General features: G+C 65.9%; 109 protein-coding genes and 3 pseudogenes (2 of these 112 running past the window's edge). 48 read left to right on the plus strand and 64 right to left on the minus strand.

What is annotated here, in order from left to right:
• Positions 1-42 carry the final stretch of an ABC transporter permease gene (locus ACSQ89_RS32090; protein ID WP_436295881.1) on the plus strand. Its footprint begins 2,349 nt before the window's first position, so 42 of the gene's 2,391 nt are visible here — the last part of the coding sequence; its start codon lies off the left edge, out of view; it ends in the stop codon at positions 40-42.
• A 7-nt stretch (positions 43-49) separates the two neighbouring features.
• Positions 50-1,264 carry an efflux RND transporter periplasmic adaptor subunit gene (locus tag ACSQ89_RS32095; protein WP_436295880.1) on the plus strand — a complete coding sequence of 405 codons (1,215 nt, stop codon included), beginning with the start codon at positions 50-52 and terminating at the stop codon, positions 1,262-1,264.
• A gap of 176 nt (positions 1,265-1,440) precedes the next feature.
• Here the strand turns inward: ACSQ89_RS32095 and ACSQ89_RS32100 are convergent, their stop codons facing one another.
• The 6 genes from ACSQ89_RS32100 to ACSQ89_RS32125 all read right to left on the minus strand — a co-directional run bounded on the left by ACSQ89_RS32100 (position 1,441) and on the right by ACSQ89_RS32125 (position 7,799).
• Positions 1,441-2,274, minus strand: coding sequence for a universal stress protein (locus ACSQ89_RS32100; protein WP_436295879.1), 834 nt, complete (start codon positions 2,272-2,274; stop codon positions 1,441-1,443).
• Between the two features lie 211 nt (positions 2,275-2,485).
• Complete coding sequence (locus ACSQ89_RS32105) at positions 2,486-3,475, minus strand: zinc-dependent alcohol dehydrogenase family protein (protein ID WP_436296829.1); 990 nt, start codon at positions 3,473-3,475, stop codon at positions 2,486-2,488.
• Between the two features lie 5 nt (positions 3,476-3,480).
• Positions 3,481-4,512, minus strand: a complete 1,032-nt coding sequence (gene adhP, locus ACSQ89_RS32110; RefSeq protein ID WP_436296830.1) for an alcohol dehydrogenase AdhP — start codon at positions 4,510-4,512, stop codon at positions 3,481-3,483.
• 55 nt (positions 4,513-4,567) lie between these two features.
• Positions 4,568-5,344 carry an acetoacetyl-CoA reductase gene (phbB, locus tag ACSQ89_RS32115; RefSeq protein WP_436296831.1) on the minus strand — a complete coding sequence of 259 codons (777 nt, stop codon included), beginning with the start codon at positions 5,342-5,344 and terminating at the stop codon, positions 4,568-4,570.
• Positions 5,290-5,943, minus strand: a complete 654-nt coding sequence (locus ACSQ89_RS32120) for a BON domain-containing protein (protein WP_436295875.1) — start codon at positions 5,941-5,943, stop codon at positions 5,290-5,292. Before ACSQ89_RS32120 ends, phbB begins: the two co-directional genes overlap by 55 nt.
• 134 nt (positions 5,944-6,077) lie before the next feature.
• A complete protein-coding gene (locus ACSQ89_RS32125; protein WP_436295874.1) occupies positions 6,078-7,799 on the minus strand; it encodes a PHA/PHB synthase family protein in 1,722 nt (573 codons plus the stop codon).
• A gap of 131 nt (positions 7,800-7,930) precedes the next feature.
• Here ACSQ89_RS32125 and ACSQ89_RS32130 point away from each other — a divergent pair, with 131 nt between their 5' ends.
• From ACSQ89_RS32130 to ACSQ89_RS32140, 3 genes are all read left to right on the plus strand, one after another.
• Complete coding sequence (locus ACSQ89_RS32130) at positions 7,931-8,788, plus strand: universal stress protein (protein WP_436296832.1); 858 nt, start codon at positions 7,931-7,933, stop codon at positions 8,786-8,788.
• A 234-nt stretch (positions 8,789-9,022) separates the two neighbouring features.
• A complete protein-coding gene (locus tag ACSQ89_RS32135; protein ID WP_436296833.1) occupies positions 9,023-10,807 on the plus strand; it encodes a PQQ-dependent methanol/ethanol family dehydrogenase in 1,785 nt (594 codons plus the stop codon).
• A gap of 1 nt (position 10,808) precedes the next feature.
• Positions 10,809-11,129, plus strand: coding sequence for a high-potential iron-sulfur protein (locus ACSQ89_RS32140; protein WP_436296834.1), 321 nt, complete (start codon positions 10,809-10,811; stop codon positions 11,127-11,129).
• Positions 11,130-12,188: 1,059 nt separating this feature from the next.
• Here the strand turns inward: ACSQ89_RS32140 and ACSQ89_RS32145 are convergent.
• The 10 genes from ACSQ89_RS32145 to ACSQ89_RS32190 form a co-directional block, all read right to left on the minus strand.
• Positions 12,189-13,175, minus strand: a complete 987-nt coding sequence (locus tag ACSQ89_RS32145; RefSeq protein WP_436294585.1) for a tripartite tricarboxylate transporter substrate binding protein — start codon at positions 13,173-13,175, stop codon at positions 12,189-12,191.
• The gene (locus ACSQ89_RS32150) at positions 13,172-14,014 is read right to left on the minus strand and encodes an ABC transporter permease (RefSeq protein ID WP_436294586.1); all 843 of its coding nucleotides are present in this window, start codon (positions 14,012-14,014) and stop codon (positions 13,172-13,174) included. The genes ACSQ89_RS32145 and ACSQ89_RS32150 overlap by 4 nt, the downstream gene beginning before the upstream one ends.
• Entirely contained in the window at positions 14,007-14,984 is a 978-nt protein-coding gene (locus ACSQ89_RS32155) for a PQQ-dependent catabolism-associated beta-propeller protein (RefSeq protein ID WP_436294587.1), read from the minus strand. Before ACSQ89_RS32155 ends, ACSQ89_RS32150 begins: the two co-directional genes overlap by 8 nt.
• A 20-nt stretch (positions 14,985-15,004) precedes the next feature.
• Positions 15,005-15,718, minus strand: a complete 714-nt coding sequence (locus tag ACSQ89_RS32160; protein ID WP_436296835.1) for an ATP-binding cassette domain-containing protein — start codon at positions 15,716-15,718, stop codon at positions 15,005-15,007.
• On the minus strand, positions 15,712-16,914 hold the full coding sequence (gene pqqE, locus ACSQ89_RS32165) for a pyrroloquinoline quinone biosynthesis protein PqqE (protein WP_436294589.1): 1,203 nt from the start codon (positions 16,912-16,914) through the stop codon (positions 15,712-15,714). The genes ACSQ89_RS32160 and pqqE overlap by 7 nt, the downstream gene beginning before the upstream one ends.
• Before the next feature lie 8 nt (positions 16,915-16,922).
• Positions 16,923-17,177, minus strand: coding sequence for a pyrroloquinoline quinone biosynthesis peptide chaperone PqqD (gene pqqD, locus ACSQ89_RS32170; RefSeq protein WP_436294590.1), 255 nt, complete (start codon positions 17,175-17,177; stop codon positions 16,923-16,925).
• Positions 17,174-17,938, minus strand: a complete 765-nt coding sequence (gene pqqC / locus ACSQ89_RS32175; protein ID WP_436294680.1) for a pyrroloquinoline-quinone synthase PqqC — start codon at positions 17,936-17,938, stop codon at positions 17,174-17,176. The genes pqqD and pqqC overlap by 4 nt, the downstream gene beginning before the upstream one ends.
• A gap of 8 nt (positions 17,939-17,946) precedes the next feature.
• Positions 17,947-18,879, minus strand: a complete 933-nt coding sequence (gene pqqB, locus ACSQ89_RS32180; RefSeq protein WP_436294591.1) for a pyrroloquinoline quinone biosynthesis protein PqqB — start codon at positions 18,877-18,879, stop codon at positions 17,947-17,949.
• A 68-nt stretch (positions 18,880-18,947) separates the two neighbouring features.
• Positions 18,948-19,022 carry a pyrroloquinoline quinone precursor peptide PqqA gene (gene pqqA, locus ACSQ89_RS32185; protein ID WP_139191749.1) on the minus strand — a complete coding sequence of 25 codons (75 nt, stop codon included), beginning with the start codon at positions 19,020-19,022 and terminating at the stop codon, positions 18,948-18,950.
• 245 nt (positions 19,023-19,267) lie between these two features.
• Positions 19,268-21,385, minus strand: coding sequence for a sigma-54-dependent Fis family transcriptional regulator (locus ACSQ89_RS32190; RefSeq protein ID WP_436294592.1), 2,118 nt, complete (start codon positions 21,383-21,385; stop codon positions 19,268-19,270).
• A gap of 359 nt (positions 21,386-21,744) precedes the next feature.
• On the opposite strand from ACSQ89_RS32190, the gene pedF reads away from it, so the two are divergent.
• Positions 21,745-22,206, plus strand: a complete 462-nt coding sequence (gene pedF / locus ACSQ89_RS32195; protein ID WP_436294681.1) for a cytochrome c-550 PedF — start codon at positions 21,745-21,747, stop codon at positions 22,204-22,206.
• A gap of 13 nt (positions 22,207-22,219) precedes the next feature.
• Positions 22,220-23,071, plus strand: coding sequence for a substrate-binding periplasmic protein (locus ACSQ89_RS32200; RefSeq protein ID WP_436294593.1), 852 nt, complete (start codon positions 22,220-22,222; stop codon positions 23,069-23,071).
• A 52-nt stretch (positions 23,072-23,123) separates the two neighbouring features.
• Here ACSQ89_RS32200 and ACSQ89_RS32205 read toward each other — a convergent pair whose 3' ends face one another.
• Entirely contained in the window at positions 23,124-23,504 is a 381-nt protein-coding gene (locus ACSQ89_RS32205; protein ID WP_436294594.1) for a DUF779 domain-containing protein, read from the minus strand.
• 2 nt (positions 23,505-23,506) lie between these two features.
• A complete protein-coding gene (gene adh / locus ACSQ89_RS32210) occupies positions 23,507-25,027 on the minus strand; it encodes an aldehyde dehydrogenase (RefSeq protein ID WP_093110180.1) in 1,521 nt (506 codons plus the stop codon).
• 420 nt (positions 25,028-25,447) lie between these two features.
• On the opposite strand from adh, the gene ACSQ89_RS32215 reads away from it, so the two are divergent.
• Complete coding sequence (locus ACSQ89_RS32215) at positions 25,448-26,611, plus strand: Acg family FMN-binding oxidoreductase (RefSeq protein WP_436294595.1); 1,164 nt, start codon at positions 25,448-25,450, stop codon at positions 26,609-26,611.
• 105 nt (positions 26,612-26,716) lie between these two features.
• Here ACSQ89_RS32215 and ACSQ89_RS32220 read toward each other — a convergent pair whose 3' ends face one another.
• Positions 26,717-27,277: a hypothetical protein gene (locus ACSQ89_RS32220; protein ID WP_093110178.1), complete on the minus strand. Its 561-nt coding sequence runs from the start codon at positions 27,275-27,277 to the stop codon at positions 26,717-26,719.
• Between the two features lie 167 nt (positions 27,278-27,444).
• On the opposite strand from ACSQ89_RS32220, the gene ACSQ89_RS32225 reads away from it, so the two are divergent.
• Entirely contained in the window at positions 27,445-27,693 is a 249-nt protein-coding gene (locus ACSQ89_RS32225) for a DUF6429 family protein (protein WP_093110177.1), read from the plus strand.
• Between the two features lie 552 nt (positions 27,694-28,245).
• A pseudogene (locus ACSQ89_RS32230) lies at positions 28,246-28,551 on the plus strand (NIPSNAP family protein).
• Positions 28,552-28,606: 55 nt separating this feature from the next.
• Here ACSQ89_RS32230 and ACSQ89_RS32235 read toward each other — a convergent pair.
• The 8 genes from ACSQ89_RS32235 to ACSQ89_RS32270 form a co-directional block, all read right to left on the minus strand.
• Positions 28,607-29,326, minus strand: a complete 720-nt coding sequence (locus ACSQ89_RS32235) for a TetR family transcriptional regulator C-terminal domain-containing protein (RefSeq protein WP_436296836.1) — start codon at positions 29,324-29,326, stop codon at positions 28,607-28,609.
• Positions 29,327-29,444: 118 nt separating this feature from the next.
• Complete coding sequence (locus ACSQ89_RS32240) at positions 29,445-31,625, minus strand: exonuclease domain-containing protein (protein WP_436294597.1); 2,181 nt, start codon at positions 31,623-31,625, stop codon at positions 29,445-29,447.
• Entirely contained in the window at positions 31,622-31,996 is a 375-nt protein-coding gene (locus ACSQ89_RS32245) for a response regulator transcription factor (protein ID WP_093110175.1), read from the minus strand. Before ACSQ89_RS32245 ends, ACSQ89_RS32240 begins: the two co-directional genes overlap by 4 nt.
• Positions 31,997-31,998: 2 nt before the next feature.
• Entirely contained in the window at positions 31,999-34,773 is a 2,775-nt protein-coding gene (locus ACSQ89_RS32250; RefSeq protein ID WP_436294598.1) for an ATP-binding protein, read from the minus strand.
• Position 34,774: 1 nt separating this feature from the next.
• Positions 34,775-34,963, minus strand: a complete 189-nt coding sequence (locus ACSQ89_RS32255; RefSeq protein ID WP_244504009.1) for a hypothetical protein — start codon at positions 34,961-34,963, stop codon at positions 34,775-34,777.
• Between the two features lie 27 nt (positions 34,964-34,990).
• Positions 34,991-36,421, minus strand: coding sequence for a putative nucleotidyltransferase substrate binding domain-containing protein (locus ACSQ89_RS32260; RefSeq protein WP_436294599.1), 1,431 nt, complete (start codon positions 36,419-36,421; stop codon positions 34,991-34,993).
• Positions 36,422-36,490: 69 nt separating this feature from the next.
• The gene (locus tag ACSQ89_RS32265; RefSeq protein ID WP_436294600.1) at positions 36,491-38,218 is read right to left on the minus strand and encodes a cation acetate symporter; all 1,728 of its coding nucleotides are present in this window, start codon (positions 38,216-38,218) and stop codon (positions 36,491-36,493) included.
• Positions 38,215-38,523, minus strand: coding sequence for a DUF485 domain-containing protein (locus ACSQ89_RS32270; protein ID WP_093110171.1), 309 nt, complete (start codon positions 38,521-38,523; stop codon positions 38,215-38,217). Before ACSQ89_RS32270 ends, ACSQ89_RS32265 begins: the two co-directional genes overlap by 4 nt.
• 137 nt (positions 38,524-38,660) lie before the next feature.
• Here ACSQ89_RS32270 and acs point away from each other — a divergent pair, with 137 nt between their 5' ends.
• Genes acs through ACSQ89_RS32285 form a run of 3 tightly spaced genes read left to right on the plus strand, consistent with a single transcriptional unit; the run spans position 38,661 to position 41,497 of the window.
• On the plus strand, positions 38,661-40,637 hold the full coding sequence (gene acs, locus ACSQ89_RS32275) for an acetate--CoA ligase (protein ID WP_436294601.1): 1,977 nt from the start codon (positions 38,661-38,663) through the stop codon (positions 40,635-40,637).
• A 10-nt stretch (positions 40,638-40,647) separates the two neighbouring features.
• Positions 40,648-41,019 carry a c-type cytochrome gene (locus ACSQ89_RS32280; protein ID WP_436294602.1) on the plus strand — a complete coding sequence of 124 codons (372 nt, stop codon included), beginning with the start codon at positions 40,648-40,650 and terminating at the stop codon, positions 41,017-41,019.
• 28 nt (positions 41,020-41,047) lie between these two features.
• Positions 41,048-41,497, plus strand: coding sequence for an NAD(P)H-dependent oxidoreductase (locus ACSQ89_RS32285; protein ID WP_436294603.1), 450 nt, complete (start codon positions 41,048-41,050; stop codon positions 41,495-41,497).
• A gap of 140 nt (positions 41,498-41,637) precedes the next feature.
• Here the strand turns inward: ACSQ89_RS32285 and ACSQ89_RS32290 are convergent, their stop codons facing one another.
• The 5 genes from ACSQ89_RS32290 to ACSQ89_RS32310 form a co-directional block, all read right to left on the minus strand.
• Positions 41,638-42,951, minus strand: a complete 1,314-nt coding sequence (locus ACSQ89_RS32290; RefSeq protein WP_436296837.1) for a trypsin-like peptidase domain-containing protein — start codon at positions 42,949-42,951, stop codon at positions 41,638-41,640.
• A 162-nt stretch (positions 42,952-43,113) separates the two neighbouring features.
• Positions 43,114-43,569: a universal stress protein gene (locus tag ACSQ89_RS32295; RefSeq protein ID WP_436294605.1), complete on the minus strand. Its 456-nt coding sequence runs from the start codon at positions 43,567-43,569 to the stop codon at positions 43,114-43,116.
• Between the two features lie 108 nt (positions 43,570-43,677).
• Entirely contained in the window at positions 43,678-44,070 is a 393-nt protein-coding gene (locus tag ACSQ89_RS32300; protein ID WP_436294606.1) for a DUF302 domain-containing protein, read from the minus strand.
• Positions 44,046-44,660, minus strand: coding sequence for a flavodoxin family protein (locus tag ACSQ89_RS32305; protein WP_436294607.1), 615 nt, complete (start codon positions 44,658-44,660; stop codon positions 44,046-44,048). The genes ACSQ89_RS32300 and ACSQ89_RS32305 overlap by 25 nt, the downstream gene beginning before the upstream one ends.
• A 113-nt stretch (positions 44,661-44,773) precedes the next feature.
• Positions 44,774-45,379, minus strand: a complete 606-nt coding sequence (locus tag ACSQ89_RS32310) for a hypothetical protein (RefSeq protein ID WP_436294608.1) — start codon at positions 45,377-45,379, stop codon at positions 44,774-44,776.
• On the opposite strand from ACSQ89_RS32310, the gene ACSQ89_RS32315 reads away from it, so the two are divergent.
• Both ACSQ89_RS32315 and ACSQ89_RS32320 read left to right on the plus strand, forming a co-directional pair.
• Complete coding sequence (locus tag ACSQ89_RS32315; protein ID WP_436294609.1) at positions 45,369-46,211, plus strand: universal stress protein; 843 nt, start codon at positions 45,369-45,371, stop codon at positions 46,209-46,211. The two genes, ACSQ89_RS32310 and ACSQ89_RS32315, sit on opposite strands and share 11 nt — an antisense overlap.
• Before the next feature lie 108 nt (positions 46,212-46,319).
• Complete coding sequence (locus ACSQ89_RS32320; protein WP_436294610.1) at positions 46,320-46,820, plus strand: universal stress protein; 501 nt, start codon at positions 46,320-46,322, stop codon at positions 46,818-46,820.
• A 566-nt stretch (positions 46,821-47,386) separates the two neighbouring features.
• Here ACSQ89_RS32320 and ACSQ89_RS32325 read toward each other — a convergent pair.
• Positions 47,387-48,337 (minus strand): LysE family translocator, encoded by a 951-nt coding sequence (locus ACSQ89_RS32325; protein ID WP_436294611.1) that lies wholly within the window; start codon positions 48,335-48,337, stop codon positions 47,387-47,389.
• Between the two features lie 126 nt (positions 48,338-48,463).
• Here ACSQ89_RS32325 and ACSQ89_RS32330 point away from each other — a divergent pair, with 126 nt between their 5' ends.
• Positions 48,464-48,871, plus strand: coding sequence for a hypothetical protein (locus ACSQ89_RS32330; RefSeq protein WP_436294612.1), 408 nt, complete (start codon positions 48,464-48,466; stop codon positions 48,869-48,871).
• A 40-nt stretch (positions 48,872-48,911) separates the two neighbouring features.
• On the plus strand, positions 48,912-50,486 hold the full coding sequence (locus ACSQ89_RS32335) for an AAA family ATPase (protein ID WP_436294613.1): 1,575 nt from the start codon (positions 48,912-48,914) through the stop codon (positions 50,484-50,486).
• A gap of 87 nt (positions 50,487-50,573) precedes the next feature.
• Here the strand turns inward: ACSQ89_RS32335 and ACSQ89_RS32340 are convergent, their stop codons facing one another.
• Together ACSQ89_RS32340 and ACSQ89_RS32345 are read right to left on the minus strand one after the other, a co-directional pair.
• The gene (locus ACSQ89_RS32340) at positions 50,574-50,783 is read right to left on the minus strand and encodes a hypothetical protein (RefSeq protein ID WP_436294614.1); all 210 of its coding nucleotides are present in this window, start codon (positions 50,781-50,783) and stop codon (positions 50,574-50,576) included.
• 345 nt (positions 50,784-51,128) lie between these two features.
• The gene (locus ACSQ89_RS32345) at positions 51,129-52,022 is read right to left on the minus strand and encodes a LysR substrate-binding domain-containing protein (protein ID WP_436294615.1); all 894 of its coding nucleotides are present in this window, start codon (positions 52,020-52,022) and stop codon (positions 51,129-51,131) included.
• A gap of 143 nt (positions 52,023-52,165) precedes the next feature.
• Between ACSQ89_RS32345 and ACSQ89_RS32350 the strand changes: the two genes are divergently transcribed.
• Positions 52,166-53,662 (plus strand): amidase, encoded by a 1,497-nt coding sequence (locus ACSQ89_RS32350; RefSeq protein ID WP_436296838.1) that lies wholly within the window; start codon positions 52,166-52,168, stop codon positions 53,660-53,662.
• 218 nt (positions 53,663-53,880) lie between these two features.
• Here ACSQ89_RS32350 and ACSQ89_RS32355 read toward each other — a convergent pair whose 3' ends face one another.
• The gene (locus ACSQ89_RS32355) at positions 53,881-54,402 is read right to left on the minus strand and encodes a universal stress protein (RefSeq protein ID WP_436296839.1); all 522 of its coding nucleotides are present in this window, start codon (positions 54,400-54,402) and stop codon (positions 53,881-53,883) included.
• Between the two features lie 136 nt (positions 54,403-54,538).
• Here ACSQ89_RS32355 and ACSQ89_RS32360 point away from each other — a divergent pair, with 136 nt between their 5' ends.
• On the plus strand, positions 54,539-54,961 hold the full coding sequence (locus ACSQ89_RS32360; RefSeq protein ID WP_093110377.1) for a universal stress protein: 423 nt from the start codon (positions 54,539-54,541) through the stop codon (positions 54,959-54,961).
• 1 nt (position 54,962) lies between these two features.
• Positions 54,963-56,357 (plus strand): trypsin-like peptidase domain-containing protein, encoded by a 1,395-nt coding sequence (locus ACSQ89_RS32365; RefSeq protein WP_436294618.1) that lies wholly within the window; start codon positions 54,963-54,965, stop codon positions 56,355-56,357.
• On the opposite strand, the gene ACSQ89_RS32370 is transcribed toward ACSQ89_RS32365, so the two are convergent.
• A complete protein-coding gene (locus tag ACSQ89_RS32370; protein WP_436297266.1) occupies positions 56,347-56,826 on the minus strand; it encodes an NUDIX domain-containing protein in 480 nt (159 codons plus the stop codon). The two genes, ACSQ89_RS32365 and ACSQ89_RS32370, sit on opposite strands and share 11 nt — an antisense overlap.
• A gap of 98 nt (positions 56,827-56,924) precedes the next feature.
• Between ACSQ89_RS32370 and ACSQ89_RS32375 the strand changes: the two genes are divergently transcribed.
• The gene (locus ACSQ89_RS32375; protein ID WP_436294619.1) at positions 56,925-57,509 is read left to right on the plus strand and encodes a hemerythrin domain-containing protein; all 585 of its coding nucleotides are present in this window, start codon (positions 56,925-56,927) and stop codon (positions 57,507-57,509) included.
• Between the two features lie 240 nt (positions 57,510-57,749).
• On the opposite strand, the gene ACSQ89_RS32380 is transcribed toward ACSQ89_RS32375, so the two are convergent.
• Positions 57,750-58,526 (minus strand): YoaK family protein, encoded by a 777-nt coding sequence (locus ACSQ89_RS32380; RefSeq protein ID WP_436296840.1) that lies wholly within the window; start codon positions 58,524-58,526, stop codon positions 57,750-57,752.
• Positions 58,527-58,633: 107 nt separating this feature from the next.
• On the opposite strand from ACSQ89_RS32380, the gene ACSQ89_RS32385 reads away from it, so the two are divergent.
• The 6 genes from ACSQ89_RS32385 (at position 58,634) to ACSQ89_RS32410 (ending at position 64,195) form a co-directional block, all read left to right on the plus strand.
• Positions 58,634-59,752: an IS110 family transposase gene (locus ACSQ89_RS32385; protein ID WP_436296809.1), complete on the plus strand. Its 1,119-nt coding sequence runs from the start codon at positions 58,634-58,636 to the stop codon at positions 59,750-59,752.
• Positions 59,753-60,221: 469 nt separating this feature from the next.
• A complete protein-coding gene (locus ACSQ89_RS32390; protein WP_436294621.1) occupies positions 60,222-60,653 on the plus strand; it encodes a hypothetical protein in 432 nt (143 codons plus the stop codon).
• A 25-nt stretch (positions 60,654-60,678) separates the two neighbouring features.
• Complete coding sequence (locus tag ACSQ89_RS32395) at positions 60,679-60,930, plus strand: DUF2933 domain-containing protein (RefSeq protein ID WP_436296841.1); 252 nt, start codon at positions 60,679-60,681, stop codon at positions 60,928-60,930.
• On the plus strand, positions 60,911-61,564 hold the full coding sequence (locus tag ACSQ89_RS32400) for a methyltransferase family protein (protein WP_436294623.1): 654 nt from the start codon (positions 60,911-60,913) through the stop codon (positions 61,562-61,564). Before ACSQ89_RS32395 ends, ACSQ89_RS32400 begins: the two co-directional genes overlap by 20 nt.
• Entirely contained in the window at positions 61,542-61,859 is a 318-nt protein-coding gene (locus ACSQ89_RS32405) for a hypothetical protein (RefSeq protein WP_436294624.1), read from the plus strand. Before ACSQ89_RS32400 ends, ACSQ89_RS32405 begins: the two co-directional genes overlap by 23 nt.
• Positions 61,860-62,053: 194 nt before the next feature.
• Positions 62,054-64,195, plus strand: coding sequence for a copper-transporting P-type ATPase (locus ACSQ89_RS32410; RefSeq protein WP_436294683.1), 2,142 nt, complete (start codon positions 62,054-62,056; stop codon positions 64,193-64,195).
• 58 nt (positions 64,196-64,253) lie between these two features.
• On the opposite strand, the gene ACSQ89_RS32415 is transcribed toward ACSQ89_RS32410, so the two are convergent.
• Genes ACSQ89_RS32415 through ACSQ89_RS32430 form a run of 4 tightly spaced genes read right to left on the minus strand, consistent with a single transcriptional unit; the run spans position 64,254 to position 66,137 of the window.
• Positions 64,254-64,925: a DUF599 domain-containing protein gene (locus ACSQ89_RS32415; protein WP_436294625.1), complete on the minus strand. Its 672-nt coding sequence runs from the start codon at positions 64,923-64,925 to the stop codon at positions 64,254-64,256.
• A 9-nt stretch (positions 64,926-64,934) separates the two neighbouring features.
• Positions 64,935-65,372, minus strand: coding sequence for a DUF6691 family protein (locus ACSQ89_RS32420; RefSeq protein ID WP_436294626.1), 438 nt, complete (start codon positions 65,370-65,372; stop codon positions 64,935-64,937).
• 10 nt (positions 65,373-65,382) lie between these two features.
• Positions 65,383-65,817: a YeeE/YedE family protein gene (locus tag ACSQ89_RS32425; RefSeq protein WP_436294627.1), complete on the minus strand. Its 435-nt coding sequence runs from the start codon at positions 65,815-65,817 to the stop codon at positions 65,383-65,385.
• Positions 65,817-66,137 carry a metalloregulator ArsR/SmtB family transcription factor gene (locus ACSQ89_RS32430; protein ID WP_436294628.1) on the minus strand — a complete coding sequence of 107 codons (321 nt, stop codon included), beginning with the start codon at positions 66,135-66,137 and terminating at the stop codon, positions 65,817-65,819. Before ACSQ89_RS32430 ends, ACSQ89_RS32425 begins: the two co-directional genes overlap by 1 nt.
• 92 nt (positions 66,138-66,229) lie before the next feature.
• Here ACSQ89_RS32430 and ACSQ89_RS32435 point away from each other — a divergent pair, with 92 nt between their 5' ends.
• The 5 genes from ACSQ89_RS32435 (at position 66,230) to ACSQ89_RS32455 (ending at position 70,513) form a co-directional block, all read left to right on the plus strand.
• Positions 66,230-67,108 carry an MBL fold metallo-hydrolase gene (locus ACSQ89_RS32435; protein ID WP_436294629.1) on the plus strand — a complete coding sequence of 293 codons (879 nt, stop codon included), beginning with the start codon at positions 66,230-66,232 and terminating at the stop codon, positions 67,106-67,108.
• Positions 67,109-67,505: 397 nt separating this feature from the next.
• Positions 67,506-68,159, plus strand: coding sequence for an ArsR/SmtB family transcription factor (locus ACSQ89_RS32440; protein ID WP_436294630.1), 654 nt, complete (start codon positions 67,506-67,508; stop codon positions 68,157-68,159).
• 4 nt (positions 68,160-68,163) lie between these two features.
• The gene (locus tag ACSQ89_RS32445) at positions 68,164-68,514 is read left to right on the plus strand and encodes a DsrE/DsrF/TusD sulfur relay family protein (RefSeq protein ID WP_436294631.1); all 351 of its coding nucleotides are present in this window, start codon (positions 68,164-68,166) and stop codon (positions 68,512-68,514) included.
• Positions 68,515-68,530: 16 nt separating this feature from the next.
• Positions 68,531-69,268: an MBL fold metallo-hydrolase gene (locus tag ACSQ89_RS32450; protein ID WP_436294632.1), complete on the plus strand. Its 738-nt coding sequence runs from the start codon at positions 68,531-68,533 to the stop codon at positions 69,266-69,268.
• A 6-nt stretch (positions 69,269-69,274) separates the two neighbouring features.
• A complete protein-coding gene (locus ACSQ89_RS32455; RefSeq protein ID WP_436294633.1) occupies positions 69,275-70,513 on the plus strand; it encodes an MFS transporter in 1,239 nt (412 codons plus the stop codon).
• Between the two features lie 38 nt (positions 70,514-70,551).
• Here ACSQ89_RS32455 and ACSQ89_RS32460 read toward each other — a convergent pair whose 3' ends face one another.
• Positions 70,552-71,673 (minus strand): helix-turn-helix domain-containing protein, encoded by a 1,122-nt coding sequence (locus ACSQ89_RS32460; protein ID WP_436294634.1) that lies wholly within the window; start codon positions 71,671-71,673, stop codon positions 70,552-70,554.
• A 154-nt stretch (positions 71,674-71,827) separates the two neighbouring features.
• Here ACSQ89_RS32460 and ACSQ89_RS32465 point away from each other — a divergent pair, with 154 nt between their 5' ends.
• Both ACSQ89_RS32465 and ACSQ89_RS32470 read left to right on the plus strand, forming a co-directional pair.
• Entirely contained in the window at positions 71,828-72,643 is an 816-nt protein-coding gene (locus ACSQ89_RS32465; RefSeq protein ID WP_436296842.1) for a sterol desaturase family protein, read from the plus strand.
• Between the two features lie 485 nt (positions 72,644-73,128).
• Positions 73,129-73,671, plus strand: coding sequence for a hemerythrin domain-containing protein (locus ACSQ89_RS32470; RefSeq protein ID WP_436294636.1), 543 nt, complete (start codon positions 73,129-73,131; stop codon positions 73,669-73,671).
• Positions 73,672-74,009: 338 nt separating this feature from the next.
• Here the strand turns inward: ACSQ89_RS32470 and ACSQ89_RS32475 are convergent, their stop codons facing one another.
• Together ACSQ89_RS32475 and ACSQ89_RS32480 are read right to left on the minus strand one after the other, a co-directional pair.
• Positions 74,010-74,222 (minus strand): hypothetical protein, encoded by a 213-nt coding sequence (locus ACSQ89_RS32475; protein ID WP_436294637.1) that lies wholly within the window; start codon positions 74,220-74,222, stop codon positions 74,010-74,012.
• A gap of 183 nt (positions 74,223-74,405) precedes the next feature.
• Entirely contained in the window at positions 74,406-74,618 is a 213-nt protein-coding gene (locus ACSQ89_RS32480) for a hypothetical protein (protein ID WP_436296843.1), read from the minus strand.
• A 153-nt stretch (positions 74,619-74,771) separates the two neighbouring features.
• On the opposite strand from ACSQ89_RS32480, the pseudogene ACSQ89_RS32485 reads away from it, so the two are divergent.
• The 4 genes and pseudogenes from ACSQ89_RS32485 to ACSQ89_RS32500 all read left to right on the plus strand — a co-directional run.
• Positions 74,772-74,958: pseudogene (locus ACSQ89_RS32485) on the plus strand (hypothetical protein); the annotation flags it as partial.
• A gap of 457 nt (positions 74,959-75,415) precedes the next feature.
• Positions 75,416-76,630: an NO-inducible flavohemoprotein gene (gene hmpA / locus ACSQ89_RS32490; protein ID WP_436294638.1), complete on the plus strand. Its 1,215-nt coding sequence runs from the start codon at positions 75,416-75,418 to the stop codon at positions 76,628-76,630.
• Positions 76,631-77,138: 508 nt separating this feature from the next.
• Positions 77,139-78,023: a YitT family protein gene (locus ACSQ89_RS32495; RefSeq protein ID WP_436294639.1), complete on the plus strand. Its 885-nt coding sequence runs from the start codon at positions 77,139-77,141 to the stop codon at positions 78,021-78,023.
• 30 nt (positions 78,024-78,053) lie between these two features.
• Complete coding sequence (locus ACSQ89_RS32500) at positions 78,054-78,530, plus strand: bacteriohemerythrin (RefSeq protein WP_093110368.1); 477 nt, start codon at positions 78,054-78,056, stop codon at positions 78,528-78,530.
• A gap of 3 nt (positions 78,531-78,533) precedes the next feature.
• Here ACSQ89_RS32500 and ubiM read toward each other — a convergent pair whose 3' ends face one another.
• The 5 genes and pseudogenes from ubiM to ACSQ89_RS32525 form a co-directional block, all read right to left on the minus strand.
• The gene (gene ubiM / locus ACSQ89_RS32505; RefSeq protein WP_436294640.1) at positions 78,534-79,583 is read right to left on the minus strand and encodes a 5-demethoxyubiquinol-8 5-hydroxylase UbiM; all 1,050 of its coding nucleotides are present in this window, start codon (positions 79,581-79,583) and stop codon (positions 78,534-78,536) included.
• Positions 79,584-79,680: 97 nt separating this feature from the next.
• Positions 79,681-79,752, minus strand: a pseudogene (locus tag ACSQ89_RS32510) (hypothetical protein); the annotation flags it as partial.
• Between the two features lie 168 nt (positions 79,753-79,920).
• Positions 79,921-80,277 carry a TraR/DksA family transcriptional regulator gene (locus ACSQ89_RS32515; RefSeq protein WP_436294641.1) on the minus strand — a complete coding sequence of 119 codons (357 nt, stop codon included), beginning with the start codon at positions 80,275-80,277 and terminating at the stop codon, positions 79,921-79,923.
• A gap of 180 nt (positions 80,278-80,457) precedes the next feature.
• On the minus strand, positions 80,458-81,207 hold the full coding sequence (locus tag ACSQ89_RS32520) for a hypothetical protein (protein ID WP_436294642.1): 750 nt from the start codon (positions 81,205-81,207) through the stop codon (positions 80,458-80,460).
• Positions 81,208-81,364: 157 nt separating this feature from the next.
• Entirely contained in the window at positions 81,365-81,532 is a 168-nt protein-coding gene (locus ACSQ89_RS32525) for a hypothetical protein (protein WP_436294643.1), read from the minus strand.
• Positions 81,533-81,815: 283 nt separating this feature from the next.
• Here ACSQ89_RS32525 and ACSQ89_RS32530 point away from each other — a divergent pair, with 283 nt between their 5' ends.
• The 3 genes from ACSQ89_RS32530 to ACSQ89_RS32540 all read left to right on the plus strand — a co-directional run bounded on the left by ACSQ89_RS32530 (position 81,816) and on the right by ACSQ89_RS32540 (position 84,468).
• Positions 81,816-82,181, plus strand: coding sequence for a hypothetical protein (locus ACSQ89_RS32530; protein WP_436294644.1), 366 nt, complete (start codon positions 81,816-81,818; stop codon positions 82,179-82,181).
• Between the two features lie 101 nt (positions 82,182-82,282).
• A complete protein-coding gene (locus tag ACSQ89_RS32535; RefSeq protein WP_436294645.1) occupies positions 82,283-82,594 on the plus strand; it encodes a hypothetical protein in 312 nt (103 codons plus the stop codon).
• A 284-nt stretch (positions 82,595-82,878) separates the two neighbouring features.
• The gene (locus ACSQ89_RS32540) at positions 82,879-84,468 is read left to right on the plus strand and encodes a sialidase family protein (RefSeq protein ID WP_436294646.1); all 1,590 of its coding nucleotides are present in this window, start codon (positions 82,879-82,881) and stop codon (positions 84,466-84,468) included.
• Between the two features lie 863 nt (positions 84,469-85,331).
• On the opposite strand, the gene ACSQ89_RS32545 is transcribed toward ACSQ89_RS32540, so the two are convergent.
• From ACSQ89_RS32545 to ACSQ89_RS32610, 14 genes are all read right to left on the minus strand, one after another.
• Positions 85,332-86,531 carry an NnrS family protein gene (locus tag ACSQ89_RS32545; RefSeq protein WP_436294647.1) on the minus strand — a complete coding sequence of 400 codons (1,200 nt, stop codon included), beginning with the start codon at positions 86,529-86,531 and terminating at the stop codon, positions 85,332-85,334.
• Positions 86,531-87,595, minus strand: coding sequence for a hypothetical protein (locus ACSQ89_RS32550; protein ID WP_436296844.1), 1,065 nt, complete (start codon positions 87,593-87,595; stop codon positions 86,531-86,533). Before ACSQ89_RS32550 ends, ACSQ89_RS32545 begins: the two co-directional genes overlap by 1 nt.
• 86 nt (positions 87,596-87,681) lie before the next feature.
• Complete coding sequence (locus tag ACSQ89_RS32555; protein WP_244504032.1) at positions 87,682-87,975, minus strand: metal-sulfur cluster assembly factor; 294 nt, start codon at positions 87,973-87,975, stop codon at positions 87,682-87,684.
• 80 nt (positions 87,976-88,055) lie between these two features.
• The gene (locus tag ACSQ89_RS32560; RefSeq protein ID WP_093110357.1) at positions 88,056-88,523 is read right to left on the minus strand and encodes an RrF2 family transcriptional regulator; all 468 of its coding nucleotides are present in this window, start codon (positions 88,521-88,523) and stop codon (positions 88,056-88,058) included.
• A 22-nt stretch (positions 88,524-88,545) separates the two neighbouring features.
• Positions 88,546-90,858 (minus strand): nitric-oxide reductase large subunit, encoded by a 2,313-nt coding sequence (locus tag ACSQ89_RS32565; RefSeq protein WP_436294649.1) that lies wholly within the window; start codon positions 90,856-90,858, stop codon positions 88,546-88,548.
• Positions 90,859-90,894: 36 nt separating this feature from the next.
• A complete protein-coding gene (locus tag ACSQ89_RS32570; protein ID WP_093110355.1) occupies positions 90,895-91,188 on the minus strand; it encodes a DUF2249 domain-containing protein in 294 nt (97 codons plus the stop codon).
• A gap of 91 nt (positions 91,189-91,279) precedes the next feature.
• Complete coding sequence (locus tag ACSQ89_RS32575; protein WP_436294650.1) at positions 91,280-91,477, minus strand: putative zinc-binding protein; 198 nt, start codon at positions 91,475-91,477, stop codon at positions 91,280-91,282.
• Between the two features lie 18 nt (positions 91,478-91,495).
• A complete protein-coding gene (trhA, locus tag ACSQ89_RS32580; protein WP_436294651.1) occupies positions 91,496-92,113 on the minus strand; it encodes a PAQR family membrane homeostasis protein TrhA in 618 nt (205 codons plus the stop codon).
• A gap of 12 nt (positions 92,114-92,125) precedes the next feature.
• On the minus strand, positions 92,126-93,025 hold the full coding sequence (locus tag ACSQ89_RS32585; RefSeq protein ID WP_436296845.1) for an acyltransferase: 900 nt from the start codon (positions 93,023-93,025) through the stop codon (positions 92,126-92,128).
• 167 nt (positions 93,026-93,192) lie between these two features.
• Complete coding sequence (locus tag ACSQ89_RS32590) at positions 93,193-93,744, minus strand: hemerythrin domain-containing protein (RefSeq protein WP_436296846.1); 552 nt, start codon at positions 93,742-93,744, stop codon at positions 93,193-93,195.
• Positions 93,741-94,367 carry a nitroreductase family protein gene (locus tag ACSQ89_RS32595; RefSeq protein ID WP_436296847.1) on the minus strand — a complete coding sequence of 209 codons (627 nt, stop codon included), beginning with the start codon at positions 94,365-94,367 and terminating at the stop codon, positions 93,741-93,743. The genes ACSQ89_RS32590 and ACSQ89_RS32595 overlap by 4 nt, the downstream gene beginning before the upstream one ends.
• A 126-nt stretch (positions 94,368-94,493) precedes the next feature.
• Entirely contained in the window at positions 94,494-96,899 is a 2,406-nt protein-coding gene (locus ACSQ89_RS32600) for an adenosylcobalamin-dependent ribonucleoside-diphosphate reductase (RefSeq protein WP_436296848.1), read from the minus strand.
• A gap of 297 nt (positions 96,900-97,196) precedes the next feature.
• Positions 97,197-98,615, minus strand: coding sequence for an oxygen-independent coproporphyrinogen III oxidase (gene hemN, locus ACSQ89_RS32605; RefSeq protein WP_436294684.1), 1,419 nt, complete (start codon positions 98,613-98,615; stop codon positions 97,197-97,199).
• A 455-nt stretch (positions 98,616-99,070) separates the two neighbouring features.
• Positions 99,071-99,514 (minus strand): universal stress protein, encoded by a 444-nt coding sequence (locus ACSQ89_RS32610; RefSeq protein WP_436294656.1) that lies wholly within the window; start codon positions 99,512-99,514, stop codon positions 99,071-99,073.
• A 447-nt stretch (positions 99,515-99,961) separates the two neighbouring features.
• On the opposite strand from ACSQ89_RS32610, the gene ACSQ89_RS32615 reads away from it, so the two are divergent.
• The 7 genes from ACSQ89_RS32615 to narJ form a co-directional block, all read left to right on the plus strand.
• Positions 99,962-101,875 carry a type IV pili methyl-accepting chemotaxis transducer N-terminal domain-containing protein gene (locus ACSQ89_RS32615; RefSeq protein WP_436294657.1) on the plus strand — a complete coding sequence of 638 codons (1,914 nt, stop codon included), beginning with the start codon at positions 99,962-99,964 and terminating at the stop codon, positions 101,873-101,875.
• A 6-nt stretch (positions 101,876-101,881) separates the two neighbouring features.
• Positions 101,882-102,556, plus strand: a complete 675-nt coding sequence (locus tag ACSQ89_RS32620) for a response regulator (protein WP_436294658.1) — start codon at positions 101,882-101,884, stop codon at positions 102,554-102,556.
• 164 nt (positions 102,557-102,720) lie between these two features.
• A complete protein-coding gene (locus tag ACSQ89_RS32625; protein ID WP_436294659.1) occupies positions 102,721-104,010 on the plus strand; it encodes an MFS transporter in 1,290 nt (429 codons plus the stop codon).
• A complete protein-coding gene (locus ACSQ89_RS32630) occupies positions 104,007-105,659 on the plus strand; it encodes an MFS transporter (RefSeq protein WP_436294660.1) in 1,653 nt (550 codons plus the stop codon). The genes ACSQ89_RS32625 and ACSQ89_RS32630 overlap by 4 nt, the downstream gene beginning before the upstream one ends.
• 25 nt (positions 105,660-105,684) lie before the next feature.
• Positions 105,685-109,503 carry a nitrate reductase subunit alpha gene (locus tag ACSQ89_RS32635; protein ID WP_436296849.1) on the plus strand — a complete coding sequence of 1,273 codons (3,819 nt, stop codon included), beginning with the start codon at positions 105,685-105,687 and terminating at the stop codon, positions 109,501-109,503.
• The gene (gene narH / locus ACSQ89_RS32640; protein ID WP_436294662.1) at positions 109,500-111,032 is read left to right on the plus strand and encodes a nitrate reductase subunit beta; all 1,533 of its coding nucleotides are present in this window, start codon (positions 109,500-109,502) and stop codon (positions 111,030-111,032) included. The genes ACSQ89_RS32635 and narH overlap by 4 nt, the downstream gene beginning before the upstream one ends.
• A gap of 2 nt (positions 111,033-111,034) precedes the next feature.
• A protein-coding gene (gene narJ / locus ACSQ89_RS32645; RefSeq protein WP_436294663.1) for a nitrate reductase molybdenum cofactor assembly chaperone crosses the window boundary here: on the plus strand, positions 111,035-111,271 show its beginning. The gene runs 459 nt beyond the window's last position; the window shows 237 of its 696 coding nt (coding positions 1-237); its start codon is at positions 111,035-111,037; the stop codon falls past the right edge of the window.

Raw genomic sequence — 111,271 nt, forward strand, 5'->3', positions numbered from 1 at the left:
GATCGGCTCGACATAGTGTCGGCGCTGAAGACCAGGGAATGAGCAAGACATGTATCGCAAGACGCAACTGATCTCCGCAGCGGCTGGCCTGGCGCTGGTGGCGCTGCTCGCTTGGGCCTTCATTCCACGGCCTTTGGCTGTCGAGGTGGCGCGGGCGACGAGCGGGCCCTACGAACAAGCCATCGCCGAAGACGGCAAGACACGGCTGCGCGATCGCTACGTCGTCACGGCGCCGCTGGCCGGTCGACTGGCGCGCATCACGCTGCGCGAAGGCGACGCGATTGAGGCCGGCGCGATCGTGGCGACACTGACGCCCGTGTTCTCGCCGCTGCTGGACGAGCGCACTCAGCGCGAGCAGGCATCACGGGCCGAGGCTGCGCAAGCCGCGGTGCGGCGTTCCGGAGCCGCCCTGGAGCGGACCCGAGTGGCGCTCGAGCAGGCGCGTGTCGAACTTCGACGCAACGAACAGTTGGCGCGGCAAAACTTCATCTCGCCTGCCAAGCTCGACGCCGATAGGTTGGCCCTGCAGGCCGCGCAAAAGGATGTCGACACCGCGTTCGAGGCCCGCCATATTGCCGAACACGAGGCGGAGGTCGCCCGCGCCGCCTTGCTGGCCGTTCGTACCCCGGCAGGGGCTGCGACTGGCTTTCTCGTGCGCGCACCCGTGGCCGGGCGTGTGCTGCGCGTGGCGCAAGGCAGCGAAGCCACGGTGGCATTGGGCGCGCCGTTGCTGGAGATCGGCGATACCGCACAGCTCGAGATCGTGGCCGAGTTGCTGACCACGGATGCGCTGCAGGCGATGCCTGGCGCGCTGGTGCGTATCGAGCGCTGGGGTGGCCTCGACACCTTGGAGGGCCGCGTGCGGCTCGTCGAGCCGGCTGCCTTCACCAAGGTATCCGCGCTCGGTGTCGAGGAGCAGCGCGTCAACGTCCTGATCGAACTCACGAGCCCGGCGGCTTCATGGCAAGCGCTGGGTGACGGCTACCGCGTCGGCGTGCGCATCGTCACCCAAGCCCAGGCGTCGGCACTGCGCGTGCCGGTGAGTGCAGTGTTCCCGCATGCCGACGGCGGCGTGGCGGTGTTTGTACTCGAACGCGGGCGTGCACGGCTGACGCCGGTGGAGTTGGGCGGGCGAAACGGCAGCCAGGCCTGGGTACGCAGCGGCATCGCGGAAGGCGCGGAGGTGGTCGTCTATCCTGCGGCGGCGCTGCGCGATGGTGCTCGGGCGAGGGCACGCAACGTGCCGGCGACGGCAGCGTCGTGACTCCAAACACCCTTCGAGTGGCAGGTCGGCGTCGAGAGCACCCAAGGCATCCGTGTGAAGTCGCGGTTCGACAGCGAGCGCGAGCCGCGGACCTCGTGGTCGGCTCCGAGGTTCAGTCCAGGAGCCGCTCCAGTTTCCGGCTTGCGCTCCATCAAGATTTGACGCGGCAGGTTTCGTCAGTGCGCCATCAACACCGGTACGGTCATCGTCTCCAGCACCGTACGGGACACGCCACCAAGCACGAATTCGCGCGCGCGGGTGTGCCCATAGCAGCCCATCACGATCATCTCGGCGCCAACGTCCGCCGCGAGGGACAGCAATCTGTCGCCCGCATCACCGGCGGCCAGCGCGCTGTGTTCGCGCATCGACTCCACACCGTGCACGCGAAGGTAGCGTGCGAGCCGTGGCAGCGCCTGCCGCGTGTCACCGCTGGCATCGGCGGCGCAGACCGCATGCACACGCTTCGCCTGCTGCAGGAAGGGCAAGGCTGCGGTGAGCGCATGGGCGGATTCGCGCGTAGGCTTCCACGCAATCAGCACGGTTTGCGGCGTGGCGCTCGCTTCGCCCGCATAGGGCACGATGAGCGCCGGCCTGCCGCTGTCGATGAGCACCGACTCGATGAAGTCGCCGGGTACATCGTGGCCGGTTGCATCCGTCGGAGCGCGTTGGCCCAGCACCAGCAGGTCGCAGAGCAACGCGCGCTGCACGAAGCTCTCGATCACGGGCTCGCCGTTCAATGCTTGCCAGTTGATGGCGGGCGCACCGGCGTCGCGGGTCCGCTCGAACAGCGCCATGGCATGGGCGAGATGATCCGGATTGATCTCGGCTGGCATCGGCATCGAAGGCACGCCGCCAGCCAGCGGAAGCTGCGGCAGGTGGCGCGGCGCAACTGCGAAGAGCGCGTTCAGCTCGGCCCGATGGGCGCCGGCGAGTTGGTGCGCAACGCGTAGCCGGACCTCGGCGCGCGCCGTGCCGTCAAGATGCACGAGGATGGATCGCAGAGCGTTCATGGCATTTCACCTGTTCAATTTCGATTGCCTGTGACATTGACTTCACCGCTTCCTTGACCGCTGCTGAGCGATCCGTTTGATTTCAGCTTAGGCCTTGTTTGAGAACGTCCTGTGATTCCACCGAACGGATGGGCAACGATGAGTGAACGACTGGTGTCGGCCGTGTAACGCTCATCGCCTGCAGCATGCATCGTCAGAGGTCTGTCCGCGCTCAGGGCAACAACACCGCGGCGCCCTGAAGTCGGCCGGCGCGCAGGTCGGCGAGCGCTTCGTTGGCCTGTGCCAGGCCATAGGTCGTAATGTGGATCTGCGGCGGGTGCGCTTGCACCTGATCCAGGAATTCGCGGGCGTCGAGGCGCGTGAGATTGGCCACGGAGACGAGCTGCCGTTCTTCCCAGAGCAATCGGTAGGCAAAGGCGGGAATGTCGCTCATGTGGATGCAAGCGCAGACGACGCGGCCGCCTTTGCGCACCGCGCTCAGCGCGATCGGCACGAGCTCGCCCGCCGGCGCAAAGATGATCGCGGCGTCCAGCGGGACGGCGGGCGTTTCGTCCGAACCCCCGGCCCAGGTGGCTCCCAACGAGCGCGCAAAGGCCTGGCCCGTGGCATCACCCGGCCGGGTGAAGGCATGGACCTGCCGGCCCTGGCCGACGGCGACCTGCGTGATCAGGTGCGCGGCCGCGCCGAACCCGTAGAGGCCCAAGCGCCGTGCGCCTTCACCGGCCGCTTTCAGGCTGCGCCAGCCGATGAGGCCGGCGCACATGAGAGGTGCGATCCGGGCCGGCTCCTGCGTCAACATGTCGAGCGGCAGGCAGAAATCGGCCTCGGCGATCACATGGCTCGCAAAGCCGCCGTCACGGTGGTAGCCCGTGAAGCGCGGCGCATCGCACAGGTTTTCGCTGCCGCTGGCGCAGAAAGCGCAGTGGCCGCAGCTGTGGCCCAGCCAGGGCACGCCGACGCGGTCGCCGATGCGGTGCGCGTGGACGCCCGCACCGAGCGCTTCCACCTCGCCGACGATTTCATGGCCTGGCACGATCGGCATCACCGGCAGTGGCAGGTCGCCATCGACCACGTGCAGGTCGGTGCGGCAGACCGCGCAGGCCAGCACGCGCAGGCGAATCTCGCCGGCGGCCGGCTCCGGCAGCGGGCGCTGTTCCATCCGCAGCGGCTGGCCCGCAGCGCAGAGCGCCATCGCCTGCATCGCAGCTAGACCTCGTCCGTCAAGCGCATGACGACTCGGCCCTCGATCTGGCCTTGGCGCATGCGATCGAACACGTGGTTGATATTGTCAAGCCGGTCTTCGCTGCACACCGTGCGCACCTTGCCTTCGCCGGCAAACTCCAGCGCCTCCTGGAGGTCCTTGCGGGTGCCGACGATCGAACCGCGCACGGTCTTGGCATTGAGCACCATGTCGAAGATCGGCAGCGCGAAATCGCCCGGCGGCAGGCCCACCATCGACATGGTGCCGCGCTTGTGCAGCATGCCCAGCGCCTGGGCGAAGGCGCTGCGCGAGACGGCGGTCACCAGCACGCCGTGCGCGCCGCGCAGGGCTTTCTGCATCTCCTGCGCGGGATCCTGTTTCGCAGCATTGATCAGCATGTCGGCCCCGACCTCCTTGGCCAGTTGCAGCTTCTCGTCGTCGATGTCGACGGCGGCGACGTGGAAGCCCATCGCCTTGGCGTACTGCACCGCCAGGTGACCCAGGCCGCCGACACCGGAGATTGCCACCCAGTCGCCCGGTTTGCAATCCAGGACCTTGAGTCCCTTGTAGACCGTGACGCCCGCGCAGAGCACGGGCGCGATCTCGGTGAAGCCGACATTCGCCGGCAGGTGGCCCACGTAGCCCGGGTCGGCGAGCACGTATTCCGCGTAGCCGCCGTTGACGGTGTAGCCGGTCATCTGCTGGTGGTCGCACAGCGTCTCCCAGCCGGTGATGCAGTGTTCGCAATGGCCGCAGGCGGTATGCAGCCACGGCACGCCCACGCGGTCGCCTTCCTTGACGTGCTTCACGCCCGCGCCGACGGCCGCGACGTGGCCCACGCCCTCGTGGCCGGGGATGAAGGGCAGGGCGGGCTTGACCGGCCAGTCGCCTTCGGCTGCATGCAGGTCGGTATGGCAGACGCCGGAGGCGGCCACCTTGACCAGCACCTGCCCCGGGGGCACCTCGGGCACGGGCACTTCTTCGATCTTCAGGGGTTGTCCGAACGCGTGGACAACCGCGGCTTTCATCGTTCGCATGGCAAGCTCCAGGAGCAGAAAAAGGGGGATGTTTGTTTGGTCGCTATGCGGCCGCTCAGGGCATGTACTTGCCGCCGTTGATCGACAGCGTGATGCCGCTGATGAAACCGGCTTCGTCGGCGGCTAGAAAGACGACGCCGCGCGCGATCTCCGCCGGTGTCGCCAGCCGCCCCATCGGGACAGCCTTCAGGATCTGCGCCAGCGCGTCGGGCGGCACGGCACCGACCATGGCGGTGTCGGTGTAACCCGGCGCGACGACATTGGCCGTGATGTTGCGGGACGCGCCCTCGAGCGCGAGCGACTTCGTGAAGCCGACGAGGCCCGCCTTGGTCGCGGCATAGTTGGTCTGCCCCGCCTGGCCCGACAGCCCGTTGACCGAGCTCATGTTGACGATGCGGCCGAAGCGGCGTTCCCGCATGCCCTCGATCACCGCCCGGCACATGTTGAAGCACCCGCCAAGATTCACGTCGAGCACCTCGCGCCACTGCTCGAACGTCATCTTGTGCAGCATCGCGTCGCGCGTGATGCCGGCATTGTTGATCAGCACCTCGATCGGTCCCAGGGCGGCCTCCACGCGGGCCACGCCCGCCTTGCAAGCCGCCGGATCGGCCACATTCCACGCGAATGCGGGAATGCCGGTTCGTGCGGTGAACGCCTCCGCCGCCTGCGTGTTGGCGCCGTAGTTCGAGGCGACGCGGTAGCCTGCGGCCAGCAGAGCTTCGGCCGCGGCGGCTCCGATGCCAGCGGTTCCGCCGGTGACCAGTGCGACGCGCATCCTCAGGCTTCGACGAGCAGGTTGTTGATCACGTTGGCGACGCCCGGCGCCGACCATGCGGCTCCCTGGGCGGCCTTGCGTTCGGCCCAAGAGTGGACCTTGCCGCTGAGCGTGACGTGGGCACCGTTGACCTCGATCTTGATCTGCTCGGCCTCGCGATCGGCCTGGCGCTCCAAAGCTTCGCGGATCTTCTTTTCGACGTCGGCCGGCGTGAACTTCGGCTTCACGACGACCCGGTTCGTGACGCCGGTGACGCCCAGCAGGCTGCGCACGGCACCTTCCGCGGCCCTGCGCTGGTATTCCCACTCGACCTCACCATTGAGCGTGACCCAGCCGTTTTCCACCATCGGATGGATCTTGTCGTCGGGCACGAGCACGTTCCACTCGATGGCGCGCTCCACCGCCATGGCGATGTCGGCGTCGGTGCGCTCGTAGTCGGACGCGAGTTTGACCGGCATTTCGATCGCCAGCGCCTTCACGCCCTTGACGCGCTGCGCAGCGCGCTCGATGGCGTACTTCTCGGCGTGGCTGGAGGGATGGCCTGTCAATGTGACCACGCCGTCCTTGACGATCACGCCGACGTTGGTGGCGGTGATCGCCGGGTCCCAGCTCAGTTCGGCGACGATATCGCTTCTGAGTTGTGCATCGGATCTCATAAGATTCCTTTCGTTGGTGGATGGAGGGCAGCCGTGTGGCGCTCTGGATTCAGGCTCGCAATGCCTGTGACATCACTTTAGGAAGCGCATGGAGGTTGAGCGTTGCGCTGGATCAAGGGATCAGCACGGCGCGGTCAACGCGCCATGACATAGGTGCCCGGTGCATCGCAAATGGGGGCGTAGCCGAGCTGCGCATGGCCCATGCGCGGCGGCTTGCGCCGCGGTCCGGAGCGATCCGCCAGCCATACTTGCAACGCCGGCCACCAGGAGCCTTCGATCTGCTCGGCGCGAGCCGTGTACCCATCCGGCGGCACATAGGGTGCATTCCTGGCGCGGTGGAGGATCCGATAGTGGCGGTGCGCGTGGCCGGGCTCGCTCAGGATGCCGGCGTTGTGGCCGCCGTCCGTGAGGACGAAGCTGATCTCGGTATCGCACAGCAGGTTCAGCTTGTAGACGGAGCGCCATGGCGCGACATGGTCGGTTCGTGTGCCGACGGCGAAGATCGGTACCTCGATGTCGCCCAGCGAGACCGGATGTCCGTTCACCAGGTACTGGCCACGCGCGAGCGCATTCTCGAGGAACAGGCTGCGCAGGTAGTCGGCGTGCATCCGGTAGGGCATGCGCGTGCCGTCGGCGTTCCAGGCCATGAGATCGGTCATCGGCGCTCGCTCGCCGAGGAGGTAGTTCTGCACCATGGGCGACCAGATGAGGTCGACGGCGCGCAGCAAGTGGAAGGCGCCGGCCATCTGGCTCGAATCCAGATAGCCCTGGCGCGCCATCAGGTCTTCCATGAAGCTGAGCTGGCTCTCGTCGATGAAAAGGCCGAGTTCTCCCGGCTCGGTGAAGTCAGTCTGCGCCGCCAGCAACGTCACGGTGGCCAGGCGATCGTCTTGATCGCGCGCCATGGCCGCCGCGCCGATGGCCAGCAGCGTGCCGCCCAGGCAGTAGCCCACCGCATGCACGCGCTGGCGGGGCACGATGGCGTTGATGGCATCGAGGCCCGCCATCAGGCCCTGCGCCAGGTAGTCATTGATGCCGAGGTCCTGATCTTTCGCATCCGGGTTCTTCCACGAGATCACGAATACGGTGTGGCCCTGGTCGACCAGGTAGCGGATCAGCGAGTTGTGCGGCGACAGGTCGAGGATGTAGTACTTCATGATCCACGCGCTCATGATCAGCACCGGCCCGGCATGGACCGTGGCCGTCGTGGGCGCGTACTGGATCAGTTCCATCAGGCGGTTGCGCAAGACGACCTTGCCGGGGGTGATCGCGACGTCGCGCCCCGGCACGAAGTGCTCGGCCCCCTTTGGCGGGAGGCGCTGGAGGCTCCGCTGCAGATCTTCTGCCCAGTTGCGGGCGCCCTGCATCAGGTTCAGCCCGCCTGTCGCAGCGGTTCTTTGCAGCACCAGCGGATGGGTGGCGGGCCAGTTTGCCGGCGAGCAGATCTCGTGCAACTGCCGCGCCGCGAAGGCGACGACCTGTTCGTGGTGACGCTCGACGCCGGGTACGCCTTCGGTCAGCTGCCGCAGCCACTGGCCGCCTGCGTGGAACGCCTGCCGGTACAGGTTGAAAGGCCATGCACCCCACGAAGGATCTGCGAGGCGGCGGTCGTCCTCGTGCGAATCCGGCGTCGGTGGTCCATGGGCGGGCATGGGTTGGAAGGCCTGGGTCGCGGCCGCAACCGCCTGCGTCAGCGGGCGGATCATGAGCACTTGCGCGCTGCGCGCCGGCTGCGCCGCGAGGTGGATGGCCCAGTCCGACCAGGCCAGCATCAGCGCTGCGGGCGAAAGTCCCTTCGTCAGTTGGGCCAGTCCGGCGTGCAGCGTCCGGTCCAGCGCGTCGACTCTGTCGTCCATCTGAATCCTTGAAGTGATTACCGATCGCGTCGAAGTCTGGGTGCGAGAACGAGTGCGGCGTTTGATCGATGTCAAGGTGCCGCAACATCGATCAATCGAAGATGGTCGCATTTCGTTGGAACGGAAGATCCATGAATATCGGAACCATCCTCGTCCACCTGGACCACACGGAGCGGTGTGCCGCGCGCGTCGAGCTCGCCGCGCGCTTGGGCCGCGCGCACGGCAGCCATCTGGTCGGGCTCGTGCCGACGGGCCTTCTCGATGGCACCGCGCCGATGGATGCGGATCCGATGCGCAGCACCGAATTCATCGCGGCTGCCGCTGACGGCCTGCGCCTGCGTGCGGAGGCGACCGCCCATGTCTTCAGGGACCTGGTGCGTGGGCCAGGGTCGTTGTCGTACGACGTGCGGCTGGTCGACGGCGAGCCCGTGAATGCGATTGTCCATCACGGTCACGCCAGCGATCTGCTCATCGTGGGGCAGGTCGACTACGCCAAGGTAGACCACGACAAGACCGCAGACATGGTGGCGCGTGATCTGCCCGAGCAGGTCGTCTTGCACTCGGGGCGGCCCGTGCTCATCGTTCCTTGCGCCGGTCATTTTCCGGAGGTGGGCAAGAACGTCCTGGTCGCCTGGGACGGCACGCGGGAGGCGGCCATGGCATTGCGCGACGCGCTACCGCTGTTCGCCGAATCGGCGCGGGTCACGCTGGTGTCGTTGCGCAAGGAAGGTGATGCGGAAACGGCCGCCAAGCGCTGCATTTCAGAGACCATCGCCTGGCTTTGGCGGCACGGCGTTGAGGCAAAGGCCGAGCAGTACATGACCACCATCGGCTTCGCGGACACCTTGCTCTCGTGCGCGGTGAGCATGGGCGTGGATCTGATGGTGATGGGCGCCTATGGGCACACCCGCCTGCGGGAACTCGTGCTCGGTGGTGTCACCCGCGAGATCCTTGCACGCATGAACGTGCCGGTCCTGATGGCGCATTGAAGCCAGCGGGGCTGGGGCCGCTGGTGTGCCGTGATGCCACGGTCACGGGCGCCCCGACTGCTCAAGCATGTAGCAATGCCGCGGGAAAACCCGCAGCTCGCCGACCCCATCCGGCACATCGGCAGGCTCACCGAGCCGTTTGCGACATGGCATGGACATTGCCCTCGATCAACGTGGAGGACGCGGCCAACAGGCCGTGTTCGACCCGCGATCAACCCTTGAGGAGACCACCCCATGCAACTGAAACTCTTGACCGTTCTCGTGTCCGCCGCTCTGGCTGCCACGGCGTCCCACGCCGTCGTGACAGACAAGATGATCGATAACGAAGCCACCGCCACCGGCAATGTCCTGACCTGGGGCTTGAACACCCAGGGCCAGCGCTATTCACCGCTCAAGCAGGTGAATGTCGCCACTGTCGGCAAGCTCGCGCCGGTGTGGGCGTTCTCCTTCGGCGGCGAGAAGCAGCGCGGGCAGGAGTCCCAGCCGGTCCTGCACAACGGCAAGATGTTCGTCACCGCGTCGTACTCTCGCCTTTTCGCGCTCGATGCAACCACCGGCCAGAAGCTGTGGAAGTACGAGCACCGGTTGCCCGAAGGCATCATGCCCTGCTGCGATGTCGTCAACCGCGGTGCCGCGCTGTACGGCAACCTGGTGATCTTCGCCACGCTCGACGCGCAACTCGTGGCGCTCGACCAGGACACGGGCAACGTGGTCTGGAAGGAAAAGATCGACGACTACAAGGCCGGCTATTCGGCTACCGCCGCGCCGATCATCGCCAACGGCTTGATCCTCACCGGCGTGTCCGGCGGCGAGTTCGGCGTGGTCGGCCGCGTCGAGGCCCGCAACGCCAAGACCGGACAGCTGGTCTGGACGCGCCCCACCGTCGAGGGTCACATGGGCTACATCTACGACTCCGATGGCAACGCCAAGGAGAACGGCATCTCCGGCACCACCAACCAGAGCTGGCCGGGCGACCTGTGGAAGACCGGTGGCGCAGCCACCTGGCTTGGCGGCACCTACGACAGCAAGACCGGCCTCGCCTATTTCGGCACCGGCAACCCCGCGCCGTGGAACAGCCACCTGCGCCAGGGCGACAACCTGTTCTCCTGCGCCACCGTGGCCATCGACGTGAAGACCGGCCAGATCAAGTGGCACTACCAGGCCACGCCCAACGACAGCTGGGACTTCGACGGCGTGAACGAGTTCGTGACCTTCGACCTGGACGGAAAGCGCGTCGGCGGCAAGGCGGATCGCAACGGCTTCTTCTACGTGAACGACGCGACCACCGGCAAGCTGATCAACGCATTTCCGTTCGTCAGGAAGATCACCTGGGCGAGCAGCATCGACTTGAAGACCGGCCGTCCCAACTTCATCGCCGACAACCGGCCCGGCGACCCGACCGCGAGCGCGGAAGGCAAGAAGGGCAGCCCGGTCTTCGCCGCGCCGGGCTTTCTCGGCGGCAAGAACCAGATGCCGATGGCATACAGCCCCGACACGAAGATGTTCTACGTGCCCGCCAACGAATGGGGCATGGACATCTGGAACGAACCCGTTGCCTACAAGAAGGGCGCAGCCTACCTTGGCGCCGGCTTCACGATCAAGCCGCTCAACGACGACTACATCGGCGCGCTGCGCGCGGTCGATCCGAAGACCGGCAGGATCGTGTGGGAAGTGAAGAACGGCGCGCCGCTGTGGGGCGGTGTGCTGACCACCGGCGGCAACCTCGTGTTCTGGGGCACGCCCGAAGGCTATCTGAAGGCGGCCGATGCCAAGACCGGCAAGGTGGTGTGGCAGTTCCAGACCGGCTCCGGCGTGGTAGCGCCGCCGGTCACCTGGCAGCAGGGCGGCGAGCAGTACGTGAGCGTGGTCTCCGGCTGGGGCGGCGCCGTGCCCCTGTGGGGCGGTGAGGTGGCCAAGAAGGTGAACCTGCTCGAACAGGGCGGGATGGTATGGGTGTTCAAGATTCCCAAGACCACCAGTGCTGCGATCGCGGCGAAGACCAACGTTGTCGGAGACTGAGATGAAAGACACGACGCGGCGCATCTTCATCACTCGAACCCTTGCAAGCGGCTGCGCCATGCTTGCATCCTCAGCCGTCACGCAAGCCGCACCGGCGCGCGTCGACGAGGCCGACGAGACGGCCCAGGCCCTCGGCTACAAGCACGACACCGCCAAGGTGGACAAGAAGCGCTTTCCCAAGCACAGCGCCACGCAGCGTTGCACGAACTGCTCCTTCTTCCAGGGCAGTACCTCCGACGAATGGGGCGGCTGCGCGATGTTCGGGCGCAAGCAGATCGCAGGCCCGGGCTGGTGCAGCGCGTGGGCGCCCAAGCCCGGCTGAAACTTGCCGCGCATTCCTGTTTCTCGTTCGGACCGCAATGAGCACCCGTCGGCGTGCGGGCATCGAAGCGGTCCCTTCGATTGGCTGGCTAATCGTAGAACTTGCCGCCGTACAGAATGCCAACTGCAGATTCGCATACAGGATCTGGTGAGGGCGACCTTTGGTGACCACGCGTGACAGCCGCACCAGCTGTCGCGCACCACCGCATGCCTCCATCACAACCGCAGTGGAGGCCCGGTTGGCAAACCAGGCACGGCCCGTGCATGCGGTGCCAGGTTGACTCGACCCGCTGATGGGCCCCATATGAACGCACCGATTGGACCGACATTGTCCGCGCGACCTTCGAGGACCACGGCGTTGATGGAGGAAGCGCCGATGGCCGCGCCGGCGTCGCTGCACGCACAGCTGCTGGGCGGAACAGTGGGTCAATCTTGCGCGCCGGCGAGACCGGGGAGCGAACGCCTGTGGGCGGCGGCGCAGTCGGCGTTCGCGCCACTGGCCAGACTCTTCCGTGGCTTCCAGGATCGATGCCACCGCCCTAAGGACGGAGGTGGCATTCGCGCAGGCGGGTACGAACAAACTCGCTTCGGTGCCCATCGATGAACTCAAGCAGGTCTACCTGGCGTGTGACCGCACGGCATCGCGCCAGCTGCTGGACATGGCATCGGCGGCGTATTGCTCGTCCGTCGCCGAAGCGTTTGCAAAGGCGCGCGTTCGACGACAACTTCGATCGGCTACTGGCACGGTGGCGCGCCGAGAAACAAGGCGCAGCGTCTGCGCAGCCCGCTACAGCACCAATAGCGCGCGAAGGTCGTTGACGCTGATAAGCGTCAGGCACGGTAGGGCCCCAAGCAGGCAAGGGCCAGCGGCTGCAGCAGACGTCGCCCAGGCGCTGAGCCATTGGGCCAGCGCAGAACGCGGCAATGCGACGCCAGCCCGCGCGAATCTGCCGGAGGATTGGCCACCCGCGAAGCTGCGCATTCAGTTCGCCGAGGATCACCGGCGGCGGAAGTGCAGCGGCTCGCGACGGTCGCCAGCACCAGGGGCCCTCGCCGCGCATCAGCCCTGGCCGGACCTCAGCCCCAGCTGTTCGACGATGCGCTGCTGCACCGCGAAGGATTCGCGCATGCTGCGGCCATAGTCCGCGCTGCCCAGGTAGGCGATCTCTTGGTCGTACCGGGCCAGCTCTGCAATGTGCCGGGGGTCGAACAATGCCGTCCTGAACGCATCGTGCAGCGTGCGCAGCACGGAGGCCGGCAGGCCGCGCGGACCGGCCAGGCCATAGGGCGACATCGCGACGATGCCGTGACCCAGCTCGTCCAGGGTCGGCACGTCCGGCCAGCGCCGGGTGCGCGCCGCGCCGAAGGTCGCCAGTAAACGCAGCCGGCCCGAGTCAACATAGGGAGCGAAACCGTTGGAGTTGACGCCCGCCATCACCTGGTCCGAGGCCACCGCCACCATCTGCTCGGCGGTTCCCTTGTAGGGAACATGGATGTAGCTCAGACCGTGTCGCGCGAACAAGCCGTCCAGCACGACATGCGGTGTCGTGCCGATGCCGTTGGTGGCGATGCTCAGTTCGCCGGGGTGCGCGGCGGCATGGCCCAGCAGGTCGTCGACGCTGCGCAAGGCGCTCGCCGCAGGCACGACCAGTCCGAAGGTCACGCCGCTGATCTGCAGGATGGGCGTGGTGTCGCGGATAGGATCCCAGGCGACCTTCTGCGTGTGCGGCGCGCGGAACACCGGCTGCGGCATCTGCGCCAGGGTGTAGCCATCCGGCGGCGCCTGCTGCAGCACCGGCATCGCCAGCGTGCCGCCGGCGCCGCCGCGGTTTTCGATCAGGATCCTCTGACCCAGCTGTCGGCCGGCCAAGTCGGCCAGCAGGCGCAGCGTGATGTCGGTGGCACCGCCCGCCGGCCATGGCACCCACAGCGAGATGGGGCGCTGCGGAAACGAGGTATCGCCGCCGGGCTGGGCATAAACCCAGGGCGCGGCGCTCGCTGCCGCTGTGGCCGCTGCACAGAACAGGACGCGACGTCGCGAGATCATGCCGCCCCCCGCTGCGCCAGGGTGCCGAAGCCGCGCTGCGGCTCGTAGCCCCGGCACGCCAGCGTGAAGCACAGCAGCAACGTGGCCAGGACGATCAGCGGCGCGATCCCGGGATCCTTGCCATAGAGCGCGAAGCGGATCCACTCGACGGCGTGCGTGAAGGGATTGAATTGCGCGACGCGCCACACCCACGTCGCGCCCGACTCTTCCAGCTTCCACAGCGGGTACAGCGCAGTCGACAGGAAGTACATCGGGAAGATGACGAAGTTCATCGCGCCGGCGAAGTTCTCGAGCTGCTGCACGTACACCGACAGCAGCAGCCCCAGCGACGCAAGCATCAGCGCGGCGGCGAGCGTGGCACCGAACGCGTGCAGCAGCGATAGCGTCTCCATCGGCAGCGTCGTGCCCAGCAAGGCTGCCACAGCCACGAAGGCCAGCACCTGCACCAGGCTCAGCAGCGCGGCCGCGACCAGCTTGCACAGCAGCAGCCACCAGCGGGGCAGGGGCGCCGTGAGCAACAGTCGCATCAGGCCCATCTCGCGGTCGTAGACCATCGCCAGCGACGACTGCATGCCATTGAACAGCAGCACCATGCCGACAAGCCCCGGAGCGATATACAGGTCGTAGGGAATGTAGGTGTCGTACGGCTCGACGATGGCGACTCCGAACACGTTGCGAAAGCCGGCTGCAAACACCGCCAGCCACAGCACCGGGCGCACCAGCGCCGAGACGAGCCGCGCCCTCTGCCGCGCGAACCTGATCAGCTCGCGCAGCACGATGGCGCGCATGGCTTGCAGCGCATGCGCGGCGCAAGCGCGTGCCGCGCGCGACTCAGTCATCGACGACCACCGTGTGCGGCACGCGGCCGACGGGCAGCGTCTTCAGCGCCTTGGCGCTGGCGGTGTCGACCACCGTCATGTCGTCCGACAGGCCATTGACCACGAACAGGCGCGAGCCGTCGCGGTTCAGTCCGAGACCCCAGGCACGCTTGCCGACAAGCACCAGCTGGTTCGTCTTGCGTGAGGCCACGTCGACGAAGGCCACGTGGTTGGCGCGGCCGAGCCCCACGTACATCGTCCTGCCGTCGCGCGACAGCGTGAGCCCGACCGGCGTGATGTCGTCGGCGCGCATGCCTTTCACCTCGAAGGAGATGGTAGCCACCACCGCCAGGTCGCGGACCGAGATGACGCTGACACTGCTGCCGAGCTCGTTGCTGACCCACAGCTCGCTGCCGTCGGCCGAGAACGCGAAGCGCCGCGGGCGCTTGCCCACCGCGATGTTCTTGACGATCTTCAGAGTGGCGGTGTCGAGCACGTGGACCAGGTTCGCGACTTCCGAGCTCACGTAGACGCGCTTGCCGTCGGCGGCGACCTTCACGCCCTCGGGCTCCTTGCCGAGCGGCACGCTCTTGACCTGCTTCTTCGCGACGAGGTCGAAGACGTTGAGCGCGCCGCCATCCTCGGCCGACACATAGGCGGTGCGGCCGTCGGGCGACAGGTCGAAGACCTCGGGGTCGTCGCCGAGCGGCACGCTGCCGACCAAGCGGCGGCTCGCCAGGTCGATGATGTCGGCGCGGCCGGAATCGCTGCATGCGACCATCAGCTGCGTGTCGGCGCGAAGCCGCTGCATGTGGCGCGGGCGCTTGCAGGTCGGGATGGTGCCCACCACGGCGAGCATCTTCAGGTCGACCATCGTGATCGCATGGTCCTTCTCGCTGGAGATGTAGGCAAGCCCGCTGTCCTTGGCATGGACGGTGGGGGCGCTCAGCGTGGCCGCCAGCAGCATCGGGAGCAGGAAGAGGGGTTTCATGGGCTTCATGCGCTGGCGGCTCAGCGGGTGGCATTGAGGAAGGCTGCCTCGAGCGTCGGCCCGCCGAGAGCCGCGGTGACTGCGGCAGGTGTTCCCTCGGCCAGCAACTCGCCACGGTGCAGCACCAGCACGCGGTCGGCGCCTTCGGCCTCGGACACCAAGTGGGTGGCCCACAGGACCGTCACGCCGCGCTCGCGCGCCTCCTGGTGCAGGCCGCCGATGAGGTCGTGGCGGGACTTCGGATCGAGCCCGACGGTGGCCTCGTCCATCAACAGGAGTTCCGGCCGGTGCAGCAGCGCGCGCACCAGTTCGACCTTGCGCCGGCTGCCGCCCGAGAGTTCTCGCACGCGCCGGCCCAGGTCGGCCACGAGGCCGAAGCGCGCCGCTTCGAAGGCGATGCGCTCGGCGGCCGCTGCGCGCGGCAGGCCCTGCAGGTCGGCGTGGAACTGCAGGTTGCGCGCGACGCTCAGGTCGAGGTCGAGTGACTGCTGCTGGAACACCACGCCGATGTGCGCCAGCGCGCGTCGCGCGTCGCTGCGCATCGACAGGCCTGCCACTTCCACATCGCCCGCATCGGCCGCGAACAGGCCTGTGAGCACCTGGAACAGCGTCGACTTGCCGGCCCCGTTGGGCCCGAGCAGGACGGCGAAGCTGCCGCGTGCGATCGAGATGCTGAGCGCGTTGAGCGCCACCCGCGCGCCGTAGCGCTGGGTGAGCTGGTGGACTTTCAGCATGGCCCGGCCTGCGAAGCTGAGAGCGCGCGCGAATTCTCGTCGCTGCGGTAGATCAGCCCGGCCTGCTTCGCCGCGCCCGGAACGAAGCGCAAGGGCTGCACCGGCATGCCGCATTGCCCGGCGTGCGCGCGTTCGGTGTCCGCATCGGCGAGCATGGCGTCGATGCGCCCGCGGTGTTCGCTCTTCGGGCACACCGGGTCGGTGGCCGCGGCATCGCCCGTCACCAGGAAAGCCTGGCAGCGGCAGCCTCCGAAGTCGTGGTCCTTTTCGTCGCAGTCGCCGCAGGTGCTGCTCATCCACGCCTGGCCGCGGTAGCGGTTGAACGCGTCGCTCTCGTACCAGGCCTCGCGCACCGAGGCATGGCGCAGGTCGGGGAACGCGATGCCGGGCAGCATGCGCGCGCTGTGGCATGGCAGTGCGCTGCCGTCGGGCGCCACCACCATGAACAGCGAGCCCCAGCCGGCCATGCAGGGCTTGGGCTTGGCGTCGGCATAGTCGGGCGAGACCCACAGCACCTTCATGCGGCCGTCGAGGCGCTCGCGGTGCACCATGACGACCGCCTCGGCGTCGCGCAGCTCGTCGACGGTTGGCATCAGGGCCGCGCGGTTCTGCCAGGCCCAGCCGTAGTACTGGGTGTTGGCGAGTTCGAGGTAGTCGGCGCCCATGCGCTCGGCCATGTCGATGATTCGGCCCACATGCGGCAGGTTGAAACGGTGCATCACACAGTTCAGCACCATCGGGTATCCCTGCGCCTTGATGATCGCGGCGACCTTCGACTTCAGATCGAAGGTGCGGGTCGAGCTGATGAAGTCGTTGAGTTCGCGCGTCGAATCCTGGAACGAGAGCTGGATGTGGTCGAGCCCGGCCGACTTCAGTGCCTTCGCGCGTGCCTCGGTGAGGCCGACGCCCGAGGTGATGAGGTTGGTATAGAAGCCGAGCTGGCGCGCATGTGCGACCAGCGCTTCGAGGTCGTCGCGCAGCAGGGGCTCGCCGCCCGAGAAGCCGAGCTGCACGGCGCCGAGCGCACGCGCCTCGCCGAGCACGCGCTTCCAGGTCGCGGTGTCCATCTCGCTGTCATGCCGGGCGTAGTCGACCGGGTTGGAACAGAACACGCAATGCAGCGGGCAGCGGTAGGTCAGCTCCGCCAGCAGCCACATGGGAGGCCGGATCGTCATGCTGTTGGCGGCGGCTTGCATCGTCTCCCCTATTGCAGCCATCCGCGCTGCCTGGCCTGGCTGAGAAACGTGCAGACGTCGCCGGCGAGCCCGGGCTGTCCGAACGCGAGTTCGAGCTCCGCCACGATCTGGTCCACCGAGCGGCAACCGTCGCAGCGCCGCAGGATCTCGGCGGCTGGCGTGTTGAGCCTGACCATGCCTTCCGGATAGAGCAGCACCCAGCTGTCCTGCGCCGGCTCGAACTGCAGCCGGAACATTGTTGCCACGTTGGGCCTGGCGTTCATGGCTGCGACTCCAGCGACAGGTCGTCGGGGTAGGCGCGCTCGATGGCATCGAGCATCGACCACAGGATGTCCAGCTTGAACTGCAGGATGGCAATCGCGCGCTCCTGGCGCGCACGCGTGCTGCACCAGCGCCGCGCCACTTCGAGCCCGTGCTCGACATCGCGCGTGGCGAGCGGGATGCGATGGCGAAAGTAGGCGAGGCCGTCCGCTTCGATCCATGGGTACAGCGTCGGCCAGCCCGCCAGCCGGTCGGCGTGGATCCTCGGCGCGAACATCTCGGTCAACGACGAGATCGCCGCCTCTTCCCATGGCCTGCTGCGCGCGAAGTTCACATAGGCGTCGACGGCGAAGCGCACACCTGCCTGCACATGGCGATGCGACCAGAGGTCCTCGCGGCGCAGGCCGACGGCCTCGCCGAGCCGGCTCCAGGCCTCGATGCCGCCCGCATTGCTGCCGGCGAAGTCGCCGCGGCCGTCGTGGTCGAGGATGCGTTCGATCCAGCGTCGGCGCTCCGCACGGTCGGCGCAGTTGGCCAGCACCGCCGCATCCTTCTGCGGAATGTTGACCTGGTAGTAGAAGCGATTCGCCACCCATCCCCGAATCTGGAACGGCTGCAGCTCGCCCCGGTTCAGGCGCTGGTTGAACGGGTGGTGGATGTGATAGTCCTTCTCGCAGTCGCGAAGCCTGGCCTCGAAGGCCGAAGCGCTCCACGGTTCGTGCGCGTCGCCCTGATCGGCCGCCGGTGGGGCGCTCTGGAACAGTTCGGTATTCACAGCGTGATCTCCATTCCGTCGTAGGACACCTCGATGCCGTGCGTCTCCAGCACGCGGCGCTGCGGGCTGCCTTCGTCGAGGATCGGGTTGCTGTTGTTGATGTGGATGAGCACCTTGCGTCGTGCGGGCGTGGCCCGCATCACGTCGACCATGCCGGTGCGCACGGCGCTGGCGCTCTGCGGCAGGTGGCCCATCTCGGTGGCGGTCTTGCCGCTCAGGCCGGCACGCTGCATTTCGTCTTCTTCCCAGAAGGTGCCGTCGACCAGAAGGCAGTCGGCGTTGCTCATCCAGCGCAGCTCCTGGTTGCCCACCTCGGCGAGGCCCGGCGAGTAGAACAGGCGCTTGCCATCGCGCAGGTCTTCGATCAGCAGTGCGATGTTGTCGCCCACCATCTGCTCGCGACGGTGCGGCGAATACGGCGGCGCCTTGCCCGGGATGGCCAGCGCAGTGAAGCGCAGCGAGGCGAAGCCCTCGATCTCGAACTCGGCGCTCACCTGGTCGCCCGCCACCGGCAGCATGTGCCAGCGCGTGCCGCAATAGTGCTGGAGCACGTTCAACAGCGGCAGGCCGGTGGTGAGGTCTTCGAACACGCAGGGCGTGGCATAGAGGTCGATGCAAGGGCCTTCGCGCAGACCCAGCAGACCGGTGACGTGGTCGATCTGGGCGTCCATCAGCACCACCGCCTTGATCGGCGTGTCGCGCAGCCCCTGCCGCGGGTGGAGCTGCGGATGGCTGCGAATCTGCTGGCCGATGTCGGGTGACGCGTTGAGCAGTACCCACGACTCGCCGTCGGCCGACACGGCGATTGAGCTCTGCGTTCGCGCACGCGCGCTCAGCTCGCCTTGCCGCTGGCCGGCGCACAAGCGGCAGTTGCAGTTCCATTGCGGGAAGCCGCCGCCGGCGCCCGAGCCGAGCACGAGAATTTTCATGGGAGGGTGTCTGGTGTGACCGGCGGCGGCGCATCGCATGCGATGCGCCGCCGCCTGAGTCGAGCGGGTCAGCGGTTCGAGATGTACATCGTGATTTCGAAACCGAAGCGCATGTCTTCGAATGCGGGTTGCGACCATTGCATGAGAGTCTCCTTGGGGTTGCCATCCAAAGTCCGGGCAGGATTGCCGTGAGGACACACGCCGTGCCGCAAGACGCATGCCTGTGGCACGCTGGCCCAAAAAACTGGTGCTTGCCCCTAGGCGCAGGCGTGCGCGGCCGGCTCTGCGCGACATCGAAGGGCAAGCAAGGGGAATGCTGTGTTGCGACTGCTCCATCCGGGGACAGTGGCGCGCAGCGATGGCACAGGGATTTCCCGTGCCCGGGTGTTCAGCCGCCCTTGCCCCAGCGCAGCTTGCGGTAGATGGTGTTGCGGCTGATGCCCAGTCGCTTCGACGCAATGGAGATGTTGCCGTTCGCCGCCGCAAGGGCCGCGCGAATCATCTCGATCTCGGCTTCTCCGAGCGTGAGTGACGACGTGCCGTCGTAGGCGGTCTCGGCCGGCGGGGCGACGACGGTCGGCTCGGCGGGTCGGTCCACGGACGCCGGCGCGGGCATGTCAAGCGGCATGCTCGCCGCCGGGGCTGTGATGGCCGGGGCGGCTGCGGGAATGGACGAGCGAACCCGCTGCACGTCCTCGAGGAAGTCGTCCGACAGATGATGCTCGGTGATCTGCGGCGCGCCGGCCGCCATCACGGCGGCCGTGCGCAGCACGTTCGCGAGCTGACGGATGTTGCCGGGCCATGCGTAGCGGCTGAACAGCGCCGACACGTGCGAGCTGATCTCCGGCGTGCCATGTGGGCACTCGGTCAGCAGGATGCGGCGTGCCACGACGCCGAGATCGCTGCGCTCGCGCAGCGCCGGCAGGCGCACGACCAGCCCGTTCAAGCGGTAGTACAGGTCTTCGCGGAACGTGCCGGCCTCGATCATCTCGCGCAAGTTGCGGTGGGTCGCCCCGATCACGGCGATGTCCACCGGAATCGACTTCTGGCTGCCCAGCGGCATCACGCAGCGCTCCTGGAGAACGCGCAGCAGCCGCGCCTGCAGGGCGAGCGGCATGTCGCCGATCTCATCGAGGAACAGTGTGCCGCCGTTGGCTTGCACGATGCGCCCGCATGCGCCCTTGCGGCGCGCGCCGGTGAACGCGCCGTCTTCATAGCCGAACAGCTCGGCCTCGATCAGGGACTCGGGAATGGAGGCGCAGTTCACGGCCACGAAGGCCTGCCTGGAACGGTTCGAGTCCTGGTGCACCGCGCGCGCGAGCAACTCCTTGCCGGTGCCGGTTTCCCCGAGGATCAGGAGCGGGATGTCGCGGTTCAGGACGCGCTGCACCTTCTGCACCATCGCCTCGATCTGCATATCGCCGGTCTTCAGGTAGTGCAGGCCCGAGAAAGCGCTCGGTGGCGCGGCCGCGGCGTTGGCCGGATGGGGCGGCGGGTTCGCGTCGACCGGCACGGCTTCGCGGGCCGTGACGGCCTGCGATGCCGGTTCGTCGCCGCCCAGGCCGGCCATCATCGAGCGCGGCGTGCCATTGAAGCGGGCCTTGACATAGAACTGCCGGCCGTTCGAAAGGCTCAGGCACATCGGCGTCGACAGCGGTGCCCGGAGATGGTCGAACATGGCCGGGACGGTGGTGCCGAACAGGCTGGTCAGGCTCTGCATTCGCAGCGCCGCGCTGCTCATGTCGAGCTGGTCCAGCGCGCTGCGATTTGCGCCGAGGATCTTGCCATCGGCGCCGACGACGATGATGCCTTCGAGCAAGGTGCCGATGAATTCGACGCGGCTGTGCAGGTGCAGCCGAAGCCGGTTGCCGAAGTCGTCCGACAACCACTGGTTCTCGATCATGCGCGCCGACATGCGCACCAGCCCCATGGTGTGCTGGTGATATGAACGCTGGTCGCCGGTGACGTCGAGCACGCCGAGCATGTTGCCGCGCGGATCGAAGATCGGGGCCGCTGAACAGGTGAGGAAGCTGTTCGCATGGATGAAGTGCTCGCCGCCGTGAACGACCGTGGGCGACTCCTCGAACAGCGCCGTGCCGATGGCGTTGGTGCCTTTCGAATGCTCGGCCCAGCTGACGCCCGGCGACAGTGCCACTTTGCCGGCGCGTTCGAGAAACTTGTCGTCCCCGACCGAGTGCAGGATCGTTCCCTGGGCATCGGCCAGCACGATCATGCTCTCGGTGTTGACGATCTGCTCGAACAGCATCTCCATCACCGGCGCCGCGTGCGTGAACAGGCGCTGGTTGCGCTCTCGCGCCACGCTGAGGTCGCTGCGCATCAGGGGTTCGAAGTCGGGGCGCTCGATGCGGGTCAACCCTAGTGCGGCGCAGCGCTGATGCGACTGCTCGATCAGCTCCGTGCGCGCGGCCTGCCGCACGAAGGGCAATGCCGACGGAGTCGTCCAGGTCTTGGCGTTCGTGACCAAGGCACGATGAGTTGCGGACATCCTTGTGTCTCCTCTGCGCCTGCCGAGGCAGGTTGTCTCCGTCGAATCACCGCGCGCCGGGCCGTTATCACCAGCTGCGTGGCACTGCTGCGTTTTGGCACAGCTCTCCGGGTCTGTTGCAAAGCAGGCCGGCCAAAGTGGCAAGGATGCCGCAGTGCCGCACGTGCGGCTTGATCTGGAGCAACTGGGCGATCGATCACAGGCAATTTGTGTTCCCGCCTGCAACACCGGCGCGTGGCACGGCGTTTGCAGACCGAGCTCATCTTTCAACACGACCATGACGGAGACCTGACATGAAGCGAAACGGAAATCTGCCGGCCGCACCCACCCCACCCAGCCGCCGGCGCGGGCGCATGGCCATGCGCCACGGCGCCTGGCTGCTGGCCATCGCCGCCTGCGCCGCAAGCCCCGCCGTATGGGCGCACGGCGACGTGACGCCGCAGGCGGTCGACACTTCGGCGCTTCCGAAGCTCGGCCAGGAATGGCGTCCCGAGAACCCGTTCCGGGCCAACGACGCCGCCGTCAAGATCGGCACGTCGGCCTACAACCAGAACTGCGCCCGCTGCCATGGGCTGGAAGCGATCTCCGGCGGCATCGCGCCCGACCTGCGCAAGATCGACAACGAATGCGCAGCGCTCAAGGACAGCGCCAAGAAGGCCGCCTGCGTGAAGGAGATCGACGAGTTCTATCTCACGACCGTTCGCCAGGGACGTTCCCGCAACGGCGCGGTGTACATGCCGCCGTTCGAAGGGGTCATGAACCAGGAAGCCATCTGGGCGATCAAGGCCTACCTCGAAACGCGCCGTGACAAGCCGTTCTAGGCGGGGAGGGTCCATGACACCCAAGACACCGAGCCGTCGCGATTGCCTGCGCTGGCTGGGCGCGTCCGGCGCCGCAGCCCTGGCATGTGCGCCGCTGCACCTGCGGGCGACGCCACTGGAGCGCGTGCGCGAGCGCGGCACGCTGACGGTCGGCCTCTACCACGACATGCCGCCGTTCCACGTCGGCGGCCAGGGCATCGACGTGGAGCTGGCGCGCGCCCTGGCCGAATCGCTGGGCGTCAGGCTCTCGCTGCTGCCGTTCCATGCCGACGAGAACATGAACGACGACTTGCGCAACATGGTGTGGCGCGGCCACTACCTCGGCTACGGCCCAGCCGACGTGTTGCTGCACGTGCCGGTCGACCGGCCGCTGATGGAAGGCAACCCGCAGGTCAGCATCTTCGCGCCGTACTACCGCGATCGGGTCGTGATGGCACGCCAGCTCGAGCGCGTGCCGCGGCTCGAGACGCTGTCCCAGTTGGGCGCCGACAAGGTGGCGGTGCCTGGCCAGTCGCTCGCGGGCTGGTTGCTGATCGGCGCCGATGGCGGCGCCTACCGCAACCAGTTGATCACGCAATGGAAGGACGGCGCAGAGACGGCGCACGCGCTGTTGCGCGGCGAGGTGGCGGTGGCCGCAGGACTGGCGTCGGAGATGGAGTCGGTGCTGCGCGGCGACCCGCGCTTCGCCATCGCGCCGATGCCTTCGCCGCGGGCGCCGCGCGACGGATGGGCCGTCGGCATGGCCGTCAAGCGTGATGCCACCGAGCTGGCGCAGGCGCTGCAGCGCACGGTGAACGAAATCGCGGCCAGCGGCCGGCTGCGTCAGATCTTCCAGCACGGCAACCTCGCGTGGCAAGCCGCATGACGCGCGAAAAACCCGGCAGGTTGCTGCCGGGTTCGCGTGAGCCGCGCCGCGGCTAGAGCCTTCCGCGCGCTTCGAGCACCTTCCATTCCGCGTCGTCGTACAGGCGCGAACGCGTGAGAAAGCGCAGGCCGGTCGGCCGCTCGAGCGAGAACATGCCGCCGTTGCCCGCCACCGCATCGATGATGAGATGCGTATGCTCCCAATACGCGAACTGGGCCCGGCTCGTGTAGAACGGCGTGCCCGCGATCTCGCCCAGGCAGACGTCCGAATCGCCCGTGACGAACTCGCCGGCGGCGAAGCACATCGGTGCGCTGCCGTCGCAGCAGCCGCCGGACTGGTGGAACATCAGCGGGCCGTGCACGGCGCGCAGGCGCTCGATGAGCGCCTGCGCGGCCGGCGTGGCGGACACGCGGCTGACGCCGTCTTCGGGCATCTTCAGAAGAATCCCAGCTTGTTCTGGCTGTAGCTCACCAGCAGGTTCTTGGTCTGCTGATAGTGGTCCAGCATCATCTTGTGGTTCTCGCGGCCGATGCCCGACTGCTTGTAGCCGCCGAAGGCCGCATGGGCCGGATAGGCGTGATAGCAATTGGTCCACACGCGTCCCGCCTGGATGCCGCGGCCCATGCGGAAGGCACGCGCGCCATCGCGGGTCCACACGCCGGCGCCCAGTCCGTAGAGCGTGTCGTTGGCGATCTCCAGCGCCTCTTCTTCCGTCTTGAAGGTCGTCACCGACAGCACCGGGCCGAAGATTTCTTCCTGGAAGATGCGCATCTTGTTGTGGCCCTTGAAGACCGTGGGCTTGACGTAGTAGCCAGCGCCGAGTTCACCGACCTGCGTATTGCGTTCGCCACCGATCAGGCATTGCGCGCCTTCCTGCTTGCCCAGATCGATGTACGACAGGATCTTCTCCATCTGCTCCTGCGAGGCCTGCGCGCCGATCATGGTGGACGGGTCCAGCGGATGGCCCTGCTTGATGGCCTCGACCCGCTTGATCGCGCGCTCGATGAAGCGCTCGTAGATCGACTCCTGCACCAGCGCCCGGCTCGGGCAGGTGCAGACCTCGCCCTGGTTCAGCGCGAACATCGCGAAGCCCTCGAGCGCCTTGTCGAAGAAGGCGTCGTCCGCCGCCATGACGTCCTCGAAGAAGATGTTGGGCGACTTGCCCCCCAGCTCCAGGGTCACGGGGATGATGTTCTGGCTCGCGTACTGCATGATCAGCCGGCCGGTGGTGGTTTCGCCCGTGAAGGCGATCTTCGCGATGCGCTTGCTCGACGCCAGCGGCTTGCCCGCCTCCAGCCCGAAGCCGTTGACCACGTTGAGCACGCCGGGCGGCAGCAGGTCGCCGATCAGCTCCATCAGCACCAGGATCGAGGCGGGCGTCTGTTCGGCCGGCTTGAGCACCACGCAGTTGCCTGCGGCCAGCGCGGGGGCCAGCTTCCACACCGCCATGAGGATCGGGAAGTTCCACGGAATGATCTGCCCGACCACGCCCAGCGGCTCATGGAAGTGGTAGGCATAGGTGTCGTGATCGATCTCGCTGATGCCGCCTTCCTGCGCGCGGATGCAGCTGGCGAAATAGCGGAAGTGGTCGATGGCCAGCGGCATGTCGGCCGCCATCGTCTCGCGCAGCGGCTTGCCGTTGTCGATCGTCTCGGCCACGGCAAGCGTCTTCAGGTTCTGCTCCATGCGATCGGCGATCTTGAGCAGGACGTTGGCCCGTTCGGTGGGCGACGTGCAGCCCCAGGCCGCCTTCGCCTTGTGCGCAGCATCGAGCGCGGCTTCGATGTCCTTCGCGTTCGAGCGCGGGATGCTGGTGAAGGCCTGGCCGGTGATCGGTGTCAGGTTGTCGAAGTACTGGCCGTCGATCGGTGCAACCCACTCGCCGCCGATGTAGTTGCCGTATTGCTTCTTGTACGGGTTCGCAATGTCGAGGTGGGTCATTTCTGCCATGTCCATGAGTCGTCTCCTGTCGGGTGGTTGAAAAAACGGATGGCGGGACGCGACGCGGCCCGCGGAGCGACTCAGTGCAAAGCGCGGGCCACGCCGCGGCGGCGTCATCGCGGACGACGCAAGCCGTTGTCAGGCATGGAGTTTTTCCGCCAGCCTCGCGCGGCGCGTCGTCGTTGCTCCAGCGGGCGGCTGTGCCGTAGAGGAGCAACTGCTGCAAAACGGATCACGTTGCACGTGCAGCCGCGCAGTACCGACTTGGCGCACGCCAGCGGCCTTCAGCTCCGAGCTCCTCCACCCGGCGCCGAGGTGCCCTACCTTGAGCTTGCTCAAGCGCGCCGCGCGGTGCGCTTGCCACCTGCGTACTTGGACATCAAGATTCGCAGCATCCCATGCACAGTCACCCGGCAGGTGGCCTCAGGAGTCGCAATGGATCGTCGCAAGTTCATTCGGGTTGCGGGAGGCGGCTTCGTCTTCGCTGCGGCGACGGCGGCACTCGCCGGCTGCAGCCAGCAGATGCCCGCTGCGGCCATCGAGCCGTGGCAAGGGCCGGGGCCGGAGGCCGACCCGCGCCGCTGGATCCTCGGCTACGCGATCCTGGCGCCGCACTCGCACAACCTGCAGTCCTGGCTGGTGGATCTGCGCACACCGGACGAGATCGTGCTGCGCTGCGACCTTGGCCGGCTGCTGCCCGAGACCGACCCGTTCTCGCGCCAGATCATGATGAGCCACGGCACCTTCCTGGAGCTGCTCGACATCGCGGCGCGCGAGCGCGGGCTGCGTGCCGACATCACCCTGTTTCCCGAGGGTGCGTTCGGCCCGGAGAAGCTCGATCAGCGACCGGTGGCGCGCGTCCGCCTGATGCCCGATGCGGCCACGCGCAAGGACCCGCTGTTCGCGCAGATCCTCGCGCGCCGCACCAACCGCAGCGTGTACGACCTGCAGCGGCCGGTGCCCGCCGAGGCCTGGAAGGCGATGGCCGAAGCAGTGGGGCCGCACCCCTTGCATTTCGGCTTCGTCGGCGCGGACCGGGCCGACGCGCTGGAACAGCATCGCGCCATCGCGGCCGAGGCCTGGCGCATCGAGCTGAGCACGCCGCGCACGATCCTGGAGTCGTACAAGGTGCTGCGCGTCGGCGCCGCCGAGATCGAGAAGCACCGTGACGGCTTGTCGATGCTGGACCCGACGGTGGTGCTGCTCGAGCGCATCGGCCTGTTCGATCGCAGCAAGGCGCCGGCGTCCGATGCCTTCGCCACCACCAGCCAGATCAAGGACTTCGGCAAGAAGCTCGCGTCCACGCCCGGCTTCCTCTGGATGTTGACCGAGAGCAACGACCGGGTGACCCAGGTCAACGCGGGGCGCGCCTACGCGCGGGTGCAGCTCGCCGCGACCGGGCAGGGCCTGGCGATGCAGCCGCTGCAGCAGGCCCTGCAGGAGTATCCCGAGCAGGCCGGACCCCACGCCGACATTCGGCGCCTGCTGGCCGTGCCGCTACCCGAGCGGACCGTGCAGATGTGGGCGCGTGTGGGTTATGCGCCGCCGGTCGGTCCTGCGCCGCGCCGTGGCCTGGCAGCGCAGCTGATTCGCGCGTGAGGGCTTGTTATCGACGACAACCATCATGCGGGACATGAGAGGTGAGACCGACGCTCTAAGTCGCCAGCCTCGTCGCCTCGGCAGAATTCGGCCAGACGCCGACCTTCAACGTCGTCGTGAGATGTTGTCGTATTCGGCCAGCAGGTCGCTCATGGCCTCGCCGACTCCGTAGCCGATGTTCTGACTGATGCGACACACAGCATCCAGTCGTTCCATGAACAAGGGCCGCTGCGCATCCGGCAGTCTCGCAATGGTCTGCAACGCCTGCTCGAACATTCGCACCAGCGCACTGAAGTAGCCCTCGTCCTGCAGGCCGACTTCGACGCTGAAGCCTGACGCGCGCTCGCAGTAGAAGACCATCAGCTCTGCCAGACCCGCCGGTTGGCCAATGGCCTTCTTGAAATTCGCGATGGGCTTCTTGGCCTCGGCGACGGACGCGTTCTGGTTCCGGAACATGTCGGGCCAGAGCCAACGGTTGATGGTGGTCTTGTACGGCTCCAGGACATCTTCGCCCAGCCCGAAACGGGCGTGAAGGAACACTTGATTGTCCTTGTTGGCCGTGTACAGGTCATGCACCAAGCCGACCAGGCCGTCGTGGTCGAAGTGGGTCAGTCTGGCCTTGACGTCACTCCAGGACGCGGCTTCCTTACTCTTGCTTGCTTTCATCTCTGTGCGGTTTCCGGAATTGAAGGCAGGCCATATTGGATGGGCTAAGGCCGAATGACCAAAGTACTATCGTAAAGTCGAACTGCAGTCGTGCAGTGGGCGCAGCCAATCAGAGGTTGGGCCCTTTCACAGGGTCACCGTCGTGCTGAACGTTGAGGGGCGAGCACATGAAATACGACATGGTCAAGGTCGAAGAGGCGCTTCTGGCGTTGCTTGGCGTCTTCGAGTTCGAGAACGGACGCGTGTGGAAGCGGTATGACTTTGCAGTCATGGACGGTCTACACGACAAGGGGCTCATCACGGAGCCCCACGGCAGGCAAGAGTCGGTCTACCTGACTGACGAGGGCCTGCGCCGCGCCAAGGAGCTCGCGGCCAAACACTTCGGGACCAGCGGGGCGGCGCTGGAGCAGCCATAGCTGCGGCAGAATCCGGCCCAACCACGGACGTTCGGACCCTCTACCCCAATCAAGCCAAATGAAGTCCGGGCGCGTCGCCAAGTCCTACACGGCGATCCCATCGATGACGGCGCGAGACCATGAAGCACGGCGGCTATGCTCGAATGCCAACGATAGAAGGACCACGCCATGAAGAAGCTAGTCGCTGCACTTCTCGCAACAGCCATGCTCGGGGGCTGCGTTGTCTACCCCGACGGTCCGGGATATCCCGGTGGCGGATACGGGAAGCAATGCCCGCCGGGACAGGCAAAAAAGGGCAACTGCTAATCCCGGCTTCGCCCTCGGCCCGGCTCGGCACGAATGGCCAAGGGCAATTGCCCTTCGCGACATCGCCAGAGTCCGGCCGACCGCCCGTATTCCTTGGTAGCCTCTGGCCCTTCTGGCCGGGCGCACGGTAGGACGGCCCTCGGCCAGGAGCAGCCGCTCGCGGTCGGCTAAAGTTTGCCCGCAAGCAGACAGAACGGACTGGCCTGGCCAGCCCTCATGTCAAACGTTAAGCATCTCGGAACTACCATGGTCACCTGCTACCTGCGCTATGTCATCGATCCGTTCAAGCTCAAGGAGTTCGAGCACTAAGGAAAGATCTGGATTCCTCTCGTCGAAAGGTTTGGAGGGCAGCACCATGGCTACTTCTTGCCATCGGAAGGCGCGAACAACATTGCGCTGGCCATGTTCACGTTCCCAAGTCTTGCGGCGTACGAGGAATATCGCGCGTTGTCTGCCACAGACCCAGAGTGCCAAGCTGCGTTCAAGTATGCGCAGGACACTCGCTGCATCCTCAGCTATGAACGCAGCTTTTTCAGGCCTGTACTCAAATGAACGCCTACGGCTTGCAGGCCGCCCGCACGCGGCGTGCCAGCCGCGCGAATGGTGACTAACGCACGCCAGCGGCCTTCAGCAAGAACTGCGTCACCTGCTCGACCAGATAGCGCCGGTCCTCCTCGTCGCGCTGCGGCACGCTCCTGAAGTGCGCCACCTGCGCCGCGTGGTCGGCGTAGAACTGGGTCACGGCGCAGAGGTGGAACAGGAACAGCATCGGGTCGGCCTGGTCCATAAAGCCCCGGTTGATCCAGTCCTGGATCATCAGCGTGGCTCGGTGGATGCACTGCCTGCTTGTGTCCGTCATCGTCTTGAGCACCGGCGCGCCGCGCATCACCTCGGCGGCGAGAATCCGCGAGCGCAGCGGGTGCTCGAAGGAGAACAGCATCTTGCGACGGATGAGTCCGGTCAGCATCTCGCGCGGTCCGAAGTCCTCGCCGCTGAAGATGAAGACGCCGATCATGTCGTTGACGATGTCCTTGAGTACCTGGCGGTAGAGGGCTTCCTTGCTCTCGATGTAGTAGTACAGCTGCGCTTTGGACAGCCCGGCCTTGTCGGCGATCGCCTGGGTCGTCGCGCCGGCCAGGCCCTCGCTCGCGAACTCCTCGATGGCCGCCTGGTAGATGGCGTCCAGCACCTGCGCGTGCTTGCGCGAACGCCCGGGCCGGCTCGGCCCCGGGGCCGTCGCGATCTCTGACGGCGCATCGTGACACTCAGCCGCTGGCCTGGTGTTTCTCACGGCGCTGAGGAATACGACATCCTTGGTTTGGCGCATCGGGGTCTCCGGGTGGTAGCGGCGACAACGGTTTTATCGCCGCGGCGGCGGTCATGAGTTGCGCTGCGTCAAACAGGCTTCGCGCCGTGCGCTGGAACCGGGTCCCGCATGTCCAGCCTCAGTACTTCAAACGCGCGTACCAGGTGCGCTGCGCCGCCTCGCGCGCCTGGCCCAGCGTGTGGACTCCCTTGTCCGCCAGCAAAGGGATCAGGCGAAGGAACACCTCCGCCGTCAGGATCGCATCGCCCAGGGCGGTGTGGCGGCCCAGCACCGCGATGCCGAAGCGCTCGGCAATGGCTTCCAGCTCGTGCGACGCCTGGTGCGGGCTTGCCACCGCGGACAACAGCAGCGTGTCGAGCACCGGCTGATCGAAACGCACGCCGGTAGATGCTTCCTTCAGCTGCAGGAAGCGCATGTCGAACGCGGCGTTGTGTGCCACCAGGACGGTGTCGTTGGCGAAGGCGTGGAAGATCGGCAGGATCTCGGCGATGCCCGGCTGGCCGGCGACCATCGCCGGCGTGATGCCGTGTATGGGAATGCCGGCGGCCGGGATACTTCGACCGGGGTCGATGAGCTGCTCGAAGCTCTCCTGCCGCAGCAGCTTGCCGTTGACGATGCGCGCCGCGCCGATCTGGATGATCTCGTCGCCCTGCGACGGATCGAGCCCGGTGGTCTCGGTGTCGAACACCGTGTAGGCCAGGTCCACCAGGCGACGCTCGTCGAGCTCGCGCGCCTGAATGCCGGGCTGGAACAGGTCGAAGTCGTAGTACTCGGGGCGGCTTTCGCTGCGCAGCACCGCGGCTGCCTCCAGTTGTTCCTGGGGTGGAGCGAGCGGGAGCAGGAAGCGAAAGAAAGTCGTTTGCAACGCGCGCTCGCGCTGAAACCAGAACTCGCCACCATGGCGCTCGACCACGTCGCGAACCGACAGCGGGCTGGCCCGATCGCCCACCGTCATCGGGCTCGACTCCCAGCTCGTCACCGTTTCGGTGCTGATGGCCGTGCCGGCCCAGACCAGGTCGAGATGGGCGCGTTCGCCCGCGCGGCGCAGTCGCAATTGAACGCGCTTGACCGCGAACTCGTCCACCAGCCGGGTCGCCAGCGAGGCCAGTGCCTGGAGCAAGGCGTAGCTGTCGACCCTGAGCCACAGGCCAGCGTCGACTTCCGGCGCGGAGGCGCGCGCGCCCGAGCGCGCCTCGATCAGGCGCAGGGCGGCCTGTACCAGGTCGGCGCCGAGCATGTCCTCGAGCGGCCAGCGCGTCTTCAGGCCCTGGCTGGCGCTCGCTGCGAGCGACTGGAGGCGCGCCGTCATGGCGCGAACTTCGTCGTGCACGACGCGCAGGAAGCGCTCGCGCGTCGGCGCGTCCAGGTCGGGCAGCTCGAGCATGTCCACTGCCGCCTGCAGGCTGCCCAATGACGAGCGGCTGCCTTCGGTCAGTCCGTGCAGCAGGCGGTCCTGCTCGGCATCCTCCTCGAACTCGCGGGTGATGTTCTGCAGCATCAGAACGAAGCCCGACAGCTGCGCGGCATCTCCGGGCACGGCCGAGGGATCGCGCACCGGCGCCAGCTGCACCCGCAGCAGTTGACCGGCCTGCGAACTGGTGACGAACTGCGCCGAGGGCTGGGGTGCTCCGCGCAACAGCCGCCGTTGGACGCTTTCGAGCGCGTGGGCGATGAGCTCGCGGTCGAACAGGGCGTAGATCGAGCGGCCCAGTCCGATCAACTCCGCCCCGTCGGCCAATGCCGGCACAGACGACAGCGCGCGAGACTGCAGCCGCGCCCGATTGTTGTAGAGCAGGATGCGGCCGTCCAGGTTGCACACGACCACGCTCTGCGTGAGCTCCGACATCAGCGCAGCCAGGCGGCTGCGTTCCTGCTCGATGCCGCGCGCGGCCTCCTGCACCCGGGCGTCGATGTCGGCGCGCAGGCCGTCGCACTGGCGCGCGAGCTCATCGACGACGCCGGCCAGCGCCCGGGCACCCGCTCCGCATGCCGCCTCCGCGGGGGGCGCGCTGCGGTGGGGCGCGCCGCCGGCCGCCGTGGCCTGCGCGGCTTCAGCCAGCCGGGCCGGCTCGGTCACCCAGATCGCATGGGCGCGACGCGCCAGCGCACCCAGCGCGATCGCCAACACCGCCCAGCCCAGCACCAGCAGGGGCACGCGCGGCGCGATCATCTCGCCCAGCACGGCGCGCTCGTCTGGCGCAAGCGTGGCAGCGAAGATGGCGCCGAGCCCCAAGCCGAGGAGCGCCAGGAGAGCTCCCGGCGCGAGCGCCACGGCGAATTGGTGGGCATCGATCTTCATGCGGAGCTGCTGAGCAACTGCCGCACGCGCGCGGCAAGCTCCCGGGTGGAGAAGGGCTTGGTCATGTAGGCATCGGCTCCCAGGGCCATGCCCTTCGCGACGTCGGTCTCCCGGCCCTTGGCGGTGAGCAGGAGGATCTTCGTGGCGGCGATCTCCTCGTCGGCACGCACGGCCTGCAGGACCTCGAGGCCGGACTTGAAAGGCATCATGACGTCCAGCAGCACCAGGTCAGGCTGTAGGCTGCGGATCAGTTCGAGCGCCTGCTGGCCGTCGCGCGCGATGCTCACCGCGTGCCCTTCGCGCTTCATGAGGAATTCGAGCGAAATCACGATGTTGGGCTCATCGTCTGCAATCAGCACCTTGTAGGCCATGGTCATGTCTCCAGTTCTTGCGTCTCGGGGTGCAGCGGCAGTTCGAAGCCGAAGCATGCGCCGTGACCCGGCCTGGAGTCGAGCCACATCCGGCCGCCGAAGTGTTCGACGATGCGACGGCTGATGGGCAGGCCCAGGCCGGTACCCTGCGGACGATGCGCGGCATCGCCACCCTGGCGAAACTTATCGAACACCAGCTCCTTCTGCTCCGGCGGCACACCGGGGCCGTTGTCCTGCACAGTGATGGTGACGCGATCGACATCGCAGTGCAGGCTGACCTCGACCCGGCCCTGCCCCTGCGGCACGAACTTGGCCGCGTTCGACAGCAGATTGATCAGCACCTGCGTGAGGCGGTCGGGGTCGACCTGCAGCGGCGGCACCGCATCGGGGAGCCTCAGCGCCACGACCGCGCCACGCTCACGGAACAGCTCCTGCGTAGTCTGAACGGCTTGCTGAACCAGCGCGCGCAGGTCGACCTCGGTGCTGCGCCATTCGGCGACGCCCGATTCGATCTTCGCCATGTCCAGCACCTGGTTGACCAGGCGCGTCAGGCGCTCGGTCTCGGTCACCACCAGGCCGAGAAAATGCTGGCGCTGTCCGGTGTCCATCGCCGGGTCGTCAAGCATCAGTTCGGCCAGCGCGCGGATCGAGGTCAGCGGCGTGCGCAGCTCGTGCGTCACCGAGGACATGAAGTCGTCCTTCAGCCGATCGAGACTCTTGAGCTGTTCGTTGGCCTTGCTGAGATCTGCGGTGGCGCGCTCCAGGGAGAGCGATTTCTCCTCCAGCGCCTGCGAATGGGCGCGCAGCGCCGCCGTCTCGCGCGAGGCTTCGTCCAGGATGCGCATGACGTCATCCAGCTCCAGCGCTTCTTCTTCGACGACCGAGGCCACCACCAGCCGGGCCGAGGCGCTGCCGATGGCGCCCGCGAGCTGCGTTTCGATGAACTGCACCAGCCGCGCGTCGGCGGCGAGCTGCTCCGGCCCGGCGAGGCCGTTGCGTCGTGCGTAGTCGTTCAGCAGCCGGTCGGCAGCCGCGGCGCCCAGGAATCGCGTGGCCAGTTGGCGCAGATCGGCCAGCCTGGCGCGGCCGCGCCAGAACACCGGCCCAGCCTCGGCGGCCCCGCGTTCCGTACGCTGGAAGACGTCGACGAACATCAAGGCCTGGCTCGCTTCGCGTGCGGAAGGGCGGCTCAGCAGCGACACGCCGAAGTACAAGGCGGTGTTGACCAGCAGGCTCCAGAACAGCGCATGGGTCAGGTTGTCCAGGCCCGAGAGGCCCAGCAGCTGCTCGGGCCGCAGCCAGGCGATGCCGAACGGCCCTTGGTCGATGTATCCGGCGGGGATCCAACCCGACTTGGCGATCGACGGCAGCATCAGCGTCCAGGCCCACAGCACGAAGCCGGCGCCAAGGCCGGCGAGCGCGCCGTGCCGCGTGCCGCCCTTCCAGTACATGCCCGCCAGCATCGGCGGCGCGAATTGGGCGACGGCGGCGAAACTGATGAGCCCGATGCTGACCAGCGCATAGTCCTCGCCGGCGACGCGGTAGTAGAGATAGCCCAGCAGCAGGATCGCCACGATCACCGTCCGGCGGATGCCCAGCAGCACGCCGCTCAGGTCGCGCGCTGTGCGCAGGCCGGCGCGCAGCAGCAGCGGCATCACGAGGTCGTTGCAGACCATGGTCGAGACCGCGATGGCCTCGACGATGACCATGCCCGTGGCGGCCGAGAGGCCGCCGATGAATGCCGCCAGCGCCAGCCCCGGCTGGCCGTCGGCCAGCGGCAGCGAAAGCACAAAGGCCTCGGGATTCTGCCGGCCGACACCGAAGTACAGCAGGCCGCCCAGTGCGATTGGCAGCACGAAGAGATTGATCAGCAGCAGGTACAGCGGAAACGCCCAGGTGGCGCGCCGCAGATGGCGCTCATCGACGTTTTCGACCACCATCATCTGGAACTGCCGTGGCAGGAAGATCACCGAGAGCATGGCAAGCAGCGTCAGCGCGAACCACTGGCCGCCCGCAAAGCCGGTGGCCGCTGTGGCGCCACCGGTGTTCCCAAGGCTCAGCAGGCGGCCCAGTTCGGGCCGCGCCGCGGCGCGGCCGAACAGGTCGGCCGGTCCGTCGAACAGGTGCCAGGTGACGAAAACGCCGACGGCCAGGAAGGCCAGCAGCTTCACCACCGACTCGACGGCGATCGCCGCCACCATGCCCTCGTGCCGCTCGGTGGTATCGAGGTGGCGCGTGCCGAAGGCGATCGTGAAGCCGGCCAGCGCCAGCGCGATGTACAGCGTGCTGTCGCGCCACCAGGCCAAGGGTTGCTGCAGCGCAGCGCCGGGCGCGGCGGTGAGCAGCGCATAGCCGCTGGCGATGGCCTTGAGCTGCAGCGCCACGTAGGGCAGGATGCCCACCACCGCGATCAGTGTGACCAGCATGGCCAGCAGCGTGCTCTTGCCGTGGCGGCTGGCGATGAAATCGGCGATGGAGGTGATGCGGTAGCTGCGCGCGATGCGGATCATCTTGCGCAGCACCATCCAGGCCATCAGCATCGCGAGCGTCGGGCCGAGGTAGATCGGCAGGAACCACAGGCCCGACGACGCGGACCGGCCCACGCTACCGAAGTAGGTCCAGGCCGTGCAGTACACGCCCAGCGACAGCGTGTAGACCCACGCGTTGCCGATCAGCGAACGGCCTTCGCGTGCGCGCTTGTCGCCCACGTGCGCCACCAGGAACAGCAACGCCAGGTAGGCGAAGGAGGCGATGATGACCGTGGAAGCGGGCAGCATGTCAGTGCTCCCCCGGTGCCTCGGCCACCCACGCCGCCAGCGCGATGAGGATGCCCCAGCCGCCGAAGAGCGCGAGCGGCATCAGCGGCAGCCCCCAGAGCATGACCGGGCGGTCCCACAGCGTGAGCAGCGGCACGTTCAGCAGCAGCCAGCCCAGTGCGAAGAGGCCGAGCAGGCGTTGCGATCTCAAGCCTTGGAACATGGTGGCTCGCCTGAACTACAAGGCGTCGAGGTGGAAGCGTTGCCGCAGCACGCCGCGAAAGCGGCGCACGATGCCCAGCGCATCACGCAGGGCATCACGTTCCAGCGCACCCAGCTCGGACAGCCGAACATCATTGCCTGGCACTTGTCCGGCCTGCTTCTGACGCAGCTGATGCGTCAGCCTGAGCGCCATCAAGTAGTGCAGCGCGTCCAGCACGTCGCGCGCCAGGCCGGATTCGATCTGCTGTTGCTCGACCAGCAAGCGCAGCCGCGCGGCCGTGCCGTTGACGCGCAGGCGCCGCTGCAGCGCCAGCGCCCGCACGCCGTGCACGATCGGGAAGGTGCCGAGCTTTTTCAGATCCATTGTCTCGTCGTCGTGACGCGCGGTGAGCCTGCGCCACCATCCCGTCGGGTGGTCGAACAGATCGATCGCGCTGGCAAAGCGCGCGAGGAAGACGTCTGCGCTGTCGAGGACGCGCTCCAGATGCCGGCGTGCCTCCTGCAGAAGCCCCGCGTCGCCGGCCACTGACTTGCTGTCCATGAAGATGGCGAGTCGCATCGGGCCCTCGGGGTCGGATCCGTGTACCCAGTCGCGCAGCGACTCCTTGAAGCCGGCCAGCGGCTGCCGCCAGAGCGGGTTGGTCAGCATGATCTGCCCGGCGCAGGGGGGATAGCCCAGCTCGGCCAGCGCGGCATTGAACTGCATGGCGATGGCCTCGAGATCGGGACACGCGAAGCCGTCGCGCAGCAGCAGCGCGTTGTCCTGATCGGTCTTGACGATCTGCTCGTCGCGGCCCTCGCTGCCCATGACCACCAGGCAGCTGTTGGCCACCAGATCGGATGGCGCCAGCAACGACCACAAGCGCGCGAAGAGGCGCGCGTTGAGCTCCCCCACGAGCCGCGCGATGCGCTCGATCTTGATGCCGCCCTCGTGCAGCAGCGAGACCATGGTGTCGATGCGCGCGGCTGCGGCCGCCAGTTCGGCCACATTGGCGGCTTCGTCGATCTGCAGCGCGGCGATCTGCGAATGGTTGGCGACGAAGCTCACCAGGTCGAGCTGGTCCAGCAGGCCGAGCACGGTGTCGCCGTCGCGCACCAGCAGGCGGTGCACCCGGTGGCGCGCCATCAGCCACAGCGCCTCGAAGAGGTCCGCGTCGGGGTGGATCTCGACCAGGCCGAAGCGGGCCACCTCGCGGACCGCCAGCTCGGCCGGGGCCTCGGGACGCAGCAGCGCATCGCGCAGGTCGGCGGTGGTGAAGATGCCCAGGCGATGGCCGTCCCGCACCAGCGCGTCGCGCAGCCCCTGCTGCGACAGCACCCGGCACACCGACACCAGGTCGAGCCCGCCATCGACGTAGCAGGCCTTGCGCACGTGGGCGTCGCCCACGCGCGCAGTGAGGAGCGAGAGCATCTCGCGCTGGGTTTCGACTGCGCGCAGTTCCGTCATGGTGCGGGGCACAAAAAATGAACGGGCCGGTAGACAGTGTGCCTGCCTACCGGCCCGTCCACTACCCGCTCAATGCCCGCTGGCGCCGGACGCCCCGATGCCGGTTTCCGATCGCACCTGCTGGGCCAGGAAGCCGCGCTTGTCAACGTCGCCGCGCGCGCTGGAATCCAGCAGCGAAAAGATCCAGATGCCGAGGAAGCCGATGGTCATCGAGAACAGGCACGGCGAGGCGTACGGGAAGAATGCGGAGCCCTTCGGATAGCCCAGCGTCGCCTCCCACACGGAGGGCGAGACGATCGTCAGCGCAACCGACGAGACCAGCCCGAGGAAGCCGCCGATCACCGCGCCGCGCGTGGTGCAGCCCTTCCACAGCACCGACATGAACAGCACCGGGAAATTGGCCGACGCGGCGATGGCGAACGCCAGCGACACCATGAAGGCGATGTTCTGCTTCTCGAACACGATGCCGAGCAGCACCGCCAGCACGCCGAGCGCGACGGTGGTGATGCGCGAGACGCGCAATTCCGAGGCGCTGTCGGCCTTGCCGCTCTTGACCACCGTCGCATACAGGTCGTGCGACACCGCCGAGGCGCCCGACAGCGTCAGGCCGGCAACGACCGCGAGGATGGTTGCGAAGGCCACCGCCGAGATGAAGCCGAGGAACACGTTGCCGCCCACCGCATTGGCGAGATGAATCGCCGCCATGTTGCCGCCGCCGATCAGCACGCCCTGGGCGTCGACGAACTGGGGGTTGGTGAGCACGAAGGTGATGGCGCCGAAGCCGATGATGAAGGTCAGCAGGTAGAAGTAGCCGATCCAGCCGGTGGCCCACATGACCGACTTGCGCGCTTCCTTGGCGCTGGGCACGGTGAAGAAGCGCATCAGGATGTGCGGCAGACCGGCCGTGCCGAACATCAGCGCCATGCCGAAGGAGATGGCCGAGATCGGGTCCTTGACGAAATTGCCGGGACCCATGATCGACTGGCCGATGGCCGCGGCCGCCTCCGCAGTCTTGCCGTCCTTGAGCGCCAGGTCGGTCTTGACCTTCACGGCACCGGCGAACATCGCTTCGGGGCTGAAGCCGAAGTGCCACAGCACCGACAGCGCCATGAAGCTGGCGCCGCCCAGCAGCAGGCAGGCCTTGATGATCTGGACCCAGGTCGTGGCGGTCATGCCGCCGAAGAGCACGTAGACCATCATCAGCGAGCCGACGATGGCAACGGCGATCCAGTATTCGAGGCCGAACAGCAGTTTGATCAGTTGGCCCGCACCGACCATCTGGGCGATCAGGTAGAAGGCCACGACGACCAGCGTGCCCGAGGCCGCGAAGATGCGCACCGGTGCCTGCTTGAAGCGGAACGCCGCCACGTCGGCAAAGGTGAACTTGCCCAGGTTGCGCAGCCGCTCCGCCATCAGGAATGTGATCACCGGCCAGCCGACGAGAAAGCCGATCGAGTAGATCAGGCCGTCGTAGCCGGCCGCCATCACGGCCGCCGAGATGCCGAGGAACGATGCCGCCGACATGTAGTCGCCGGCGATCGCCAGGCCGTTCTGGAAGCCGGTGATGCCACCGCCGGCGGTGTAGAAGTCCGCCGCCGACTTGGTCTTGGACGCGGCCCACTTGGTGATGAACAGCGTACCGAGGACGAACAGCCCGAACATGCCGATGGCCGTCCAGTTCGTCGCCTGCTTTTGCGCCTGGCCGAGATCGGCGCCGGCCGCATAGACGGTCGCGGACGCGGCAACCAGGGCGGCGAGCGCCAGTGCCCGGCGTGCGACCAGGGAGAAGGCCTTCATTTGAGCACCGCCTTCGCGACGGCGTCCGACAGGGTGTCGAACTCGGCATTGGCGCGTCTGACGTAATAGGCGGTGATCGCAATGGTGAACACGATGACGCCGAAGCCGATCGGGATGCCCAAGGTCATGACGCCTTCGCCCAGGCGCTGGGCGAGGAAAGGCTTGTTGAAAGCCACGAGCAGCACGAAGCCGTAATACGCGATCAGCATCAGTGCCGTCAGTGTCCAGCCGAAGCGCGTGCGCTTGGCCCTCAACTCCTGATATTGGGGATGGCCGGCGATGCGTGCAACTAGGTCGTCTTCCATGGAGGTCTCCTCGAAGGGTGGATTGGCTTCGGCGATTGGACGCGGTGCGACGGCGCACGCAGTTGCGCTAGCGCAAGGTTTGCAACCGCCATGTCGTCGACGATGCGGAACCCGCCCGAACCCAACAGGAGCTACGCATGAGCACGCAGGACAACGCCCCGCATTCCAAGCATTATCCGCCGCCAGAGGCCCTGGCGCGCGCGGCCCACGTCGCGGGCCGCGCGGCCTATGACGCGCTCGTGGCCGAGGCGCAAGCCGACTATGAAGGCTATTGGGCGCGCCTGGCGCGCGAGTTTGTGGAGTGGAAGACGCCCTTCACGACGGTGCTCGACAGCGCGAAGGCGCCGCATTACGAATGGTTCGGTGACGGCACCTTGAACGTCTCTTACAACTGCCTGGACCGGCAGGTCGCCGCCGGCCTCGGCGAGAAGACCGCGATCATCTTTGAAGCCGACGACGGCAAGGTCACGCGCACGAGCTACGCCGAAATGCTGGCGCGGACCTGCCGCATGGCCAATGCGCTGAAGAGCCTAGGCGTGAAGAAGGGTGACCGCGTGGTCATTTACATGCCGATGTCGGTCGAAGCCGTGGTGGCCATGCAGGCCTGCGCGCGCCTGGGGGCGGTGCATTCCGTGGTCTTCGGCGGCTTTTCGGCGCATTCGCTGCGCGACCGCATTGCCGATACCGGAGCGGTGGTCCTCGTCACCGCCGATGAGCAGATGCGCGGCGGCAAGGCACTGCCGTTGAAGGCGCTGGCCGATGAAGCCCTGGCGCTCGGCGGCTGCGAAACGGTGCGCGAGGTGATCGTCTACCGCCGCACCGGCGGCGCGATCGACTGGCAGGCGCGCGACCTGTGGATGCACGAGATCATGGATGCGCAGTCCGACACCTGCGAACCCGAATGGGTGGGTGCCGAGCATCCGCTGTTCCTGCTCTACACCTCGGGCTCCACCGGCAAGCCCAAGGGCGTGCAACACAGCAGCGGCGGCTACCTGGTGCAGGCCGCGGCGACGATGAAGTGGACCTTCGACATGCACGACGACGATGTGTTCTGGTGCACGGCCGACATCGGCTGGGTCACCGGCCACACCTACATCACTTATGGGCCACTGGCCATCGGCGCGACCGAGGTGGTGTTCGAAGGCGTACCGACCTATCCCGATGCGGGCCGCTTCTGGAAGATGATCGAAAGGCACAAGGTGACGGTGTTCTATACCGCGCCGACCGCCATCCGTTCGCTGATCAAGGCGGCGGAGGCAAACGCCGCCGTGCACCCGGACAGGCACGACCTGACGAGCCTGCGCATCCTCGGCTCGGTCGGCGAGCCGATCAACCCGGCGGCCTGGGAGTGGTATCACAAGCACGTGGGGGGCGGCCGCTGTCCGATCGTCGACACCTGGTGGCAGACCGAAACTGGTGGTCAGATGATCACCCCGCTGCCCGGCGCCACGGCGCTGGTGCCGGGCTCCTGCACGCTGCCGTTCCCCGGCATCATGGCCGCGATCGTCGACGAGACCGGCGGCGACCTGCCCAACGGGCAGAGCGGCCTCCTGGTCATCCAGAAGCCCTGGCCCGGCATGATCCGCACGATCTGGGGCGACGATGCCCGCTACCGATCGAGCTACTACCCGCCCGAACTGCGCGGCTACTATCTCGCGGGCGACGGCGCGGCGCGCGATCCGGAAACGGGCTACTTCACGATCGGAGGTCGCATCGACGACGTGCTGAACGTCAGCGGCCATCGCATGGGCACGATGGAAATCGAGTCGGCGCTGGTGTCGTGCACCGATCTCGTTGCCGAGGCGGCGGTGGTTGGCCGGCCGGACGACACGAGCGGCGAGGCCATCTGTGCTTTCATCGTGCTCAAGCGCCCGAGGCCGACGGGCGAAGAGGCGAGGAAGCTGGCGATCGAATTGCGCAACTGGGTCGGCAAGGAGATCGGGCCGATCGCCAAGCCCAAGGACATCCGCTTCGCCGACAACCTGCCGAAGACGCGCAGCGGCAAGATCATGCGCCGCCTGCTGCGTTCGGTGGCGAAGGGCGAGGCCATCACCCAGGACATCTCCACGCTGGAGAACCCGGCCATCTTGGACCAGTTGTCGGAGGCGCATTGAGCGGCATGCCATGACCGGAATGGGAAGCCCCGCATCGGCGCTGCTGGCAGCATGCGTGCTGGCCAGCGCGCTGGCCTGCGCGCCCACGGCAAGCGCTCAATCGCGCGGCGAGTTGCTCTACGCGACCCACTGCATTGCCTGCCACACCACGCAGGTGCACTGGCGCGACAGGAAGCTGGCCACCGACTGGAACAGCCTCAAGCTGCAGGTGCGGCGCTGGCAAGCGGTGGCGGCGCTCGATTGGAGCGAAGAGGATGTGCTTGAGGTCACGCGGCACCTGAACGACAGCTTCTATGGCTTCACGCCGGCATCCAATACGGTGGGCGTGCTGGTACCGGCGGCACACAGGAGCCGCGACCGAGCCGCGGGGGCGCGGCCGTGAACTGAGTCGGCGGCGCGAGGCGTTGCACATGGCGAAGCGCATCCTCATCATTCAGGGCCATCCCGATGGCTCCACGCCCCATCTATGCCATGCCCTGAGCGAGGCGTATGCGCAAGGGGCTCGCAGCGCGGGGCATGTGGTCGAGACGATCGATGTCGGCCAGCTCGACTTTCCGCTGTTGCGCAGCAAGAGCGACTGGGACAAGGGCACGCTGCCGCAGAGCCTGATGGCCTCCCAGCTGGCCATCAAGGATGCCGAGCATCTGGTCTTCTTCTTCCCGCTCTGGCTCGGTGGCATGTCGGCCTTGCTGAAGGGATTCATGGAGCAAGTCATGCGGCCGGCTGTCGGGTTGTTTGTCGACGGGGGGACCAGGCCCGGCAGGCCGCTGAGCGGCCGCAGCGCGCGAATCGTGATCACGATGGGGATGCCGGCCATCCTCTACCGCTGGTACTTCCGTGCCCACAGCTCAAGGCACTGAAGCGCAGCATCCTCGGCTTGGACGGGGTCGCGCCGGTGCGCGACACCCTGATCGGCGCGGTCGAATCGATGGACGCCGGCCGCCGCGCGCAATGGATGGAACGGCCGCACGATCTGGGGCGCCGGGCCGCCTGAGGTCTCTCAACGCAACGGCTGGCTGCGCTGGCGCTGCGCGGGGAGCTTGACCGGCACGTAGGCCAGCCTTCTGTCGCGCATCACCAGCAGCGCGATCGTCTGGCCGGGCGGCAGTTGCGCCAGCGTACGGGCGAAATCGTCGACGCGCTCGAGCCGGGTGTCGTTGATGGCGACGATGAGGTCGCCTGAGCGGATGCCTTCGCTACGTGCAGCGCCGGTAGCTTCGCGGACCAGCAGGCCGCCGTCGACGCGCAGCTGGTGGCGCAGTGCTGCCGGGACTTCGCTCAGGCTCAGCCCCAGGGCGCCGCTGCGTTCACGCTCAACGTCGTTGCGCGCGAAAGTCCGGATCGGGGGCTGGTGGCCGAGGATGGCCCAGAGCGTGCGCTTTGCTCCATGGCGCCACACATCCAGTCTGGTTTGGGCGCCGGCTGGCCGGTTCGATACCTGCTGCAGCAACTCGGAGAAATGCACGATCCGGACACCGTCGAACGCCCTGACGATGTCGCCTCGGAGCAGGCCAGCCGCCTCGGCAGGGCTGTCCGCATCCACCCGCACCACCAGGGCGCCGGCCACGTCGGGCAGCGCGAAAGACTGCGCCAGCGCGGGCGTCATCTCCTGGAACTCGGCGCCGAGTTGCGCGCGCTGAACCACGCCGACCGTGCGCAGCTGGGTGACGATCCTCATCGCCAGGTTGATCGGTACGGCAAAGGACAGGCCCATGTAGCCGCCGCTGCCGCTGTAGATCATCGAGTTGATGGCGACGACCTCACCGCGGCCGTTGAACAAGGGGCTGCCTGAACTGCCGGGATTGATGGCGACGTCGGTCTGGATGAAGGGAATCTCGCCGCCGCCGCCGATGAAGCGGTTCGTGGCGCTGACCACGCCCGTCGTCACGCTGCTATGGAATCCGAACGGCGCACCGATGGCGGCCACCCAGTCGCCCGGCGCCAGGTGCGAGGAGTCGCCGATGACGGCGACGGGCAGGCCGGCTGCGTCGATCTTCAGCAGCCCGACGTCGGTGCGTCTGTCGACACCGACCACGCGGGCCGAGAAGCGGCGGCCGTCGTCGAGGCGGACCTGCGCCTCGTCGACGTTGGCGATCACGTGCGCGCTGGTGAGAATCAGCCCGTCGCTCGTGAGAATCACGCCCGAGGCGAGGTCGCGGACCTCGCTGAGCCGCACGCTCGCTGGCAGCGGCCAGGCCAGCCGGTCGGCGAAATCGTTCTCGGGAGCGAATTCCTGCTCGATATCTTCGCGACCTTCGTCGCGCCCGATGCGCAGGGTACTGATGTCCACCACGGTGGCGTTGCGGCTCGCCACGAGCGACGAGAAGACAGGCGCGGCCGGCGCGGCCGGTGCGGCGACTTCGCCCCCGGCGCTTGCCTCAGGCGTTGGCCCAAGGCTCGCGGCACACGCGCCGAGAAGACACGCGAGTCCGATGGCGGGAAGAAGGGCGGTGATCCGAAGCACGGGGCCGCCGGCTCAGGCGTCGACCGGCTCGTTGCGCACCAGCAGGACCGGCACGGGGCTGCCGCGTACCACCAGGTCGGCGTCGCTGCCCAGCGCCAGTCGGCTGAAGCCGCGGCGGCCGTGCGTGCCCATGACGATCAGGTCGCAACCGGATTTCCCGGCCTCGTCCACCACGACATCTGCGACGCGGCCCTGCATGACTTCGCGCAAGACGGTCTCGGTCTCCACGCCTGCCTCGGTGGCAGTCTTGCGGCTCTTGGCCAGCAGCGCCTCGCCATATGCACGAACTTCGCGCATCGTCGTCTCGAAGCTGGAGGCTGCCGCCATGTCCATCAGCATCGGAAGGTTGTCGATGACATGCAGCAGACGCAGTCTCCCCTTCTGCTCGGCGGCGAGCCGCATCGCTTCGCGCAAGCCACGCTCTGCAGTTGCACTGCCGTCCAGGGGGACCAGAATGTGTTGGTACATGGGTGTTCCTTGCCGGCCGCATCAGGAGGGTGCTCGCCACCGGCCATGCGGGCGGGCAAACCATTCTTGGCCTGTAGCTCGCGTGGACCTTTGCGCCAGATCAATTTTCTAGGCGCACAGGCGTGCGCCTGCGCGACGCAGGCGCTGCTCCGCATCGTCGGCGATCGCCTGGATCTCCTTGGCGCTCGTCAGCCCGACCATGGTCTGCGGATTCAGAAAACCGACGATCACACGTTCAGGTCCCTCTTCGCGCACCACCACATTGCACGGCAGCAGCAGACCGATGTCGGGTTCGGCTTGCAAGGCCCGGTGCGCGAGCCGCGGGTGGCAGGCGCCAAGGATGCGATACGGACGCGTGTTGATGTCGAGCTTGTCCTTCATCGTGCGCTGCATGTCGATGTCGCTAAGGACGCCGAAGCCTTCACCCCTGAGCGCATCAATGACCTTGGCCACGACCTCGTCGAAGGGAGTGTGGCTCAGCGTGACGGTGAAGCCGTACATGGAATATCTCGAGGAGTTGGGGACGTTGGACCGGTTTCGATCGCGCCCATCGGAGCGCCTGAGGTGACATGTTGATCGTCCGCATGACCGGTTGTGTGTCCTCTGCGTTGCACACTGGCGTGCCATACCGCCGTGCCGAACCTCTGCAGGCGATCCGCGCAGCTGCCGTCGTTGACCTCTTGCATGGTGAGCGCGGTGCTCAGGATGGGAGCGCGACCGATGATGCGGCCGATCTCGGCAACGGCGTTGGGCGCACCGCTGCCGCCCATGACTGACACCACGGCCACATCGGGCAGGTGATCGCGCCGCCTCGTGACGAAGCTGCGCATGGGTCCGGCAAGTTGCTGTCCCCAGATGGGGGACACCAGCACCACCGTGTCGAAGTGCCTGGGCGGCGGGCCGCCATACCGAATCTCCGGACAGCGTCGGAACAGGGAATCGAGAAGACAGCGCAAGTTCCCGAACGCGCCGCTGCGCGGCCGGACCTCCGCGATCTCGGCCACCTCCCAGCCTTGCTGATCGCGCAGAAGTTGCGCCACCCGGCGGGAAGTGCCCGTATAGGAATAGCTGACGACGAGAACTTTGGTCATGCTGTCTCCGCTGCTTGATGCGTAGTTAGTATCGATCTCGAGTGCTGGAAGCGCTTTGCGCTCGATCAAGGGACAAGCGCGATGCAGCCGCCGGCCATTGCCTCTTTCTCCGCTCAAGTGCCAGATCGAAGTCTCCTGCCGCCGTGCCACCAAGCTAGATGGGCGCCGCGCGAAGGCTCCCCCTGCGGCAGCATCTGTGCCGGCCGCTGCACCTGCGCGGCCTCTAGGCTCTGCTCGTCGCTCAACGCCTTTCGACCGCGTGGCGTCACCTCTAGGGCGATGGCGGGTTCCTGACGCGCACAGTTGTCGCAATCGACGTGGACGGCTGGAATGAATGCCTTGACGTATCCCATGGCGTCAAGCATCCGCAACCGGTCAATGAGGGCCTTGTCGGCAATGGTGAGGGGGAGCTTCGCGTCAGCGAGCATTCCCAAGAGATTCGTGCACATCGCCGGGTCTCCTTCAGTCTTGAAGCCAAGGAGCGAACAACGGAAGTGCTCGGTTGCCATGTCGGCTGCGCGACCTGGGCGCCTTTCCTGTTTCGCCCCGAACGCTTGACATATTCCATCGTTGTGGCGTGCAGGTTGTTGCGCTGGATCAAGCTTCCAGTGTTCGAGCCGTCGACTCGGGCGTGCTGCGCTTTGATCGCCGTCAAGGTGGGTGCGCGAGAAGTGATCGAGGATGCGAACATCTTCGAAAGGATGACCCATGGACTTCAAGACCATCCTGGTTCACCTGGACCACACGGACAGGTGTTCCGCCCGCGTCGCGTTCGCGGCCGGGCTCGCCAGGGCGCACGGCAGCCACCTGATCGGCCTCGTGCCGACTGGTTTGTATGACGGCGTCATTCCCGCGGATGCGATCCCAACGGGTGTCACCGACTTCATTGCCGAATCGGCGGACCATTTGCGCCGGCGCGCGGAGGCGATCAGCGAAAGTTTCAAGGTCCGGGTGTCCGGGCCGATTCCCGTGTCGCACGAGATTCGACTGACCGATGGGACGGCAGTCGATGCCATCGTGCAGCATGGTCGCTCGAGCGACCTGATCGTGCTAGGCCAGGAGGATCGCTCGGCGAGGTCGGACGCGCCGGCGCACGGCCTCGTGCCGCGCGTGATGCTGCAGGCCGGTCGTCCTGTGCTGGTCGTGCCCTACGCGGGAAGCGCCGAGCCGAAAGTGAAGAACGTGTTCGTCGCGTGGGATGGATCCCGCGCGTCGGCGGTGGCAATGCGCGCTGCGTTGCCGCTGCTGGCCAAGGCGCGCCAGGTGAAGCTCGTTTTTTGTCGCAGGCTCGGCGAGCCTCATGAGCCGGCGCGACTGCTTGTTGCCGAAACGCTCCAGTGGCTCCAGAGGCACGGCATCAAGGCGACGGCTGAGGAGGACGTGATCGAGATCGACATCGCCGCCGCGCTGCTTTCGCGGGCCTGCGATCTCGGCGCCGACCTGATGGTGATGGGCGGCTATGGCCACTCGCGCCTGCGCGAGATGGTGCTCGGCGGCGTCACGCAGCAGATCCTCGCGCATATGACCTTTCCAATCCTGATTGCGCATTGAGCGGGCGCGTGCGACAGCGCGGCCTTGAGTTGACGTGCATCAAGGTCGAGGGGCCGCCTGGCGCTGAAACTGATAGCGAACTCTTACCGCCCCACTCGAGGGATAGTCATGTACCAACGCATTCTGGTTCCCATCGATGGCAGCCCGACCTCCCTGCGTGGCCTGGATGAGGCCCTTCGTCTGGCCAAGCTCACGGGCGCGACGCTGAGGCTCGTCCACGTCGTGGACGAGCTGAAGTATGTGACCGGCTTCGAGACCTTCGCCGCCTACAGTTCGGACGTGGTCCCGCTGATGGAAGCAGCGGGCGAGCAGATTCTCCGGCAGGGGAGGGAGCGTGCGCAGCGCGCCGGAATCAAGGCGGAAACAGTGCTCTTTACCTCGCTTGCGGGTCGCGTATCGGAACTCGTCGCCGACCAGGCGAGGGCCTGGAACGCCGAACTCATCGTGATCGGCACGCACGGCCGCCACGGCGTCGGGCGTGTGCTGCTGGGCAGCGATGCGGAACAGGTACTGCGCATCTCACCGATCCCGGTGCTGCTGGTCAATGTCCACCAGGCAGACGGCGAAGCAAGCCGCGCAGCGGCGCCGCACGAAACGGCCGAGGTGTGAGACGGGATGCGCCAGCCAGTGGCATTGGGGGCGGGCCCTAGGTCTCGCGATTGTCAACGCGCGCCTGCATTCTGCGGAAACCCCGGGCTTGCACCCGGAGGTGGATCCGCAGATTGGCCTGCCGGCTGAACGGGCGGCGCGGCGACAGGGCCATCCCGGCAAGAATCGGCTGACCGAGGTGACCCGCACAGCCCGATGCGGCGTGTCCGCGATCGGTTTCGCGATCTTGGGGTACTGGTATTGATCCCGGCTGTCGATCGGCGCCGAGGACGCAACCCCCGAGGCGTCGCGCATCAAGGACTTGGAGCAGATCTACCAGGTCACTTTGAACCCGCTGCGCAACACGGTCTGAATTTTCGGGCGGCTTTCTCGCCCCTCTTTGAATTTTCCGGATCTCGAGAAGGGTCACGAGGCACCGACGGCCAGGCCGCGAACAGCCGGTTGAATCCGCAGCCCCGAGCAGAAGTTCGCCAAGCCACAGAGCGGACCTTTGGCAGGTCCGCTTGGGGCCGCTGCCGTCCACTGACGGAGTGCCGAAGGCGCCCCTAGCGGGCGCTGCACGGCTACTAGGATCTACGTGCAACCAGCAGTGCGCAACCACAAATCATGGTTGCAGCGCCCCTATTGACCAACCGAAGATGGGCCGGCGTGGAGACCAGCCTGCGAGCTTTGCTTGCTGCGGTCAGGTAGACGCACTGGACTGCGAAGTCTACGGCCACGCCGAGAGCCACGATCAGCGTAGCTTGCGCGAGCGTGACTGCGCTCAGGTCAAACGCTTGCGGGAGGATTGCCCCGAAGAACACCACTGCTTTCGGGTTCCCAAGCGTGAGCAGCATGCCGGCAAAAAGCCCGCTGGACTTCCCCTCGTCCGAGGCTTGGATCACGGCAGGGGCGGACCAAAGCCGCCACGCGACGTAAAGCAGGTATGCAACGCCCAGCCACTTCACTGCGACGAACAGCGACTCATAGCGCAATGCCATTGCGGCAAGGCCCAAGATCGTTGCTACCAGCCACACAGCATTCCCGAAGACCATACCCGTCGCAAAAGGCAATGCGGATGACTTCCCCTGCGATAGCACCGTTGCCACAAGTGTCCCCTGGGCGGGGCCGGGCAGTGCCGCTGCAATCACAAACGGAACGAGAAAGAGCGAAATGTTGGACCAAGTCATTGGTGTGAAGGTTGGATCAACGTCTGCATCTTGGCCCTGAAACAACGCATTCTGCCCTTCCCCATGGGCAGCGGCGATTCCGGCGCCGGGCCTGATAGGGCGGTGCGCATACGCCAGCCGAACACGAGGGTTAGGCGGCGCGCTGGCGCAAGTCAAGTAGCGTTCCGCACCAGGCCGCGCGCGCGAGTTCAAACCAAGCTGCAAAAAATTCAAGGTGAGGTGAAAACCGACACCGGCTGCGCTGGCGGCTGCGTCGGCGATCGGCACACGGTCGCGGCTTGCAGGACCGTGGCAGCCGCATCGGGACGCGGCTGCTTCGTGATCGATGTGGCCCTTGATGCGCGTCAAGGCTGCCATCCGGTCCTGCGAAGAAACTGGGAAATGAGACTTCCGCGTGCCCACCGTTGAGCAACAGCTTGCCATCGGGGGTGACCGCCTCCTTCTTGTTCCTTCAAGCTGTCCAGGAGCCTGAGCATGCCCACAAAAATCGTCGATCTCTCCGCCCGGTCCAAAATCATTCGGGCTGAACCTTTCAACGCCCATTTCTGGGAGTGCACGCCCCTGGAATTCAAGGCCTATCTCGGGAAGCCGCGGGAGTTTCTCAGGAGGATGGGCATCGGGCTGCCGGCAGATTGCCGCATCGAAACCACCATCGAGAACCACGACTGGCTCGGCCAAGAGGCCCCCGATTTCGACGGCGAGAATGACACGGTCATCTGCAACGTGGGAAGCGGCAACGTCGCCCGCCATGCCTACCGTGTCATCAGCTACGCGCATGACAGATCGGCGATCGGGGAGTTCAAGAAGCAGTTGTTGCACAAGGCCGACCAGCAACAGGTCAAGGAGAAGGTCAGACGCGGCAAGAAGCGCAAGGCGAAGTAGTCTCGGCCGATCCCACGTTCGGAACGGGTGGAGCCAGGCCATGGACACTGTTGGCATGAAGTCGCCGGATTCCGCGGCCGTCGCAGCAGACCGTACGCTGGTGACGGCGCTGCGCGAGCGCCTGCAGTCGGACACCGGCCAAGCGGTCTCGCTGGTGGAAACCCATATCTCCTGGGTGCTGCTGACCGCGCAGATGGCCTACAAGCTGAAGAAGCCCGTCTCCCTGGGTTTCGTTGACTTCAGCACGCTCGTGGCACGCAAGCACTTCTGCGAGGAGGAAGTGCGCCTCAACCGGCGGCTTGCGCCTTCGCTGTACCTCGGCGTGGTGCCGGTGACCGGCACCACGCAGGCTCCGCGCCTGGGTGCCGGCGATCCCATCGACTTCGTCGTCTGCATGCGGCGTTTTCCCGAGGATGCATTGCTGCAACGCCTGCTGCCGGCCGGACGGCTGGAGGATGGCTGTCTTGAACAGTTCGCGCAGCGGCTGGCTGCTTTCCACGCGCAGGCACAGGTTGCCGCGCCGGCGTCCGAGTTCGGTGCTCCGGCCCAGGTGGGTCGCCCGGCAGTCGATGCATTGGCACGTCTGCGCGCCGATGGTGGCGCGAAGCGCACAAGAGATCTGCAGGCTTGGGTTTTCGAGCAAAGGAGGGCACTGCGCACGGCCTGGTTTGCGCGGCAGCGCAGCGGTGCGGTGCGTGAATGCCATGGCGACCTTCATCTGGCCAACGTGGTGCTGATCGATGGCCATCTGACCGCCTTCGACTGCATCGAATTCGATCCTGCTCTGCGCTGGATCGACGTAATGAGCGACGTCGCCTTTCTCACGATGGACCTGAAGGTGCATGGTCGCAAGGATCTCGCATTCCGCTTTCTCGACGCGTACCTGCAGTACAGCGGCGACTACACCGGTGTGCCGGTGTTGCGCTTCTACGAGGTGTACCGGGCCCTGGTGCGCGCGCTGGTCTGCCGACTGCGCGCGCGCGCAGGCGCTGATGTTGCGCCGCCCGTCGAGCCGGACTACCTGGCCTGTGCGGGACAGCTTGCGCAGACCCCGGGCGACGCGTCGCGCCTGATGATCACGCACGGGTTGTCCGGCTCGGGGAAGTCGACCATGGCCGCGGCGCTGCTGGCGGCTGCGGGCGCGATCCGCATCCGGTCAGACGTCGAGCGCAAACGCCTCTTCGGACTGGGAGCGCAGCAACGTTCAGCCGATCAGCATGCCGGGATCTACACGCAGGACGCGACGCAGCGCACTTTGGCCCGGTTGGCCGAGTGCGCGCGGACGGCTCTGCAGGCCGGCTACCCGGTGATCGTCGACGCGGCCTTCCTGCGCCGCGACGAGCGGCTGGCATTCCGGGCCCTGGCGGCCGAGCTGCGTGTGCCGTTCTCGATTCTTCGTTGCCGTGCGGCCGAAACGCAGTTGCGTCGGCGAGTGGTGGCGCGCGACGCCGAGGGAGGCGACGCGTCCGAGGCGACCTTGGCCGTGCTGGAGCGGCAGCTTGCCACCCACGAGCCGCTGGATCCGGACGAGTGCGCCCTCGCGCTTGAAGTCGTCACGGACGAGCCGGTGGATACGGCTGCGCTGAGCGCGCGTTGGCTTGCGCTGTCCCCGTGACTTGAGCTGGCGGCGCACCGAAGTCGGGCGCACCGGATCCTCATTCGACGTGGAGGATGGGTCGCCAGCGCCCGTCGGCGGCGACGCTCAATGTGGAAGGCTCGGAGTCACGTCCGGCCACGAAAGCTCGTGTCCCATCATGGCGCGCGCATAGAGATAGTTGTTGAGCGCACGTTCACCGAGCGAATCCATGTCGACATGGCCTGCCGCGTCGCACGGGAAGGCGTAGGCGCGTCGGTCGGCGAAGAGCGGGCGGAAGCGCAGTTCGTAGCCGCTGGATGCATGCGAGGCGTTCATCACAGTCTCCTTGGCGCGCCTCGCTTCTGGAAGAGGGTAGGAAAGCGGTGAGGCACGGCCTCAATCTAGATCGCCCGCTTAACCGTACCGTCAATGCGGCGCATCCGTAGGAAATATTGCGTGAACCGTCTGTCTCATCATTCGAACGCCAGGGCGGGCGCGAGGCTCGCGGATCTCCGAGACGGGCCCGCCGCGCCTCCGATTCGATCTACTGAGCACGGACCAGCAGTACGGGTGCCGGCGAGTACGCAGAATGCGCTCCGCTCCTGATCCCAATAAGGTTCGTCGACAAGAATAAAGACCGCCGCGCGAATCAATAAAGATCGCCTCTCTGCATGCGCGCACTCAGACCCCGTCGAACCTGAGCCTTTCCTTGAGATAGGAGATGAATGCCTGCACCTTCGGAGACGGCATCCGCTCCCGTGAAGAAAGCGCATTGAGATCCTGGGGCGGGCCGATCCACTGTGGCAGAACGCGCACCAAGCGGCGCGCCTTGACATCCATCGCCATGCTCTGTTCCATAGCCAGTGAGATGCCTTCCCCTTGGCACAAAGCGTCATAGAGCAGAGCCGGATCGCTTGCCACAACGACCGGGTCGATCAGGTAGCCGCGAGCCTTGCCGCTGCCCTTTCGCAGTGGCCACACGTAGCCGACGTCGCGGCGCGCCTGATGCAGCGCCAGTGTCGGATGATCGCGCAGGGCTTCGGGCGTTTCGGGTGCTCCCGCGCGCCGAAGGTAGGCAGGACTTGCAAACATGCCCGAAGGGAAGCTCGCGAGTCGCCGTGCCACGAGGCTGGAGTCCGGCAACTCGCCGAGGCGCAATGCAATGTCGATCTCATCCTCGACCAGGTCGAGTGTCGCGTGCGAGGCCAGGATCTCCAGCCTCACGTCGGGGTAGCTCGCGCGGAAACCGGGGAGCAGCGGGGCGAACCAGCTCACGCCGAACGAGTAGGGCATGGTCACGCGCAGCCACCCCCGCGGGCCGTCGCGCAGTTGGTGTACGGCACCCTCGGCGGCCTCGAGTGTGCTGGCGATGGATCGACATTGCTCGAAATAGATCGCCCCCGCTTCGGTCAGGCTCAGCTTGCGCGTTGTGCGCCGAAGCAACTGCGCGCCCATGTACTTCTCCAGTTCGTAGACGCGTCGACTGACCGTGGTCTTGGGGATCTGCAGTGCGCGCGCCGCGGCAGTGAAGCTGCCTTCCTGTACGACGCGGACGAACACGAGCGTGTCGTTCATATCTCTTGCCATGATCAACGTCCCCTCGACGGTTCGCACGTCCGGCATTGTCCCATCTATGGTCCAGCTCTTGCCGTCCGAGTGGGCTAATCAAAACGGCTCGCTTTCCCTATCTTTGGTGCTCCACCTTCTGGAGAAACACCATGAACCTGAGCGAATACACGACCTATGACGCCGTCGGCCTGGGACAGCTCGTCGCTGCCGGCGAAATCCAGCCGGCAGAACTTGCTGCGCTCGCAAGGGCCGCGGCGGATGCCGTGAACCCCCGAATCAATGCCGTGGTCGAGCACTGGGCGCCTGAAGAATCGGATCTGGCTACGCCGGCGACCGGCAGCCCGCTCGCGGGCGTGCCGTTTCTGATCAAGGATCTCGCCATCCAGATGGCAGGCAGGAAGAACGAACTCGGCAGCCGGCTGGCCAAGGGTGTGGTCGCATCTGGCGACTCGAGTCTCATGCGCCATTTCAGGAAAGCCGGCCTGGTCACCATCGGGCGCACGACAACGCCCGAAATGGCCTTCAGCACGGAAACAGAGTCCGCATTGCAAGGGGCAACCGGCAACCCTTGGGACACCCGCCTCAGCGCGGGCGGCTCCAGTGGTGGCTCCGGCGCAGCCGTCGCGGCGGGCGTGGTACCGATGGCGCATGCAACGGATGCAGCAGGCTCGATCCGCGTGCCCGCTGCCTACAACGGCTTGTTCGGCCTCAAGCCCACGAGGGGCCGCACGTCCAACGGCCCGGCCCTCGATGAAGTGTTCGCGGGCCTCGGCGTGCAACTTGGCGTCAGTCGCACGGTTCGCGACAGCGCCGCCCTGATGGACGCGGTGCAGGGATACTCGGCCGGCGACCCCTACTACACCGCACCGCCCGCGGGCAGCTTCCTGTCAGAGGTGGGGCGCGACCCTGGCAGGCTGCGCATCGGGCTGATGGTCCACTCGTGGAACGGCGTGCCCACGTCGCAGCCTATTGCGCAGGCCACGCGCGACGCGGCGCGCCACCTCCAGTCGCTCGGCCATCATGTCGAAGAGGCCACGCCGGAACTTGGCGTGTCGTGGGAGGCCTTCGTCCATGCCAACGCGCAGATCTGGTGCGCCACGCTGGTGCGCTGGATCGACGGACTTGCCGCCGCAACCGGCCGCCCCATCGATGCGACGACTCTCGAGCCTTCCACGCTCGCGAACTATCGCTATGGCCGCAGCGCGAGCGCCGTCGACTTCGCCGCTGCGCTCGAAGTGCGCAATACCGTCGCGCGCGCCGTCGGTGAATGGTTCGCGAAGATGGACGTGTTGATGACGCCCACGCTCCCGCAGCTGCCGGGGCTGCTTGCGACCTACAGCGAGGGCGCCGATCGCATGAGCGGCCTGGAGTGGACGGCACGCGTCTTCCGGCATGCCTCCTTCACGCCGCCGGCCAACGTGGCGGGAACACCGGCGATGTCCGTGCCGCTGGCGGTGGCGCCGGGCGACGGCTTGCCCATCGGCATCCAGTTCGCCGCCGGCTTTGCGCGTGAAGACCTGCTGCTACGACTGGCCGGTCAGCTCGAGCAGTCGATGCCCTGGGCCGCCCGACGTCCGGCGCTTTGGGCAGGCCGGCCGCAGGCCGAAGGGTCTCTGGAGGTCAAGGCCAAGTCTTCGCGGAAATGAACCGAGGGGGCGCCTCAGTCCGTCGTGCGGACAACGATGCCGCGGCTGCAGGAGGCCCGGCGCATCATGGTGGCCGAAGTCCGTCCGCGGGTCAGCTTGGCGACGCGGTTGGCCTCTTCGAGTCCGCGATTCGATGTCGGGCTGCCATCGACGGGAACAGAATGCGCTGATACGCGACCCATCCTTCGTGTGTTGGTGAGGCGACGACGCGCATCCAATCACTCGAAGGCCAGCGCGCCGGTCGGCAAGCTGACACTCGTCGGCGCCTGGACCGGTTCGCCCTTCGATTCGCCCTCCGGCGCACGAACCAGCAGAACCGGCACCGAGGCATAGCGCAGGATGTGCTCCGCGCTGCTGCCCATGACGACGCGGCCGACCCCGCGGCGGCCGTGGGTGCCCAGGACGATCAAGTCTGCGGGCCACTTGGCGGCTTCGGCATTGACCACCTGGTGGACCGAGCCCGCAAAACTGTCGCACAACACCTTGTCGGCTTCGATGCCGGCGGCCTGGGCGGTGGCTGCGGCCTCATCGAGAAGGCGCCTGCCGTTCTCGCGCAGCACGTTCAGCCAGTCATCGGCGTATCCCGCGTAGGCGTCCATGGCGAGGGCGAAGGACAGTTCGTCGATCACATGGAGCAGCCGCAGCCTTCCTTGCGTGAGTTTGGCGACGCGGATGGCCTCGTCCAGGCCGTGCCGCGATGTCGGACTGCCGTCGATGGGAACAAGGATCTGCTGGTACATGACGCGCTCCTTCGGTGCAGGTTGAGACGGTCAGTATCGGAATGATGGCGCGCTGCATATTGATTTGGCGCAAAGGAAATCGATGAGCGCGCGACGAACATCAGGCCATCCGGGACTTTCGATTCGAAGGAACATCATGAAAATTCTTCTCGCAGTGGATGGCAGCGACTACACGAAGCGCATGCTCTCCTACCTGACAGCGCACAAGGACGGGCTGGGCGCGGCTCACACCTATACGGTTTTCTATGCGGTTCTCCCGGTACCACACCGGGCTGCTGCCTTCGCGGGGCCCGAACTCGTTCATGGCTACTACGAAGATGACGCGCGGCTGGTGCTTGAGCCGATTCGAGCGTTCCTTTCGGAGCACGGTATCGAGGCGGCCTTGGTTCACAAAGTGGGCCATCCGGCCGACGAGATCGCTGCGTACGCAGAAGCGGGAAAGTTCGATCTGCTGGTCATGGGATCGCACGGTGCCGGCGCGTTGAAGAATCTCGTGCTCGGCTCCGTCGCCACGAAGGTGTTGGCGCAATGCACGGTGCCGGTCTTGCTGGTGCGCTGAGATGCTGAGCAAGCCGTTCGCGCGCGGCGTCCTGGCGGCGACGCTCGGCGCACTGGCGTTACTGGGCACCACGCATGCATGGCCTCGCGACGGGCCCTGTCTTGACCCGTCCGACGCGCCGAGGCAGGGCGTCGACTTCGTGGCAGCGGTGGCACGCCAGGCACCGGCTGTGGTGAGCGTGCTGGCGATCGGGCAAGGCACAGAATGGGGCGACAACGATGACAACGGGATGCTGGCCCGATCCCGACCGGGATCGGAGCGCGCATCTGCGTCGGGCATTGTCGTCAGCGCCGACGGGTACGTGCTGACCAGCGCGCACGTGGTGCTCGGGGCCCAGGAGACAGCGGTCCTCGTCGGCGGGCAGCGTCGTTGGCCGGCCGATGTCGTCGGGCTCGACCGACGCACCGATGTAGCGCTCCTGAAGATCGCCGCGACAAACCTGCCGGTCGCTGCCATCGGCAGCAGCGCGCGCCTCTGCGCCGGAGAATGGGTGGCAGCGCTGGGGGCGCCATTCGGATTCGAGCAAAGCGTGACCGCCGGCTTGGTGAGCGCCAATCCGCGCTTCCTGCCCGGCGGCACCGGCGAGCCCCTGATCCAGACCGACGTCGCGCTCAATCCCGGCAATTCGGGGGGGCCTCTTTTTAACAAGCGCGGCGAAGTCGTCGCGATGAACTCGATGATCTATTCCGCGAGCGGCGGGTATCTAGGGGTGTCGTTCAGCCTGCCGATTGACACGGCCATGCGGGTCGCCGCCGAGCTCCGGTCGACGGGGCGCGTGACGCGCGGGCAGATTGGTGCCCGGACTCAGGCGCTCACCTCGGATCTTGCGCTCGCGTTCGGGCTCGACGCTGCGTTGGGGGCGCTGATCGTGCGTGTCGATGCCGGCGGACCGGCGGCGAATGCGGGCCTTCGCAGCGGTGACGTCGTGCTGGGCGTCGACACCAACACGGCGACGGCCTACCCGGAAATCCAGCAGCGCGTTGCGGCTGCCCGCCCCGGCGCTTCGATCACGCTGAATATCTGGCGTCGCAAGGCGCCGCTAACGGTGAAACTCACCGTTGCGCAAAGCGCACCCGATCTTCCGCAGCGCGTCGCCTCCCGGGACGGACGCGAGCCGCGACTGGGACTCGACCTGGTCGAGCGCACAGCCAAGCAGACGGGCGGGCTGCTCGAACCAGGACTCTATGTGAGATCCACTTCGGGATCCGCCCAGCGGGCAGGTCTTCGCTTCGGTGACGTGATCCTGGCTGTCAACGATGTCGGCGTCTCCAGGATCAGCGATCTGGACAGAGCGCTCGAATCGGTCCGGCAGGGCGAGACCGTGGCCCTGCTGATCCGGCGCGGTTCTATCACCACCTTCGTGCCGGTGACGCCGCCCGTCGGGCTCACGCGCTGAGCGCTTCGAGCCGGTCGATGAAAACGACCAGCCCCGGAAGGATGCTTTTGCGTGCTGCAGCCATCGTGAACCAGGCAGCCCGGTCTGCTTCCGCGAAGTTCTTGAAGTTGCCTGATCGCGGCGGCCATTCGAGCTCGAAGGTGTTGGATTCGAGCGCCTGCGGATCGCAATCGCCTTCGAAGGCCCAGGCCGATACGAGCTTGCCGCTGCGCTGGCGAGCCTCTCCCAGGCTCGCGTGGCGCGTGCCGGGCGCAAAGCCGGTCTCCTCGGTGAATTCCCGTTTGGCGGCGTCAAGGGCAGTCTCGACGCCACTGTCGTATTCGCCCTTCGGAAAGGACCATGCACCCTCGTTGCGCCGCGCCCAGAATGGCCCACCGGGATGCACCAGCAGCACCTCGAGCACGCCGTCATTGCGACGGTACATGAGCAGTCCAGCACTTCGCTTCGCCATCTGCGCGCATTGGACCATGCGCTGGGACCTTGCGCAGGTCGAAGCGACGTTCATTTGATCTGCAGCAAGGCCGCGTCCCGAACTCCATGGGACTCTAGAGCCTTCCAAGGATTTGTATGACTCACACCACCACCAGAATCATCCGCGACGAGCACTCCGCCCTGTCGGCCATGCTGCGTTCCGTCCTGCTGCTCTTGGCGCAGCATCGACGGCAAGGCACGCTGCCTGACTTCGGCGCGCTGCGGGCGATGCTGTTCTACGTCGACGAGTTTCCCGAGAAGCGGCACCACCGCAAGGAGTCGGAGTTGCTGTTTCCGAAGCTGCGTGCGCGGACACCGCTTTCGCGCGAACTGCTCGATCGCCTGGACGACGACCATGCGCGTGGCGAGCGAAGAATCCGCGAGGTCGAACACGCCTTGCTCGGCTTCGAGATGATCGGCGAGCCGCGCCGGCAGGCTTTCGAGGAGGCGGCAGAGCGCTATGTTGATTTCTATCTTGCTCACATGGCGATGGAAGAAAGGGAGATCCTGCCGTTGGCCGAACGGGTGCTCACCGAAGACGATTGGGCAGACCTCGACGAGGCATTCAGCACCAACCGCGATCCATTGACCGGATGCGAACCTGAAGCGGACTACCGCGCGCTCTTCACGCGCATTGTCAACGCAGTGCCTGCACCGATCGGGTTGGGCGCATCCAGTTGATGGCGTCCAACGGCCAATGCGCCCGGAGGACATCCGTCGCCGGGTGCGATGCGGCTGGACCGCCTCGGGCGGAGAGGGCATTTACATCGCGGACGTTGTGTCGGCGGTAGGCGATCGTGCCCCTGGTTGCCCTGACCCTCAGGTAGTATTGCCGGACGGGGTGCTGGTGCAGTAGGGAGTTGTAGGGAGTTCGATGCGTCCCAGGACGTCGCAGTCACCGGCGCTCGCGAGAGGAGGGCGTCAACCCCCCTTTCGCGATTGCCTGGCCGCGCGGCCCCAGCGGCGCGCAAGAGTCGTCAGATCGTCGGCCGCCGGAACCATTGCAAGCCCCAGCAGTACCAGGGCGAGAGGCACGGTCGAGACGTAGCCGACGTACTTGAAGCCGATAGCGCCAAGCACACCGCCGGCAAAGAAGAAAACAACGAGAAGCGTGAGAACGCGCAGGCGGTCCCGGTTGGCCATGACGCGCAGATGTGAAGGCGGGCCGGCGGCATTTCGATAGAACAACTTCCCAAACTCGATGCCGATGTCGGTCACGATGCCGGTGAGGTGGGTGGTTCGAATTTCGGCGTGCGACAGCTTGGTGATCACCGCGTTCTGCAGTCCCATGATGAAACAGAGAAGCATCACCGTCACTGGAACAAAAAGGCCTCGCATATCGGACAGTCGGGCGCCAAGGACGCCGAAGCAGATCAGCAAGGAGGCCTCCGTCAACAGCGGCAGCGCGTACTCGCTGTGCATTCGGCGGCGCCGTGCGTAGTTGACCAGGACCGCCGAGCTTGCAGCGCCTGCGAGGAACGACAACAGCCCGCCCGCGCCGCTGAGCACCACGTCGTATACGCGCAGGACAAGGTTGTCGGCCATCGAAGAGACGATGCCCGTCATGTGAGAGGTGTACTGCTGGACGGCCAGGAACCCACCGGCATTGATGGCCCCGGCCACGAACGCCAATGCGAATCCCAGGTGGCGATTCGCATTCGCGGTTCGTTTTCGACCTGTAAGGCGCCTAGACATCATGGTCGCCGTCCCATAGCAGGCGGCCGGTCTCCAACATCGTAGATTGCGTCCAAAGACGTAGAGCTACATGCTGTGACTTGCGTCGTCAGCAACAAAGGAGACCGACCATGGAAGAGCGTAGCAAGATTCACGTGGGTTTGGATGTCCACAAGGACAGCATCAGCGTGGCGGCGGCCGAGCCAGATCGAGCGCCCGGGCGCTTGATCGGCAAGGTCCCGCACGACGTGAACAAGCTGCTGAAGGTGCTGGCCAAGGTCGGCACCGCCGAGCAACTGCACATCGTGTACGAGGCCGGCCCGACGGGCTTCGGTTTGCAGCGAGCGCTAAAGGCCAAGGGCTACGTCTGCGAGATCATTGCCCCATCGCAGATTCCGCGGCGTCCAGGCGACCGAGTCAAGACCGACACACGCGACAGCGTTCAACTGGCCGAGTGCTCGCGCGCCGGCCAGTTGAGCGCCGTGTGGATCCCCGATCCAGACGATGAAGCGATCCGTGACCTGTCGCGGGCGCGCGAAGACGCGGTCCACAGTCGCGTCCAGGCCCGCCATCAGCTCAAGGGCTTCTTGCTGCGCCACGACGTGCGCTACAAGGGCAAGACCTCGTGGTGCGGTGCCTACTACCGCTGGCTGGGGACGCTGAACTTCGGCGCCGGCGCCGCCCAGACCGCGTTCACCGAATACTGGCAAGCCGTGACGGCGGCAGACGATCGCGTCGATCGGCTGACGAAGGCGCTGCAGGCCTCGATCGCTGGCTGGCGCTTCGAGCCGGTGGTCGGTGCGCTGCAGGCACTGCGGGGTGTCGCCGCGATCACGGCGATTGGCCTGGTGGCCGAGATCGGCGACCTCGGGCGCTTTGCACATCCGCGCAAGCTCATGGGCTATCTCGGGCTGGTTCCATCTGAGCATTCCAGCGGCGAGCGCACGAGCCGCGGCAGCATCACCAAGACGGGTAACGCGCATGCACGCCGGCTACTGACCGAGGCCGCCTGGAACTATCGCTTCAAGGCGCGCATCTGCAGACAGGCGCAGATTCGACAACAAGATTTGTCCGAACCGATACGAAGGATGGCCTGGACGGCGCAGCTGCGGCTGACCCAGCGGTTTGCCGCTTTGAATGCGCGTGGCTTGCAAGCCAACAAGGCCTGCGTCGCGGTCGCCAGAGAGCTGGCCGGCTTCGTCTGGGCCATCGGCATGCAGGCGCAGCGCGAGAAAGTCGAGGCAACCTGAAGAAACGCAGAAACCCGGATCGATCTGGCGATGCGATACGAGCCACGATAGGGCAACCCTCGGCACTCCTATAAGGGCACCGCAAGGCAGATCCCCGACGCTAGAGCGAGGCAGGCCCGCGACGAATCGATGAAGTGCTGGTAACCAATCCGCGGATATGAGTCTGATTCATCGTCGCTGCAACTCTCGTGTCGCATCACCCGATCGATCCCAACACACACCTACACCCCATAACCATGCAGTAGCGCTATTGACAGTGGCGACCATATGAGCGTAGTTGATGGGCATTTCGATGGAGAAATCCAGATGTTACGCGTCCGGCAATAGATCCTGGTGGTAGCGAATGGAAGCTCCGCACAGATGTTGTATCAGGCCGCGCGATTGATATTCGTCAAGGAAGCAAGCAACTTCAGCGAGCATGCTCTTGGCGATTGCCACCAATTTTGCATTCGCATCGAAAGGAACTGAAATGAAGAAGATGGTCCTGATCACCGCAGCGCTGATGTCGCTTGCCGGTTGTTCATCGTTCCCAGGGGCGGGAGCCAAAAAGGCGGATGAACACGCCGCGCATCACCCCGCGAACACCGCAGCGAAGGCCGACACCGCCAAGGTCGACGAGCAAATGAAGCTGATGCAGGACATGCATCAGAAGATGAAGGCCGCCAAGACGCCGGCAGAGCGTGCGGCGCTGATGAAGGAGCACATGAGTGCGATGCAGGGCGGCATGACCATGATGAGCCAGATGAGGAGCGGCATGCCGAGGCAAGACGGTGGCAAGTCCTCGATGCCGGTGGAGCCGCCCATGCAGAAAGACATGATGGAGCGCCGCATGGACATGATGGAAATGATGATGCAGATGATGATGGACCGGGAAGCGGCGAAGCCTCCGGCAGCCAGGTAGCGTCCTCGGTCATGGAGGCATTGAGATGGATACGCGAAACAACGAATCGCCGACATTCTGGCGCTCGCCCGGCGGCGTCGCCCTGCTTGTCGTCGCGCTCGTCGGCGGCTTCTTCCTGTACACCGAGCACCGGGCGCATTTGCTCGGAGTGCTCCCATTGATTCTCGTGCTTGCCTGTCCGTTGATGCATGTCTTCATGCATCACGGGCACCGCCATGGCGGGCATTCTCGAGGCCACAACCCACGGGAGCCGGACAATGAACAGCGCCAACAATGACTACGGCCTCTGGGGCCTGGTATTGCTGAACTCCTTCATCTTCGTGGGGTTCGCCTACAGCTTCTTCAAGCCGACCACGCTTCGGGACTGGAGGAGCTTCGGTGCGTACTCGGCCTTCATCGTGGCGCTCTTTGCGGAGATGTACGGCTTCCCGCTGACGATTTTCCTGTTGTCCGGCTGGCTCGGCGCCAAGTTCCCCAATGTCAACCTGTTCGGGCACGAGGCAGGACACCTGTGGTGGCTGTTCACTGGCCAGCACGGCAATCCGCACAGCGGCGTGTTGCATATCCTGAGCTTCGTTGCCATCTTCGCCGGCTTCGCGCTCTTGTCCAAGGCGTGGCAGGTGTTGTATTACGCGCAGCGGCGACACGAACTCGCGACAGCCGGCCCATATTGCTTCATCCGGCATCCGCAGTACGTTGCGTTCGTTCTCATCATGTTCGGCTTTCTGCTTCAGTGGCCGACGGTGCTGACGCTCGCTATGTTCCCGGTCCTGGTCGTGATGTACGTTCGGCTGGCGATGTCCGAAGAGCGCGATTCGGAGCGCGAGTTCGGAGACCCATGGCGGGCATACGCAGCGGTGACACCGCGCTTTCTTCCCTCATGGGGGCGTGCTCGCCATCGGCATGCCTAGCGTTTTGGCTCGCATCAAGAGCGCCGAGCTGCTGTCTGGCATCGGCGCCATCGTGCTCGGACTGGGTCTGGGGTTGCTCGCGCCGATGCCAATGCAGCGATTCGCGCTGCCCTTGTTCGGCGCCGGCGTGCTGCTGCATGGCGCGGGTATGACGCTCAAGCATCGGCTGGAGATGGAGATCGGCGAGCGCGAACCGCAGTGGTGGGAGCTTGCCGTGTTCTGGGCATGCTGGGCCGGCTTGCTGGCAACTCTCGGATCGGTGGCTTACCTGATCATTGCCCCGTCTTCGGGCTGAAGCAAGCACCGAGGGGCGGCTTGACCTTCCCGCCGTGGGAAGGCACAGACTGCATCAATTTTGCGGGAAAGAACATGCCATCGACCTCCGACACCTCGGCCGACCTTCACGCGCACCACGCGCACCACCACGCGACGCATCAGGGCCATCGCGACCACGGGGTGCAGCCAGGCCGAGCGTCTTCTCCGTCGACGATGACGCCAAAGGCGAATGCCAAGGACGTCGAGTACACGTGTCCCATGCATCCGCAGGTGCGCCAGATGGGGCCGGGGAACTGTCCCATCTGCGGCATGGCGCTCGAGCCGGTGATGGCCACGTCCCAGACGGGCGATAGCCCCGAGTTGAGGGACATGACGCGTCGCTTCTGGGGTGGCCTGGTGCTCACCCTTCCGGTGTTTGTGCTGGAGATGGGCGCGCACTTGGTCGATATCCATCACTTGATCGGACAGCAGGCCTCGAACTGGGCGCAGCTTGTGTTCGGAACGCCCGTGGTGCTATGGGCCGGTTGGCCGTTCTTCGTGCGAGCGTGGCTCTCTGTTAAGAACCGGAGTCTGAACATGTTCACCCTGATCGCGCTCGGGACCGGCGTGGCCTGGGTCTACAGCATCGCTGGCACGCTCGCGCCCCAACTGTTTCCTTCGCAGTTCCGCCTGCCAGATGGTGCGGTGGCCATCTACTTTGAGGCCGCGGCGGTGATTACGGTGCTGGTGTTGCTGGGGCAGGTCCTGGAGCTGCGCGCTCGCGAGAAGACCTCGGGCGCCATTCGCGCCCTGCTCGAACTCACACCCAAGACGGCCATTCGGGTGAAGCCGGATGGGTCCGACGAGACGGTTCAGCTCGACATCGTCCAGGTCGGTGAGCTGCTGCGCGTTCGCCCGGGCGAGAAGGTGCCGGTCGACGGCGAGTTGACGCAGGGCCGGGGCACGGTCGACGAGTCGATGATCACCGGAGAGCCGATGCCGGTCGCAAAAGCGCCTGGCTCCAAGGTCACCGCGGGAACGCTCAACCAGACCGGCGGCTTCGTCATGCGCGCGCAGAAGGTGGGCGCCGATACGTTGCTCTCGCAGATCGTCCATATGGTGGCTGCCGCGCAAAGAAGCCGCGCGCCGATTCAGCGCATGGCCGACCAGGTGGCAGGGGCGTTCGTGCCGGCAGTGATGGCGGTCGCTGTACTGACGTTTGTCGCCTGGCTCGTCTGGGGTCCTAGCCCCGCCTTCTCCTACGCGCTCATCGCGGCGGTTGCGGTACTCATCATTGCCTGTCCGTGTGCGCTGGGGCTGGCGACGCCAATGTCCATCATGGTGGGCGTGGGCCGCGGCGCGCAACAGGGCGTGCTTATCCGCGATGCCGAGGCGCTGGAGCGCATGGAGAAGGTCGACACGCTGGTGGTCGACAAGACCGGTACCCTGACCGAAGGTAGTCCGAAGGTAGTCCACGTCGCGCCGGCTGCCGGGTTCGATGCGGCTGCGGTGATGCAGAAGCTCGCCAGCGTCGAGCGTGCGAGCGAGCATCCGCTGGCCGCTGCCATCGTGGCCGAAGCTCGGGACCGCAAGCTGACGCTGTCGTCCGTCAGCGACTTCGACTCGCCCGTCGGCAAGGGTGTGGTCGGTGTCGCGGACGGTTCACGCGTGGTTTGCGGCAGTGCCAAGTTCCTCGCGGAGCAGGGCATCGATGTGGCCCCGCTGGCCGCGCAGGCAGAGTCCCAGCGTTCGAGGTCGGCGACGGTCATCTTCGTGGGACTCGATGATCGTCTTGCCGGTTTCGTCGCCATCGCCGACCCCATCAAGGCCACAACCCCTCAGGCTCTCAAGTCCCTGCGCGATGCCGGCGTCCGTATCGTCATGCTGACCGGCGATGGCAAGACGACGGCGGAGGCTGTGGGGCGGGAGCTGGGTATCGACGAGGTCATCTCGGAAGTGTTCCCCGAGGACAAGGCATCCGTTGTCCAGCGGCTGAAGGCGCAGGGCAGGGTGGTCGCGATGGCGGGGGACGGGGTCAACGACGCACCCGCCCTGGCCGCAGCGGACGTAGGCATCGCGATGGGGACCGGCACCGACGTGGCAATGGAGAGTGCCGGCGTCACGCTGCTGAGAGGCGACTTGATGGGCATCGTTCGTGCTCGCCTGCTTTCGAAGGCGACGATGAGAAACATCCGCCAAAACCTCTTCTTGTCATTCGCCTACAACGTTGCCGGCATCCCGATCGCCGCCGGTGTTCTGTATCCGTTCTTCGGTCTTCTGTTGTCGCCGGTCGTGGCGGCGGCGGCGATGGCACTGTCGTCGGTCAGCGTCATCGCCAACTCGCTGAGACTGCGAGCCGGAAAGAGCGACCGATGACGAAGAGAGCGAACTGGGGCGACCTTGCTCATGAACGGCTGGCCGCGCCAGTTGCAGCCTAGCCATCAAGCCGAGGGGTGCTCAGGCCGTCCTTGCTGCTGCCAGAACGGTCGAAGCTGATCAGCACCGCAACAACACAGAGCGCTGCAAAAGGACCTGCCGCCGGGTGAACGATGGAGGCAAGGATAGGGGCAATGAGGACGAGATGCCTGAGCCCCCAGCTATAGAGGATTCCAGCTTGCCGTACATAGGCCTTGCCGGCATCGCTCCAGCGACGGCGTGCCTCGGAGTCGACAGGCATCGCGCTGATAAATCCCGCATGGTTGTAGTAGCGCACCGCCATCGCCGACGACACGAGCGAGGCGAAGAGCAGTGTCATGAGCACCAGTTCCAACGCCAGACGCGCTGTGAAACCTGGTGAATCGGGTCCCTTGCCGATCATCGAAAGAAGCGATGGCGCGGCCAGAGTAGCAGCTCCCATCAATGCCAGCGCGGCTGTCGAGGCGGTCATCGTAGCCGCCATCAACGAGTTGCGCAGCGTCTGCACCGCCAGGATCTCCGAGCCCTTCTGCGCCGAGACTGCTGCAAACCATTCCTGGCGTAGCGCCGCATGCGCTGTACGGGACAGGCGCTCGGGCCTTCGACGGTGCCCGATGGCAAGGGCGACCTCGTAGAACACGAGAATGGCCACCGTGGCCAGCGCTGCAAGACAAGCCGCATTGCTCGTCATCGGTCGACCTCACGCAGCGCGCGGCGCCGGCGCGCGCCCGCGACGCTCCAAAAGCTCGAACACACCCATGCCCGCCAGCATCGCTGCCACGAACACGAGCGCCTTGATTTCGCCCATCCCGAGCGACACGAGACCCGGGCCGGGGCAGAACCCCGCGACCCCCCAGCCGATGCCGAACAGAACACTTCCTCCGACCAGGCGGCGGTCGATATGGCGTGATGTAGGCAGACGCATCTCTGCGCCGATGAGCGACACCATGCGCCGCTTGGCCACGAAGAAGGCGACCATGCCCACGGCGATGGCGCCCGCCATCACGAAGCCCAGGGAGGGGTCCCATGCGCCTGCGAGGTCCAGGAAGCCCAGCACCTTGGCCGGATTGGCCATGCCGGACACGATGAGGCCGAGTCCGAAGACCAGTCCTGCGAGCAGCGAAGTGAAAACAGTCATGACGATCTCCTCAGACACCGAGCAGGTGACGCGTCACGAACACCGTGACAAAGCCGGCGCCCATGAAGGCGGCCGTGGCCACGAGCGAGCGTGGCGATAGGCGAGACAGGCCGCAGACACCGTGGCCGCTGGTACAACCGGAGCCATAGCGCGTGCCGAGGCCCACGAGCAGCCCCGCCAGGATCAGCGCGCCGTACCCTGCGTCAATCTGTGGCTTAGGCAAAGCCGCAAACAGCAGGTAGACCAACGGTGCTCCGACCAGCCCCAGGACAAAGGCGGCACGCCAGGCGATGTCGCCCTTGGCAGGTCTGAGCAGACCCCCGAGCACCCCGCTGATGCCCGCGACGCGCCCGTTGAGCAGCGCGAACATCGCCGCGGCGATGCCGATAAGCGCGCCCCCGGCCAGCGCGGCGAGCGGCGTGAAGTGGTTCCAGTCGATGGACATCATTTTTCCTTCGGACAGTAAAGACGATAGAGAACCGCGAGGATCTCCAGCATCGCCGGGTCGGCCACGCTGTAGAAGATGCTCTTGCCCTCGCGGCGCGTTTGAACCACACCTTCGCCGCGCAGCACGCCGAGCTGCTGTGACAAGGTCGGCTGGTGAATGCCCAGTTCCTGTTCCAGGGCGCTCACACACATCTCGCCTTGCGAGAGCTGGCACAGCAGGAGCAAGCGGTCTTCATTGGCAAGCACCTTGAGAGCGGCGACCGCCTTTGCAGCGGCACCACGCAGGGCTTCGGGATCGATGACGAGGGAAGTGCGCATCACGGGCAGAGTGGATTGGTTTCGGTTGACATATTATATTATGCGATATAATATATGTCAATCGATTGATTGGCGCATTAACGGAGCACCCGATGACGACCCGCACGACGACCCAAGGCTTCTTCGATCCCAACACGTGGACGGTCTCCTATGTCGTTTGGGACCACGCGACCAGGCGTGCCGCGCTCATTGACGCGGTGCTGGACTATGACTTCAAATCTGGGCACACGAGCACCGCCGCGGCCGATCGGCTTCTTGCCTATGTCCGAGACAAGGGGCTTCAGGTCGAATGGACTCTGGAGACTCATGCGCATGCGGACCATTTGTCTGGTGCGCGATACCTGCAGGATCAGGTAGGTGGACGCATCGCCATCGGCGAGAACATCCGCACCGTGCAGGCAACGTTCAAGAAGCTCTTCAACCTCGAACGCAGCTTTCTGCCGGATGGCAGTCAGTTCGACCACCTATTCAAAGACGGCGAATCGTTCAAGATTGGTGAGGTCGAGGCCACAGCGCTACTGGTACCTGGCCATACGCCGGCCGACATGGCCTACCTGGTGGACGGCTCGGTGTTCGTCGGCGACACCTTGTTCATGCCGGATGTCGGTAGTGCGCGCGCTGACTTTCCCGGTGGGGATGCGCACCAGCTCTACGCGTCGATGCGGCGCCTGTTGGACCTACCGCTTGAGACGAGGATGTATGTCTGTCACGACTATCCACCGGCGTCGCGTCAGCCGCATTGGCAGACCACTGTCGCTGAGCAGCGCGCCCACAACATCCATGCGCGCGATGGCATCAGCGAGGAGGAGTTCGTGTCGATGCGCCTGGCCCGTGACGCGACGCTTGATGTGCCAACGCTCATCCTTCCGTCCATCCAGGTCAACGTGCGCGCTGGCCAATTGCCGCCTGCGGAGGACAACGGAGTTGCCTATCTGCGCATCCCGTTGAACGCCTTACCCGTCCATCACTAATCTCGGGCGCGATACGTGCGAAAGCGAACGGGTGCTCCATGCGAAGCAGCGTTGGCCGCGCCTGCGCCCACATGTCGATCGGCGCCCAGGACGGACTCGCGCGGCGTTTCGCATCAAGGTCTTAGGGGGAAGATTCACCAGGCTACTTTGAACCTGCTGCGCAACACAGTTTGATTCTTCCGGTGGTTTTTTCACCCATCTTTGAGTTTTCGGGCGGCGCGAGCGGGGCCACCGCCGCCGGGCGGCCGTCACGTGTACCGCCGGTTTGGATCCTCGAAGCGGTCCTCCGTGCGACCCTGGCCGTCCCTCTCGCAGAGCAGCCGCGTCACGCATCGCCGGCGCTTCCGGTTCGTGGGGGGGGTGGACATATTAATCCAACGCTCATTAGAATGATCGCATGAGGCAACTGAAGAACCACCTGTACGAGCAGGTCGCCCGCATTGGCCACGCGGTGGCCAGCCCGAAGCGGCTGGAGCTCATCGAGCTGCTGTGCCAGGGAGAGAAGACCGTCGAGGCGCTCGCGGCGCAGGCCGAGATCAGCGTCAAGCTGGCCAGCGCGCACCTGAAGGAGCTGCGCCTTGCCCGGCTGGTCGAGACACGCAAGGAAGGCAAATACGTCGTGTACCGCCTGGCCGATCGGGGAGTTGCCGACCTGTGGGTGGCGTTGCGCACACAAGCCGAGGAACGCCTGGTCGAGCTGCAGGTGGCGCTGGCAAACATCGTGGCCCACGGCGACGAACTGCAGGGCATGGACCGCCAAGCGATTCTGAAGAAGGCGGCCAGAGGTGAAGTGCTGGTGCTCGACGTGCGACCCGCAGAGGAATACGCCACTGCGCATCTGCCGCACGCGCGCTCGCTGCCAGTGGACGAGCTGAAGAAGCGGCTGTCCGAGGTGCCCAAGGACGTGCCGGTGGTTGCCTACTGCCGTGGCCCCTTCTGCCTGATGGCCAAGGATGCCGTCGAGCTGCTGCGCAAGAAGGGCTACAGGGCCATGCACCTGAGCGACGGCGTGGCCGAGTGGCGCGCTCACGGACTACCGATCGAGGAGTGAATCCGTGAAGACCCTCTTCATCCTGAACGATGCCCCGTATGGCAGCGAACGCACTTACAACGGGATCCGCCTTGCCGGTGCGCTTTCGCGCCAGGACGGGCATGAAGTGCAGCTGTTCCTGATGGGCGACGCGACGGCCGCGGTCCATCGGCTGCAGAAGGTGCCGTCCGGCCACTACAACCTGGAGTCGCTGCTGTCCGCAATCGCGCGTCATTCGGGCTCGATTGGCGTCTGCGGCAGTTGCATGGACGCTCGCGGGATCGCTAGTGACGACCTGATGGAAGGCGCTCATCGCGGCTCGATGGACCAACTGGCCGAGTGGTCCGCCTGGGCGGACAAGGTGATCGTGTTCTGAACGAAAGGAGACGGCGATGTTCTTCCGTCAACACGCAGCAGACCACGCGACGCTGTCCTACTTCTTCGGCTGCGGCGGCCTGGGCAAGGCAGTCGCCGTCGACGTGGTCGCCGGCGACGAAGGCTGGTTCATCGATCAGGCGGCGCAACAGGGCGTGTCGTTTGCCTACGTCATCGACACCCACGTGCATGCGGACCACCGCTCCGGTGGCCTGGCGCTCGCGCGCCGGATCGGCGCGCCGTACTGCCTGCACGAGAGCAACCGCGGGCGCACCACCTACGACTTTTTCCCGCTGAGCGATGGCCAGCGGCTGGAAGCCGGCAACGTGATGGTGGAGGTGATGCACACACCGGGGCATACGCCGGACAGTGTTTGCCTGCTTGTGCGCGATCTGCGGCGCGGTGACCAGCCCTGGTTCGTGGTGACGGGCGACACGCTCTTCGTCGGCGCGGTCGGCCGGCCGGATCTGGCCGGACGCGAGCGCGAGATGGCCGCGCAGCTGCACGTCACGCTGCACGAGAAGCTGTTGCAGCTGCCGCCTGAGTTGGAGATCTACCCCGGCCACCAGGCCGGCAGTGCGTGCGGCGCCGGCCTGTCCGGCAAGCCGGCATCGACGATAGGCTTCGAGCGTCGCTTCAACCCCATGCTGTCGATGCAGCGAGATGCGTTCATCGAGGCCCTAGTGGCCGACATCCCAGCACCGCCCGCCGAGATGCAGGCCATCGTGCGCGACAACCTCGGCTACGCTCGCTGACCTTCGATGCACGCCGCGACACTCCGACTCGGCCTGCGCGAGAACCTGGGCCAGTTCTCGCTGCTCGTGCTCGTCAACGCGTTCGTCGGCGCGATGGTCGGCCTCGAGCGCAGCATCCTGCCAGCGGTGGCGGAACAGGAGTTCCACATCGCCGCGCGCGCGGCCATTCTTTCCTTCATCGTGGTCTTCGGCATCACGAAGGCACTGACTAACTATGTCGCCGGGCGTCTCTCCGACCGCTTCGGGCGCAAACAGGTGCTGGTCGCCGGCTGGTGCGTCGCCGTGCCGGTGCCCTTCGTGCTGATGTGGGCCGGCAGCTGGGAATGGATCGTGGCGGCCAACGTGCTCCTCGGCGTCAGCCAGGGCCTCACCTGGTCCACCACGGTCATCATGAAAATCGACCTGGTGGGGCCGAAGGAGCGAGGCCTTGCGATGGGACTCAACGAGTTCTCGGGCTACCTGGCAGTGGCCGGCAGCGCGCTGGCGACGGGCTGGATCGCGGCGCGCTACGGGCTGCGGCCACAGCCGTTCTACCTCGGAGTGGCGTACGTCGCGGCCGGCGGGTTGCTGTCGTGGCTGGTGGTGCGCGAGACCCGACACCACGTGCAGTACGAGGCCCGGCTGCAACCACAGATTGCCACTCAGGAGCCGAGTCAGGCAGAGATCTTCAAGCGCACCTCCGTGAGCGACCCTAACCTGTCCAGCGTTAGCCAGGCGGGCCTGGTCAACAACCTGAATGACGGGATGGCGTGGGGTTTGTTCCCGCTGGTGTTCGCCGCGGCCGGATTGAGCCTCGAACACATCGGTGTGCTGGCCGCCGTGTATCCCGCGGTGTGGGGCGTTGCGCAGATCTTCACAGGCGCGTTGTCCGATCGCCTGGGGCGCAAGTGGTTCATTGCATCGGGCATGTGGGTGCAGGCTGCAGGGATCGGCCTCACTGCGCTCGCCGACGGCTTTGGCGGTTTTGCGCTGGGCGCGGTGCTGCTCGGGCTCGGCACAGCCATGGTGTATCCGACGCTGCTGGCAGCGATCGGGGATGTCGCGCATCCGTCGTGGCGTGCCTCGGCTGTCGGCGTATATCGGTTCTGGCGCGATCTCGGCTACGCGGTCGGTGCGCTGCTGGCAGGTCTGGTGGCGGATCGCTTCGGACTGTCCGCTGCAATCTGGCTGGTCGCGGGACTCACGTTCTTGTCCGGCGTGGTCGCCGCAATGCGGATGAACGAAACCTTGTCCAAGGCAAGCTGAGAAGGGGGAAGCGGACGGCACCGTCGATGCGCTCGCCGTCATTCGGCGCGCGGTTGAGCGCCTGACGAGGTAGTTTCGGGCACGGGCAAGTGCGCGGGCTGGCCCTCGCGCCTGGCGCTGCGGAAGGCGCTCGGCGTCACCCCATGACGCTCCCGGAAGGCGCGATTGAACGGGCCGATCGAGCCGAAACCGGCTTCCAGGGCAAGGGTCAGGATCGGCCGGCCGTCGAACGATGGATCGGCCAATCTTTGCTCCACCTCCCGCAGGCGGTGCTCGTTCACGAAGGCAGGAAAGTTGCGATACCCCAGCTGCCGATTGATCAGCTCGCGCAGCCGGTACTCCGGCAGCCCCAGACGGTCGGCCAAGGTCTTGAGGGAAACCTCGGGATCGTGATAGACGCACTCGACCGTCATGAGGCACTCCAGCCGCTCCAGCCAGGGAACCTCTGCGGCGGTTGACGGCTGTGGGACCGTTTCGGGTGCTGCTAGCGGCTCTGGCGGCAGAGATGTGCCGAACAAGGTCTGGAGCGTTGCGGAGTTCGGCTGAAGCAGGAATGCCAGGGCCACTGCGAGGACGAAGCCGATCGCCGCGAGGTTGACGGCGTCGAGCCAGGGCGGCGCCGGTCGGCCGCCCAGCCAAGCCTCTGCAGCCAGCACCACGAGCCCATGCCCGCCGACGTACCCTAAGAGCCATACCCGCAGGCTCCGGCGTGCCGGCACTAGGTCGTCAGCCGTTGATATGGCAAGCCGCCAGAGCGCGGTGGCGACAAAGCCAGCCGCCAACAGCTTCTGCAGCAGGTGCGCATAGCCGCCTGCCCAAAGACCTCCGCCGACGTCCCGCGACATCAATCCTGCAAGTACCAAGGCGGCTGCCACCACCCAAGCGGGCAGCGGCATATCCCGCCGGTCATCGAAGACGTTGTGCAGGAGCCACCAGAACGCCACTGGAAAAAGCAGTGCTCCAACGGTCAACGGCAGGAGCACCGGGACCGGCGCTGCTGACGCTTCCGGGGCAGACCGCAGCAGGTAGGCCATCAGGCAGCCGACAAGCGGGACCATGGCCGCCCGTGCGCGAGGCTTCAGGACCAGAGCCAGACTCAGAAGCACTGTTGAGAGCCCGAGGTCGATGCCGCGCAGGAACGGGAGGATGGATGGCGTCATGAGGCAGGAGCATGGCGGACTAGGTGCCAGCCGTCTTGCTGAATGATGCAAAACAGCGCCGATTCGAACAATCGGCGATGGCTCGCAGGTATCGGCGCGACGCTTCGATGGGGACGGCCTATCGTTCTCTGCACATCCAATGCGGAGGATCGCAATGACGCCAACACCGTTCGAACTTGCGCTCAATGCCTGGCCCACCATCTGGCTGGGCGACTGGTTGAGGTACTTGATCCCGACCGCACTGGCCAGCGCGGTGATCGGGTGGTTGCCGGCTTGGTGGCGTCAGGCACGCTCCGTCCAGGCGCACCGGCCGGGGCCCGGACAGCGGTGGCGCGAGTTCCGCATCTCGATGGTGACAGTGCTGATCTTTTCAGCCAACGGCGCGCTCATCTACGGCGCGGCCCAAGCCGGGCGGCTCTGCCTGTACACCGACATCACGCGCTTCGGGCCGCTCTACCTGCTGGTGAGCTTCGTCGCGCTCGTGTTGGCGCACGACACCTGGTTCTACTGGACGCATCGATGGATGCACCATCCCGTCGTCTTCAGGTTGCTGCATCGGACGCATCACCGGTCAGTGGCTCCCACTCCCTGGGCGGCGTATAGCTTTGCGCCGGCGGAAGCCGTTGTGCAGGCAGTCTTTCTGACGCTCACGCTGCTGGTCCTGCCGCTGCACCCATTGGTGATCTTCGTCTTCCTGCTGCACATGATCGTGCGCAACGTGCTGGGCCATGCTGGCATCGAAATGATGCCGCGGCGGTGGCTGGCCGGTCGGTGGGGACGGTGGCTGACCACCACGCTGCATCACGACATGCACCACGCGGGGGGGCGCTACAACTATGGCCTGTACTTCACTTGCTGGGACCGCCTCGGGGGTACCGAGCACCCGGACTATCGGCGCCGGCTTCGCATGCTGACTGGTGCCAGCGCGACGAAACGGGACGGAAGTATCTGCCCAACGTCGGCCCGATGACCTATCGTTCAAGAAGCAGCCCTCCACGGAGGACTGCTTGTGGTCGATTCTTTCCCTGCAGTAGGCGCGGAGCCTCGCGTCGTCCCCGCGCTCTCCCTCCCCCGGCGTCGCACAGCATGCAGCAGCAGGAGACGAGCTGGCCCGGCGCCGCCCCCACCGGGGCGCGAGTTCAAACTAAGCTGCAAAGAATTCAGAAGTAGGTGAAAGCCGAGACCAACAGGCGTACTTCGGGCACATCAATGCCGGGCGCGTTTCGCGTTCCAGCGCAACGCGATGCGCAGGCGCTGTTGCCACGATTCACGTCGGCTTCGCGACAGTCTGATTGAATCCCGACGGGCGCGTGCCGCCGCCTCAGGACAGGCCGCAAGGGGACGGCGAAAAGGCCAAATCTCACAAGTCAAGCAGTTTGCCTGACACAGATCATGGAGCTCGGCGCTTGGCTGGCTAGACTGCCCCTGGGTTCCACCGGATTTCGGAGGTTCAATATGGCTAACCCGATCGCGCGATGGCATGCCGAGCATGTCAACTTCTCTCGGCTCCTCGATGTGTTTGAAGAGCAGATCACCAGGTTTCACGAAGGCGAAGATCCAGATGTCGACCTCATGCTCGAGATCGTCTCGTATCTGCGGGAGTTTGGGGACCGCTTTCACCATCCTCGCGAGGACGCCGCGTTCGCGAGCCTTGTCATGCGCGATCCGTCACTGCGGCTCCCAATCAATCGCCTGCTGCAGGAGCATCGCGCAATCGCCGCTGCTGGCGAAGAGCTTGTGACGCGACTGCAGGAGGTCGTCGCCGATGCCCTGATCCCGCGCGAGACCGTAGAAGCGGCGGCAGCACTTTATTTGGTTTACTACCGACACCACCTTGCCACCGAAGAAAGGGACATCTTGCCGCGCGCGGCGCTTTTGCTCACAGCGCAGGACTGGGAGATCGTCGCGGGGGCGGTTCCATCCGGTTCGGATCCATTGCTCGGAGAAGCGCCGAGTCAGACCTATGGGAGGCTGCGCGAGTTGCTGGCGGCAAGATAACCGGCGCTTCGATCCGGCGGCGACCCTCCCTCGGACACCCGAACAGCGTCGCTCGCAAAGCCCGAAGCCTCAGTCTTCGAGCACAGGTGGCGATCGGCGGCGACTCCCGGAACGGCAGCAGCCCAAGACCTCGTCCTGGCGCAAGGTCCGTATTCGCTGCACGGGGGACACTGATCCATGGATCAAAGCTCGCGCGTGAATATCGCAAGGCCATACCCGCTGCTGAACGACGCACAAGGTTTCGGGACCGCGATACTGTTGGTCGCCCTGGGGCTAGCCATGCTTCGCAGCGCCCAATTGTTGACCGGCGGCATCCCTGGTCTGGCCTTCCTGATGAGCTATGCGACAAGCTGGCCTCTCGGCTGGACCTTGCTCATCGGTACGAACCATTCGCCAAGCAGCTCGAGATTGGCGCCCAACAAATCAAACAGCAGCAGCAAGACCGCTTCGAGCACAAGAGAGTGCGCGAACTCCCCATGCAGCCGTCGGCGGTGCGCACGAGTGACCAGCGCTCCGGTGGTTGCCGCCCCGCAAATAAATGAAATGAGCAATGCGACTCCGGCAAGCGCTCGGCACACTCAGATGCACAATCCACGATACCGGAGACGGGCCTTCCTTCGTCTATCGAGCGACCATGTCTAGTGAAGCCCGTTGGCATTTTGGACGTCCGCAGGCACGCAGTACGCATCTAGCCAAGAGTACGGAAGGGTCCCTCCAGCAATCGCCGATGCGAACTACACGGAGGGAAAGGTTCCCTGCTCCGTGCGAAGTTCGCCGGCCTGGCTGTCGATTTGCTCACACAGGTCCCTATTGAGCACGGGAACTTCTCCGCCAATCAGCCTGCTTTCGACAGCACGGACAACTGAGTCTTGAAGTCGATCCGGCAGGGTGCGACCGTTCAGATAGTCGACGAGAAGGGCGCGTGCTGCAAAAAGAGAAAGGGCCATGGCATGGGCATGCTAGGCGTTTTTTGCTGCACTGCACCATCCATCAAGCTGCCTCAGCTCTTTTTTAGATGCCAAGACCCAATTTGATCGGCGATTCAGCACGTGCGCCGCGGCGTCACTTGTCCTCCGACGTCGCGAGCAGGACCATCGGGCCGTATCGTTCGGCCGATGCTCGGATTCATGTCCTTTCGCTGCACGAATTCTCATTGCTGGGATCGAGACAGCGCACATGATCAGGAAGAGGTTGCTCTGCTGCCCCGAAAGCCCCGTCTCGTCAGCAGCATGCAAGTTCTACTCGCAGGCCTTTTTTGAGCGCCGGCCGACCGCATGGCTCCATTGAACGTCATCGGCCCACTGCAGTGCGTTCGCATGCTGTCATGGAATGTCGCCTTTCGCCAGCATACGGCGTGGCTTGGTCTGCTCGCCCAAGCGCCATGGATCCTCGGCGGCCACGGAGAGGCCCACGACCCCGACAGCCACCGTGTCACGCTACAGTGGCTGACCAAGGGCGGCCTACCGCGACATCGCGCCGCATTCCGAGCGCCAAGCTGCGCGCCTGCTGACACACGACTACCGAGCTTGGTGCGCTGGCGGATGTTCGTCGACAAGCTCCTCGCGGGACCGAGGAGATCACGCGCGCCTCGGAGTAGGACTTCGTGGTCAGCTGTTTCCATTCGTGACAAGACCGAAGCCACCCACATTGAAACTCCTCGCGCTGACCCAGGTGCTTTGGATTGACGCACCAATGCGTGTTTCCTATGCTGCCCGATTCCGCATCAGTGTTGTGGAGATCGAAGATGCTCACACAGACGACCATCGCCACCGTAAAGGCCACCGCGCCCGTCCTCGCCGTACACGGCTTCTCGATCATCCAGCGGTTCTACGATCGACTGTTCACGGCTCATCCCGATCTGAAGAACCTGTTCAATATGCGCCACCAGGAGAGCGGCGAACAGCAACGAGCGCTCGCCGGTGCGGTGCTGGCCTATGCGACGCATATCGACAACTTGCCGGCGCTGGGGCCGGCGGTGGCGCGGATGACGCACAAGCATGCCAGCCTGAATGTCCAGCCCGCCCAGTACCCGGTCGTCGGAGAGCATCTGCTGGCGGCGATCAAGGAGGTGCTCGGCGAGGCGGCGACCGCCGACATCCTTGGCGCGTGGGCCGAGGCGTACCAAGCGCTCGCGGACATCCTGATCGGGGCCGAAGCCGCGCTCTACGAAGAGGCCGCCGCGCGCCCCGGCGGATGGCGAGGCTGGCGCAATTTCGTGGTTCGCCGCAAACGGCAGGAAAGCGATGTGATCACGTCGTTCTTCCTGGAACCTGAAGACGGCCAGCCGCTTTCGGACTTCAAGCCCGGCCAGTACATCAGCGCGGTGGTGGATGTGCCGCGGCTCGGCCTGCAACAGGTGCGCCAGTACAGCCTGTCGGATGCGCCGAATGGCAAGAGCTACCGGATCTCGGTGAAGCGCGAGGGCGAACGCTCACAGCCCGGGGCCGGCTACGTCTCAAACTTGCTGCATGACTACGTGAACCAGGGCGATGTGGTGCGGATCACGCCGCCGTTCGGCGATTTCCACATCGACATGGAGGCCAGCACCCCGGTGGTGCTCATCAGTGGTGGCGTCGGCCTGACGCCGCTCGTCAGCATGCTCAAGTCGGTGCTGAAGAACACGGACCGGGAGGTCGTGTTCGTGCACGGCGCACGCAACAGCAGCGTGCATGCGATGAAGGAACGGGTGAAAGCGGTCGCCGACACCAACCGGCGGCTGACGAGCATCGTGTTCTACGACGCGCCGCTGGAGAGCGACGTGCAAGGCTACGACCATGACTACGTGGGTCTGGTGGAACTGCGCCGCGTTGCGCAGTCGGTGCTCAAGCCGGACGCCGACTACTACATCTGCGGCCCGATCCCCTTCATGCGGATGCAAGTCGAAACGCTCAAGGCGCTCGGCGTTGCCCAGGCGCGGCTGCACTACGAGGTTTTCGGCACCGATGTTTTCGAGGAATAGCGGTGTCGAGGACTCTGCGCCCCAGACGGTTGATGGGAATCGGCGGCGCTCCGGGCCGGTGCAGCGGCGGCAGATGCCTCAGCGGCCGGCCCCGTCGGGTGGTACAGGGTGAAAGTGGTCGAAAGTTTTCGGCACTTCTGGTCCGTCGGGCGAGTACAGGAACGGAGAACGTGGATCTGGGCAGTTCGAGCCAACCGGCCCTGCGTCGCTCGTCGTGGACACGGCTCAGGAACTTGTCGACGACCTCGGAGCGCTTGAAAACCTGTGCACTGAATGTGATGGAGCTGAGCGAAGTCATGTCCTGCAATGTACGCGTGGTGATGCAGCTTTCCCAAGTGCCTTGTCAAGCTCCCCTGTTCGGCGAACTCGGTCAAGTGCAACTCCATCAGGAGCGTGGCCGCACGGCAAACTTTGGCCGGCATCCCTTCGACGGAAGATGCCGCGACGAATAGCTTGCAACCTTGTCCTGGCGCAAGGTCCGTATTCGCTGCACGGGGGACACTGATCCATGGATCAAAGCTCGCGCGTGAATATCGCAAGGCCATACCCGCTGCTGAACGACGCACAAGGTTTCGGGACCGCGATACTGTTGGTCGCCCTGGGGCTAGCCATGCTTCGCAGCGCCCAATTGTTGACCGGCGGCATCCCTGGTCTGGCCTTCCTGATGAGCTATGCGACAAGCTGGCCTCTCGGCTGGACCTTGCTCATCGTGAACCTGCCGTTCATCGCATTCGCCTGGCGCGTATTCGGTCCGCGCTTCACCTGGAAAACCATCATCGTCGTCGCCGGTTTGTCGCTCGGCGTCGAAGGAATGGGCAGGGCTCTCAGCGTGCACTCGGCGCACCCACTGTTCGCAGCGATCGTCGGTGGTTTGCTGATCGGTGTCGGTTTGCTGGTGCTGTTCCGTCATGGTGCCAGCCTGGGTGGATTTGGCGTGCTGGCACTGTTTCTGCAGCGGCGGCGTGGATGGCGCGCGGGCACGGTGCAAATGGTGTGTGATGCCGCGATCGTTGCGGCGGCATTCGCACTCGTTGAACCGAGCCGTGTCGTCTATTCCATCGTGTCGGCCGTGATGGTGAATCTGGTTTTGGTGTGGAATCATCGACCGGGCGAACAAGGTCTGCCGCCACGGAGCTCACCCGCGCCACACGAAGCGCCGTTCGGCCAGGCTCATGCGGACAAGGCTCACGCCGTCGGTGAGGCGTCCGAGACCAGCATACGCCATCACCTGGCGCAGGACTCGCGGCCCGGCTCGGGCAACCGGCCCTACCAAGCCGCCAGCCCACGAGCACGAAGGTCGCTGAGAGGTGCTGCAGGTGCTGCAGGTAATGTGGGCGAATCGATTGATCAGTCGTTGAGCCACATCAAGGGGCCACTCGCCAGGCGCCGGTAGCCTTGTGTCTTCAGTATCAAAGGAGATCACATGGCTGCCCTGGATCGATCCGACGCACTCTCGCTCGACTTGCCCTTCATGGACCAGGCTTGCAAGGAATTCTTCGGGCTCTTGGCGCTGGTTGACAAGGCTGACAACGCGCTGCTGCCGTCGGCCTGGCGCGACCTGGTGGAGTGCGCCGCCGAGAATTTTGCGCGCGAAGACATCTGGATGCGAACGACCGGTTACGCATCGCGCAAGGAGCACGCGATCCAGCACCGCGTGGTGCTGGGGGTCATGCGCGAAGGTGCGTTGCAGGCCGAGGAAGGAAGGCTGCTGCAGGTGCGGGAGATGGCGCATCAGTTGAGAGACTGGTATGTCAAGCATGTGCAGACAATGGACGCCGCGCTGGCCCTCCACTTGCGCAGCGCACAATTCGAACCTGCGCCCGCCGACGTGCCGGCGCAGGCCTCGCTTCCCGTGTGGTCCGCGCTGCGTGCCGCCGTGGAGCACGGTGCGACGCATTGAGCGCTAGAGAGCGTCTCCGGGCAGCTGCAGGCCGCCCTGGCCTGTGAGGCGCGCGGTGATCGCCGCCTTCAGCGGTGGCAGATGCTGGGCACCGCGAAGGATCAGCTGCCGCGCGAAGCGCTGCGGTGCGCCGGTGCTGGCATAGAGCTTCGCCACGGCGTTGGTGCCGTGGTAGATCAGGGCCGAGTCGCGACGGTGCCTGCGTTCGTAGCCCGCCAGTACCGTGGCGGCGCCGATGTCCTGGTTGGCGGCGCGGGCTGCGCAGAGTGCGTGTGTGAGAGAGGCGATGCTTTGCAATCCGAGGTTGTAGCCGTGGGCCGTGACCGGATGCATGCCGACGGCCGCGTCGCCGACCAGCGCGCTGCGCAGGGCCGCAAAGCGGTGGGCATATGCGGCAACGAGCGGGTAGGCGAAGCGCTGCCCGAGCAGCTGCATGCGGCCCAGCCGGCCGTGGAACTGGCGCTCCACCAGGGTCGCGAACGCACGTTCGGGCAATGCCAACAGCTGCGCCGCGGCGGCGGCCTCGGTGGTCACCACGACCGACGAGACATGGCCCGCAGCGGGCAACACCGCGAGCGTGCGTTCGTAGCCGAAGCACTCGTACGCGACGTCGTCATGTGGCAGGTCGTGCCGCATCCGGCACACGATCATGGTGCGGCCGAAGTCATGCATGTCGGCCGCGATGCCGAGCTGCCGGCGGGACCAGGAGAATCGGCTGTCCGCCGCGACGAGCAGGCGGCCGCGCAGATGGTGCGGCGCGCCCGGTGAGGTGCCGAACTCAAGTTCCGCGTGCGTGGGCAAGGTGCCGATGCGCAGCGCCTGCGCGCCATCCATCAGACGCAGTCCCGGGCGCTGTGCCGCAGCTGCAAAACTGACGCGGCGCAGTGCATGGTTCGGCACGATCCAGCCCAGAGCGTCGGCGCCGTGGCCGTGCGCGTTGAAGGACAGCGCCGAGTGCTGCCGATCGCCATCCATGACGCGCGCTTCCCGGATGCGCCCGATTTCTTCGGGCAAGAGGCGCTGCCAAAGTCCCAGTGCGCGCAACGTGGCCACGCTGGTGGGTCAGCGCGATGTGGCGTCCGTCCTCGGCCGGGGCGGCCAGGGCCTCGCGCGGCTGTGCGTCCAGCACGGTAGCGGTGAAGCCGGCGTCGGCCAGGGCAATGGCCAAAGCCAGCCCGGTCGGACCGGCACCGACGATGAGGACGTCACGATCCTGCTGCATTCAGTTTCCTCCGTGGATGAGGAGCCGGATTGTGGGCGGCACAGCAGCGCTCACCTTGACGGAGGTCAAGGGTTGGCGAAACGGGCCTTGGCGCCCGTAAGTTCAACACGCGGCGCTTCAGGTCGAGCGCCGTGGGCGAGGGCGAGTTTGGCTGCAATGCTCCAGCGTTCAGCGGGCCAGCCTGAACTGACAGGCGTGGCACCGGATGGCCGCCGGTTCGATCAGCATACGTTCGCGTGCGATGACACGCTCGCAATCGAGGCAAAGCGCGTAGAGGCCCAGGGAGATGCGTTGGAGTGCCTGTTCGATATCCTGCAGCGTCGGCCGACGAACCTTGACGGCAGCGAAGGCCGTGACATTGCCGACTTCCCCAGCCGACGAAGGGCAGGGCTCGGAAGCCTGCGCGTCGGGCGCATGCTCGGCGCGGCCGTCGTGCAGCTTGGCGCGTTCGCTGAGCGCCCACCGCTTCAGGATGTCCAGACGCTCGATGAAGGACTGCAGATCTTCCGGCTTCATGTGGTTCATGCTGGTGGCTCGGGATGAGGTTGACTGGCCGCCAGTATCCGGATGTCCATTCGCCCGGGATTTGATCCGCGTCAAATTCCGCTCGCCCCAAAACTCCGCGCAGCTGCCAGCGGGCGACCTTGTCCGTATCTGGCCTGACGGCGTGTGACAGCCGTCGGCCCAGGAGCAGCCCTCGGATTCTCACCTCCCAAGCTTTCCGAAAATCCGGCGGATAACCGCGTCTGCATCCGCGTTGAAGCAGCGCCCATGACTGAGCAAGATGCGGCGAGGCCGCCATGCGTGAAGTTTCGCGATGGCCGCAGCTGCCTTTTTCCGCTGCAACGACAGCGGCAGGCGCATCCCGAAGAACACCTGCCCGCGTGGGTAGTACATCCCGCTCATCCTCGTGAACGTTCGCCAAGGCTCGTCCATCTTGTCCAACTCGATGTTGATGATGGCGTCCGTCACGATGAGAGATTCTGATTCCCGGTGGAAGAAGATGAATTCCTTGAAGTAGCCACCCGGAAACAGCGTTTGGTCCAGTTCGTTCCGCCATTCGCCCGGCGGGTCCAGATCGAGGTCTCTCCCGAAACGGATCTCCACGCGCCGCGCTCTGCTCCTTCTGCGTACGCCCGGCGACGCCCATGCGACGGCATCCGGAAAGGCGTTCAACCACTCCCCAATGTGGGCATAGTGGAACTGGTTGGGGGAGATCAGATGCCGGACAGTCCCGAGGTGCTCAAGCTCGTCTGCAAGCTTGCGATCGAACTTCGTCGGCGAGTGAAGGAAAAGATCGCCGTTCGAGAGGCGCACCACCGTCATGCGGGTGGTGAACGGTAGCGGCAGCCTGACGCCAGCCACGGTCAGGTATTCAAAGGGCCCGTCGACAACTCCGATGTTTGCCGCCACAGGCTTGTACACATTGATCGGCTCGTAAAGTGCTGCGCCCATGTTGCCGTCTCGGATACGTATCCTGCACGATTCTGGCAGCGCTTGACCCTGCCGACCTTCGCCTTTGGGGCCCTAAGCGGACCCTCGTCTCGGGCTCCAACCTCCGTCCCTCGACGACGCCCTGTTGTCGAAGATTTACCCTTCGGAGCCGAATGAGCTACGCACTGCGAATATGGGAAGACCCGCAGCCGGCGCATCGTCGCCCGACATGAAGAGCACGCGACGTCCGCCGCTCGTGCGGGTCGGCGGCCATCACCTCCACCAAGTCGCGAAAGCTCAGCTTGAACCACAGGTACCAGGGCTGGCCTTTGAACAGTTCGTCCATGCTCTGCAACCGCTGCGCCATCGACTCGCCACCGCAGGGGCGATTTGCACCGGGTGGTTGCGGGCCTGGCCTCGGCCGGCGGTGGGGTGATGCAGACCAGCAGCGCGGCGGCCTGCTCCTTGCGGGGTCGAGCTGCCTGACTTCAATTTATAAGCCTACAGCCAAAAGGCACGCACCGTTCCCGGCACAGCGCCCGGCCGAGAGCACGTGGCGGCGGGAGAACCGCGCAGGAAGGCCGTAGGGGTGTTTTTCAGGGGGCGGCCGGCCTGACTGGGAGAGCATCATGACGACAACGATTTCGAAACAGGTCTGCTTCCAGCTCGACAGCCGATTGACCGCGGCTGAAGCCGCGCTGGCGGCTGACGGCATAGCATGCCCAGTTCTCGTGGCGGTCGTTGCGGAGTTTCGGCGGAAGTTCGCGAAAACGCGGCCCGCGGTGGAAGGCGCCCCTGCCCCCGGCCAACGCGAGGCCGTATTCGAGCTTGAGCAGGCGGCCGATAGCGCCAAGTGGGCGGCTTTGGCCGACCCGGGTGCGTCCGAGCAGATTAAGCTGGCGATCGTCGCCGCGCACGACTCGATCTGCTGGTTCAAGGCGACCGGCTGCCTGCTCGACCGGGAGTACGCCGAACAAGACCCGCTCGCCTGCTAACCTGAAGCGTCGTGGGTCGCTGTCGATCGGCGCCGAGGACGCAACCCCGAGGCGTGCGCATCAAGCGGACCTCCGCCGGCAACCTTCACCATGAGCTTGCAATGAAGAATATCCAGGTCATCGACGGCGCCGTGAATTGCGTCTACGACATCCTTGCCGCGACTGACGAGGAGTTCTCGCTCATTTTCCCGGCTGGACAGGACGTCGCGTTCATCGATGAGGTCTACGAACGCGGGCTTGATGAAGCAACGCTCAACAGCGCGTTCAAAGCGCTATGGACACGGCGTGTAGTCAAAGCACAAGCCATGGGAATTCATGGCTTGCTGTTCTACCAATTGGACGAGAAGAAGCCGAATTACCCAAGTAGGCGAGATGAGGAAGCAGTAAACCCGGGCGGCTCCAGACTGCGATAGATGCACATGCCGGCAGCGCGCATGGCTGGCTGGCTGGCAGAAAGCTCTTCGGCAGAATGCGGCCATCACCTGGCCATCACCAGCCATTCAATGTTGGTGCCAAAAAGCAGTCGCTCAACGCCGCTCTCGACCCATTGCTGCTGTTAGCAAATTTCGAGTCGAACGTCCGCTTGACATTTTCGAGACCGGCCATTGCCACCCGGTTTCCGCAGGGGGCACGCCGTTGACTCCACGCGCGCCCACGCAGCACGATGCCTTGACATGGCTTTCGAGGCGAGCGCACGATGTGGCCTCCTTCGATACAGCAGGAGGAAGGCATGTCACAGCTTCCATGGCTTACGCGCGGATCGGCATTCCTCGGCGCGGCGGTGCTCGGCCTGATGCTCGCCGGCGCGCCCGATGCGGCGCGCGCGCAGGTGGCGATCAGCGGGTTGAGTCTCAACCCCGACGGCGGCAACCCGAACGACCCGCTCGCAGTCACCGCGTGCAACGGCGCGCCGCAGCTCGGCGTCGTCTATCGCAACAGCGAGACCGAACCCTACCTGGCGGTCAACCCGCACAATCCGAGCAACATGATCGCCGGCTGGCACCAGGACCGCTGGAGCACGGGCGGTGCACAAAGCCTCGGCGCCGCGTACACGTTCAACGGCGGGGCGACCTGGCAACAGGTGAGCATCCCGTTCACGCGCTGCTCCGGAGCGGCGCGCGGCTCGGCAGGCGATTACGAGCGCGGCAGCGATCCGTGGATCAGCTTCAGCCCGAACGGCACCGCGCACTACATGGCACTGGTCGAGGATACGTCGGTCAATGAGAACGCGATGATCGTCGCCCGTTCGACCAACGGTGGCGTGACGTGGTCTCCACCCGTCGTCATCGCGCGCAATCCGGCCCGGGATCCGGTGTTGCGCTCGCTGTTCCACGACAAGAACACGCTCACCGCCGATCCCTTCAATTCCCAACTCGTGTACGCGACGTGGACGCTGTTCAGAACCGGGATCACCTCGCTCGTCTTCGCGCGCTCGGCCGACGGCGGGCAGACGTGGTCGCCGGCGATCCCGATCGCCACGATGGGTAATGCAGCGCCTGCCGAGCAGGCCGTGTTCCGCCAGGGCGCGCAGATCGTCGTGCTGCCGGACCGCACGCTCGTGAACGCGTTCTTCCGCCTCCTTCTCGACGAGACCACGGGTCGCGTCACGTACGAGCAGGCGATTCTTCGCTCGACGGACCAGGGCCGGCATTGGACACGTGTCGACACGCGGGTCGCTTCATTCGCAAGCGTCACAGCGGTTGACCCCGAACTGGGCATTCCGGTGCGCGACGCGCAGGAGCTGCCGATCATCGCCGTCAACCGGGCGACCGGTCAGCTCTACATGACCTGGCAGGACGGCAACGCCAACAGCGGCGGCCGCGCCGGCATCGTCGTCGCGCGCTCGAACGACGGCGGCGCCACGTGGTCGACGCCGGTGCGCGTCAACCAGGGGACGGCCGCCGGCGTGCAGGCGTTCCTGCCGGTCGTTGCGGTCGATGCGCAAGGGCGGGTCGGCGTGCTCTTCTACGACTGGCGCAATGACGTGCTCGGCGACCCGGGGTTGAGCACCGACGTGTGGTTGTCGCTGTTCGACGCCGACCTGAACTACCTCGGCGAGCGCCGGCTCACGCCGCAATCGTTCGACATGCGGCAGATGGTCATCACCGGTCCGCGCGGCTTCTTCCCCGGCGACTACGTCGGGCTTTCGACCGTCGGCACCGATTTCGTCGCCGCCTTCACCGTTGCCAACAACCTAGGCCTGCCGGTCGTCTTCCCGCAGAACAACAACGGCGTGTTCGTCGACAGCCACGACCGCCAGAGCGTCGTTTTCGTCCGGCAGCCTTGACGATGGCCGTGTGCGAACGGGTCGGGCGGTGCTTGAGATTGGGCGTCGCGGCGGCGGACCCGAGTCGTGGATCGGGCGCATGCATCGCGGCGCGGTCGAGGTGGACGATTTGCACGCACGGGCCCTTCGCGGCGCTGAACAGGCCGAGCTGGGTGTCGATGAGGGCCTCTGCGTTGAGCGCGCGGATGGCATCCGTTGCAGGGCTGCAGAGCTGACGATCGACCAGCTTTCGTGTTGTCGCCCACGGCCCACGATGAAGGTCCGCCCTGGAGAAATTCCCACGCCCTACGTCGACGTATGACTGCTGTACTCGGGCAACGGTCGTTGCCTGCGGCGCCTTTGGAGCACACGGATGATCTTTTTGGCCGTTCAGAAACTTTGACGAAGATCAGCTTCTCTTGATGTTGAAGGACCGCAACAGCCCCAACCGGCTGTTCGCGCCCGGCCGCCGGCAGTTCGTGACCGGCTCGCGCGACACGGAAGATTCAAAGATGGGTAAAAACCCGCCCGAAAGTTCAACCTGTGTTGCGCAGCGGGTTCAAAGTAGCTTGGCAGATCTGCTCCCAAGTCCTTGATGCGCAACGCCTCGGGGTTTGCGTCCTCGGCGCCGATCGACAGGTGCAGAACGACACTGGCGAGGCCAGATCGACGATCGCCAGGTCCCAGCCGTGCGGGTGCTCGACCAGCCAGGTCAGGCCTCGGAGCTCGGTGTCGGCGCATCCCACGATGGCGAGGTCAGCGCAGTGGCTGAGGTCTTCCGTGAGGCGGACACGGGCCGCTGCGCTGTCCTCGGCCATGAATATGCGAAGCTTTGACATGATGCAGACGTTGGGTGGCGCGAATGCGTATGGAGGTCGGCGAGCTCAGCCAGGCTTGCCGTCCAGGCGGGGGCGGGTCAGCACGGCCCAGTAGCGCACGGCATACAAGCCGAAGCCCAATGTCCAGAAGGCGCCGGAAACAAGCACGGCGGCGAGGGTTTGGGACGGTGCGACGAGCGGCACGAAAATCCGCACGAGCGCGGCGAGCAGCACCAGCACGAAGCAGGCGGTATCGACCTGGTCGGCGCGCAGGATTCGAGCGGTGTGACCTCGCGCCGTGCGGACCATCATCCCGATGATGAGCCCCCCGGCCGCGCCGACGGTCAGCGCGTGGGTCGCCAGCGACGGCGACACCCAGCCATGCAATGCCAACACCCGCAACGCGAGGTGCACGGGAATCCATGCGTAGGCCAGGTGCAGCACGAGAACGAGTGTGTTGTTCAGCGTTTTCCAGGGCTGCCAGAGCAGCCAACGCACGAGATGCACGAGCGCCGCCGGCACGGCGATGGCTGCCACGACAAGCGACGGCAGACCCATTGCGTCGCTGATCGGCAGCGCGATCAGAGAGCCCAGCGCCACCTTCTCGATCAGGGGGTGTCGCGTCGCATTGGCGCCGGAAATGCCGTTGTTGGTGAACATCGGGATCACCCGGCCGCCCATGACCGCCATGATGAACAGCAGGACATCCAGGGCCAACTGGATGCCGATCCATGTCGGCGTCTGGATCACGCCGAGGGCCGAGAGATGGAAGGCGAATGCAGCGCCCGACAGCACCAGCAGCAATCCAATGAAGAAGTAGTTGCGGCGGTTGCGTGCAGTCACGAGAGGGATGGCCAGCGCCACCGCGCACGCCAGCGGAAACGCCGCGTTGACGACGGCGGCCGTCCAGGCGAAGGGCGTGAGAACGAGGACGCGCCCTGCCACCCACAGCGCCGCCAGGGCGGCCAGCGGCAGTCCCACGGGCGTCGGCTGGCCCGACCAGTTGCGCCCCGCGGTGAAGAGGAAGCCGACGATCACGGCGAGGGCGAAGCCGAACAGCATTTCGTGTGCATGCCACAGCGGGCCCTGGAGGTAGGCCCCCGGCAGCCAGCCGGCGAACTGCATCGCCCACAGGCCGATGGACAGCGCGGCGAAGGCGCTCGCGAGCAGATAGAACGGTCGGAAGCCGAGTTGCCACAGGGCAAAGCCGGGCCCTTCTTGGGCCGCGGGTGGTTGCGCGCGTTTGACGACGGTGAAGGGCGCCATTACTGGGTCTTTCTGGCGCCGGCGGCGCCGTGTTGGAGTCGCCACGCCACGGCCGCGCCGGCCACGGTGGCGGCAAAGAAGCCGATCGTCGCTGCGTTGAATGAGGCGCCGGCGGCGCGCAGCGGTTCGCTGAAGGTCCCCAGGACGAGCCGCATCAGGAGCGACAGATGCAGGGCAGCCAGCGGCAGATAGAAGAAGGCGCCGAACTGCAGTTTGACCCGTGCGATCGCCGGCAGCACGACCGGCGCGTGCCCCATCATCATGCTGACGACGAAGCCGATTCCCAACGCGTGCAGCGCTGCGTCGCGGGTGGCCCATCCGAGCGCCGTCGTGGCCCACGCCACGCCGGCGATCCCGAGCCAGGCGTAGCCGCCCAGGAGACAGACCGCCATGTAGCGGCTGATGCCGTGCGCGAACACCGTGCGTCGCGCGACATCGAAGGTCACCAGCCACGCGGCGAGCAGCACGAGCGCCGTGCCGTAGACCAGCCCACCGGCGCGCGGCGCCACGCCCGACCATGCGGCGCCCGCCAGCAGCAGCGACAGCACGACATGCAGCGTGACGCTGGCGCTCGGGCGTCGGCGCATGAGTCGCGTCATCTCCAGGCGCTCGGCGGCGATCGTCATGACGAGAAAGGCGAACCACCAGGGAAAAACTGCATTGCCGCCATGTCCCAGCGCGAACAGAACGTTGCCTGTCACCCATGCGGCCGCGCCGACCAGCAACAGAAGGGTGTGGGCCGCGTGTTGGCGCCGCACGACGACCGCGTTGACCGCAAGGAAGGACACCGCCGCCGCCACGCCGAGCCACGCGCCGGCGGCCTGCTGCCCAAGGACCAGGCACAGCGCGCCGGAGCCCGACGCGAGCGGCGCGAGGAAAGCCGCACGATGCTTGACGGCCACTGCGCGTTCGATGCCGATGACCGTGCCCAGAAAGCCGCAGATCATGAGGGCCGCATGCACCAGCAGCACCTGGCCGGTCCAGGCGAAGGAAAGCGGATCCGGCACCGCGACGCCGAGCCGCCAAAGTCCGCCCGCGACACCTGCCACCAAGGAGACGGTCACCAGCGCACCGAACACCACGCGCGCGAAGATCCATAGGCGGGATGTCGATGCCCGACGGCGGGCTCGGACGGCAGGACGTTCGGCGTTCACCATCCCATGAACCGTCTGGCGTTGGCGCTCATCCGGTCTGGGGTCCAGGGCGGCTCCCACACCAGTTCGATGCAGATCTTGAGATCGGCCGGGAGGACCTTGTCCAGCTCGAGCTCTGCATCCTCGATGATGAGGTCGATGACCGGGCAGGCGGCTGAAGTCATCGTGATCAGCACGTGCGCGGTTGTGGTGTCGACCGTGACGCCGTAGATGAGGCCGACATCGACGATGTTCATCGAGACTTCCGGATCGACGACGCGTGACAGCGCTGCGGCGATCGGCTGGCGCAAGGCTTCCGGTCCGTCGTAGGGAATGGAAGCCGCCTCGAGAGTTGCCTGCTCTGGCGTACGAGCGCGACGAGAGGAGGAGGTCATGCCGCCCCCTTGGCAGCGCGACGCACTGGGGCTTGATCGACAAAGAATATTGCGGAAAGCGCCTCCCGGTTGTGAACCAGGTCCGCCAGCGTGTAGCGATGCAGCACCGCATGAAACGCCGCCACGGCCTCATCCAGCACGCCGCGCAGACGGCACAGGCCGGTGATCCGACATTCGCCACCGCCTTCCCCGAAACATTCCACGATCGCGTTGCCTTCGGTGTGACGCACAACGTCGCCGATATTGATCGAGTCGGGCGCCTTCGCGAGCGACAGACCGCCTCCCTTGCCGCGGACGTTGGCGAGCCACCCGTGCTTGCCCAGGAAATGGACCACCTTGGTCAAGTGATGCTCCGACACCGCGAAAGAGGAGGCGATCTCGGCGATGGTGGCGCGTCGCTCCGGCTGCGCGGCTAGGTAGATCAGCACCCGCAGGCTGTAGTCGGTGAAGGCGGTGAGCTTCATGATCTCTCACGGGCAAGCCGCCTCACCGTTCGGCCACGTGGCCCGCCTGGACGGCCAGACCTTTGCGGCCCTTCAAGCGCGGCGATGTTTGCGGCGCAGATTGCGACGCTGGGCGGCGCAGCAGACGCAGCGCGTACCCGGCGAGCAGCACCGCGCCCAGGGCGAAGACGATGTCGCCCGGAACACGCATCCAGACCAGGATCTCCATCACGCGGGAATGCACGATCTCGGCAGAGCGGGCGTACCACAAGCCTTGCGTGACGCTGGCCCAGGCCTGGTAGATGCCGGCGGGCAGCAGCGACAGGAACACCATCATGGCAAGACCGATGTTGAGCGCCCAGAACGCGGGCTTGAGCAAGCCGTCGGCGTGCAGCTCGCGCTCGTACAGACCGCGCAGGCAGAACAGCATCAGCCCGATGCCCAGCATCCCGTAGACGCCGAAGAGCGCGGCGTGGCCGTGGGCGGCGGTCATGTTGAGCCCCTGCACGTAGTAGAGCGAGGCGGGCGGGTTGATCGCGAAGCCGAGCACGCCGGCACCGATGGTGTTCCAGAAGCCGACGGCCACGAAGCACATGATGGTCCACTTGTAGGCGGCGAGCCAGGGCATGGCCTGCGACCGCCGGTAGGTCTGCAGTGCCTCGAGGCCGATCAGGGTCAGCGGCACGACCTCGAGCGCGGAGAACACGGCGCCCACGGCGATCACCGACGTCGGCGTGCCGGTGAAGTAGAGGTGGTGCAGCGTTCCGAGGATGCCGCCGAACAGGAACACGATGGTTTCGGCGATGATCGCTCGGTTGGCGCTTTCGGTGCGCACCAGGCCCAGACGCGTGAAGATGAGCGCGACGACGGCGGTGGCGAACACCTCGAAGAAGCCTTCCACCCACAGGTGCACCAGCCACCAGCGCCAGTACTCGATCATCGAGTAGTGGGTGTGCTGTCCCCAAACCAGCGAGGTGGAATAGAAGCCGCCGATGCAGGTCGCCGACAGGAACACCATCGCGATCAGGCCTCGCGATGCCGAGGGCTTGGTCAATGCCGGCCACAGCGCGCGACCCAGCAGGAAGACCCAGAAGAGCAGGCCGACGAACAGCAGCACTTGCCAGACGCGGCCCATGCTCGTGTATTCCAGGCCCTGGTTGCCCAGCCAGAAGCTGAAGTCAACGCCACGGTGCTGCAAGGTGCCGAGCCAGCCGGTCAGCGTGGAGCCGACGACGATGGCGATCAGGGCCCAGAAGAGCACATTCACGCCGAGCTTCTGCAGCTTGGGCTCGCGGCCGGACAGCAGCGGGGCGATGTACAGGCCGGTGGCCAGCCACGCGGTCGCGATCCAGAAGATGCCGATCTGCGTGTGCACCGTACGGCTGACCACGTAGGGAAGCAGCTCGGCCAGCGGAAGCCCGAAGAACGACTGCCCCTCGACCGCATAGTGGGCCGTGATGACCCCCATCGCGATCTGCAGCAGCATCAGCCCGATCACCGCGAAGAAGTACTTGCGCGTGGCCTTCATGGAGGGCGTCGCGGTGGCACCGAGCAGCGGGTCCGCCTTGGGCGGCTGCGCCTCGGCTTCGTGCCTCTGGCTGCCGTGCAGCCACAGCATGGCGGCGATGGCTGCCAGCAGCAGGACGATGCTGACCATCGACCAGACGGCCGCGGAACTGGTCATGGTGTTACCGACCAGCGGCTCGTGCGGCCAGTTGCTGGTGTAGCTCAGTCCCGTCTCACCGGGTCGGTCGGTGGCCGCAGCCCACGCTGTCCAGAAGAAGAAGGCGGTCAGTGCCTGGCGGTCGGCGCGATCGGGCAGCGTGTCCAGCGTCATGGCATATTGCTCGCGCAGCGTGGCGACCGAGCCGTCGTGGCCAAACAGGGCCTCATAGTGCGCGGCCGTTTCTCGGATCGCCTGCGCGCGTTCCAACGAAACACTGACCACACCACTCGTGCTGTCGTAGGTGTTGCGCCGCATCTCGTCGATCACCGTGGCGTCGAGCGCACCGCGTTCCGATGCGCTCAGCGCGGAGGGCTCCTTGCGGTAGGCCTGTGCGTGGCGATTCTTGAGCGCAACGGCCTCACGGTGCAGCCAGTCCGCGGACCAGTCGGGTGCGACGTAGCCGCCATGGCCCCACACGGAGCCCAGCTGCTGTCCGCCGGCCGACAGCCAGACCTGTTGGCCCCGCTGGACCTGCTCGCCGGTGAAGATCACCTCGCCGTTGGAGGCGGTGACGGATGCGGGAATCGGTGGGGCCGTCAGGTAGATCTGCACGCCCAGGTAGCCGAGTGCACCGAACGAAAGTACGAAGATGAAGGCGAGCCAGCGCCACAGCCTGTTGTTGTTTCTCATGACATTTCCTTGGGTCATCGAAGAGGGGCCCGGCGTTCAGGCGCCGCCGCATCCACCGCAGCAGCCCCCGCTCGCATTGGCGGTGAAGGCCGGGATCTTGGTGATGGCAACGCGCCACACCGAGGGACCTTCCTCGAGGTAGTTCCATGCGAAGCGGTTGGGCCACTGCGCTTGCAACTGCGCGCAAAGCGGCCTGGGATCGTGGTCGTTCACGAGTTCGATGGCGTGGCCGTCGTCGAGGGCGGCGAAGGTCGAAAAGATGTGCGAATGACGAAAGCGTGGTTCCAGAACTCGGACATCGACGGTGGAGGAGAAGGCTGCAGATTTCACGGGGATTCCTTGTGGATAGCGAAGGGGCTAGAAGGTGTATTCAAGATGCATCTATGCTAGGAAAGAGCCTGCCGTGAGATGTTGATCTGCATCAAGGTCCGCATCGAAATCGAGGTCGCCTGCGAGCGCCATCGGAGCGCTGCGCTGCGTCACCGGCTTGAGCGCAGATGCAGGACATCTCGCCGATGTCTCGACGGTCCAGTTGCAGTGCAGCGTGGCTCGCCAGCAGCGCGGCGCTGGAGCAGCCGGAGCACGACCAGACCAAGGGGCTTGCGGCGGGATCGTTCAAGCGGCCTATCCATCATGGTCAGGCCACGTAACGCAACACCGTGTAGAAGTGACAGCCGCTTCCGGCCAGCACGAACAGATGCCACAGCCCGTGGCCGTGACGGACCTTATGGTCGGTGGCGTAGAAAAGCAGGCCGACCGTGTAGCAGGCGCCGCCGGCCAGCAGCCAGCCGAAGCCCGCCGGCGTGAGCGCCCGCCAGAGTGGCCACGCCGCTACCAACGCGAGCCACCCCATGAGCATGTAGATTGCCAGCGACACGGCGCGCGCGCCTCGGGCGAGCCAGATTTCCTGGACGATGCCGGCCAGCGCCAGCCCCCACACGACACCCAGCAGCGACCAGCCCCATGCGCCACGCAGCGACACCAGCGCGAACGGCGTGTAGCTGCCGGCGATCAGCAGGTAGATGGTGCAGTGATCGAATTTGCGCAGGACATCTTTCGCGCGTCCCTTGAAGCTGTGGTACAGGGTCGAGAACAGGTAGAGCGCGACCAGCATCGCGCCGTAGATGCTGAAGCCCGTGATCTTCCAAGGGTCGCCCGCGCGACTGGCCTGCGTGATCAACCAGGCGGTGCCCGCCGATGCGAACCCGGTGCCGGCGAGATGGCTGATGCTGTTGAAACGTTCGCCGCGGTACATGCCTTGCAATGCTTATTCGCGAGCGCTGCGGCGCTCGCCCAGCAAGCGCTGGATCAGGCGGTCCTTCTCTGCCCATTGGGCCTCGACCCATTCGCGAATCCGCTGGCGGTGCGCCCTGTCGCCCGATGAATCCCCGCCCAACAGTCTGGGCGGAATGGCACATTGACGGACGTCGACGGTGACGGCCTTCACCTTGCCGCACAGCAGCGCCCAGAAGCTGGGCGTCCCCTCGGGGTAGACGATGGTCACGTCGAGCATGGCCTCGAAGCGCTCGCCCATCGTGGCCAGCGCCACGCCGAGGCCACCCGTCCTGGGTTCGAGCAGATGGCGGTAGCTGCTGTTCTGCGCGGCATGCTTGGCCGCCGTGAAGCGGGTGCCCTCGGCGAAATTGATGACTGCCGTCGGAACGCGCTTGAACTTCTCGCAGGATCGTCGGGTCGCTGCCAGATCCCCTCGATGCGCATTCCGGCCTCGGCCGCGTTTCATGAACGGAAAGTCGAGCGCCCACCAGGCCAGCCCGATCACCGGCACCCAGATGAGCTCGCGCTTCAGAAAGAATTTGAGAAACGGGATGCGTCCATGGAAGGCACGCTGCAGCACCAGGATGTCGACCCAGCTCTGGTGATTGCTCGACACCAGATACCAGCCGCGGCGATTCAGGCCCTCGAGGCCCCGGATCCGCCATGGCGCCGGGCACGCGGGCGCGATCCACGCGTTGTTGACGGCCACCCATCCGGTGGCCAGGGTGTTCAGGATCCGGTCACAGCCGGTGCGCACGCTGCCGGCGGGCACGATCAACTTGACCAGCGCCGGTGGCACCATCAGGGTGAACGCGACCAGCGTGTTCAAGCCGAGCAGTGCAGCGCTGAGGGCACCGCGCAGCAGGGCGAGCATCAGTTGGAGGGCAGACAAGGAATGGCGTGCAGAAGGAGGAGCAGGGCGCCTGCGTTTGCGCAGACCTTGAGTCATTCTGCGTGGGCTGCACCTTTGACTTGTTGATCCCGCTCAACCTTCCATGGCTTGCCGGGCATCGATGGCTGCCTCGCACAGCAGGGCGATCGACCCCACCGTCGGTGCCGTCAGGAGGCCGCACCGCGGCGACGCCGCATCTCCGCGCCCATCGCGTCGCGCGCGTCATCGTCGAGCAGCGCGGCCGCAGCCGGATAGGCGAGCTGCTCTTCGGCTTCGATGTGAGCTCCATACAGGCGCGTGAATGCATCGATCTCCGCTGCACTGGCCGCCGAGATTGCTTGGATCTCTGCGCGCTCGAGCCGTTCGAGGATCGCGCGCACCGTGCGCCAGCGCGCCTCCATCTGAAGATGGTCCTGCTGCAGGCGAGCGACCAGCGCGAGCATGGAAGGATCGCCGCGCGCGACCAGGGTCGGGAACACATGCATCTCCTCGTCGAGATGGTGCTGCGGCGCGGCCATATCGAAGTAGCGCATGACGTCGCGGGCGGCCTGCCGCGCCTGTTGATCGGCGCCGTGACGCGCGACATGGGCGCGCAGCCGCTCGAGCAGCCCGAGGGTGCGCTGCAGGCGCTCATGGCAGGCTTCCATCATCTCGAAGGGTTGTTCGAATCCGACCGCTGGCGATGCGATGAGAGAGGCCAGGCGCGAAGAGCGGTTCATGGCGCGGGGACCAGTTCGGAGACATAGCGCCCGAGGTCCGGCCGCGCCGGACCGGCCGCGTGCGCCAGCACGGTGCCCACGCTGATGAAGCAGAGCGGTTCCTCTTGTGGGTCCAGAGCGAACAGCGCGCGCAGTCCGGTGGATTGCAGCGCCTTGCCGGAGGTCAGTGCCGAACCGTAGCCCAGGACTGTCGCGGTCAGAAGCATGTTCTGGATGGCGCATCCGGCCGACACGATCCTCTCGGCGGCCGGAATCTCCTCGTTGTCGGGGCCCAGCCGCACGATCGCCAGCATCAGGACCGGAGCGCGAAAGGCCTTCTCGCGCGCCTTGCCCCGTTCGTCAGGCGTGGCTTGCTGCAGGGCCTGCGCGAATACATCAGCGAGGCGCCCGCGTTGCGGCGGCGGCACGATGACAAAGCGCCACGGGACCAGGCCGCCGTGATCCGGGGCCGCGGCCGCGGCGCCGAGGATCTGCTCGAGTTCGGACCGCTCAGGTCCGGGCGTGCCGAGCCGCTTGGGCAGTACCGTGCGGCGCGTGTGCAGGAGTGCTGCCAGTTGCCGTTCAGTGACAGGCGGATCAGCCAGGACGGCCGTCGCAGCGCGGGCGTCCGTATCAGGAGGCATGTCGAATTCCCCGGATGAGCATGAGAGCGGCTCGCAAAAGGGCAACGAGCGTCAGCATGGTCCGGCCGAGCCGGAAGGTCAAGGTGGCGGAAACACGCAGCAGCGTCGCGGCCGCCCGGGCCGCGTTCATCCGCAACTTCCGAGGTGCCCGCACTGCGTGCAGTAGTCGCAGCCGTCCTTTCGGATCATGGCGTGGGCGCCGCATTCCGGGCACTTGGCGCCTATCAAGGGGGAGGGTGCAGCAGCCGTCGGCGTCGAAACGTCCGGCGCCGTTGGCGCCGAGCCGCTTCGCTTCGCGATCAGTTGCTGAATCGCGTACGCAATGGCGCCGACTTCGGAGTCGTGCCACATGGGCACCTGGCTGCCATCGGCCTTCACGTGATGGCCCAGACGCACGGGACCGCGGTCCCATGCCACCTTGCGCATGTCGGCGAGCGCGCGTTCGAGGAAGCCCCCGCGTGCGGCCAGCGACAGCAGCCGCATGCTCGCGGTGATCCACTGCTGCGATTCGCCGCTCTGGCCCACGGGCATGAAGAACTCGATGGCCCGTTCCCGCCCGTCGGCCAGGGGCAGGAAGGACACCACCAGATAGAGCGTCTGCCGGCCCTGCTGCGTCCAGTACTCGATCTTCTCGGCGCTGGCATTCAAGGCACCCGTCGGACGGCTCTCGATCATCGCGCGCATCGGGTCGGCCGCGGCGTTGTCAGCGCGCGAGGGCGCGCCCTCTTGCGCCGTCGGCGCGACCTCCAGCACCGACCCCAGGATGCTGTTGGGCCGGTAGGTGGCCAGTCCCTTCAGGTTGGCGGTCCAGGCGTGCAGGTAGAGTCCCTTGAAGTCCTCATAGGGGTAGTCGGCGGCCACGTTGACCGTCTTCGAGATGGCAGTGTCGACGAAGGGCTGCACCGCTTCCATCATCGCCAGATGGCCGGCCGCGGGCATCGACAGTGCCGAGACGAAGTAGGCGGGTAGCGCGTCGGTGTCCCCACCCAGGGAACGGTACAGGCGCCAGGCGTGATCTTCAACTTCGTACTCGGAGATGCTGCCGTCGGCTTCGCGCTTCTTGCGCCGATAGGTCCAGGAGAACGCCGGCTCGATGCCGTTCGAGGCGTTGTCGGCGAACGCCAGGCTCACGGTGCCGGTGGGTGCGATCGACACCAGATGGCTGTTGCGGATGCCATGCATGCGGATCTGCTCCTGCAATGCCTGGTCCAGGCGACTGGCGAAGGTGCCGCGCGCGAGGTAGCGCTGCGCATCGAAACGTGGGAACGGACCCTTCTCGCGCGCCAGCGCCACCGACGCGGCGTAGGCGGCGTCGCGCAGGCTGCGTGCAATGCGCATGGCCATGGCCCGGCCCTCGGGCTGGTCATAGCGCTGGCACAGCATGGCCAACGTGTCGCCCAGCCCCGTGAAGCCCACGCCGATGCGGCGCTTGGCCATGGCTTCGGCGCGCTGCTGCGGCAACGGCCAGAAAGTGAGGTCCAGCACGTTGTCGAGCGCCCGAACCTGCAGTGCGACGGCTTCGTTGAAGCGCTGGAAATCGAACTGCGCCGCCCCGCCGATCCCGAACGGGTGGTCGACGAAGCGCGGCAGGATGATCGGCCCGAGGTCGCAGCAGCCGTAAGGCGGCAACGGCTGCTCGCCGCAGGGATTGGTCGCCTCGATGTGCTCGCAGTAGCGCAGGTTGTTGTCGTTGTTGATGGCGTCCGTGAACAGGATCCCCGGCTCGGCGAAGTCGTAGGCCGAACGCATGATCGTGTCCCAGAGGTCTCGCGCCGGCAGGCGCCGGTAGATCCAGTGGCCGTCCGGGGCCTGCGTGGCGCCTCGCGCGATCAATTCGGACCCCGGCTTGGCGCTGTGCACGAGCGCCCATTCCTCGTCGGCCGCCAGCGCGCGCATGAACTGGTCGCTGACCGCGACGGACACGTTGAAGTTGTTCCAGCGCCCCGGCGTCCGCTTGGCGGTGATGAACTCCTGCACGTCGGGGTGGTCGATGCGCAGCACACCCATCTGCGCGCCGCGGCGCGCCCCTGCGCTCTCGACGGTCGCGCAGGACCGGTCGAACACGTCGATGTAGCTGCACGGGCCCGAGGCCAGCGAAGCGGTGGCGCGCACCTGGGCGCCGCGCGGGCGGATACGGGAAAAGTCATAGCCCACGCCGCCGCCACGGCGCATGGTCTCCGCGGCCTCGCGCAGTGCCTCGTAGATGCCGGCATAGCCGGCCTCGTCCTGGCCTTGAATGCAGTCACCTACCGGCTGCACGAAACAATTGATCAACGTGGCATCGAGCTCGGTGCCGGCGGCACTCATGATGCGCCCGGCCCCGATGGCCCCTGCGCGAAGGTTGGCGAGGAAGCGCGCCTGCCACTGGGCGCGTTCGCCTTCGGCCTCCACCGACGCCAGCGCGCGCGCGACGCGCGCAAACAGGTCCTCGGCCTCCTGCTCGCCGGGCTTGAGGTACTTTTCCAGCAGCACGTCGCGGCTGATGGGCTGCACGGGCAGCAACGAGCCCAAACCAAGGTCGTCGCGCTTCATACGACGGTCTTCTTGGTCGCGGCGCCCGAACGGCACGAGCCGGCGCCCGGGTCGAACAAGCGGTGCTCTTCGCGAGCGCTTGAGCGGGCATCGCCGCGCGCGGCGGGCCGCTGCGAACGGGTTGGGCTGGATATGACTGTGTGCTGATGCACGATGGGTCTCCTGAAGGGTGCTTGAGCTCGGCGATCAGACGCTCGAGCCGTCCGTGACCCACGTCCGGCAAGAGCCAGTTGGGCCGTCGACGATTGGCGAGCTGCAGGCGAGGTGCATTTGGCAGGGCGGGGTGCGACGCAGTGGCTAGATGATCCGGGAGAAGCGAGCGCGCTTGCGATCCGTTTGCAGATAGCGGTCGAAGACCATCGCCACGGCCCGTACGAAGAACCAGCCTTTGTCGGTGACCGTGAGATCGCGGTCCGTGAGGCAAACGAGGCCGTCCGCCTCCAGCTGGCCGAGAGCGGCCAGTTCGGACGCGAAGTAGTCACGAAAGGTGATCAGGTGGGCGATGTCGATCGACTCGAAGTCGACATGGCCCTGGCACATGATGGCCATGATCACCGCGCGACGCAGCACGTCGTCGCGCGACAGCGCGAGCCCGCGCACCACCGGCAGCCGTCCCTGGTTGAGATGGTCGTAGTAGTCCTCCAGGGTCTTTGCGTTCTGGCTGTAGGTGCCGCCAACCCTTCCGATCGCCGATACGCCAAGCGCGACAAGGTCGCAGTCCGGCTGCGTGCTGTAGCCCTGGAAATTGCGGTGCAGCCGACCTTGGCGTTTGGCGACAGCCAGGCTGTCGTCCGGCAACGCGAAGTGGTCCATGCCGATGTAGACATAGCCAGCGCAGGTGAGGGCGGCGATGGAGCGCGACAGCATCTCGATCTTCGTGGCCGCGTAGGGCAATTCGTCGGCGGCGATCCGGCGCTGCGGCTTGAACCTCTCGGGCAAGTGCGCGTAGGCATAGAGGGCGATGCGGTCCGGACGCAGCTCGCAGATCTGCGCCAACGTGCGGTCGAACGAGGCGGCGCTTTGACGCGGCAGTCCATAGATCAGGTCGACGTTGATGGACTGGAATTTCAGCTCGCGCGCCGAGGCGACCAGATCGAATACTTGTTGTGCGGGCTGGATGCGATGTACCGCTTGCTGGACGTCCGGGTCGAAGTCCTGGACGCCGAAGCTCAAACGATTGAAGCCCAGTCGGGCCAGGTGGGCAAGGCGGTCGGCGTCGACCGTGCGTGGATCGATCTCGATGGAGCATTCGGCGCCCGGCGCGAACGAAAAAGCTTCGCGCAGCATCCGCATCAGGTCGGTCAGGCCGTCATCGCTCAGGAAGGTCGGCGTCCCGCCGCCAAGGTGAAGCTGGCTCACCGCCGTCCGTGCGCTCAATTGCGCCGCGTGCAGGGCGATCTCCTTCTCCAGGTATCCCAGGTACTCACGCGCACGGGAGGCATGCCGCGTGATGATCTTGTTGCACGCGCAGTAGTAGCACAGCGATGCACAGAACGGAATGTGGACGTAGAGGGAGATGGGAGTCATGACTGCGCTGATGCCCAGCCTTCGCTGCCGCGCCGCGGCACCGTAGTCGTCAGGGCCGAAGGCCTCGACAAAGCGGTCCGCCGTCGGATAGGACGTGTAGCGAGGCCCGGCCACATCGAAGCGGGCCAGCACGTCGGCCGAGACCGAAGACGGGGAGGTTTCGTGGGGCGGAGCCAGGACAGTGGACATCATTGCGTTCAACCAAGGAAAGGCAGGTCTTCACTGTGCCTTCGTCGCGCCGGTCGTTGGTTGATGCTTGTCAACATAAGCAGCCGGACCGCTCGGCAGGAGGCATCTGAACAACGATCTGGACGAGCGCCGATGACGACGATGACGACGATGACGCCGAGCGACTCGGCCCCGGCCAGACGCTGGCAGGAGAGCGGTCGGATGCGGCGTCGAGGCGATGACTGCTGCGGCGGTCAGGGGGCGGCGTTGAGCTGTGCGCGGAGCTTGCAAGCTGAAGCGCCCGCGCTGCGTGATGCCTACGAACAGCAGGTGGTCCAGATCAATACGGTCCCGGAGACCTCAGCTTCAGCGCTCGTTCGAAAGGGCATCCACATGGGGTTCGAGCCGCGGTCGGCAGCAAATGGATCAGCGCGCAGCGCGCCTTGGTGCTTATCAGGAAAGCGCACGGGCCAAGGTCAGCGCAGTACAAGCACGGGCACGTCGGAGTTCGCAAGCACATGCGCGGTTTCGCTACCCAGGAAAGCGCGTGCCAGCCCTTTTCGTCCGTGCGAGGCCATCACGATGAGATCGCTGCCGTGCTTGCTGGCGGCACCAATGATTGAATCGGCCACTCGATTCGATTTGACAGACGCCGTGCTGACCCGTACGCCGCATGCTTCGGCGCGCTTCTCGAGCGCCTCGAGCATGGTCTTGGCCTGCTCAGCGCGCCGGCACCCGATGCGGTCGATCTCCTCGGCTTCGAATTCGATGGTGCCGTCCATGTAGCTCTTGGCTTGCCGTCGTACCACGGTCACGGCCCTGAGCTCGGCCTTGTGCTCCGCAGCCAGGTCGATGGCTTTCGAGACGGCCTTTTCCGCCAGCACGGAGCCGTCAGTGGCAACAAGAATGCGCTTGAACATGAACTGTCTCCTCGGAGGTTGAGTTTCTGCAGCGTAGCCCCGCGGGGGCTTTGGAGCTTGATCCAGATCAAGCATGCACACGGTTTCAAATGCAGAATGCGGCAAGCGAACGAGCACATGGACCTGCCGACGCACCAGAGAAGGCGACGACTGAGAGGAATGGTGAGCGCGCGTCGAGCGCGCGCGCAACATAGGAATGCAGCTGTATCCGAACGAGGAACCGATCCCGATGACTGACCGAACTCGTGAGCCTGCCTGGGCCTATGGATCCCAGCAACAAGGCCGGGATCGGTGCGTCAGCAGTGGGGCGCATGCGATGTGCAGCATGTCCCACTTGGGCCTTGCTGTCTCGAACGCCTACGCGCGTCGACTCGTCGGCCGGCCGGATCTGCTGCATCGAACGCGCTCCACTTGTGCGGCCGCTGCCGCAACGCTGACATGCGCTCGATGAACAGATCTCGGCAATGGACACTGGGCGCCAAGCTGGCGCTGGTCGCCATGCCGTTCCTGTTGGCAGCCCTTGGCGCCATCGCGACCTTGGTCTACATGTCATGGCAGATCGAGGGGGGTGCCGCTGCGGTCAACGAAGCTGGGCGCATGCGCATGCAAACCTATCGGATGGTGCTGTCGGCTGGCGCGGGCGATGTGCGGGCGCTGTCACAGCAGGTGGCAGAGTTCGAGCGCAGCCTCCAGGGACTGCGCCGCGGCGACACCGAACGGCCGTTGTTCGTACCCTGGGACGACACCGTGCGCCAACGCTTCGCTGTGGTCGAACGCGACTGGGCCGCCTTTCGCAGGCGCCTCGCCGATTCGACGCTGCCTGGCGCCGCGACCCGCCTTGGCGACGACGCCGTCGCGTTCACGTTGAACATCGATGCATTCGTCGCCGGTATCGAAGCCCACTTGTCACGGTGGACTGCGCTGATGCACTTGCTGCAGGTCGCGATGATGGGCGTGGCGCTCATCGGCGCGGCAGTGCTGGTCCATACCGGATACCGCTTCGTCCTGGAGCCGCTGGGATTGCTCAAGCGAGCCATTCATCGCCTCCAGGATGGCGATCTCGGTGCCCGCGTCGTGCGCACCAGTACGGACGAGTTCGGCACCCTGGCAGAGGGATTCAACAGCATGGCCGAGCAGCTTCAGGCCATGTACCGGAATCTGGAAGGCCGGGTCCAGGAGAAGACAGCGCAGTTGGAGGAAGAGCGCGGCCGGTTGGAATGCCTCTATGAGGTGACGACGCTGGTCGCCAAGGCCTCGACGCTCGACAAACTGGCCCATGGGTTCACGCAGAGCATCGCCCGGATCGCACATGCCGACGGCGTCGCCTTGCGCTGGTCGGACGAGGCGAACCGCCGGTATCTGATGCTCGCCTCGCAGGGCTTGCCGCAGGCGATGACCGATGCCGAGCTTTGCTTGGCGGCCGGCGATTGCCATTGCGGCTCACCGCTGGCGTCGTCGGGCGCGCGCGTGATTCCGATCCGTACCATGCAGCCCCTCCGGATGCGACATTGCGCCCAGGCCGGCTTCGAGACCGTGGTGTCCATACCGATCCGGCTGCATGAGCGGCTGATGGGTGAGGTCGACCTCTTCTTCCACGCCCAGATCACGATCTCCGAAGCCGAGCGCTCCCTGCTCGAATCGCTCACGGTCCACCTCGCGGGTGCGATGGAAAACCTGCGCCTCAACTCGCTCGGGCTGGAGGCCGCGATCTCGCAGGAGCGCGGCTTCCTCGCGCGCGAGCTGCACGACTCGATTGCCCAGTCGCTCGCGTTCCTGAAGATCCAGGTCCAGCTCATGCGCGACGCGATCGCTGCCGGCGATCCGCTGAAGGTCCAGCACGTATTGGGCGAGATCGACGTCGGCGTGCGTGAGAGCTACGGCGACGTGCGGGAGCTGCTGATGCACTTCCGCACCCGGGCCAACAGCGAAGACATCGAACCCGCGCTTCTCACGACGCTGCGAAAATTCGAGCACCAGAGCGGCCTGAAGGCAAGCCTGCAGATGCTCGGCCAGGGCATGCCCTTGCTCCCGGACACTCAGATCCAGGTGCTGCACATCGTGCAGGAAGCGCTGTCGAATGTTCGCAAGCACGCCCGTGCCGGCCAGGTGTGGCTGGACGTGCAGCAGGCGCCGCAGTGGCGGCTCGAGGTGCGCGACGATGGCCTCGGGTTTCCCGACGGCTACGGCGCGCCCGACGAGACCCACGTGGGCCTGCGCATCATGGCGGAGCGCGCCGAACGCCTGGGTGCGCAGCTCGACGTGATGTCCTCGCCCGGCCGCGGCACCTCGGTCGTCCTGACCCTGCCAATGACGTCCAGTACCGGTGGCGCGGTGGCGGCACCGCAATACCAGGTCGCCTGAATCCTCATGACCGAGCTGCCCCCAAAGATCCGCATCCTGGTTGTCGACGACCATACGCTGTTCCGGCGTGGCCTGACGGCACTGCTACATCGCGATCCGCAGTTCGAGGTTGTCGGCGATGCCGGCGACGCGGGCGAGGCGCAGCGCCGCGCCCAGGAGTTGAAGCCCGACGTGATCCTCCTGGACAACCACCTGCCCGGCGTCATGGGCGTCGATGCCTTGCCGGCACTGCGCGAGGCCGTGCCCGCAGCACGGGTGCTGATGCTGACGGTGAGCGAAGACGAACGCGACCTCGCGGGCGCGCTGCGCGCAGGCGCGAGCGGCTACCTGCTCAAGACCATCGAGGGCGATGCGCTGGCCGCGGCGATCCGTCGTGCCATGCGCGGCGAGAGCATCGTGGCCGAGGAGATGACCGGCAAGCTGGTGGCGGCCTACTGTGACGCCGCCGCGCCGCAGCCCGCGCAGTTGGTGGAGCCCGCGGCGCCGTTGCGCGCACTGTCGCCGCGCGAGCAGGATATCCTGCGCGGCATCGCGCACGGCCAGGGCAACAAGGAGATCGCGCGCTCGCTGGGCATTGCCGAAACCACCGTGAAAATCCATGTGCAGCACATCCTGCGCAAGCTCGACGTGAGCTCGCGCGTGCAGGCTGCCGTTATCGCAGTCGAGCACGGCCTGGGTTGATCCAGCGCAAGCGCGCGCCGTTTTCCCACACCGCTAGTTCTTCATGAGGATGCCGGCGTCCGGCCGCATCGTTCTTGTGCCGCCGCACGGCCCTCCCACCGAAGGATGCCGCAAAGCGCCAGTGCTTCCTAAAGTCGGCTCATGAGCAACGAGTGGACTTCGTCATGAGCAAGAAGAGCCAGGCACTGGCGGTGCTGATGGTCAGCACCTTGGCATTCACGGTGTGCTTCATGGTGTGGATGATGTTCGGCGTGATCGGCATCCCGATCAAGAAGACGCTGGGGCTCAACGCCACCGAGTTCGGCCTGCTGACCGCCATGCCGGTGCTGACCGGTTCGCTCATTCGCGTGCCCCTGGGGATCTGGACCGACAAGTACGGCGGCCGGATCGTGATGGCGCTGCTGATGGCGCTCACCGTGCCCGCCATCTGGCTGATGAGCTACGCGACGGCGTACTGGCACTTCCTGGTCATCGGCCTGTTCGTCGGCCTGGCCGGCGGCTCGTTCTCGGTCGGCACGCCCTACGTGGCGCGTTGGTTCCCGAAGAACCGCCAGGGTTTCGCAATGGGCGTCTACGGTGCCGGCAACTCCGGCGCGGCGGTCAACAAGTTCATCGCGCCGGCGCTGGTCGTTGCCTTCGGCTGGGCCATGGTGCCGCAAGTCTATGCCGCGGTCATGCTCGGTTCCCTGTTGCTGTTCTGGATCTTCAGCGCGAGCGACCCCGCGCACCGTGTGCCAAGCCACACCCGCTTCTCGGACCAGGTGCGCGCGCTGAAGGACCCGAAGGTCATCAAGTATTGCCAGTACTACAGCATCGTGTTCGGCGGCTACGTGGCGCTGAGTCTGTGGATGGTGCAGTACTACATCGGAGAGTTCGGCCTCGACATCCGCGCTGCGGCGCTGCTGGCCGCGTGCTTCTCGCTGCCGGGCGGCGTGCTGCGCGCGGTCGGCGGCTGGCTGAGCGACAAGTACGGCGCGCATTCAGTCACCTGGTGGGTCATGTGGGTCAGCTGGATCTGCCTGTTCCTGCTGAGCTACCCGCAGACCGACTTCACCATTCTCACCATCAACGGCCCGAAGACCTTTCACCTCGGCCTGAACGTCTACGCCTTCACCGCCCTGATGTTCCTGCTCGGCATCGCATTCGCCTTCGGCAAGGCCTCGGTGTTCAAGTACATCGCGGACGACTACCCCGAGAACATCGGAACCATCAGCGGCATCGTAGGCCTGGCCGGCGGACTGGGCGGCTTCGTGCTGCCGATCATGTTCGGCGCGCTGGTGGACCTCACCGGCATTCGCTCCAGCGCCTTCATGCTGATGTACGGCGTGGTCTGGGTGTCGCTGATCTGGATGTACTGGACCGAGGTGCGCGGCACCGAGGTCATGGGTCGGCGCGCCCACGCCTTCAGCCTCGGCGGCCGAAGCACTCTTCCCTCAATGCAGGAACCCGCATGAATCCCACCATCGACACCACGGCTCCAGTGCGGCCCACAAGCGGCGCCGACATCGCCGACTGGCGCCCCGAGGACGACGTCTTCTGGTCGTCCACAGGCCGGCGCATCGCCTACCGCAACCTGTGGATTTCCGTGCCCAGCCTTTTGTGCGGCTTCGCGATCTGGGGCATGTGGGGAATCATCACGGTCCAGATGCTGAACCTGGGCTTTCCGTTCAGCCAGGCCGAGCTGTTCTCGCTCACCGCGATCTCGGGGCTGGCCGGCGCGACGATGCGCATTCCGGCCTCGTTCCTGATTCGCCTTGCGGGCGGCCGCAACACCATCTTCCTGACCACCGCGATGCTGCTGGCGCCGGCCATCGGCACCGGCATTGTGCTGCAGCACAAGGACTGGCCTCTGTGGTCCTTCCAGCTGATGGCCCTGTGGTCGGGCGTGGGTGGCGGCAACTTCGCGAGCTCGATGTCGAACATCAGCACTTTCTTTCCCAAGCGGCTGCAGGGAACGGCATTGGGGCTGAACGCCGGTCTGGGCAACTTCGGCGTGACGAGCATGCAGATCGTCATTCCGCTCGTGATGACGGCCGGCCTGTTCGGCGCGCTGGGTGGCGAACCGATGACGCTCGTCAAGGACAGCGGCTGGATCTTCGGAAAGATCGCGGCCGGCACGCCCACCTGGATCCAGAACGCGGGCTTCGCCTGGCTGTTGTCGCTGGTGCCGCTGGCAGCCTTGTGCTGGTTCGGCATGAACAACCTGAAGACCGTCTCGCCGAACACGGGCGGCCCGATCGTCGCTTTCCTGAAGATCATCTGGCTCTACACGCTGTCGTTCGTTCCGGCCGGCCTCGGTCTGTACCTGTACCTGCCGCCGCCCACCGGGCTCGGGGTGCTGAACATGTGGGTCGCGATGCCGCTGATCATCGTCAGCACGCTGCTGGTGCTCAAGCTCACCGCCTTCGGCCCGATGAAGGAGAGCATTGCCAAGCAGTTCGAGATCTTCCGCAACCGGCACACCTGGGCGTTGACGCTGCTGTACATCGTGACCTTCGGCTCGTTCATCGGGTTCTCGATGGCGCTGCCGCTGGCCATCACGGTGATCTTCGGTGTCAGCCATGTGCCCGATGCGGCCGGCGTGATGCAGCATGTGCTGAAGAACCCCAATGCGCCTTCGGCCCTCACCTACGCCTGGATCGGGCCCTTCGTCGGCGCGGCAATGCGGCCGCTGGGCGGCTGGATCTCGGACAAGATCGGCGGCTCGATCGTCACCCAGATCATCTCGGCGGTGATGGTGCTCGCATCGACGGCGGTGGGCTACGTGATGCTGCTGGCCTACCGCTCGGCCGCGCCCGAGCAGTACTTCCTGATCTTCATGGTGCTGTTCGTGGTGCTGTTCACCGCCAGCGGCATCGGCAACGGCTCGACCTTCCGCACCATCGGTGTGATCTTCGACCGACAGCAAGCCGGTCCCGTGCTCGGCTGGACCTCGGCCGTGGCGGCCTACGGGGCCTTCATCGCACCGGTGGTGATCGGCGCCCAGATCAAGGCCGCCACGCCCGAGCTCGCCATGTACGGCTTCGCCGCGTTCTACGCCCTGTGCCTCATCCTCAACTGGTGGTTCTACCTGCGCGCCAACGCGTACGTGAAGAACCCCTGAGCCCGAATTTTCCGGAGATCATCCTATGAGCCATTTCCTAGACCGTCTCAGCTATTTCAGCCAGCCCAGGGAGTCCTTCTCCGGCGACCACGGCGTCACCACCGGCGAAGACCGTACCTGGGAAGACGCCTACCGCAACCGCTGGGCCCACGACAAGATCGTGCGCTCGACCCACGGCGTGAACTGCACCGGCTCGTGCTCGTGGAAGATCTACGTCAAGGGCGGCATCGTCACCTGGGAAACCCAGCAGACCGACTACCCGCGCACGCGCTGGGACATGCCCAATCACGAGCCGCGTGGCTGCGCCCGCGGCGCGAGCTACAGCTGGTACCTGTACAGCGCGAACCGCGTCAAGTACCCGATGGTGCGCGGCAGGCTCCTGAAGAGCTGGCGTGAAGCGCGCATTGCGCACGACCCGGTTGCCGCATGGGCTTCAATCGTCGAAGACGATGCCAAGCGCCGCGACTACCAGCAGGTGCGAGGCCTCGGCGGCTTCGTGCGCTCGACCTGGGACGAGGTCAACGAGATCGTCGCCGCGGCCAATGTCTACACCATCAAGAAGCACGGCCCCGACCGGATCATCGGCTTCTCGCCAATCCCGGCTATGTCGATGGTCAGCTACGCCGCGGGCAGCCGCTATCTCAGCTTGATCGGCGGCGTCTGCATGAGCTTCTACGACTGGTACTGCGACCTGCCGCCGGCAAGCCCGCAGGTCTGGGGCGAGCAGACGGACGTGCCGGAGTCGGCCGACTGGTACAACTCGAGCTTCATCATCGCCTGGGGCTCCAACGTGCCGCAGACGCGCACGCCGGACGCGCACTTTTTCACCGAGGTGCGCTACAAGGGCGCGAAGACGGTGGCGGTGACGCCGGACTATTCCGAGGTCGCCAAGCTGGCGGACATCTGGATGCACCCGAAGCAGGGCACCGACGCGGCGGTCGCAATGGCGATGGGCCATGTGATCCTGAAGGAGTTCTACTTTCCCGATGGCGGCCGTGAGCGCAGCGCCTACTTCGACGACTATGTGCGCCGCTACACCGACATGCCGATGCTGGTGATGCTCAAGGAGCACAAGCTGCCTGGCGGCGAAGTCGTCATGGTGCCCGACCGCTATGTGCGCGCGTCGGACTTCAACGGCAAGCTCGGTCAGGCCAATAATCCCGAATGGAAGACCGTCGCGTTCGACGACGAGGGCAAGGTGGTGCTGCCGCACGGCGCGATCGGCTTCCGTTGGGGGGCCGACGGACGGGCCGACGAAGGACAATGGAACCTCGAAGCCAGGGAGGCGCGCCACGGCAACGAGGTGAAGCTTCGGCTGTCGGTGCTGGAGGGTGAGCAGCCGAGCACCGAAACTGCGCGGGTCGGCTTCCCCTATTTCGGCGGCATCGTCAGCGAGCACTTCCCCAACAACGAGCAGACCGACGTGCTGGTGCGTACCGTGCCTGTCAGGCGCATTGCGCTCGGCAAGGCAGGCGACCAACGCGACGCGCTGGTGGCGACTGTGTTCGACCTGCAGGTGGCGAACTACGGCGTGGCGCGCGGACTCAGCGGTGAGATGGCGGCCAGCAGCTTCGATGACGACACCCCTTACACGCCGGCTTGGCAGGAGCGCATCACGGGCACGCCGCGCGCGCAGTTGATCACGGTGGCACGCCAGTTCGCCGAGAACGCGCACAAGACGCAGGGCAAGTCGATGGTGATCATCGGCGCAGCGATGAACCACTGGTATCACAGCGACATGAACTACCGCGGTGTCATCAACATGCTGATGATGTGCGGCTGCATTGGCAAAAGCGGCGGCGGCTGGGCGCACTACGTGGGCCAGGAAAAGCTGCGCCCGCAGACCGGCTGGACCGCGCTGGCCTTCGCGCTCGACTGGATCCGCCCGCCGCGCCAGATGAACAGCACCAGCTTCTTCTACGCACACACCGACCAGTGGCGTTACGAGAAACTGGGCATGGAAGAAGTGCTCTCGCCGCTGGCCGACAAGAAGACCTATGCGGGCAGCATGATCGACTACAACGTGCGCGCCGAGCGCATGGGCTGGCTGCCGAGCGCCCCGCAGCTGCAGACCAATCCGCTGCAGGTGGTGCGCGACGCGCAGGCCGCCGGCGTCGATCCGAAGGACTACGCCGTCGGGGCGCTGAAGGACGGCTCGCTGAAGATGAGCTGCACCGACCCCGATCACCCGGACAACTGGCCACGCAACATGTTCGTGTGGCGCTCCAACATCCTGGGCTCCAGCGGCAAGGGCCATGAGTACTTCCTCAAGCACCTGCTCGGCACCACCAACGGCGTGCAGGGCAAGGATCTCGGCGCAGAGGAGGCGAAGCCTGAAGAAGTCGTGTGGCACGACAAGGCGCCCGAAGGCAAGCTCGATCTGCTGGTGACGCTCGACTTCCGCATGAGCACCACCTGCCTCTACAGCGACATCGTGCTGCCGACGGCCACCTGGTACGAGAAGAACGATCTCAACACCAGCGACATGCATCCCTTCATCCACCCGCTTTCCACGGCAGTGGATCCGGCCTGGCAATCGCGCAGCGACTGGGACATCTACAAGGGCTTCGCCAAAAAGTTCAGCGAGGTCTGCGTCGGCCATCTCGGTGTCGAGCGCGAGCTGGTGCTGACCCCGCTGATGCATGACACCCCCTCGGAATTGGCCCAGCCCTTCGAGGTGCGCGACTGGAAGCGCGGGGAGTGCGAGCTGGTGCCGGGCAAGACCGCTCCCAACCTGCAGGTGGTCGAGCGCGACTACCCGAACGTCTTCAAGCGCTTCACGGCGCTGGGGCCGCTGATGAACAAGGCCGGCAACGGCGGCAAGGGCATCAGCTGGAACACGCAGACCGAAGTGAAGCAGCTCGGCGAACTCTCCGGCCTCGTCACCGAGCCCGGCGTGACCTGCGGGATGCCGAAGATCGAGAGCGACATCGACGCCGCCGAGGTGGTGCTGATGCTGGCGCCCGAGACCAACGGCCACGTGGCGGTGAAGGCCTGGGAGGCGCTGGGCAAGCAGACCGGTCGCGATCACACGCACCTGGCAATCCACCGCGAGGACGAGAAGATCCGCTTTCGGGACATCCAGGCGCAGCCGCGCAAGATCATCAGTTCACCGACCTGGAGCGGCATCGAAAGCGAGACCGTGTCGTACAACGCCGGCTACACCAACGTGCACGAGCTGATTCCATGGCGCACGCTGACCGGACGGCAGCAGTTCTACATGGACCATCCCTGGATGATCGCGTTCGGCGAGGGCTTCGCCAGCTACCGCCCGCCGGTGGATCTGAAGACCACCGCAGGGATCCAGGGCGTCAAGCCGAACGGCAACCCCGAGATCGCGCTGAACTTCATCACGCCGCACCAGAAGTGGGGCATCCACTCGACCTACACCGACAACCTGCTGATGCTCACGCTGAGTCGTGGCGGTCCCTGTGTGTGGATCAGCGAGGACGATGCGAAGCGCGTCGGCATCGTCGACAACGACTGGATCGAGCTGTTCAACATCAACGGTGCCATCGCGGCGCGCGCGGTGGTGAGCCAGCGCGTCAAGCCGGGCATGGTGATGATGTACCACGCACAGGAGAAGATCGTGAACACGCCCGGCTCAGAGATCACCGGCACGCGCGGCGGCATCCACAACTCGGTCACCCGGATCGTGCTCAAGCCCACCCACATGATCGGCGGCTACGCGCAGTTCAGCTACGGCTTCAACTACTACGGAACCATCGGCACCAACCGGGACGAGTTCGTGGTGGTGCGCAAGATGAACAAGATCGACTGGCTCGACACGCCGGTCGCCGACGAACTGATCCGCCCCGTGCAGGCCGAAGGAGAAGTCGCATGAAGATCCGCGCCCAAATCGCCATGGTGCTCAATCTGGACAAGTGCATCGGCTGCCACACCTGTTCCGTCACCTGCAAGAACGTCTGGACCAGCCGCCCCGGCATGGAGTACGCCTGGTTCAACAACGTCGAGACCAAGCCCGGCATCGGCTACCCGAAGGAGTGGGAGAACCAGGACAAGTGGAACGGCGGCTGGGTGCGTAAGGCCAACGGCGCGATCGAGCCGCGGCAGGGTGCGAAGTGGAAGCTGCTGATGCGCATCTTCGCCAACCCGAGCCTGCCCGAGATCGACGATTACTACGAGCCCTTCACCTTCGACTACGGCCACCTGCAGTCGGCGCCGGAGATGAAGGCGACGCCCACCGCCCGTCCGCGCAGCCTGATCACCGGCAAGCAGATGGACAAGATCGTGTGGGGCCCGAACTGGGAGGAGATCCTCGGCGGCGAGTTCTCCGGGCGCAGCAAGGACAAGAACCTGGACGGATTCGAGCAGATGCAGAAGGACATGCTCGGCCAGTTCGAGAACACCTTCATGATGTACCTGCCGCGGCTGTGCGAGCACTGCCTGAACCCGGCGTGCGTGGCGTCGTGCCCCTCGGGCTCGATCTACAAGCGCGAGGAAGACGGCATCGTGCTGATCGACCAGGACAAGTGCCGCGGCTGGCGCATGTGCGTGAGCGGCTGCCCGTACAAGAAGATCTACTACAACTGGAAGAGCGGCAAGGCTGAGAAGTGCATCTTCTGCTACCCGCGCATCGAGGCCGGGCAGCCGACCGTATGCAGTGAGACCTGCGTCGGCCGCATCCGCTATCTGGGCGTGCTGCTGTATGACGCAGACCGCATCCAGGAGGCCGCGAGCGTAGAGCACGACCGCGACCTGTACCAGGCGCAACTCGACATCTTCCTCGACCCGAGCGACCCGAAGGTGATCGCGCAGGCACGCCTCGACGGCATTCCCGACAAGTGGATGGAGGCGGCGCGCAACAGCCCGGTCTACAAGATGGCGGTGCAATGGAAGGTGGCGTTGCCGCTGCACCCTGAATACCGCACGTTGCCGATGGTGTGGTACGTGCCGCCGCTGTCGCCGATCAGCGCCGCGGCCAACGCGGGGCATGTGGGCAGCAACGGCGAGATCCCCGACGTCAACCAGCTTCGCATTCCGGTCAAGTACCTGGCCAATCTGCTGACCGCCGGCGATACCGTGCCGATCGTGAAGGCGCTCGAACGCATGCTGGCCATGCGCGCCTACCAGCGCGAGAAGCATGTTGACGGGCGCATCAACCATGCGGTACTCGCGCAGGTCGGCCTCAGCCAGGCGGAGGTCGAGGAGATGTACCAGGTGATGGCGATCGCCAACTACGAAGACCGCTTTGTGATCCCCACGACGCATCGCGAGTACGCGGAGAACACCTTCAATGTGCGCGGCGGTTGTGGCTTCACGTTCGGCAACGGATGTTCGGAAGGCACCAGCGAAGTCAGCCTGTTCGGCAGCGAGAAGAAGCGCACGATTCCCATCCGGGCGGAGGTCTGACCATGTTTGCACTGAACTCCCAGCGTCCGATGACGAAGAGCCTGCGCGTGCTTGCGGCGGTGCTCGGCTACCCGGATGCGCAACTGCGCAGCGACCTGCCGGAAATGCGCGATCTGCTGCAGGACGAACGCGCCCTGTCGCAATCGCGCCTTGCAGAACTCGATGCGCTGATGGACATGCTGTGGCGTGCCGATGCCCTGGAGGCTGAATCCGACTACGTCGACCTGTTCGACCGGGGG

The sequence above is a fragment of the Variovorax sp. LjRoot175 genome, from assembly GCF_964253805.1.
Classification (GTDB): domain Bacteria; phylum Pseudomonadota; class Gammaproteobacteria; order Burkholderiales; family Burkholderiaceae_C; genus Variovorax.

Excerpts from the sequence above, each read along its gene's own strand:
- ACSQ89_RS32500 (WP_093110368.1), top strand. The coding sequence starts at position 78,054 with ATGGCTGCCCTGGATCGATCCGACGCACTCTCGCTCGACTTGCCCTTC.
- ACSQ89_RS32540 (WP_436294646.1), top strand. The coding sequence starts at position 82,879 with ATGTGGCCTCCTTCGATACAGCAGGAGGAAGGCATGTCACAGCTTCCA.
- adhP (WP_436296830.1), bottom strand. The coding sequence starts at position 4,512 with ATGCGAACGATGAAAGCCGCGGTTGTCCACGCGTTCGGACAACCCCTG.
- ACSQ89_RS32635 (WP_436296849.1), top strand. The coding sequence starts at position 105,685 with ATGAGCCATTTCCTAGACCGTCTCAGCTATTTCAGCCAGCCCAGGGAG.
- ACSQ89_RS32425 (WP_436294627.1), bottom strand. The coding sequence starts at position 65,817 with ATGTCCATCGACTGGAACCACTTCACGCCGCTCGCCGCGCTGGCCGGG.
- phbB (WP_436296831.1), bottom strand. The coding sequence starts at position 5,344 with ATGGTCGGCGCCGGGCGTCGCCAACGTGATCAACAACCTGCTCGTCGA.
- ACSQ89_RS32525 (WP_436294643.1), bottom strand. The coding sequence starts at position 81,532 with ATGGACGAACTGTTCAAAGGCCAGCCCTGGTACCTGTGGTTCAAGCTG.
- ACSQ89_RS32355 (WP_436296839.1), bottom strand. The coding sequence starts at position 54,402 with ATGTACCAGCAGATCCTTGTTCCCATCGACGGCAGTCCGACATCGCGG.
- ACSQ89_RS32515 (WP_436294641.1), bottom strand. The coding sequence starts at position 80,277 with ATGAACCACATGAAGCCGGAAGATCTGCAGTCCTTCATCGAGCGTCTG.
- ACSQ89_RS32610 (WP_436294656.1), bottom strand. The coding sequence starts at position 99,514 with ATGTTCAAGCGCATTCTTGTTGCCACTGACGGCTCCGTGCTGGCGGAA.
- ACSQ89_RS32135 (WP_436296833.1), top strand. The coding sequence starts at position 9,023 with ATGCAACTGAAACTCTTGACCGTTCTCGTGTCCGCCGCTCTGGCTGCC.
- narH (WP_436294662.1), top strand. The coding sequence starts at position 109,500 with ATGAAGATCCGCGCCCAAATCGCCATGGTGCTCAATCTGGACAAGTGC.
- ACSQ89_RS32625 (WP_436294659.1), top strand. The coding sequence starts at position 102,721 with ATGAGCAAGAAGAGCCAGGCACTGGCGGTGCTGATGGTCAGCACCTTG.
- ACSQ89_RS32530 (WP_436294644.1), top strand. The coding sequence starts at position 81,816 with ATGACGACAACGATTTCGAAACAGGTCTGCTTCCAGCTCGACAGCCGA.
- ACSQ89_RS32520 (WP_436294642.1), bottom strand. The coding sequence starts at position 81,207 with ATGGGCGCAGCACTTTACGAGCCGATCAATGTGTACAAGCCTGTGGCG.
- ACSQ89_RS32265 (WP_436294600.1), bottom strand. The coding sequence starts at position 38,218 with ATGAAGGCCTTCTCCCTGGTCGCACGCCGGGCACTGGCGCTCGCCGCC.
- ACSQ89_RS32435 (WP_436294629.1), top strand. The coding sequence starts at position 66,230 with ATGACGACCCGCACGACGACCCAAGGCTTCTTCGATCCCAACACGTGG.
- ACSQ89_RS32385 (WP_436296809.1), top strand. The coding sequence starts at position 58,634 with ATGGAAGAGCGTAGCAAGATTCACGTGGGTTTGGATGTCCACAAGGAC.
- ACSQ89_RS32220 (WP_093110178.1), bottom strand. The coding sequence starts at position 27,277 with ATGAAAGCAAGCAAGAGTAAGGAAGCCGCGTCCTGGAGTGACGTCAAG.
- ACSQ89_RS32350 (WP_436296838.1), top strand. The coding sequence starts at position 52,166 with ATGAACCTGAGCGAATACACGACCTATGACGCCGTCGGCCTGGGACAG.
- ACSQ89_RS32120 (WP_436295875.1), bottom strand. The coding sequence starts at position 5,943 with ATGAGATCCGATGCACAACTCAGAAGCGATATCGTCGCCGAACTGAGC.
- ACSQ89_RS32370 (WP_436297266.1), bottom strand. The coding sequence starts at position 56,826 with ATGGTCCAATGCGCGCAGATGGCGAAGCGAAGTGCTGGACTGCTCATG.
- pedF (WP_436294681.1), top strand. The coding sequence starts at position 21,745 with ATGCGCCACGGCGCCTGGCTGCTGGCCATCGCCGCCTGCGCCGCAAGC.
- ACSQ89_RS32345 (WP_436294615.1), bottom strand. The coding sequence starts at position 52,022 with ATGAACGACACGCTCGTGTTCGTCCGCGTCGTACAGGAAGGCAGCTTC.
- pqqE (WP_436294589.1), bottom strand. The coding sequence starts at position 16,914 with ATGCAAGCCGCCGCCAACAGCATGACGATCCGGCCTCCCATGTGGCTG.
- ACSQ89_RS32615 (WP_436294657.1), top strand. The coding sequence starts at position 99,962 with ATGAACAGATCTCGGCAATGGACACTGGGCGCCAAGCTGGCGCTGGTC.
- hemN (WP_436294684.1), bottom strand. The coding sequence starts at position 98,615 with ATGTCCACTGTCCTGGCTCCGCCCCACGAAACCTCCCCGTCTTCGGTC.
- ACSQ89_RS32340 (WP_436294614.1), bottom strand. The coding sequence starts at position 50,783 with ATGAACGCCTCGCATGCATCCAGCGGCTACGAACTGCGCTTCCGCCCG.
- ACSQ89_RS32415 (WP_436294625.1), bottom strand. The coding sequence starts at position 64,925 with ATGACGAGCAATGCGGCTTGTCTTGCAGCGCTGGCCACGGTGGCCATT.
- ACSQ89_RS32480 (WP_436296843.1), bottom strand. The coding sequence starts at position 74,618 with ATGGCCCTTTCTCTTTTTGCAGCACGCGCCCTTCTCGTCGACTATCTG.
- acs (WP_436294601.1), top strand. The coding sequence starts at position 38,661 with ATGAGCACGCAGGACAACGCCCCGCATTCCAAGCATTATCCGCCGCCA.
- ACSQ89_RS32335 (WP_436294613.1), top strand. The coding sequence starts at position 48,912 with ATGGACACTGTTGGCATGAAGTCGCCGGATTCCGCGGCCGTCGCAGCA.
- ACSQ89_RS32205 (WP_436294594.1), bottom strand. The coding sequence starts at position 23,504 with ATGCCCGAAGACGGCGTCAGCCGCGTGTCCGCCACGCCGGCCGCGCAG.
- ACSQ89_RS32595 (WP_436296847.1), bottom strand. The coding sequence starts at position 94,367 with ATGCCTCCTGATACGGACGCCCGCGCTGCGACGGCCGTCCTGGCTGAT.
- ACSQ89_RS32125 (WP_436295874.1), bottom strand. The coding sequence starts at position 7,799 with ATGGACGACAGAGTCGACGCGCTGGACCGGACGCTGCACGCCGGACTG.
- ACSQ89_RS32095 (WP_436295880.1), top strand. The coding sequence starts at position 50 with ATGTATCGCAAGACGCAACTGATCTCCGCAGCGGCTGGCCTGGCGCTG.
- ACSQ89_RS32560 (WP_093110357.1), bottom strand. The coding sequence starts at position 88,523 with ATGAAGCTCACCGCCTTCACCGACTACAGCCTGCGGGTGCTGATCTAC.
- ACSQ89_RS32410 (WP_436294683.1), top strand. The coding sequence starts at position 62,054 with ATGACGCCAAAGGCGAATGCCAAGGACGTCGAGTACACGTGTCCCATG.
- ACSQ89_RS32330 (WP_436294612.1), top strand. The coding sequence starts at position 48,464 with ATGCCCACAAAAATCGTCGATCTCTCCGCCCGGTCCAAAATCATTCGG.
- hmpA (WP_436294638.1), top strand. The coding sequence starts at position 75,416 with ATGCTCACACAGACGACCATCGCCACCGTAAAGGCCACCGCGCCCGTC.
- ACSQ89_RS32130 (WP_436296832.1), top strand. The coding sequence starts at position 7,931 with ATGAATATCGGAACCATCCTCGTCCACCTGGACCACACGGAGCGGTGT.
- ACSQ89_RS32100 (WP_436295879.1), bottom strand. The coding sequence starts at position 2,274 with ATGAACGCTCTGCGATCCATCCTCGTGCATCTTGACGGCACGGCGCGC.
- ACSQ89_RS32630 (WP_436294660.1), top strand. The coding sequence starts at position 104,007 with ATGAATCCCACCATCGACACCACGGCTCCAGTGCGGCCCACAAGCGGC.
- ACSQ89_RS32465 (WP_436296842.1), top strand. The coding sequence starts at position 71,828 with ATGACGCCAACACCGTTCGAACTTGCGCTCAATGCCTGGCCCACCATC.
- ACSQ89_RS32250 (WP_436294598.1), bottom strand. The coding sequence starts at position 34,773 with ATGCTGCCCGCTTCCACGGTCATCATCGCCTCCTTCGCCTACCTGGCG.
- ACSQ89_RS32285 (WP_436294603.1), top strand. The coding sequence starts at position 41,048 with ATGGCGAAGCGCATCCTCATCATTCAGGGCCATCCCGATGGCTCCACG.
- ACSQ89_RS32190 (WP_436294592.1), bottom strand. The coding sequence starts at position 21,385 with ATGTCCGCAACTCATCGTGCCTTGGTCACGAACGCCAAGACCTGGACG.
- ACSQ89_RS32450 (WP_436294632.1), top strand. The coding sequence starts at position 68,531 with ATGTTCTTCCGTCAACACGCAGCAGACCACGCGACGCTGTCCTACTTC.
- ACSQ89_RS32215 (WP_436294595.1), top strand. The coding sequence starts at position 25,448 with ATGGATCGTCGCAAGTTCATTCGGGTTGCGGGAGGCGGCTTCGTCTTC.
- ACSQ89_RS32590 (WP_436296846.1), bottom strand. The coding sequence starts at position 93,744 with ATGAACCGCTCTTCGCGCCTGGCCTCTCTCATCGCATCGCCAGCGGTC.
- ACSQ89_RS32235 (WP_436296836.1), bottom strand. The coding sequence starts at position 29,326 with ATGCGCCAAACCAAGGATGTCGTATTCCTCAGCGCCGTGAGAAACACC.
- ACSQ89_RS32140 (WP_436296834.1), top strand. The coding sequence starts at position 10,809 with ATGAAAGACACGACGCGGCGCATCTTCATCACTCGAACCCTTGCAAGC.
- ACSQ89_RS32535 (WP_436294645.1), top strand. The coding sequence starts at position 82,283 with ATGAAGAATATCCAGGTCATCGACGGCGCCGTGAATTGCGTCTACGAC.
- ACSQ89_RS32545 (WP_436294647.1), bottom strand. The coding sequence starts at position 86,531 with ATGGCGCCCTTCACCGTCGTCAAACGCGCGCAACCACCCGCGGCCCAA.
- ACSQ89_RS32420 (WP_436294626.1), bottom strand. The coding sequence starts at position 65,372 with ATGACTGTTTTCACTTCGCTGCTCGCAGGACTGGTCTTCGGACTCGGC.
- ACSQ89_RS32105 (WP_436296829.1), bottom strand. The coding sequence starts at position 3,475 with ATGCAGGCGATGGCGCTCTGCGCTGCGGGCCAGCCGCTGCGGATGGAA.
- ACSQ89_RS32200 (WP_436294593.1), top strand. The coding sequence starts at position 22,220 with ATGACACCCAAGACACCGAGCCGTCGCGATTGCCTGCGCTGGCTGGGC.
- ACSQ89_RS32280 (WP_436294602.1), top strand. The coding sequence starts at position 40,648 with ATGACCGGAATGGGAAGCCCCGCATCGGCGCTGCTGGCAGCATGCGTG.
- adh (WP_093110180.1), bottom strand. The coding sequence starts at position 25,027 with ATGGACATGGCAGAAATGACCCACCTCGACATTGCGAACCCGTACAAG.
- ACSQ89_RS32160 (WP_436296835.1), bottom strand. The coding sequence starts at position 15,718 with ATGCTGAAAGTCCACCAGCTCACCCAGCGCTACGGCGCGCGGGTGGCG.
- ACSQ89_RS32315 (WP_436294609.1), top strand. The coding sequence starts at position 45,369 with ATGGACTTCAAGACCATCCTGGTTCACCTGGACCACACGGACAGGTGT.
- ACSQ89_RS32390 (WP_436294621.1), top strand. The coding sequence starts at position 60,222 with ATGAAGAAGATGGTCCTGATCACCGCAGCGCTGATGTCGCTTGCCGGT.
- ACSQ89_RS32460 (WP_436294634.1), bottom strand. The coding sequence starts at position 71,673 with ATGACGCCATCCATCCTCCCGTTCCTGCGCGGCATCGACCTCGGGCTC.
- ACSQ89_RS32430 (WP_436294628.1), bottom strand. The coding sequence starts at position 66,137 with ATGCGCACTTCCCTCGTCATCGATCCCGAAGCCCTGCGTGGTGCCGCT.
- ACSQ89_RS32365 (WP_436294618.1), top strand. The coding sequence starts at position 54,963 with ATGCTGAGCAAGCCGTTCGCGCGCGGCGTCCTGGCGGCGACGCTCGGC.
- pqqD (WP_436294590.1), bottom strand. The coding sequence starts at position 17,177 with ATGAACGCCAGGCCCAACGTGGCAACAATGTTCCGGCTGCAGTTCGAG.
- ACSQ89_RS32260 (WP_436294599.1), bottom strand. The coding sequence starts at position 36,421 with ATGACGGAACTGCGCGCAGTCGAAACCCAGCGCGAGATGCTCTCGCTC.
- ACSQ89_RS32620 (WP_436294658.1), top strand. The coding sequence starts at position 101,882 with ATGACCGAGCTGCCCCCAAAGATCCGCATCCTGGTTGTCGACGACCAT.
- ACSQ89_RS32305 (WP_436294607.1), bottom strand. The coding sequence starts at position 44,660 with ATGACCAAAGTTCTCGTCGTCAGCTATTCCTATACGGGCACTTCCCGC.
- ACSQ89_RS32380 (WP_436296840.1), bottom strand. The coding sequence starts at position 58,526 with ATGATGTCTAGGCGCCTTACAGGTCGAAAACGAACCGCGAATGCGAAT.
- trhA (WP_436294651.1), bottom strand. The coding sequence starts at position 92,113 with ATGTACCGCGGCGAACGTTTCAACAGCATCAGCCATCTCGCCGGCACC.
- ACSQ89_RS32225 (WP_093110177.1), top strand. The coding sequence starts at position 27,445 with ATGAAATACGACATGGTCAAGGTCGAAGAGGCGCTTCTGGCGTTGCTT.
- ACSQ89_RS32155 (WP_436294587.1), bottom strand. The coding sequence starts at position 14,984 with ATGAAACCCCTCTTCCTGCTCCCGATGCTGCTGGCGGCCACGCTGAGC.
- ACSQ89_RS32440 (WP_436294630.1), top strand. The coding sequence starts at position 67,506 with ATGAGGCAACTGAAGAACCACCTGTACGAGCAGGTCGCCCGCATTGGC.
- ACSQ89_RS32395 (WP_436296841.1), top strand. The coding sequence starts at position 60,679 with ATGGATACGCGAAACAACGAATCGCCGACATTCTGGCGCTCGCCCGGC.
- ACSQ89_RS32400 (WP_436294623.1), top strand. The coding sequence starts at position 60,911 with ATGAACAGCGCCAACAATGACTACGGCCTCTGGGGCCTGGTATTGCTG.
- ACSQ89_RS32455 (WP_436294633.1), top strand. The coding sequence starts at position 69,275 with ATGCACGCCGCGACACTCCGACTCGGCCTGCGCGAGAACCTGGGCCAG.
- ACSQ89_RS32470 (WP_436294636.1), top strand. The coding sequence starts at position 73,129 with ATGGCTAACCCGATCGCGCGATGGCATGCCGAGCATGTCAACTTCTCT.
- ACSQ89_RS32295 (WP_436294605.1), bottom strand. The coding sequence starts at position 43,569 with ATGTACCAACACATTCTGGTCCCCCTGGACGGCAGTGCAACTGCAGAG.
- ACSQ89_RS32600 (WP_436296848.1), bottom strand. The coding sequence starts at position 96,899 with ATGAAGCGCGACGACCTTGGTTTGGGCTCGTTGCTGCCCGTGCAGCCC.
- ACSQ89_RS32320 (WP_436294610.1), top strand. The coding sequence starts at position 46,320 with ATGTACCAACGCATTCTGGTTCCCATCGATGGCAGCCCGACCTCCCTG.
- ACSQ89_RS32240 (WP_436294597.1), bottom strand. The coding sequence starts at position 31,625 with ATGAAGATCGATGCCCACCAATTCGCCGTGGCGCTCGCGCCGGGAGCT.
- ACSQ89_RS32300 (WP_436294606.1), bottom strand. The coding sequence starts at position 44,070 with ATGTACGGCTTCACCGTCACGCTGAGCCACACTCCCTTCGACGAGGTC.
- ACSQ89_RS32145 (WP_436294585.1), bottom strand. The coding sequence starts at position 13,175 with ATGATCTCGCGACGTCGCGTCCTGTTCTGTGCAGCGGCCACAGCGGCA.
- ACSQ89_RS32495 (WP_436294639.1), top strand. The coding sequence starts at position 77,139 with ATGGATCAAAGCTCGCGCGTGAATATCGCAAGGCCATACCCGCTGCTG.
- ACSQ89_RS32150 (WP_436294586.1), bottom strand. The coding sequence starts at position 14,014 with ATGACTGAGTCGCGCGCGGCACGCGCTTGCGCCGCGCATGCGCTGCAA.
- ACSQ89_RS32245 (WP_093110175.1), bottom strand. The coding sequence starts at position 31,996 with ATGGCCTACAAGGTGCTGATTGCAGACGATGAGCCCAACATCGTGATT.
- ACSQ89_RS32375 (WP_436294619.1), top strand. The coding sequence starts at position 56,925 with ATGACTCACACCACCACCAGAATCATCCGCGACGAGCACTCCGCCCTG.
- ACSQ89_RS32270 (WP_093110171.1), bottom strand. The coding sequence starts at position 38,523 with ATGGAAGACGACCTAGTTGCACGCATCGCCGGCCATCCCCAATATCAG.
- ACSQ89_RS32565 (WP_436294649.1), bottom strand. The coding sequence starts at position 90,858 with ATGAGAAACAACAACAGGCTGTGGCGCTGGCTCGCCTTCATCTTCGTA.
- pqqB (WP_436294591.1), bottom strand. The coding sequence starts at position 18,879 with ATGAAAATTCTCGTGCTCGGCTCGGGCGCCGGCGGCGGCTTCCCGCAA.
- ACSQ89_RS32360 (WP_093110377.1), top strand. The coding sequence starts at position 54,539 with ATGAAAATTCTTCTCGCAGTGGATGGCAGCGACTACACGAAGCGCATG.